At 67.9% G+C, this 109,135-nt stretch carries 120 protein-coding genes and 3 pseudogenes (1 of these 123 cut by a window edge); 31 read left to right on the top strand and 92 right to left on the bottom strand.

The genetic code is table 11. From position 1 onward, the window contains the following. Both KTN05_RS05845 and KTN05_RS05840 read right to left on the bottom strand, forming a co-directional pair. Positions 1-577 carry the 5' portion of an ABC transporter ATP-binding protein gene (locus KTN05_RS05845; RefSeq protein WP_217328450.1) on the bottom strand. The gene continues 524 nt to the left of window position 1, outside the view, so 577 of the gene's 1,101 nt are visible here — the first part of the coding sequence; the start codon lies at positions 575-577; its stop codon lies off the left edge, out of view. Between the two features lie 167 nt (positions 578-744). Continuing rightward, complete coding sequence (locus tag KTN05_RS05840) at positions 745-1,449, bottom strand: GntR family transcriptional regulator (RefSeq protein ID WP_217328449.1); 705 nt, start codon at positions 1,447-1,449, stop codon at positions 745-747. Between the two features lie 97 nt (positions 1,450-1,546). Between KTN05_RS05840 and KTN05_RS05835 the strand changes: the two genes are divergently transcribed. Genes KTN05_RS05835 through KTN05_RS05820 form a run of 4 tightly spaced genes read left to right on the top strand, consistent with a single transcriptional unit; the run spans position 1,547 to position 4,964 of the window. Further along, the gene (locus tag KTN05_RS05835) at positions 1,547-2,545 is read left to right on the top strand and encodes an ABC transporter substrate-binding protein (RefSeq protein WP_217328448.1); all 999 of its coding nucleotides are present in this window, start codon (positions 1,547-1,549) and stop codon (positions 2,543-2,545) included. Continuing rightward, complete coding sequence (locus tag KTN05_RS05830; RefSeq protein WP_371823281.1) at positions 2,542-3,396, top strand: ABC transporter ATP-binding protein; 855 nt, start codon at positions 2,542-2,544, stop codon at positions 3,394-3,396. The genes KTN05_RS05835 and KTN05_RS05830 overlap by 4 nt, the downstream gene beginning before the upstream one ends. After that, complete coding sequence (locus KTN05_RS05825; protein WP_217328447.1) at positions 3,386-4,258, top strand: ABC transporter permease; 873 nt, start codon at positions 3,386-3,388, stop codon at positions 4,256-4,258. The genes KTN05_RS05830 and KTN05_RS05825 overlap by 11 nt, the downstream gene beginning before the upstream one ends. A gap of 7 nt (positions 4,259-4,265) precedes the next feature. Continuing rightward, positions 4,266-4,964 (top strand): fumarylacetoacetate hydrolase family protein, encoded by a 699-nt coding sequence (locus KTN05_RS05820; protein WP_217328446.1) that lies wholly within the window; start codon positions 4,266-4,268, stop codon positions 4,962-4,964. 54 nt (positions 4,965-5,018) lie between these two features. On the opposite strand, the gene KTN05_RS05815 is transcribed toward KTN05_RS05820, so the two are convergent. Further along, a complete protein-coding gene (locus KTN05_RS05815) occupies positions 5,019-6,512 on the bottom strand; it encodes an MORN repeat-containing protein (protein ID WP_217328445.1) in 1,494 nt (497 codons plus the stop codon). A 176-nt stretch (positions 6,513-6,688) separates the two neighbouring features. Here KTN05_RS05815 and KTN05_RS05810 point away from each other — a divergent pair, with 176 nt between their 5' ends. The 3 genes from KTN05_RS05810 to KTN05_RS05800 are packed head-to-tail and all read left to right on the top strand — an operon-like array spanning position 6,689 to position 9,071. Then, positions 6,689-8,347, top strand: coding sequence for an NAD+ synthase (locus KTN05_RS05810; RefSeq protein WP_217328444.1), 1,659 nt, complete (start codon positions 6,689-6,691; stop codon positions 8,345-8,347). Positions 8,348-8,397: 50 nt separating this feature from the next. Then, entirely contained in the window at positions 8,398-8,688 is a 291-nt protein-coding gene (locus KTN05_RS05805) for a type II toxin-antitoxin system Phd/YefM family antitoxin (RefSeq protein ID WP_217328443.1), read from the top strand. Next, entirely contained in the window at positions 8,685-9,071 is a 387-nt protein-coding gene (locus KTN05_RS05800; RefSeq protein WP_217328442.1) for a type II toxin-antitoxin system VapC family toxin, read from the top strand. Before KTN05_RS05805 ends, KTN05_RS05800 begins: the two co-directional genes overlap by 4 nt. 33 nt (positions 9,072-9,104) lie before the next feature. On the opposite strand, the gene pncB is transcribed toward KTN05_RS05800, so the two are convergent. Next, positions 9,105-10,412 (bottom strand): nicotinate phosphoribosyltransferase, encoded by a 1,308-nt coding sequence (pncB, locus tag KTN05_RS05795; RefSeq protein ID WP_217328441.1) that lies wholly within the window; start codon positions 10,410-10,412, stop codon positions 9,105-9,107. Next, positions 10,409-11,002, bottom strand: coding sequence for a bifunctional nicotinamidase/pyrazinamidase (pncA, locus tag KTN05_RS05790; protein ID WP_217328440.1), 594 nt, complete (start codon positions 11,000-11,002; stop codon positions 10,409-10,411). The genes pncB and pncA overlap by 4 nt, the downstream gene beginning before the upstream one ends. Before the next feature lie 127 nt (positions 11,003-11,129). Between pncA and KTN05_RS05785 the strand changes: the two genes are divergently transcribed. Next, on the top strand, positions 11,130-12,719 hold the full coding sequence (locus KTN05_RS05785) for a DASS family sodium-coupled anion symporter (protein ID WP_217328439.1): 1,590 nt from the start codon (positions 11,130-11,132) through the stop codon (positions 12,717-12,719). A gap of 51 nt (positions 12,720-12,770) precedes the next feature. Continuing rightward, positions 12,771-13,658 carry a rhodanese-related sulfurtransferase gene (locus KTN05_RS05780; RefSeq protein ID WP_217328438.1) on the top strand — a complete coding sequence of 296 codons (888 nt, stop codon included), beginning with the start codon at positions 12,771-12,773 and terminating at the stop codon, positions 13,656-13,658. A gap of 95 nt (positions 13,659-13,753) precedes the next feature. On the opposite strand, the gene KTN05_RS05775 is transcribed toward KTN05_RS05780, so the two are convergent. Continuing rightward, complete coding sequence (locus KTN05_RS05775; RefSeq protein WP_217328437.1) at positions 13,754-14,587, bottom strand: 2-keto-4-pentenoate hydratase; 834 nt, start codon at positions 14,585-14,587, stop codon at positions 13,754-13,756. 126 nt (positions 14,588-14,713) lie between these two features. On the opposite strand from KTN05_RS05775, the gene mutS reads away from it, so the two are divergent. Next, positions 14,714-17,353: a DNA mismatch repair protein MutS gene (gene mutS / locus KTN05_RS05770; protein ID WP_217328436.1), complete on the top strand. Its 2,640-nt coding sequence runs from the start codon at positions 14,714-14,716 to the stop codon at positions 17,351-17,353. Here mutS and KTN05_RS05765 read toward each other — a convergent pair. From KTN05_RS05765 to KTN05_RS05755, 3 genes are all read right to left on the bottom strand, one after another. Beyond that, on the bottom strand, positions 17,305-18,459 hold the full coding sequence (locus KTN05_RS05765) for a glycosyltransferase 61 family protein (protein WP_217328435.1): 1,155 nt from the start codon (positions 18,457-18,459) through the stop codon (positions 17,305-17,307). The genes mutS and KTN05_RS05765 overlap by 49 nt on opposite strands. A gap of 60 nt (positions 18,460-18,519) precedes the next feature. After that, a complete protein-coding gene (locus KTN05_RS18045; protein WP_217328434.1) occupies positions 18,520-19,896 on the bottom strand; it encodes a glycosyltransferase family 61 protein in 1,377 nt (458 codons plus the stop codon). A gap of 72 nt (positions 19,897-19,968) precedes the next feature. Then, a complete protein-coding gene (locus KTN05_RS05755; protein ID WP_217328433.1) occupies positions 19,969-20,688 on the bottom strand; it encodes a DUF1013 domain-containing protein in 720 nt (239 codons plus the stop codon). Positions 20,689-20,832: 144 nt separating this feature from the next. Between KTN05_RS05755 and KTN05_RS05750 the strand changes: the two genes are divergently transcribed. Further along, complete coding sequence (locus KTN05_RS05750; RefSeq protein ID WP_217328432.1) at positions 20,833-21,465, top strand: ribonuclease T2; 633 nt, start codon at positions 20,833-20,835, stop codon at positions 21,463-21,465. A gap of 253 nt (positions 21,466-21,718) precedes the next feature. On the opposite strand, the gene KTN05_RS05745 is transcribed toward KTN05_RS05750, so the two are convergent. Together KTN05_RS05745 and KTN05_RS05740 are read right to left on the bottom strand one after the other, a co-directional pair. Continuing rightward, on the bottom strand, positions 21,719-22,711 hold the full coding sequence (locus KTN05_RS05745) for an NAD(P)H-quinone oxidoreductase (RefSeq protein WP_217328431.1): 993 nt from the start codon (positions 22,709-22,711) through the stop codon (positions 21,719-21,721). Further along, entirely contained in the window at positions 22,712-23,377 is a 666-nt protein-coding gene (locus KTN05_RS05740) for a COQ9 family protein (protein WP_217328430.1), read from the bottom strand. Between the two features lie 93 nt (positions 23,378-23,470). Between KTN05_RS05740 and rpsU the strand changes: the two genes are divergently transcribed. Then, positions 23,471-23,677 carry a 30S ribosomal protein S21 gene (gene rpsU / locus KTN05_RS05735; RefSeq protein WP_011748553.1) on the top strand — a complete coding sequence of 69 codons (207 nt, stop codon included), beginning with the start codon at positions 23,471-23,473 and terminating at the stop codon, positions 23,675-23,677. A gap of 188 nt (positions 23,678-23,865) precedes the next feature. Here rpsU and KTN05_RS05730 read toward each other — a convergent pair whose 3' ends face one another. Both KTN05_RS05730 and KTN05_RS05725 read right to left on the bottom strand, forming a co-directional pair. Beyond that, a complete protein-coding gene (locus tag KTN05_RS05730; RefSeq protein ID WP_217328429.1) occupies positions 23,866-25,005 on the bottom strand; it encodes an HNH endonuclease in 1,140 nt (379 codons plus the stop codon). A gap of 48 nt (positions 25,006-25,053) precedes the next feature. Continuing rightward, a complete protein-coding gene (locus KTN05_RS05725) occupies positions 25,054-25,536 on the bottom strand; it encodes an Lrp/AsnC family transcriptional regulator (protein ID WP_217328428.1) in 483 nt (160 codons plus the stop codon). Positions 25,537-25,642: 106 nt separating this feature from the next. Between KTN05_RS05725 and ald the strand changes: the two genes are divergently transcribed. Next, entirely contained in the window at positions 25,643-26,755 is a 1,113-nt protein-coding gene (gene ald / locus KTN05_RS05720; protein ID WP_217328427.1) for an alanine dehydrogenase, read from the top strand. A gap of 64 nt (positions 26,756-26,819) precedes the next feature. Here the strand turns inward: ald and mscL are convergent. Continuing rightward, positions 26,820-27,230 (bottom strand): annotated as a pseudogene (gene mscL, locus KTN05_RS05715) (large conductance mechanosensitive channel protein MscL); the annotation flags it as partial. A gap of 90 nt (positions 27,231-27,320) precedes the next feature. Here mscL and KTN05_RS05710 point away from each other — a divergent pair. Continuing rightward, the gene (locus KTN05_RS05710) at positions 27,321-28,025 is read left to right on the top strand and encodes a glutathione S-transferase N-terminal domain-containing protein (protein ID WP_217328426.1); all 705 of its coding nucleotides are present in this window, start codon (positions 27,321-27,323) and stop codon (positions 28,023-28,025) included. Positions 28,026-28,076: 51 nt separating this feature from the next. Here KTN05_RS05710 and pheT read toward each other — a convergent pair whose 3' ends face one another. The 7 genes from pheT to pyk form a co-directional block, all read right to left on the bottom strand. Beyond that, a complete protein-coding gene (pheT, locus tag KTN05_RS05705) occupies positions 28,077-30,482 on the bottom strand; it encodes a phenylalanine--tRNA ligase subunit beta (protein WP_217328425.1) in 2,406 nt (801 codons plus the stop codon). Further along, positions 30,479-31,216 (bottom strand): hypothetical protein, encoded by a 738-nt coding sequence (locus tag KTN05_RS05700; protein WP_217328424.1) that lies wholly within the window; start codon positions 31,214-31,216, stop codon positions 30,479-30,481. Before KTN05_RS05700 ends, pheT begins: the two co-directional genes overlap by 4 nt. A gap of 11 nt (positions 31,217-31,227) precedes the next feature. Continuing rightward, positions 31,228-32,310, bottom strand: coding sequence for a phenylalanine--tRNA ligase subunit alpha (gene pheS / locus KTN05_RS05695; protein WP_217328423.1), 1,083 nt, complete (start codon positions 32,308-32,310; stop codon positions 31,228-31,230). A 131-nt stretch (positions 32,311-32,441) separates the two neighbouring features. Beyond that, complete coding sequence (gene rplT / locus KTN05_RS05690) at positions 32,442-32,822, bottom strand: 50S ribosomal protein L20 (protein WP_217328422.1); 381 nt, start codon at positions 32,820-32,822, stop codon at positions 32,442-32,444. Positions 32,823-32,837: 15 nt separating this feature from the next. Then, complete coding sequence (rpmI, locus tag KTN05_RS05685; protein WP_115754184.1) at positions 32,838-33,038, bottom strand: 50S ribosomal protein L35; 201 nt, start codon at positions 33,036-33,038, stop codon at positions 32,838-32,840. 105 nt (positions 33,039-33,143) lie between these two features. Next, positions 33,144-33,368, bottom strand: coding sequence for a hypothetical protein (locus KTN05_RS05680; protein WP_217328421.1), 225 nt, complete (start codon positions 33,366-33,368; stop codon positions 33,144-33,146). Positions 33,369-33,397: 29 nt separating this feature from the next. Next, positions 33,398-34,846: a pyruvate kinase gene (gene pyk / locus KTN05_RS05675; protein WP_217328420.1), complete on the bottom strand. Its 1,449-nt coding sequence runs from the start codon at positions 34,844-34,846 to the stop codon at positions 33,398-33,400. Between the two features lie 92 nt (positions 34,847-34,938). On the opposite strand from pyk, the gene KTN05_RS05670 reads away from it, so the two are divergent. Continuing rightward, positions 34,939-35,694 (top strand): N-formylglutamate amidohydrolase, encoded by a 756-nt coding sequence (locus KTN05_RS05670; protein WP_217328419.1) that lies wholly within the window; start codon positions 34,939-34,941, stop codon positions 35,692-35,694. A 137-nt stretch (positions 35,695-35,831) separates the two neighbouring features. Here KTN05_RS05670 and KTN05_RS05665 read toward each other — a convergent pair whose 3' ends face one another. Continuing rightward, entirely contained in the window at positions 35,832-38,045 is a 2,214-nt protein-coding gene (locus KTN05_RS05665) for a primosomal protein N' (protein WP_217328418.1), read from the bottom strand. Between the two features lie 146 nt (positions 38,046-38,191). Between KTN05_RS05665 and fsa the strand changes: the two genes are divergently transcribed. The 3 genes from fsa to KTN05_RS05650 are packed head-to-tail and all read left to right on the top strand — an operon-like array spanning position 38,192 to position 40,496. Then, the gene (gene fsa / locus KTN05_RS05660; RefSeq protein WP_217328417.1) at positions 38,192-38,848 is read left to right on the top strand and encodes a fructose-6-phosphate aldolase; all 657 of its coding nucleotides are present in this window, start codon (positions 38,192-38,194) and stop codon (positions 38,846-38,848) included. Then, positions 38,845-39,561: a DUF484 family protein gene (locus KTN05_RS05655; protein ID WP_217328416.1), complete on the top strand. Its 717-nt coding sequence runs from the start codon at positions 38,845-38,847 to the stop codon at positions 39,559-39,561. The genes fsa and KTN05_RS05655 overlap by 4 nt, the downstream gene beginning before the upstream one ends. Then, positions 39,558-40,496 carry a tyrosine recombinase XerC gene (locus tag KTN05_RS05650; RefSeq protein ID WP_217328415.1) on the top strand — a complete coding sequence of 313 codons (939 nt, stop codon included), beginning with the start codon at positions 39,558-39,560 and terminating at the stop codon, positions 40,494-40,496. Before KTN05_RS05655 ends, KTN05_RS05650 begins: the two co-directional genes overlap by 4 nt. A 4-nt stretch (positions 40,497-40,500) precedes the next feature. Here KTN05_RS05650 and KTN05_RS05645 read toward each other — a convergent pair whose 3' ends face one another. The 6 genes from KTN05_RS05645 to KTN05_RS05620 are packed head-to-tail and all read right to left on the bottom strand — an operon-like array spanning position 40,501 to position 46,378. Beyond that, positions 40,501-40,905, bottom strand: coding sequence for a Na+/H+ antiporter subunit G (locus KTN05_RS05645; protein WP_254368007.1), 405 nt, complete (start codon positions 40,903-40,905; stop codon positions 40,501-40,503). Beyond that, positions 40,902-41,171: a K+/H+ antiporter subunit F gene (locus tag KTN05_RS05640; protein WP_217328565.1), complete on the bottom strand. Its 270-nt coding sequence runs from the start codon at positions 41,169-41,171 to the stop codon at positions 40,902-40,904. Before KTN05_RS05640 ends, KTN05_RS05645 begins: the two co-directional genes overlap by 4 nt. 11 nt (positions 41,172-41,182) lie before the next feature. Continuing rightward, positions 41,183-41,674 (bottom strand): Na+/H+ antiporter subunit E, encoded by a 492-nt coding sequence (locus KTN05_RS05635; RefSeq protein WP_217328414.1) that lies wholly within the window; start codon positions 41,672-41,674, stop codon positions 41,183-41,185. Next, positions 41,671-43,197 carry a monovalent cation/H+ antiporter subunit D gene (locus tag KTN05_RS05630; protein ID WP_217328413.1) on the bottom strand — a complete coding sequence of 509 codons (1,527 nt, stop codon included), beginning with the start codon at positions 43,195-43,197 and terminating at the stop codon, positions 41,671-41,673. The genes KTN05_RS05635 and KTN05_RS05630 overlap by 4 nt, the downstream gene beginning before the upstream one ends. Continuing rightward, on the bottom strand, positions 43,194-43,541 hold the full coding sequence (locus KTN05_RS05625) for a Na+/H+ antiporter subunit C (protein WP_217328412.1): 348 nt from the start codon (positions 43,539-43,541) through the stop codon (positions 43,194-43,196). Before KTN05_RS05625 ends, KTN05_RS05630 begins: the two co-directional genes overlap by 4 nt. Further along, positions 43,541-46,378, bottom strand: coding sequence for a monovalent cation/H+ antiporter subunit A (locus KTN05_RS05620; RefSeq protein WP_217328411.1), 2,838 nt, complete (start codon positions 46,376-46,378; stop codon positions 43,541-43,543). Before KTN05_RS05620 ends, KTN05_RS05625 begins: the two co-directional genes overlap by 1 nt. Before the next feature lie 136 nt (positions 46,379-46,514). Here KTN05_RS05620 and ruvC point away from each other — a divergent pair, with 136 nt between their 5' ends. Genes ruvC through KTN05_RS05595 form a run of 5 tightly spaced genes read left to right on the top strand, consistent with a single transcriptional unit; the run spans position 46,515 to position 49,985 of the window. Next, on the top strand, positions 46,515-47,009 hold the full coding sequence (gene ruvC, locus KTN05_RS05615; protein ID WP_217328410.1) for a crossover junction endodeoxyribonuclease RuvC: 495 nt from the start codon (positions 46,515-46,517) through the stop codon (positions 47,007-47,009). Next, positions 47,006-47,671, top strand: coding sequence for a Holliday junction branch migration protein RuvA (ruvA, locus tag KTN05_RS05610; RefSeq protein ID WP_217328409.1), 666 nt, complete (start codon positions 47,006-47,008; stop codon positions 47,669-47,671). The genes ruvC and ruvA overlap by 4 nt, the downstream gene beginning before the upstream one ends. Positions 47,672-47,684: 13 nt before the next feature. Beyond that, on the top strand, positions 47,685-48,554 hold the full coding sequence (gene htpX / locus KTN05_RS05605; protein ID WP_217328408.1) for a zinc metalloprotease HtpX: 870 nt from the start codon (positions 47,685-47,687) through the stop codon (positions 48,552-48,554). Beyond that, positions 48,554-49,582 carry a Holliday junction branch migration DNA helicase RuvB gene (ruvB, locus tag KTN05_RS05600; RefSeq protein ID WP_217328407.1) on the top strand — a complete coding sequence of 343 codons (1,029 nt, stop codon included), beginning with the start codon at positions 48,554-48,556 and terminating at the stop codon, positions 49,580-49,582. The genes htpX and ruvB overlap by 1 nt, the downstream gene beginning before the upstream one ends. Continuing rightward, entirely contained in the window at positions 49,575-49,985 is a 411-nt protein-coding gene (locus tag KTN05_RS05595; RefSeq protein WP_217328406.1) for a PaaI family thioesterase, read from the top strand. The genes ruvB and KTN05_RS05595 overlap by 8 nt, the downstream gene beginning before the upstream one ends. Here the strand turns inward: KTN05_RS05595 and folD are convergent. From folD to KTN05_RS05525, 14 genes are all read right to left on the bottom strand, one after another. After that, complete coding sequence (folD, locus tag KTN05_RS05590) at positions 49,982-50,860, bottom strand: bifunctional methylenetetrahydrofolate dehydrogenase/methenyltetrahydrofolate cyclohydrolase FolD (RefSeq protein WP_217328405.1); 879 nt, start codon at positions 50,858-50,860, stop codon at positions 49,982-49,984. The genes KTN05_RS05595 and folD overlap by 4 nt on opposite strands. Further along, a complete protein-coding gene (locus KTN05_RS05585) occupies positions 50,850-51,161 on the bottom strand; it encodes a chorismate mutase (protein ID WP_217328404.1) in 312 nt (103 codons plus the stop codon). The genes folD and KTN05_RS05585 overlap by 11 nt, the downstream gene beginning before the upstream one ends. A gap of 99 nt (positions 51,162-51,260) precedes the next feature. Continuing rightward, positions 51,261-53,153, bottom strand: coding sequence for an ATP-dependent zinc metalloprotease FtsH (gene ftsH / locus KTN05_RS05580; protein WP_217328403.1), 1,893 nt, complete (start codon positions 53,151-53,153; stop codon positions 51,261-51,263). Between the two features lie 60 nt (positions 53,154-53,213). Then, entirely contained in the window at positions 53,214-54,446 is a 1,233-nt protein-coding gene (gene tilS, locus KTN05_RS05575) for a tRNA lysidine(34) synthetase TilS (RefSeq protein ID WP_217328402.1), read from the bottom strand. Further along, positions 54,436-55,320 (bottom strand): tetratricopeptide repeat protein, encoded by an 885-nt coding sequence (locus KTN05_RS05570; protein ID WP_217328401.1) that lies wholly within the window; start codon positions 55,318-55,320, stop codon positions 54,436-54,438. Before KTN05_RS05570 ends, tilS begins: the two co-directional genes overlap by 11 nt. After that, positions 55,320-55,850, bottom strand: a complete 531-nt coding sequence (gene pal, locus KTN05_RS05565; RefSeq protein ID WP_217328400.1) for a peptidoglycan-associated lipoprotein Pal — start codon at positions 55,848-55,850, stop codon at positions 55,320-55,322. Before pal ends, KTN05_RS05570 begins: the two co-directional genes overlap by 1 nt. An 11-nt stretch (positions 55,851-55,861) precedes the next feature. Further along, positions 55,862-57,190 (bottom strand): Tol-Pal system beta propeller repeat protein TolB, encoded by a 1,329-nt coding sequence (tolB, locus tag KTN05_RS05560; protein ID WP_217328399.1) that lies wholly within the window; start codon positions 57,188-57,190, stop codon positions 55,862-55,864. Positions 57,191-57,256: 66 nt separating this feature from the next. Beyond that, positions 57,257-58,987, bottom strand: coding sequence for a protein TolA (locus KTN05_RS05555; RefSeq protein ID WP_217328398.1), 1,731 nt, complete (start codon positions 58,985-58,987; stop codon positions 57,257-57,259). A 4-nt stretch (positions 58,988-58,991) separates the two neighbouring features. Continuing rightward, positions 58,992-59,447: an ExbD/TolR family protein gene (locus KTN05_RS05550; protein ID WP_217328397.1), complete on the bottom strand. Its 456-nt coding sequence runs from the start codon at positions 59,445-59,447 to the stop codon at positions 58,992-58,994. A 1-nt stretch (position 59,448) separates the two neighbouring features. Next, positions 59,449-60,141, bottom strand: coding sequence for a protein TolQ (gene tolQ, locus KTN05_RS05545; protein ID WP_217328396.1), 693 nt, complete (start codon positions 60,139-60,141; stop codon positions 59,449-59,451). Positions 60,142-60,264: 123 nt separating this feature from the next. Next, positions 60,265-60,663 carry a tol-pal system-associated acyl-CoA thioesterase gene (ybgC, locus tag KTN05_RS05540; protein ID WP_217328395.1) on the bottom strand — a complete coding sequence of 133 codons (399 nt, stop codon included), beginning with the start codon at positions 60,661-60,663 and terminating at the stop codon, positions 60,265-60,267. Beyond that, positions 60,663-61,232 carry a hypothetical protein gene (locus KTN05_RS05535; protein WP_217328394.1) on the bottom strand — a complete coding sequence of 190 codons (570 nt, stop codon included), beginning with the start codon at positions 61,230-61,232 and terminating at the stop codon, positions 60,663-60,665. The genes ybgC and KTN05_RS05535 overlap by 1 nt, the downstream gene beginning before the upstream one ends. A 171-nt stretch (positions 61,233-61,403) precedes the next feature. After that, complete coding sequence (locus KTN05_RS05530; RefSeq protein WP_217328393.1) at positions 61,404-62,033, bottom strand: 3-oxoacid CoA-transferase subunit B; 630 nt, start codon at positions 62,031-62,033, stop codon at positions 61,404-61,406. Then, positions 62,033-62,737 (bottom strand): CoA transferase subunit A, encoded by a 705-nt coding sequence (locus KTN05_RS05525; RefSeq protein ID WP_217328392.1) that lies wholly within the window; start codon positions 62,735-62,737, stop codon positions 62,033-62,035. The genes KTN05_RS05530 and KTN05_RS05525 overlap by 1 nt, the downstream gene beginning before the upstream one ends. A gap of 85 nt (positions 62,738-62,822) precedes the next feature. On the opposite strand from KTN05_RS05525, the gene KTN05_RS05520 reads away from it, so the two are divergent. After that, positions 62,823-63,170 carry a DUF488 domain-containing protein gene (locus KTN05_RS05520; RefSeq protein WP_217328391.1) on the top strand — a complete coding sequence of 116 codons (348 nt, stop codon included), beginning with the start codon at positions 62,823-62,825 and terminating at the stop codon, positions 63,168-63,170. 1 nt (position 63,171) lies between these two features. Here KTN05_RS05520 and KTN05_RS05515 read toward each other — a convergent pair whose 3' ends face one another. From KTN05_RS05515 to KTN05_RS05500, 4 genes are all read right to left on the bottom strand, one after another. After that, positions 63,172-63,543 (bottom strand): MliC family protein, encoded by a 372-nt coding sequence (locus KTN05_RS05515; RefSeq protein ID WP_217328390.1) that lies wholly within the window; start codon positions 63,541-63,543, stop codon positions 63,172-63,174. Between the two features lie 147 nt (positions 63,544-63,690). Continuing rightward, positions 63,691-66,354 (bottom strand): type I DNA topoisomerase, encoded by a 2,664-nt coding sequence (gene topA / locus KTN05_RS05510; protein WP_217328389.1) that lies wholly within the window; start codon positions 66,352-66,354, stop codon positions 63,691-63,693. A gap of 146 nt (positions 66,355-66,500) precedes the next feature. Beyond that, positions 66,501-67,358, bottom strand: a complete 858-nt coding sequence (locus KTN05_RS05505; RefSeq protein WP_217328388.1) for a DUF4142 domain-containing protein — start codon at positions 67,356-67,358, stop codon at positions 66,501-66,503. A 79-nt stretch (positions 67,359-67,437) separates the two neighbouring features. Then, a complete protein-coding gene (locus tag KTN05_RS05500; RefSeq protein WP_217328387.1) occupies positions 67,438-68,319 on the bottom strand; it encodes a ferredoxin--NADP reductase in 882 nt (293 codons plus the stop codon). A 115-nt stretch (positions 68,320-68,434) separates the two neighbouring features. Here KTN05_RS05500 and KTN05_RS05495 point away from each other — a divergent pair, with 115 nt between their 5' ends. Beyond that, positions 68,435-69,145: a phosphatidylcholine/phosphatidylserine synthase gene (locus KTN05_RS05495; protein ID WP_217328386.1), complete on the top strand. Its 711-nt coding sequence runs from the start codon at positions 68,435-68,437 to the stop codon at positions 69,143-69,145. 98 nt (positions 69,146-69,243) lie between these two features. Further along, positions 69,244-70,713, top strand: coding sequence for an ABC transporter substrate-binding protein (locus KTN05_RS05490; RefSeq protein WP_217328385.1), 1,470 nt, complete (start codon positions 69,244-69,246; stop codon positions 70,711-70,713). A gap of 98 nt (positions 70,714-70,811) precedes the next feature. Here KTN05_RS05490 and KTN05_RS05485 read toward each other — a convergent pair whose 3' ends face one another. The 4 genes from KTN05_RS05485 to KTN05_RS05470 form a co-directional block, all read right to left on the bottom strand. Then, positions 70,812-71,726: a lytic transglycosylase domain-containing protein gene (locus tag KTN05_RS05485; protein WP_217328384.1), complete on the bottom strand. Its 915-nt coding sequence runs from the start codon at positions 71,724-71,726 to the stop codon at positions 70,812-70,814. 72 nt (positions 71,727-71,798) lie between these two features. After that, positions 71,799-72,254 (bottom strand): hypothetical protein, encoded by a 456-nt coding sequence (locus tag KTN05_RS05480; protein WP_217328383.1) that lies wholly within the window; start codon positions 72,252-72,254, stop codon positions 71,799-71,801. A 114-nt stretch (positions 72,255-72,368) separates the two neighbouring features. Beyond that, entirely contained in the window at positions 72,369-73,094 is a 726-nt protein-coding gene (locus KTN05_RS05475; RefSeq protein ID WP_217328382.1) for a L,D-transpeptidase, read from the bottom strand. Between the two features lie 396 nt (positions 73,095-73,490). Beyond that, entirely contained in the window at positions 73,491-73,802 is a 312-nt protein-coding gene (locus tag KTN05_RS05470; RefSeq protein ID WP_217328381.1) for a hypothetical protein, read from the bottom strand. Between the two features lie 61 nt (positions 73,803-73,863). Here KTN05_RS05470 and KTN05_RS05465 point away from each other — a divergent pair, with 61 nt between their 5' ends. Genes KTN05_RS05465 through KTN05_RS05450 form a run of 4 tightly spaced genes read left to right on the top strand, consistent with a single transcriptional unit; the run spans position 73,864 to position 78,875 of the window. Then, positions 73,864-75,495: an MFS transporter gene (locus tag KTN05_RS05465; protein ID WP_217328380.1), complete on the top strand. Its 1,632-nt coding sequence runs from the start codon at positions 73,864-73,866 to the stop codon at positions 75,493-75,495. A 37-nt stretch (positions 75,496-75,532) separates the two neighbouring features. Further along, positions 75,533-76,468: an ABC transporter permease gene (locus tag KTN05_RS05460; RefSeq protein ID WP_371823280.1), complete on the top strand. Its 936-nt coding sequence runs from the start codon at positions 75,533-75,535 to the stop codon at positions 76,466-76,468. After that, the gene (locus tag KTN05_RS05455; protein WP_217328379.1) at positions 76,465-77,280 is read left to right on the top strand and encodes an ABC transporter permease; all 816 of its coding nucleotides are present in this window, start codon (positions 76,465-76,467) and stop codon (positions 77,278-77,280) included. The genes KTN05_RS05460 and KTN05_RS05455 overlap by 4 nt, the downstream gene beginning before the upstream one ends. Beyond that, on the top strand, positions 77,277-78,875 hold the full coding sequence (locus tag KTN05_RS05450; RefSeq protein ID WP_217328378.1) for a dipeptide ABC transporter ATP-binding protein: 1,599 nt from the start codon (positions 77,277-77,279) through the stop codon (positions 78,873-78,875). The genes KTN05_RS05455 and KTN05_RS05450 overlap by 4 nt, the downstream gene beginning before the upstream one ends. A gap of 126 nt (positions 78,876-79,001) precedes the next feature. On the opposite strand, the gene KTN05_RS05445 is transcribed toward KTN05_RS05450, so the two are convergent. Next, on the bottom strand, positions 79,002-79,958 hold the full coding sequence (locus tag KTN05_RS05445; RefSeq protein ID WP_217328377.1) for an L-malyl-CoA/beta-methylmalyl-CoA lyase: 957 nt from the start codon (positions 79,956-79,958) through the stop codon (positions 79,002-79,004). 157 nt (positions 79,959-80,115) lie between these two features. Between KTN05_RS05445 and KTN05_RS05440 the strand changes: the two genes are divergently transcribed. Beyond that, entirely contained in the window at positions 80,116-80,976 is an 861-nt protein-coding gene (locus tag KTN05_RS05440; protein ID WP_217328376.1) for a D-amino-acid transaminase, read from the top strand. 72 nt (positions 80,977-81,048) lie between these two features. On the opposite strand, the gene KTN05_RS05435 is transcribed toward KTN05_RS05440, so the two are convergent. The 41 genes and pseudogenes from KTN05_RS05435 to tuf all read right to left on the bottom strand — a co-directional run. Continuing rightward, positions 81,049-81,924 (bottom strand): calcium-binding protein, encoded by an 876-nt coding sequence (locus KTN05_RS05435; protein WP_217328375.1) that lies wholly within the window; start codon positions 81,922-81,924, stop codon positions 81,049-81,051. A 30-nt stretch (positions 81,925-81,954) separates the two neighbouring features. Then, positions 81,955-82,752, bottom strand: coding sequence for an amino acid ABC transporter ATP-binding protein (locus KTN05_RS05430; RefSeq protein ID WP_305799895.1), 798 nt, complete (start codon positions 82,750-82,752; stop codon positions 81,955-81,957). Between the two features lie 10 nt (positions 82,753-82,762). After that, positions 82,763-84,214 (bottom strand): amino acid ABC transporter permease, encoded by a 1,452-nt coding sequence (locus KTN05_RS05425; protein ID WP_217328374.1) that lies wholly within the window; start codon positions 84,212-84,214, stop codon positions 82,763-82,765. Position 84,215: 1 nt separating this feature from the next. Then, complete coding sequence (locus KTN05_RS05420) at positions 84,216-85,469, bottom strand: amino acid ABC transporter permease (protein WP_217328373.1); 1,254 nt, start codon at positions 85,467-85,469, stop codon at positions 84,216-84,218. 115 nt (positions 85,470-85,584) lie between these two features. Next, a complete protein-coding gene (locus KTN05_RS05415; RefSeq protein ID WP_217328372.1) occupies positions 85,585-86,619 on the bottom strand; it encodes an amino acid ABC transporter substrate-binding protein in 1,035 nt (344 codons plus the stop codon). Between the two features lie 215 nt (positions 86,620-86,834). Beyond that, positions 86,835-87,548, bottom strand: a complete 714-nt coding sequence (locus tag KTN05_RS05410) for an ATP12 family chaperone protein (RefSeq protein ID WP_217328371.1) — start codon at positions 87,546-87,548, stop codon at positions 86,835-86,837. Then, on the bottom strand, positions 87,545-88,201 hold the full coding sequence (locus KTN05_RS05405) for an HAD-IA family hydrolase (protein ID WP_217328370.1): 657 nt from the start codon (positions 88,199-88,201) through the stop codon (positions 87,545-87,547). The genes KTN05_RS05410 and KTN05_RS05405 overlap by 4 nt, the downstream gene beginning before the upstream one ends. Beyond that, the gene (locus KTN05_RS05400; protein ID WP_217328369.1) at positions 88,198-89,241 is read right to left on the bottom strand and encodes an RluA family pseudouridine synthase; all 1,044 of its coding nucleotides are present in this window, start codon (positions 89,239-89,241) and stop codon (positions 88,198-88,200) included. Before KTN05_RS05400 ends, KTN05_RS05405 begins: the two co-directional genes overlap by 4 nt. Continuing rightward, positions 89,238-89,609, bottom strand: a complete 372-nt coding sequence (crcB, locus tag KTN05_RS05395) for a fluoride efflux transporter CrcB (RefSeq protein ID WP_217328368.1) — start codon at positions 89,607-89,609, stop codon at positions 89,238-89,240. Before crcB ends, KTN05_RS05400 begins: the two co-directional genes overlap by 4 nt. A 31-nt stretch (positions 89,610-89,640) precedes the next feature. After that, on the bottom strand, positions 89,641-90,960 hold the full coding sequence (locus KTN05_RS05390; RefSeq protein WP_217328367.1) for a replication-associated recombination protein A: 1,320 nt from the start codon (positions 90,958-90,960) through the stop codon (positions 89,641-89,643). Positions 90,961-91,013: 53 nt separating this feature from the next. After that, the gene (locus tag KTN05_RS05385; protein ID WP_217328366.1) at positions 91,014-91,604 is read right to left on the bottom strand and encodes an acyl-homoserine-lactone synthase; all 591 of its coding nucleotides are present in this window, start codon (positions 91,602-91,604) and stop codon (positions 91,014-91,016) included. 62 nt (positions 91,605-91,666) lie between these two features. After that, entirely contained in the window at positions 91,667-92,278 is a 612-nt protein-coding gene (locus KTN05_RS05380; RefSeq protein ID WP_217328365.1) for an autoinducer binding domain-containing protein, read from the bottom strand. Between the two features lie 411 nt (positions 92,279-92,689). Beyond that, the gene (gene rplQ, locus KTN05_RS05375; protein ID WP_217328364.1) at positions 92,690-93,118 is read right to left on the bottom strand and encodes a 50S ribosomal protein L17; all 429 of its coding nucleotides are present in this window, start codon (positions 93,116-93,118) and stop codon (positions 92,690-92,692) included. 117 nt (positions 93,119-93,235) lie between these two features. Then, on the bottom strand, positions 93,236-94,252 hold the full coding sequence (locus KTN05_RS05370) for a DNA-directed RNA polymerase subunit alpha (protein WP_217328363.1): 1,017 nt from the start codon (positions 94,250-94,252) through the stop codon (positions 93,236-93,238). Between the two features lie 117 nt (positions 94,253-94,369). Continuing rightward, positions 94,370-94,759, bottom strand: a complete 390-nt coding sequence (gene rpsK, locus KTN05_RS05365) for a 30S ribosomal protein S11 (protein ID WP_131673306.1) — start codon at positions 94,757-94,759, stop codon at positions 94,370-94,372. Positions 94,760-94,774: 15 nt separating this feature from the next. Continuing rightward, complete coding sequence (gene rpsM / locus KTN05_RS05360; RefSeq protein WP_217328362.1) at positions 94,775-95,143, bottom strand: 30S ribosomal protein S13; 369 nt, start codon at positions 95,141-95,143, stop codon at positions 94,775-94,777. 148 nt (positions 95,144-95,291) lie between these two features. Next, positions 95,292-95,954: an adenylate kinase gene (locus tag KTN05_RS05355; RefSeq protein WP_217328361.1), complete on the bottom strand. Its 663-nt coding sequence runs from the start codon at positions 95,952-95,954 to the stop codon at positions 95,292-95,294. Between the two features lie 38 nt (positions 95,955-95,992). After that, on the bottom strand, positions 95,993-97,363 hold the full coding sequence (gene secY / locus KTN05_RS05350; RefSeq protein WP_217328360.1) for a preprotein translocase subunit SecY: 1,371 nt from the start codon (positions 97,361-97,363) through the stop codon (positions 95,993-95,995). Positions 97,364-97,492: 129 nt separating this feature from the next. Continuing rightward, positions 97,493-97,984, bottom strand: coding sequence for a 50S ribosomal protein L15 (gene rplO / locus KTN05_RS05345; protein ID WP_217328359.1), 492 nt, complete (start codon positions 97,982-97,984; stop codon positions 97,493-97,495). 174 nt (positions 97,985-98,158) lie between these two features. Beyond that, the gene (rpmD, locus tag KTN05_RS05340) at positions 98,159-98,344 is read right to left on the bottom strand and encodes a 50S ribosomal protein L30 (RefSeq protein ID WP_217328358.1); all 186 of its coding nucleotides are present in this window, start codon (positions 98,342-98,344) and stop codon (positions 98,159-98,161) included. Positions 98,345-98,348: 4 nt separating this feature from the next. Further along, complete coding sequence (gene rpsE, locus KTN05_RS05335) at positions 98,349-98,975, bottom strand: 30S ribosomal protein S5 (protein WP_217328357.1); 627 nt, start codon at positions 98,973-98,975, stop codon at positions 98,349-98,351. A gap of 111 nt (positions 98,976-99,086) precedes the next feature. Further along, a complete protein-coding gene (gene rplR / locus KTN05_RS05330) occupies positions 99,087-99,446 on the bottom strand; it encodes a 50S ribosomal protein L18 (protein ID WP_217328356.1) in 360 nt (119 codons plus the stop codon). Positions 99,447-99,457: 11 nt separating this feature from the next. Beyond that, complete coding sequence (rplF, locus tag KTN05_RS05325; protein WP_217328355.1) at positions 99,458-99,991, bottom strand: 50S ribosomal protein L6; 534 nt, start codon at positions 99,989-99,991, stop codon at positions 99,458-99,460. 10 nt (positions 99,992-100,001) lie between these two features. Next, the gene (gene rpsH / locus KTN05_RS05320) at positions 100,002-100,400 is read right to left on the bottom strand and encodes a 30S ribosomal protein S8 (RefSeq protein WP_217328354.1); all 399 of its coding nucleotides are present in this window, start codon (positions 100,398-100,400) and stop codon (positions 100,002-100,004) included. Between the two features lie 9 nt (positions 100,401-100,409). After that, complete coding sequence (gene rpsN / locus KTN05_RS05315) at positions 100,410-100,715, bottom strand: 30S ribosomal protein S14 (RefSeq protein ID WP_217328353.1); 306 nt, start codon at positions 100,713-100,715, stop codon at positions 100,410-100,412. Positions 100,716-100,733: 18 nt separating this feature from the next. After that, on the bottom strand, positions 100,734-101,294 hold the full coding sequence (gene rplE, locus KTN05_RS05310) for a 50S ribosomal protein L5 (RefSeq protein WP_217328352.1): 561 nt from the start codon (positions 101,292-101,294) through the stop codon (positions 100,734-100,736). After that, the gene (gene rplX / locus KTN05_RS05305) at positions 101,294-101,599 is read right to left on the bottom strand and encodes a 50S ribosomal protein L24 (RefSeq protein ID WP_217328351.1); all 306 of its coding nucleotides are present in this window, start codon (positions 101,597-101,599) and stop codon (positions 101,294-101,296) included. Before rplX ends, rplE begins: the two co-directional genes overlap by 1 nt. Beyond that, positions 101,599-101,967, bottom strand: coding sequence for a 50S ribosomal protein L14 (gene rplN / locus KTN05_RS05300; RefSeq protein WP_010400243.1), 369 nt, complete (start codon positions 101,965-101,967; stop codon positions 101,599-101,601). Before rplN ends, rplX begins: the two co-directional genes overlap by 1 nt. Positions 101,968-102,036: 69 nt before the next feature. Then, positions 102,037-102,291: a 30S ribosomal protein S17 gene (rpsQ, locus tag KTN05_RS05295; RefSeq protein WP_217328350.1), complete on the bottom strand. Its 255-nt coding sequence runs from the start codon at positions 102,289-102,291 to the stop codon at positions 102,037-102,039. Between the two features lie 11 nt (positions 102,292-102,302). Further along, complete coding sequence (gene rpmC / locus KTN05_RS05290; RefSeq protein WP_217328349.1) at positions 102,303-102,509, bottom strand: 50S ribosomal protein L29; 207 nt, start codon at positions 102,507-102,509, stop codon at positions 102,303-102,305. Between the two features lie 137 nt (positions 102,510-102,646). Next, entirely contained in the window at positions 102,647-103,060 is a 414-nt protein-coding gene (locus KTN05_RS05285; RefSeq protein WP_217328348.1) for a DUF1801 domain-containing protein, read from the bottom strand. A 70-nt stretch (positions 103,061-103,130) separates the two neighbouring features. Next, positions 103,131-103,544 carry a 50S ribosomal protein L16 gene (gene rplP / locus KTN05_RS05280; RefSeq protein WP_217328347.1) on the bottom strand — a complete coding sequence of 138 codons (414 nt, stop codon included), beginning with the start codon at positions 103,542-103,544 and terminating at the stop codon, positions 103,131-103,133. A 12-nt stretch (positions 103,545-103,556) separates the two neighbouring features. Then, positions 103,557-104,273, bottom strand: coding sequence for a 30S ribosomal protein S3 (rpsC, locus tag KTN05_RS05275; protein WP_217328346.1), 717 nt, complete (start codon positions 104,271-104,273; stop codon positions 103,557-103,559). 116 nt (positions 104,274-104,389) lie between these two features. Continuing rightward, positions 104,390-104,758, bottom strand: a pseudogene (gene rplV, locus KTN05_RS05270) (50S ribosomal protein L22); the annotation flags it as partial. A 5-nt stretch (positions 104,759-104,763) separates the two neighbouring features. Beyond that, positions 104,764-105,042, bottom strand: coding sequence for a 30S ribosomal protein S19 (gene rpsS / locus KTN05_RS05265; protein WP_217328345.1), 279 nt, complete (start codon positions 105,040-105,042; stop codon positions 104,764-104,766). A gap of 3 nt (positions 105,043-105,045) precedes the next feature. Then, complete coding sequence (gene rplB / locus KTN05_RS05260; protein ID WP_217328344.1) at positions 105,046-105,885, bottom strand: 50S ribosomal protein L2; 840 nt, start codon at positions 105,883-105,885, stop codon at positions 105,046-105,048. Positions 105,886-105,976: 91 nt separating this feature from the next. Further along, complete coding sequence (locus KTN05_RS05255; protein WP_217328343.1) at positions 105,977-106,291, bottom strand: 50S ribosomal protein L23; 315 nt, start codon at positions 106,289-106,291, stop codon at positions 105,977-105,979. Then, positions 106,288-106,908 carry a 50S ribosomal protein L4 gene (rplD, locus tag KTN05_RS05250; protein WP_217328342.1) on the bottom strand — a complete coding sequence of 207 codons (621 nt, stop codon included), beginning with the start codon at positions 106,906-106,908 and terminating at the stop codon, positions 106,288-106,290. Before rplD ends, KTN05_RS05255 begins: the two co-directional genes overlap by 4 nt. Continuing rightward, entirely contained in the window at positions 106,905-107,771 is an 867-nt protein-coding gene (gene rplC / locus KTN05_RS05245) for a 50S ribosomal protein L3 (RefSeq protein WP_217328341.1), read from the bottom strand. The genes rplD and rplC overlap by 4 nt, the downstream gene beginning before the upstream one ends. Before the next feature lie 10 nt (positions 107,772-107,781). After that, on the bottom strand, positions 107,782-108,090 hold the full coding sequence (gene rpsJ / locus KTN05_RS05240) for a 30S ribosomal protein S10 (RefSeq protein ID WP_036717366.1): 309 nt from the start codon (positions 108,088-108,090) through the stop codon (positions 107,782-107,784). A 913-nt stretch (positions 108,091-109,003) separates the two neighbouring features. Beyond that, positions 109,004-109,135: pseudogene (gene tuf, locus KTN05_RS05235) on the bottom strand (elongation factor Tu); the annotation flags it as partial.

Below are 109,135 nucleotides of genomic sequence, written 5' to 3'. Positions count from 1 at the left end.
TGGTGCCCATCCGGCGCAGCGTGTCCAGCGTCTCGCGCCGGACCCGCTCGCGCAGGCCCTGATCGAGGTTCGAGAACGGCTCGTCCATCAGCAGGATCGCCGGGCGCGGGGCGAGCGCGCGGGCCAGCGCGACGCGCTGCTGCTCGCCGCCCGACAGCGAATGGGGGTAGCGGTCGATCAGATGGCCAAGGCCGATCCGCTCGACCACCTCGGCGACGCGGCGGCGCTGGTCGGCCCTGGACAGGTGGCGCAGGCCGAAGGCGAGGTTCTCGGCAACGCTGAGATGTGGAAACAGCGCGTAGTCCTGGAACATGAACCCGATCATGCGGCTTTCCGGCTCGACGAACCGGCCGGGGCCGACGATCTCGGCGCCGTTCATGCGGATGCTGCCGCTGTCGGGACGATCGACGCCCGCGATGATCCGCAGCAGCGTCGATTTGCCGCAACCGGATTCCCCCAGCAGACAGGTGATCCTGCCCGGCGGAATCGCCAGCGAGATATCCGCCAGCACCCTGCGGCCCGAGAACTCGCGGGACACTCTCTCAAGCTCAAGAGATGCTGCCGGGGCTACGGCCATCACCTGCATTCCCTCAGTTCCGCTTGCACCCGCCGCCGGTAAGGCCGCCCGCAGCGGCGCGATCCGATCGTCGCTACTTATCCAATGCCCGAGGGTTTCTCTAGGGGCGTCCTGATGCCGCGGGTCCGGGTCGTGGAGGACCGCCCCGCCCGCCCGGCCGACGCCGGTCAGCCGTCCCTGCCGTCCCTGCCGTCGGCGAAGTAGCGTTCGACGACCGACAGCGTCGCGCGGTAGTGATCGACCAGTATCCGCACGGCGCGGGCGGCGTCGCCATCCAGCGCGTGGTTGGCCATCATCTCGTGTTCGTCGTTGTAGTTCGTGCGGGCCTTCTGCGACTTGCCGGCAAGCGCCCGGTAGCGGTCGGCCTTGCGGCGCAGGCTGTCGCAGATGGCGATCACCTCGTGCGATCCGCAGCGGGCGATCAGGGCCCGGTGGAAGCGGTGGTGGATCTTCTCCCAGTCAGGGTTCGGCAGGCGCGCCCGCTCGTCGGTGAAACGGGGCGTCCGCAGCAGCCGGTGCAGCGAGATGGCGATCTCGTCGCGCCAGGCATCGTCGGGGTTGCGGATCGACCGCTCGAACGCCGCCGCCTCGATCATGCAGCGGGCCTCCAGAATGTCGCGCCAGGCGTCCAGCGAGATGTCGGCGACCGAGAAGCCCTTGTGGTCCACAAGCTCCACCAGCCCCTCGGAGACAAGCCGGTTCAGCCCCTCGCGGATCGGGTTGATCGCCGTGTCGAATCGGCTCTGCAACGCGCTGACCTTCAGCCGGGCGCCCGGCGCGAGCATCCCCTGCAGGATCTCGGCCCGCAATTCCGCCGCGATCCGGCTTGCCGCCGTCCGGTGCGCGCCGTCATCGGCCGAAACTCTCGTCATCGCTCCCCCATTCCCTCATCCGCGCGGGTTGACACGCCGGATAATGGATTATTACAACTTGAGAACAGGATAAACCATTCTTCTTGGGAGGGAAGAGATGCGTCACTTCAAGATCACTGCCGCTGCCGCCACCATCGCCACGCTGATGACCGGCGCGGCCCTTGCCGGCGACATCACCGTCGCGGTGCCGAACCCCTCGGGCATCCTGCTGCTGCCGATCGTCGCCGCGCAGGGCGAGGGCTATTTCGAGCAAGAAGGCGTCAACGTGAACATCGAGGCGCTGAACGGCTCGGGCGCGGTGCTGCAGGCGCTGGCCGCCGGTCAGGCGCAGGTGGGCAACCCCGGCGCGGGTCCCTTCCTTCAGGCGCGGGCGCGGGACGTTCCGGTGAAGATGATCTATCGGCTGAACCCGCTCAGCTCCTATTCGCTGGTGGTGCCGGCAGATTCGGACGTGACCGACCCTGCGGGCCTCAAGGGCACCGTCATCGGCATCGGCACGGCGGACGGCGCGGAAGCGGCCTTCGCGCGCTCGATCCTGACCGAGGCCGGGCTGACCGAGGGCGAGGATTACAGCTTCCTCGTCGTGGGTGACGGCGGGCAGGCGACGGCCGGGTTCCTGCGCGACGACATCGACGCCTATGCCGCCGCGACCTCGGACGTGGCGATCCTGAACCAGCGCGGGGTCGAGCTGACGCCGATCACGCCCGAGAAATACAAGACGTTCTTCGGCAACTCGCTCGCCGCCTCCGAGGAATGGCTGGCCGCCAATCCCGAGGATGTCGAGGGCTTCGGCCGCGCGCTGGTCCGCGGCGCGAAATGGGCCGCCGACCCGGCGAACCGCGAGAAGCTGATCGAGCATATCGCCGCCGAGAACCCGCAGGAGGTCGAGGACACGGAGTTCGCGAACGCCCTGATCGACCAGATCATCGTGCGCCAGACCCCGTTCGAGCCGGAAAAGGGCTACGGCTATCAGGACCAGGCCGCGTGGGACGCGTGGCAGGACAGCCTCGTCGCCTCGGGCGATCTGGAAGCGCCGCTGCCGGACCTGAGCGCGGTTTACACGAACGAATACATCGACGCGTGGAACGCGGAATGATGGCGACCGGCCGGCTGGAAGGTCAGATGGTTTCGGCGGGCGCTTCGGCGCCCCCCGTCTATCAGGTTCGCGGCCTGTCCAAGACCTTCGCCCGCCGGAACGTCAAGGCGCTGGCGAATGTCGGCTTCGACCTGCCGAAGGGCTCGTTCACCTCGGTCATCGGCGCGTCGGGCTGCGGCAAGACCACGCTGCTGAAGATCATGGCCGGGCTGGTCAGCCCGTCCGAAGGGTCCGTCATGCTGGCGGGCAAGCCGGTGCTGGGCACCCGCGACGACATCGGCATGATGTTCCAGAAAGCCGTGCTGCTGCCCTGGAAGACCACCATCGAGAACATCCTGCTGCCGATCGAGATCGCCGGCGGCAGGTCCGCCGCCCGCGCCCGCCGCGCCGATGCCGAGGCGCTGATGGAGCTGGTCGGTCTGAAAGGGTTCGAGCAGGCTTATCCGACCGAGCTGTCGGGCGGGATGCAGCAGCGCGCCTCGATCTGCCGGATGCTTATCACCAGGCCGGAAATCCTGCTGCTCGACGAGCCCTTCTCGGCGCTGGACGAACTGGTCCGCGACCACATGAACATGGAACTGCAGCGCATCTGCATGGCGCAGAAAGCGACCGCGTTCCTCATCACCCACTCGATCCCGGAAGCGGTGCTGCTGTCGGACACCGTGTTCGTCATGGGCGCCCGTCCGGGGCGGATCATCGAGGAAGTGAAGATCGACCTGCCGCGCCCGCGCACGCTCGACATGATGCTGGAGCCGCGTTTCGCGGAATACGTCTCCCACATCCGCAACCGCCTCGACGCGGGCGTGCAGAGCGGAACGGCGCAGACCGGAGGAGTCCAGCATGGCCACTGACGCCAATATCGACATCCCGCACCAGTCCTATGTCGCCTCGGCCGACTTCCCCTCGACCGTGTGGAAGGAAGAGGATGCGCTGATCGACCGCATCCCGCGCCCGATCTCGATCCTGATCCTCGGGGTGATCCTCGTGACGGCGTGGCACCTCGTCACCGTCTCGGGCTATCTTTCGACCATCATCCTGCCGACGCCGGCGACGGTCTGGAACCAGATCATCTTCGTCGGCACCAACATCGCGACCGGCGGCTACATGCTGTCGGCGCTGTGGATCACCACGCAGGAGGTGCTGGCCGGCTTCGTCATCGCCGCCGCGCTGGGGATCGCGCTGGGGACGCTGGTCGGGGAAACCAAGTTCGGCGCGCTCGCCGTGATGCCCTATCTCGTCGCCATCGACACCATGCCCAAGATCGCCTTCGCGCCGCTGTTCGTGGCGTGGATGGGCTTCGGGCTGGAAAGCAAGATCGCGCTGGCGGTGTTCGTCTCGGTCTTCCCGGTGATCGTGGGCACCGCCTCGGGCCTTCAGGCCGCGGACGAGGAGTCGCGCCAGCTATACCGCATCATGCGCGCGTCGCGCTGGCAGACGCTGATCGGGCTGAAGTTCCCGACCGCCCTGCCCCAGATCTTCACCGGGCTGAAGATCGCCGCGCTCGGCGTCATGGCCGGTGCCATCACGGCCGAGTTCCTCGGCGGCGGCAAGGGTTTCGGCGAGCTGATCCGGGTCGCCGCGTCGCAACTGGATACCGCGCGGGTGTTCGCGCTCATCATCTATCTCAGCCTCATCGGCCTCGCCATGTTCGGCGCGGTGGTGCTGGCCGAGCGCAAGATCGTCTTCTGGCAGAACCGCAAAGCGGGTGAATGAGGAACCTATGACCAAACGACTTTTCGAAAGCCCCGAATTCCCCGCAGTGCCGGTGGTCGGCGAAGACAGCGCATACCCCGTCCACCGCATCTTCTGCGTCGGCCGCAACTACGCCGACCACGCCAAGGAGATGGGGGTCGAGGTCGATCGCGAAGCGCCGTTCTACTTCCTCAAGCACGCGCAGGCGCTGGTGCAGAGCGGCGCCACGGTCCCCTATCCGCCCGGCACGCAGAACCTGCATCACGAGATGGAGTTCGTCGTCGTCATCGGCGCGCCGCTGTTCAAGGCGGGCAAGGACGCGGTGATGGATGCCGTCTTCGGCTATGCCACCGGCCTCGACATGACCCGCCGCGACCTGCAGCTGAAGGCGCGCGAAAAGGGCCGCCCGTGGGACTTCGGCAAGGACTTCGAGCAGTCCGCGGTGCTGTCGCCCATCACTCGCGCGGAAGGCTTCGGCAAGATCGACGGACAGCGCATCTGGATGGAACTCGACGGCAGCATCCGCCAGGACGCGAAGCTATCGGACCTGATCTGGTCGGTGCCGGAGATCCTGTCGGACCTCTCGCACTACTACCATCTCCACCCGGGCGACGTGATCTACACCGGCACCCCCGCCGGCGTCGGCCCGGTCGAACCGGGTGGCCGCCTGCGGGGCGGCGTTGACGGCCTGGCCGAGGTGGAACTGACGCTGGGTCCGGCCGAGTAGGATCGACACCTGCCGGCGGCGAAGGCGCTGCCGGCGACAACGGTGGGGAGCGGCTTACTCGGCCGCTCCCGTGGCGCCCGGATTCGGCTCCGCCGCATGGGCATCCGGCGTGGCGGGCGTCTCGGGCGCCTCGGCGTCGGGTTCGAGCACGGCCCCTTCCGCCGGCGAGGGCCGCGCCAGCCGGTCCTGCTGCCAGTCGCCCTGCGCCACCTGCCCCGAGGCATAGCGCATCACCCCGGCCCCCTGCCGCTTTCCGTTCTGGAAGCTGCCGGAATAGACGTCGCCATTGGCATAGGTCGCAACGCCCTCGCCGTCGATCTCGCCGTCCTTCCAGCCGCCCTCGTAGCGGAAGCCGTCGGGCGTGGTCAGCGCGCCCTGCCCCTCGCGCGCGCCCTCTGCGAACTCGCCGGTATAGATGGTGCCGTCGGCATAGGTGGCGGTGCCCTGCCCGTGGCGCTGGCCGTCCTTCCAGCCGCCGTCATAGACATAGCCGTCGGGATAGGTCATCCGCCCCTGCCCGTCATTGCGCGCCGCCTTGAAGCCGCCGGTATAGACCATGCCGTTGGCGTAGGTCGCGGTGCCCTGCCCCTCGATCACGCCCCCGGCCCAGTCGCCGTCGTAACTCGCGCCGTCCGGGTAGGTGATGCGGCCCCGGCCCTCGGGCTGGTCCGCCAGCAGCGCCCCGTCATAGACCGAGCCGTCGGGGAAGGTGATGCGGCCCTGCCCCTCCATCCGGCCATCGACCCAGTCGCCGTCATAGACATAGCCGTCGGTGCCGGTGAACGTGCCCTTGCCGTGGCGCTTGTCGGCGCGGAAGCCGCCCGTATAGACGTCGCCGCCGACATAGGTGGCGGTGCCCTGCCCCTCGCGCCGGTCGCCGCGCATATCGCCTTCGTAGATGTCGCCATTGGCCTGCACCAGCCGGCCCGGCCCGTTCATGCGGCCCGCGGCCCAGACGCCGTCATAGACCAGCCCGTCCGGCATGGTCAGTGTGCCGCGCCCCGCGCGCATTCCGGCCAGCATCCCGCCCTCATAGACCGAACCGTCGGGATAGGTGATCCGCCCAAGGCCCTCCTTCTCGCCCCGCGCCCAATCGCCTTCGTAGCGATAGCCGTTCGGCTGGGTCAGCGTGCCGGTGCCGTCATGCAGGGCGCCCGCAAAGCCCCCCTCGTAAACCGAGCCATTGGCGTAGGTCGCAACGCCCGAACCGGTGATCTCGCCATCCACCCAGTCGCCCTCGTAGGTGCCCCCGTCGGGATAGGTGATCCTGCCGCGGCCGTTCGGCTTGCCGCCATCGAACTGCCCTTCATAGATCGAGCCGTCGGGATAGGTGGCGGTGCCTTGGCCGACGATTTCGCCATCCACCCAGTCGCCCTCGTAGCGGTAGCCGGAGGGCAGCGAATAGCTGCCGCGTCCGTGCTGGAGGCCGCCCCGGAAGGTGCCCTCATAGACGCCGCCATCGTCATACTGCTTGGTCACGACCGGCTCGGCCGAGGCCGGCAGGCCCAGCGCCATCAGCATCGCCACGCTCACGAGTGCCGCTTTCATCGCTTGGGTCCCCTGCCGTTTCCGCTTCGGCCCGCGTTTACCGCATGCGGCCGGGGCGGCAAAGCCCCTGACGAGGGGCGGGGGTTCCCAAGTGCTTTACTTGGGCCTTCCGGGGCGCTTTCCCTCGGCCCGCCGCTCCCCTATCGTCGGGCCATATGCCTGCGCCCGGAGAGCCCATGACCGACCGCTTTCGCCTGACCCTCGCCCAGCTCAACGCCACCGTCGGCGATCTGGACGGAAACGCCGCGCTGGCACGGGATGCGTGGGAAAAGGGGCGCGCGGCGGGCGCGAACATGGTCGCGCTGCCCGAGATGTTCCTGACCGGCTACCAGACGCAGGATCTGGTGCTGAAGCCCGCCTTCCAGCGCGACTGCCGGACGGTGATCGAGCGGCTGGCGGCGGACTGCGCCGACGGTCCGACGCTCGGCATCGGCGCGCCGTGGGCCGAGGGCGACATGCTCTACAACGCCTACCTGATCCTTCAGGGCGGGCGGATTGCGGCCAGGGTCCTCAAGCACGAACTGCCCCACAAGCAGCTTTTCGACGAGTTGCGCCTGTTCGATCCCGGCCCGATCAGCGGCCCCTATGTCGTGGACGGCGTCCGCATCGGCAGCCCGATCTGCGAGGACGCCTGGTGGCAGCCGGTGACGGAAACCCTGGCGGAAACCGGGGCCGAGATCCTGCTGGTGCCGAACGGCAGCCCCTATCATCGCGGCAAGCTGGACCTGCGCATGGGCCACATGGTCGCCCGCGTGGTCGAGAGCGAACTGCCGCTGGCTTACCTGAACATGGTCGGGGGGCAGGACGATCAGGTCTATGACGGGGCAAGTTTCGTGCTGAACCCCGGCGGCCACAAGGTCGTGCAGCTGGCGCCCTTCGATCCGGCGGTGGTGCATGTGGATTTCGGGCGGACAGCGGATGGCTGGCGGGCCGAGCCGGGCGAGATGGTCCCGCAGCCGGACGAATGGGAACAGGACTACCGCGCCATGTGCGTGGGTCTGGGCGACTACATGCGGAAGTCGGGCTTCCGCAAGGTCGTGCTGGGCCTCTCGGGCGGCATCGACTCGGCGCTGGTGGCGGCGATTGCCGCCGACACGCTGGGGCCGGAGAACGTGCGCGGGGTGCGCCTGCCCTCGGCCTATTCCAGCCAGCACTCGCTGGACGATGCCGAGGAACTGGCGCGGCGGCTGGGCATCCGCATGGACACGATTCCGATCGAAGCCCCGCGCCTCGCCGCGACCGACGCGCTGGCCGGCGTGATGGAGGGCACGAAGCCCGACCTGACCGAGGAAAACATCCAGTCCCGCCTTCGCGGGCTGCTGCTGATGGCCGTCTCGAACAAGCATGGCGAGATGCTGCTGTCCACCGGCAACAAATCCGAGGTGGCGGTCGGTTACGCCACCATCTACGGCGACATGGCGGGCGGATATAACCCGCTGAAGGATCTCTACAAGACGCGGGTGTTCCGCATCTGCCGCTGGCGGAACGAGAACCACCGGGATTGGATGGCCGCCCCGGCGGGCGAGGTGATCCCGCCCGCGATCATCGACAAGCCGCCGTCCGCCGAACTGCGTCCCGACCAGAAGGACGCGGATACGCTGCCCCCCTACGAGGTGCTCGACCCGATCCTGACCGGGCTGGTGGAAGACGACCTGTCGGTCGCCGACCTCGTGGACCGGGGCTTCGACCGCGAAACGGTGCGGCGCGTGGAGCGGCTGCTGAACGGCAGCGAATGGAAACGCTATCAGTCCGCCCCCGGACCGCGCCTTTCGCCGCGCAGCTTCTGGCTGGACCGGCGCTATCCGCTGGTCAACAAGTGGCGCGACGACAGTTGAAAGGGTGTCATGCCCGGACTAACTTGGCTTAGCCAACCGGAGGTCCGGCCATGAAGACCGTCAACATGCACGAAGCCAAGACGCATCTCTCGAAACTGGTCGAGGGGGTCGAAAACGGCGAGCCGTTCATCATCGCCCGCGCCGGCAAGCCGGTGGTCAAGGTGACGCTGGTGGAACAGCCCGCGCCGCGCCGCACGGGATTCCTCAAGGGCAAGGTCGATATTCCCGAGGATTTCGACGACATGTTCGCCGACGAGATTCAGGCGATGTTCGAGGGCAAGTATGATGGCAGCGGCCTTTACGTGCCGCCCGATCAGCGCAAGCCCGAGGACACGCATTGAACCTGCTACTCGATACGCATCTGCTGATCTGGTCGGCAGGGCGGGATGACCTGATGACGCCCAAAGCCGACCGGCTCATCAAGGACAAGGCAAATACGCTCTGGTTCAGCGTCGCGTCCATCTGGGAGGTGGCGATCAAGCGCAGCCGGAACCGCGCCGATTTCCGCACCGAACCGGGCACCCTGCGCGCCGGCCTTCTCGCCAACGGCTACCTCGAACTCCCGGTCAAGGGGCGGCATTGTCTTGCCATCCCGACGCTGCCCCACGTCCACGGCGATCCGTTCGACCGGATGCTGGTGGCGCAGGCGATGGCCGAAGGGATGGTGCTGCTGACCGCCGACCGGAAGATCGCGGAATATGGCGGGCCCGTGCGGATGGTGTGAGCGGGCCAAGGCCCCTCCGAGATTAACTTGCGATCACACCAGCACGTCGAACCGCTGCTGCTCGCCCACCCCGAACACCTCGCGATAATGCGCGATCAGCTCCGCAGGCCCCGTCGCCTTCTCCGGGTTGTCAGACAGCTTCACGGTCGGCTCGCCATTCGCCGCCGCAGCCTTGCAGACCAGGCTGAACGGGGCCAGCCCGTCGCCCGCCGCCAGTCCCCGGAAGTCGTTGGTCAGCAGCGTGCCCCAGCCGAAGCTGACCTTCACCCGGCCGTTGAATCGCTGGAACAGCATCGCGATCTGGTCCACGTCCAACCCGTCGGAAAAGATCACCAGCTTCTCGCGCGGGTCCTCGCCGCGGCTTTTCCACCATTCGATCGCGTATTCCGTCACCGCGACCGGATCGCCCGAATCGACCCGCAGCCCGGTCCATCCGGCCAGCCAGTCCGGGGCGTTGTCCAGGAACGGTTTGGAGCCGTAGGTGTCGGGCAGGATGATGCGCAGGTTGCCGTCGTGTTCTTCCTGCCAGTCGGCGAGCACGCGATAGGGGGACTGCCGCAGTTCCGCATCCGTGTCGGCCAACGCGGCATAGACCATCGGCAGTTCGTGCGCGTTGGTGCCGATCGCCTCGATGTCGCGGCGCATGGCGATCAGGCAGTTGGAGGTGCCGGTGAAACGCTCGCCCAGGCCTTCGATCAGCGCCTGCACGCACCAGTCCTGCCACAGGAAACTGTGCCGCCGCCGTGTCCCGAAATCCGCGATCCGCAGGTCGGGGCCGAGCGCCCGCAGCGCCTCGATCTTTTCCCAGATGCGCGTCATGGCACGGGCATAGAGGACCTGCAGCTCGAACCGGCCGAGATCCTTCAGCACCGCGCGCGAGCGCAGCTCCATGATGATGGCGAGGGCGGGGATTTCCCACAGCATCACCTCGGGCCACGGACCCTCGAAGGTCAGCTCGTATTGTCCGTCCACGCGCTCCAGCTGGTATTCGGGCAGGCGCAGGCCCTCCAGGAACTCCATGAAGTCGGGGCGGAACATCTGCCGCTTGCCGTAGAAGGTGTTGCCCCGCATCCAGGTAGATTCGCCGCGCGTCAGCGAGATGGAGCGCACATGGTCCAGCTGCTCGCGCAGCTCCCCTTCGTCGATCAGGTCGGCAAGGCGGATCGAGCTGGAGCGGTTGATGAGGCGGAAGGTGACGTTCACGCCGCGCCGGTTGCGGAACACCGACTGGCACATCAGCAGCTTGTAGAAATCGGTGTCGATCAGCGAGCGGACGATCGGGTCGATCTTCCACTTGTGGTTATAGACGCGCGTGGCGATATCGACGGTCGGGATCATCATGCGAGCGTCACCCCCGCTTCGCGCATCGCGCCACGCGCAGCCTCGCGCGAGCCGTCGAGGTCGATGGCCCGCGTCGCCGATTCCAGCACGGTGGCGGAAAAGCCCAGCCGCAGCGCGTCGATCGCCGACCACGCGACGCAGAAATCATGGGCGAGGCCGACGAAATGCAGATCGGTCAGGCCGCGTTCGCGCAGATAGCCGGCAAGGCCGGTGGGCGTGGTCCTGTCGTTCTCGAAAAACGCCGAATAGCTGTCGATCCCGGCGCGGAAGCCCTTGCGGATGATCATGTCGGCGCGGTCCAGCAGCAATTCGGGGTGGAACGCGGCGCCGCCGGTGCCGATCACGCAATGGCTCGGCCACAGCACTTGCGGGCCGTAGGGCATCTGCACGGTGGAATAGGATTCCGCCCCCGGATGGCTTGCGGCGAAGCTGGAATGATCCGCCGGGTGCCAGTCCTGGGTCAGCACGACGCTGTCGTATTCCCCCATCAGCGCGTTGATCGGGGCCACGATCTCGTCGCCGCCGGCCACGGCGAGCGCACCGCCGGGGCAGAAATCGACTTGCATGTCGACCACGATCAGCGCCCTCATCGGCAATCTCCTCGGCCCGGACTGGAACGGATAGCAGCTATGCAACGTTGCGCGATGGCACCCATCCGCGAAATTTCCTACCAAGCCGCGTTTTCGGTAACAAGTCATCACCAGAAAAGGAGCGGTCGTGGACCATAACGAAATTCATGACGCCAAGGAGCTGGACGAGGCCCTGCCCTCCTCCCGCTCGGCCGGCACGACCTGGGCCTTGCGCGCGCTTGGCCTGATCGTCGCCGCCGTCGTCTATGTTCTGATGGGCGGCCAGCCCGACCTGTCGCAGGACGCGCGGGTGGTTGCGGCGGTGCTCTCGCTGATGGCCGTGTGGTGGATGACCGAGGCGATCCCGCTGTCGGCCACGGCGCTGCTGCCCATCGTGCTGATCCCGGCCCTGACCGAGCGCACCGTGGGGCAGGTGACGGCACCCTATGGCAGTTCGACCATCTTCCTGTTCATGGGCGGCTTTCTGATCGCCATCGCCATGGAAAAATGGAACCTGCATCTGCGCGTGGCGCTGCTGACGCTGCGCCGGGTGGGGCTGTCGCCGCGCCGGATCGTGCTGGGGCTGATGCTTGCCACGGCGTTCCTGTCGATGTGGGTGTCGAACACCGCGACCGCGCTGATGATGCTGCCGATCGCGACCTCGGTGCTGGCGCTGGTCCTTGCGCGCAGCGGGACCGGCACCCGCGCTCAGCAGCAGGCGCTGGACAGCGGCGCGACCATCACCGAGGCGGTGGACGATCCCAACATCGCGCGCTTCGGCACCTGCCTCGTGCTGGCGGTGGGCTGGGCGGCCTCGATCGGGGGCCTCGGCACGCTGCTCGGCAGCCCGCCCAACGCCATCCTCGCGGGCTATGCCGGCGCCGAGCTGGGCCGCGAGATCGGCTTTCTCGACTGGATGATGATCGGGACGCCCCTCGCCTTCGTCTTCATCTTCATCGGCTGGTTCCTGATGACGCGCCTGCTCTATCGCTTCGAGCTGCCGGAGATTCCCGGCGGGCGCGAGATGATCGACGAGCAGATCCGCGACCTCGGCCCGCTGAGCCAGGGCGAGAAGATGGTGCTGACGGTGTTCCTCGGCGCCGCGTTCTTCTGGATCGTGCCGGGGCTTCTGAACTCGGTCCCTGCGGTCAGCGCGGCGGCGCCGTGGCTGGGCGGCTTCGACGACACCGGCATCGCCATCGCGGCGGGGATCATCCTGTTCATCCTGCCCGGCCGCGGTCGGACCGAGATGGTGCTGAACTGGAAGGACGCCGAGGACGGGCTGCCGTGGGGCGTGCTGCTGCTGTTCGGCGGGGGCCTCAGCCTTGCCTCGCAGGTCGCCTCGACCGGGCTCGACGAGTGGTTCGGCCAGCAGGTGTCGGGGCTGGGGAACCTCTCGACGCTGGCGCTGGTGGCAGCGGTCACGGTGATCGTGCTGCTGCTGACCGAGATCACGTCGAACACCGCGACGGCGGCGACCTTCATCCCGATCCTGGGCGGGGTCGCCCTTGGGCTGGGGGTGGACCCGTTCCTGCTGCTGATCCCGGCGACGCTGGCCGCGACCTGCGCCTTCATGCTGCCGGTCGGCACGCCCCCCAACGCCATCGTGTTCGGCACCGGCAAGGTGACGATCGCGCAGATGGCCCGCGGCGGCGCGGTGATGAACAGCGTCGCGGTCATGCTGATCGTCGCCATCGTCTATCTGCTGGGCGGCATCGCGATGGGGATCGCGTTCTGATCCGCTCCGCATGAGCTTGTCACATGGGCGCGGCTGGAATAGGCCGCGCCCATGTTCGTTGTCGCCGCGCTCTACCACTTCACCCGTTTTCCCGATCCCGCCGCGCTGAAGCCCGCGCTGCTGGCGCTGTGCGAGGCGCAGGGCGTGCGCGGCACGCTGATCCTCGCGCGCGAGGGGATCAACGGCACCATCGCCGGCCCGCGCGAAGGGATCGACGCGGTGCTGGCCCATATCCGCGCCCTGCCCGGCTGCGCCGCGCTGGAGTGGAAGGAAAGCACCGCCGAAACCATGCCCTTCGGCCGCATGAAGGTCCGCCTGAAATCCGAGATCGTGACGATGGGCATCCCGCAGGTGGACCCAACCGCCCATGTCGGCCGCTACGTCGCGCCGCAGGACTGGAACGACCTGATCGCCAGCCCGGATGTCGCCGTGATCGACACCCGCAACGACTACGAGGTCGCCATCGGCAGCTTCGACGGCGCCATCGACCCCGGCACAAGCAGCTTCCGCGATTTCCCGGCGTGGTGGGCGGCGAACGCCCACCGTTTCGAAGGCAAGCGCATCGCCATGTTCTGCACCGGCGGCATCCGCTGCGAGAAATCGACGAACTACCTGATCTCGCAGGGCGTGCCCGAGGTCTTCCACCTGCAAGGCGGGATCCTGAAATATCTCGAACAGGTGCCCGAGGCGGAAAGCGCATGGCACGGCGCCTGTTTCGTCTTCGACCAGCGCGTCAGCCTCACCCACGGGCTGGAACCCGGCGGCCACGTCCTCTGCCACGCCTGCCGCCGCCCGCTCGCGCCGGAAGACACACACCGGCCCGAATACGAGGAAGGCGCCTGCTGCCATCTTTGCGCCGAGGAATACTCCGACACGGACCGGCAGCGTTTCCGCGAAAGGCAGCGGCAGGTCGAACGGGGCGAACTGTTCGCGGAGTGACCCGGCCCTGCCCTGATCCATTCTTCTTCGCGTAAGTATCCTCGGGGGTCTGGGGGTGAAAAACCCCCAGTCCGGCAGTTCCGCAGGCGCGCCCCTTACTCCACCAGCCGCGCGCTCACCGTCATCGCCCTGCCGCCCACCATGTAATCCGCACTCAGCGCCACCCCCGGCTTCGCCTCGATCAGCGCCGACAGCGAGCCGAGCGAGATCACCTGTCCCGGCTCCAGCCGCGTCCCCTGCCCGGTCAGCCACAGCACCACGTCCAGCGGATGGCCCAGCAGCATCTCTCCCGTGCCCTGCGCGACGCTCGCGCCGTCGGCCTTCAGGTCCACGGTCAACGCGCCGAGATCCGCGACCGGGTCGGACAAATCTGCGATGGACACGCCCTGCCCCGCCACGCCGCGCCACGGAATTACCCCGTAAGCCACCATGATCGGCCCGGTCGGCTTCATGCCCTCGGCCAGCGCCATGTCGGGGATCTCGATGAACGGGCGCACGTCGGACAGCGCCGCCGCCACCTCCTCGCGCGTCGTCGCCTCGTTGATGGCGGCATCGCCGACGGTCACGATCAGGTCGGCCTCGTAGAAGGGCGAGCGGCTGCCGGTCAGCGAAACCTCGGCCCCGTCCGCAAGGATCATGTCCGCGAACAGTGCCCCGGCGGCAGGGGCGGTCACGCCAAAGCGTTCCTGCGCGGGTTTCGAGGTGAAGCCGACCTTCCAGCCCACCGGCGCGCCCAGTTCCGCCTCCAGCGCGGCGCGATAGGCGTCGTAGGCGCAGGCGCCATCCTCGACCGATGCGACGTTCGGGTCGGGCAACCGCTCGCCCGCCATCCAGGCGCTTGCGGCGGCCTGCATCGCCTCGGGCGGCGGGCAGGCGGCGAAGGCGGGCATCCCGCAGCAGAGTGCGGCGGCGGCAATCAGCAGTTTCATGAGAACCTCCCCTTCCCGGTGACGAGGAAATCGTGCCACCGGCGCGCGCTTCTGTCCACGCCGTCGAGGCGGTTCCCATCCGCCCGCCCGCGCCCTAGAACAGCGGGACTTCAAGGAAAGCCGCCCATGTCCGACCAGCCGACCCCGATGATGGCCCAGTATCTTGCGATCCGCGAGGCCAATCCCGGCGCGCTGCTGTTCTATCGCATGGGCGATTTCTACGAGATGTTCTTCGACGACGCCGTGGCCGCTGCCGCCGCGCTGGACATCGCGTTGACGAAACGCGGCACCCATCAGGGCGAGCCGATCCCGATGTGCGGCGTTCCCGTTCACGCTGCCGAATCCTACTTGCTGACGCTGATCCGCAAGGGCTTCCGCGTCGCCATCGCCGAGCAGATGGAAGACCCGGCCGAGGCCAGGAAGCGCGGCTCGAAATCGGTCGTCGCCCGCGACGTGGTGCGGCTGGTCACGCCCGGAACGCTGACCGAGGAATCGCTGCTGGAGGCGCGCCGCCACAACTTCCTCGCCGCCTTCGCGCAGGTCCGCGACGATTCGGCGCTGGCGTGGGTGGATATTTCCACCGGCGCGCTGCGGGTGGCGCCCTGCTCGCTGGCGCGGCTCGCCCCGGAACTCGCCCGTCACGCCCCGCGCGAGTTGCTGGTGGTCGAAGGCTCGCGGCTGGACGATCTGGCCACCGACGCGGGCGCGGCGCTGACTGAACTCGCGCCGGGCAGCTTCGATTCCGGCGCGGGCGCCCGCCGGCTCTGCGCGCTCTACGGGGTCGAGACGCTGGACGGCTTCGGCAGCTTCTCGCGGGCCGAACTCGCCGCGATGGGGGCGATCGCGGATTATCTGGAACTGACCCAGCGCGGGCGGATGCCCCGCCTGTCGCCGCCCGTCCGCGAAAGCGGCACGGGGGTCATGCAGATCGACGCCGCCACCCGCCGCAATTTGGAACTGACGCAGGCGCTGTCGGGCGGGCGCGAGGGCTCGCTGCTGGCGGCCATCGACCGCACCGTGACGGCGCCGGGTGCCCGGCTGCTGGAACGCCGCATCGGCGCCCCCAGCCGCGATCTGGCGGAAATCCACCGCCGCCACGAAGCTGTGGCGTGGCTGGTCGAGGACGCGCGTCTGACAGCCAATCTGCGCGACGCGCTGGCCCGCGTGCCCGACATGGACCGGGCGCTGTCGCGGCTCGCGCTGGAACGCGGCGGGCCGCGCGACCTCACCGCGATCCGCGCCGGGCTGACCGCGGCCGTGCAGATCTCCGCGCTTCTGGAGGGCACGCAGGACCTGCTGGCCGAGGCCGCCGCCGACCTGCTCGGCCATGACGGCCTGATCGACCTGCTGGACGATGCGCTTGTGGCCGAGCCGCCCCTGCTGACCCGCGATGGCGGCTTCGTCGCCCCCGACCATGACGAGGAGCTCGACGAGACCCGCGCCCTGCGCGACGAGGGGCGCGGCGTGATCGCCCGGCTGCAGGCCGAGTATGTCGAACTCAGCGGCGTCTCCGGCCTGAAGATCAAGCACAACAACGTGCTGGGCTATTTCATCGAGACCACCACCACCCACGCCGATCGGATGCTGCGCCCGCCGCTGTCGGAAACCTTCATCCACCGCCAGACCACGGCCAGCCAGATCCGCTTCACCACCCTGCCGCTGTCCGATCTGGAAACCCGCATCCTCAACGCCCGCGACCGCGCGCTGGAGATCGAGCGCGCCGTCTTCGCCCGCCTCACCAGCGCCGTGCTGGCGGCAGCCCCCGCCATCGGCCAGACCGCCCGCGCGCTGGCGGAAATCGACCTGACCGCCGCCTTCGCCGACCTCGCGTCAGCCGAGGGCTGGACCCGCCCCCGCGTGGACGACAGCCGCGCCTTTGCGGTGGAGGGAGGCCGGCATCCGGTCGTGGAACGCGCCCTCAAGCGCAAGGGCCAGCCCTTCGTCGCCAATGACTGCGCGCTGACGGCGGGCGACACCCCGGCGATCTGGCTGCTGACCGGCCCGAACATGGCGGGCAAATCGACCTTCCTGCGGCAGAACGCGCTGATGGCGGTGCTGGCGCAGGCCGGGGCGTTCGTCCCGGCGACGAGCGCCCATATCGGCCTCGTCTCGCAGCTTTTCTCCCGCGTCGGGGCCGCCGACGATCTGGCGCGCGGCCGCTCGACCTTCATGGTGGAGATGGTGGAGACCGCCGCGATCCTGAACCAGGCCGATCCGGGCGCGCTGGTGATCCTGGACGAGATCGGCCGCGGCACCGCGACCTGGGACGGCCTGTCGATCGCCTGGGCGGTGCTGGAGCATCTGCACGCCCAGAACGGCTGCCGCGCCCTGTTCGCCACCCACTATCACGAGATGACGCAGCTTGCCGCGAAGCTGGACGGGGTCGAGAACGCCACCGTCGCCGTCCGCGAGTGGGAGGGCGAGGTGATCTTCCTCCACGAGGTCCGCAAGGGCGCCGCCGACCGCAGCTACGGCGTGCAGGTGGCGCGTCTGGCGGGCCTGCCGGAAGCGGTGGTGGACCGCGCCCGCGACATCCTGTCGGCGCTGGAGTCGGGCGCCCGCGAGGGCGGCGCGAAACCCGCCGCCCTGATCGACGACCTGCCCCTGTTCAGGGCCGCACCGCCTGCGCCGGCTCCGGTGAGGGAGTCGGCGGTGGAGGCGCGGCTGAAGGGGGTGCGCCCTGACGACCTGACGGCCCGCGAGGCGCTGGAGCTGGTTTATGAGCTGGTGGGGATGGTGGCGTCGAATTCCGCGGCCAGATCTTGAGGCGCCGTGTCGTTCAGCGCCCGGAATTCGATCTTGTGGGTCTCCGCGATCCGGGCGAGATCAGCCTGCCGCTGCTCTTTGGTCAGCGCTGGCCACGGGGTTTCCGAATCGACCATCCCTTTCGCTTTCAGCATCTCGTAAGTGCGGGGAAAGTCGATCTCGCCGAACGAGCTGCGGCCGGCGCGATTGGCGTTGCGCGGCACCCAGTCGCGGACCAGCGTGTTCACCTCGAAGGCATCGGCGCTCGTGAATGTTGCGATCTGATCCGCCATTGATGCCGCAACCGCCATGCTGCGCCGGGTCAGGATTGCCACGCGCTGTTCGTGGTTGCCGACATAGGCCACGAGATGCAACGGCGAACAATCCACAGCGATGATGTCTTTGGCGGCCTTGTACTGGGCGATCTGCTCTTCCGCCGGATGGCGCTGCGGGTGGAACATTTCGTACCCCTCGGCGGCGAGCAACTCTTCAAGGATGCTTTCCCCGATCAGCCCGCCGCGCATCGGCGGCAGTTTTGACCGCGAAATATAGATTCGCTGGGCACCTTTCGCTTCGATGTACTTGCCGGCGTTCTGCCGAACGTGTTCCCGGAACTTGGCGGTGCCAAGCGAGAGCCCACCCATTCCGATACCCTGTCTGGGCACATATAGGCGCTCCACGCGCAGCGGCACTGTTGTGCTGCGAGTTGGAACGGCTATTCCAAGGGCACCCATCAATGGCGAAAAGCCCTTCATGACCTTAGCAGTATTAAGTCTCCTGAATTTCGGAGTGAATACAATGCCGTCGACCTCACCCTCAATTTGACTAAGCGCCCACATACGGGACAACGATTCTAGCAAAAAATGGCCGAAATGACCGTATGCGATGCCACCGAAAATCCAGGTTCCCGATAGTTCTTGCACTTGATCGGCCTCGGGAGTCTCCGGCACCGAGTTAACGGCAAAATCAGCAGTATGCCAACTGATGGAATTTTCGACGAAAATGCCATCCGCTGTTAAAACTCCTGATCGTTGTTGGCGCCCTTCATCATCGTCGAACCGCGGCACCACGAGTCCGTTTTCCACCATGACTATGTCGAAATCGGTATTATCTAGAATTAGCGGCATCAGCTGATGTCCCGGATCTGGTTCTTGGATTGTGCAAGTAAGCGCGCAAAGGCGTGCGGTTCAGGGGGCCTCGGCGAGGCTCTCGATCGATTCGTGGGCCGCTTGGCTGTCACTTCCAAATCGATCAATATGGTCCAGCACTGCGCTTTGCGCCGCGGCACCGAAATGGATGCCGCGGTGACCATCCATGATCGATGGCACCCCCATCTCTTCAGCGCCCTCAACATCGGCAAAGACCGTGGAGTAGCGGCAACGCGATACATGGGCATTGCCGAGGAAGTCGCCCCAGCGGTGAAGCTGCGTCTGCGGCGTGCCGATCTCGATAACCGTGGCCGTGGGGCGCGCAAACAGCATGTGCGAAAACGCGGCGCCGTGCGGCGCAACGATCATCTCGGCCCCGTTGATCGCAGCTACCTGCTCCAGCGGGCTGAGCTTTTCCATGTAGATCACGTCGAAGCCCCGCCCCGCAAGGGCCTCCAGCAATTCGCTTTCCCCGGAATTCGGGCGCTGTTTGAAGTCTTCTCGTGAGGGGTCGCGCCCGATCCAGATGCGCTCGGGCTGAGCGTCCACTGTGGCGGGCACCAGCCGCGCCAGCGCATGTTCCCGCAGCAGCCGCTGACCTGTATCGTAGGTGGATTTCAGCAGGAACTTGCGCGTCAACCTGTCAGACCCGACACGGTGCCACGGATCGTCCTCGGGCAGATGTGCGACCGCCTGGGCCACCTGCGGATCGCCGGACTGATACAGATAGTGCCGGTGATTGTAGACCAGACGCACCTTCGGATAGCGCGTCGGGGTGTCCGTGATTTCCACGCGGTGCGCAAGCTGCGGGTAGATCGCCTGAACGAAGGCCGGAACGAAGCCTTTCAGATGGTCGAGAACCGGCAGGTGAACGTAGATCGGGGCGCCGCTCTCCACCTCGGAAATGACGGCAAGCTGCGGCATCGCTTCGGTCAGGAAATGATAGAAGTTGTAGCCGTTGCGCATGTCCACGGCGAACGGCACATCGTCATTCGGTGGGTCCACAACCGGCAGCGGATGGAACGGCTTCGCCTTGCGCTGCGCGAAGCCTTCGTTCAGCGCCGCTTCCTGAGCGGAGTCCATCTTGTTGAGAACGGATTTCCACACCCGGTCGCCTGCCGCCGCGCTGAGCACGACGCGATTCCCGACCGACACGCGGCGCTGACCGAAGGTCGCATCTTCGGCCAGCATGACGCAGGACAGGGTCTCGTAGACCGGAGGGTTTTTCGGCCAGCGCCACCGCGCCTCCATGCGGACATGCATCTTACGGTTGAGTGAGGTCAGGTCGCTCGCCGCAATCTGCCTGACGCGGGACGGTCGCCCGGCAACAATGGGAGGCGGGCAGGGAGCCATGTAGGCAAGTCCTGAGTCCTGCCCAGGAAAGAAGAAATCTTCAACACGGGAAGGGCGAGACACGCAAACCTCTCAGGCGGGGCACGCCCGAGCGGATAGCAGGCATGCAACCGGGGGTAAAGGCGACTCCCCCCCTCACTCCTCCTCATCCGCCGGTCGCCGCTTGAAGAAGCTCTCCGCATCCACCTCCGGCTCGGGCTTCGTCTGCTCGCGCGTCAGGCTGAACCCCTCCAGCCCGGCGATGGACGAGGGCAGGCGCGGCTCGTCGCTCATCTCCAGGCTGTTCTCGGTCGAGACCAGCTTGCGGCGCTCGTCGTCGCTCATCACCTCGGGCTTGGACTTGGCGGCCTTCTGCACCGCGGCATCCAGCTCGGTCTGGCGGCACAGGCCCAGCGCCACCGGATCGATCGGGGTGATGTTCGAGATGTTCCAGTGCGTCCGCTCGCGGATCGAGGCGATGGTCGGCTTTGTCGTGCCCACCAGCTTGGCGATCTGGGAATCGGCAAGCTCGGGGTGGAACTTGACCAGCCACAGGATCGCGGCGGGCCGGTCCTGGCGCTTGGACAGCGGGGTGTAGCGCGGGCCGCGGCGCTTCTCCTCGCCCTCGGCGGCGGGGTTGTGCTTCAGCTTCAGCCGGTAGGCGGGGTACTTCTGGCCCTTCTCGATCTCGGCCGGGTCCAGCTGGTTGGACGCCACCGGGTCGAAGCCCTTGACCCCCGTGGCGACGTCGCCATCGGCGATGCCCTGCACCTCGAGCTCGTGCAGGCCGCAGAAATCGCCGATCTGCTTGAAGCTGAGCGTCGTGTTGTCGACCAGCCAGACGGCGGTCGCCTTGGCCATCAGCGGCTTGTTCATGGGTTGCTCCTTCGCAAACGTATCCTGTCCGGTGAAACCGGGGCGGCGCGCGGGCCAATCCTCAATTTCGGGAATTGTGACCGGCAATATACGCGCGGGCACGGACCGTTTGAAGCCCTTTTTGCAGGCTGATAGGGTTTGGGCATGAACAACGCGCTCGCCGCCCTCGCCCTCTCCGCCGTCGCGCTGCCGGCGGCGGCGCAGGACGTGGCGGGAGAGTTCGACTACTACGTCCTCGCGCTCAGCTGGTCGCCGACCTGGTGCGCGACCGAAGGGTCGGACGCAGACGAGCCGCAATGCGACTCCGGGCGACGAACGGGGTTCATCGTCCACGGGCTCTGGCCCCAATACGAGCGGGGCTGGCCCGACTGGTGCAACAGCAACCAGCGCGATCCCACGCGGCGTGAAAGCGCGGCGATGGCGGACGTCATGCCGTCGGGCGATCTCGCCTGGTATCAGTGGCAGAAGCACGGCCGGTGCTCTGGCCTGTCCGGCCCCGGATATTACGATGCCCTGCGCGAGGCGGCCGCGGCGGCCGATATACCCGTGCTGTTCCAGATGCTGCCGCGCGACGTCACCCTGCCGGCGACAGTGATCGAGGACGCGTTCATCGAGACGAACCCCGACATGACGCGCAACGGGATCACGGTCACGTGCGACGGCGGCCGGCTGGACGAGGTGCGGATCTGCCTGACGCGCGATCTCTCGCCCCGCGACTGCGCGCCCGACACCCGCCGGGACTGCCGAGGACCGATGCTGATGCCGGCGCCGCGTTGATATGCCGCCGGATATTTATGGACAGAAGATGCCCGCATTAACGGGACGCTAAGGTTTCCCTGCAATGATGGTCATGCGGTACAGGCGGGGACGCCGATGACCGTGACAGGAGATGCCACACCCCACCCGGACGGGCGCCGGGTCGGGGTGTGTGCCCCTCGCCTTCGCCATCTTCTGTCTTCAAATATCCCCGCCGGAGGCTCCGGCCGTGCCGATCGGCGATCCCCGCGGACATCTCGACCGGGGAGCAGACTCAATCCCCCACCACACGCAGGACGATCTTGCCGATGTGATCGCCGCCTTCCATCCGGGCATGGGCGGCGGCAGCGTCGGCCAGCGCGAACTCCTGGTCCATGACCGGGCGCAGCTTGCCCGCCTCGATCATCGGCCAGACATGCTGGCGCAGCTGCTCGGCGATCCCGGCCTTGGCGAGATCGGATTGCGGGCGCAGGGTCGATCCGGTGACGGTCAGGCGGCGGCGCATAATGGGCGAGACGTTCAGTTCGGCCTTCGCCCCGTTCAGGAAGGCGATGAAGACCAGCCGCCCGTCATCAGCCAGCGCGCGGATGTTGCGGGGGATGTAGTCGCCGCCCACCATATCGAGGATCAGGTCCGCCCCGCCTTCATTCGACAGCACCTCGACGAAGTCCTGCTCGCGGTAGTTTATCGCCGTCGCGCCCAGCCGCTCGCAGGCGGCGCATTTCTCGGCCGTGCCCGCCGTCGCCCAGACGCGGGCGCCCATAGCCGCCCCGATCTGGATCGCCGTCGTGCCGATCCCCGACGATCCGCCGTGGACGAGAAACCGCTCGCCCGCCTGCAGCCCGCCGCGCATGACCACATTGGACCAGACGGTGAAGGTGGTCTCCGGCAGGCAGGCCGCCTCGCGCAGGGACAGCCCGGATGGAACGGCCAGTGCGTGATCGGCGGGCGTCGTGACGTATTCGGCATAGCCGCCGCCGGGCAGCAGGGCGCAGACCGCGTCGCCTTCGTTCCAGCGGGTGACGCCCGGCCCGACCGCCGCGACATGCCCCGAACATTCCAGCCCCGGCAGGTCCGACGCGCCCGGCGGCGGCGCGTAGGCGCCCGCGCGTTGCAGCACGTCGGGGCGGTTCACCCCGGCATAGGCCACGCGAATCAGGATCTGCCCCGCGCCGGGGATCGGGACGGGGCGGCGGGCGGGCGTCAGCACCTCGGCGGCGCCGGGCTGCGAGATCTCGATCACGTCCATGTCGTCGGGCAGGTTCATTCAGTCCTCCTTCGCGCGGCCGGGCGCGGCAAAGCGGCCATCCGCCGCCGGTTTCCGTATCCAGCCGGTCGCCAGATCGGCGGCCAAACCGACGCCGGGCAGTTTCCGGGCGGCGCCCTTCAGCTTCTCGAACCGCATCACGTCGTCGATCCGCCGGTCGATGAAGGCGCGGGTGTCCCCCCGCCCCTCGGAATAATCGCCGAGCCAGTAGAGCACCGCTGCCCCCCAGACCGAGGACAGGCTCGCCCGCTTGGTCCACCAGCTCACATCCGCCGACGAATCACCCAAGGCGTCCCAGATCGTGTCGGCCGTGTCCCACATCAGCCGCGCCCCCCGCGCGGCATTCTGCGGCAGCGCCATGACCGAGGCCCCGGCGCGCACAAGTTCGGGGTCCGCGATCTCCAGCCGGTGCCAGATCGCCTCGGCCACCCGGTCGCGGAACCGCCCCTGCGCCGGCCGGGCGGCGATCCAGCGGCGCAGCTCCGCGTCGCCCCGGCGGTGATAGGCGGCGGCAAGGCTCGCGCCGCCCTGAGGGAACAGCGTCCGCGCAAGCTCGTGCGCCATGCCGATGTCGCGCGCACCGGCGGCAAGTGCCCGGTCGTTCATGCCGTCGAAGGGCACATGGATCAGCGCTGCGTCCAGCAGGCGGTGAAGGCTGTCGGTCATCGTCATCCTCTGGACAAACGGGGGCAGGTTGCGGTATAGGGCCGCTTCCTGCAGATCAGATCAACTCTAACCTAGGAAGGTGGTGACAACCACATGCAGGTGAGCGTTCGCGACAACAACGTCGAACAGGCGCTTCGTGCCCTGAAGAAGAAACTTCAGCGCGAAGGAGTCTTCCGCGAAATGAAGCTGAAGCAACATTTCGAGAAGCCGTCGGTCAAGAAAGCCCGTGAAAAGGCCGAGGCCGTCCGCCGCGCCCGCAAGCTGGCCCGTAAAAAGGCCCAGCGCGAAGGCGCCCTTTAAAGGGTGCGCGAAGGCGCGCTGTAAGGTCTTGCGACGGCGCCGTGAGGCGTCAGCGAACCGAATGGTTCAAGGAACCCCCGTGGCCGTGGCCGCGGGGGTTTTCTCTTTTTTCTGGTGTATATGTGTGGGGGGTAGATCGTGCCGTAGTTAACCTATCGCTCTCCAATGGCCGATTACGGTCAACCAGGTTAGGCTTCGAAGCCGTACGTTCGGCGGTGGAAGGCGAGGAATTCTTGTTCAGAACGTTGCAGCTCACCGCGCAAAGGCGCCGGCAAGCCCAGCAGGCTACGTTCGCTCTCAGCCACTAAATCGGAAATCAACATCTCACCACCTTTGCCGAACGAAATAAGGCCTCCGTCGAAAAGAGCGTCAATGTGGGCAGCAAGCAACAAGCCATTTCTACTATCCAGTCGCTCTTCATCGCTGCTCGATCGCCAACTCTTGATATGCGAAGCACGCAGAACCTCGCGCTGACCGCAACCGGTGACCGCGCACCTCTTGCCCCATCGGCGATCGAGCTCGGCCCGGAACCGACCCTGTCCGATACGGGCTTGCATCAACGCCTTTCGGGTTGTCTCGGAAATGTCCTTTCTTTTTGTCAGTTTCTTCGTGTCCACAGCTACACCGGCGGAATCAGCAAGCCTAACGGACGCAACTAGACGGTGCCAAGTTGGAGAGCGATCCTGTACCGGAACATGACTTAAGATCGTCAGCGCCTGCTCCACACCGATTTGGGAGTAGCTGCTATACATACCGATAAGTCGCTCCTTCCCCGTAATTGCTCTCGCATTCAGTGCGACGGGCTTTTCTAACCACAGATACATTCCAGCTGGACATATCCAGTTAGGAATCCACTTCACGTCCGGCTGCCAGCTTGCCTTAAACGCATCTTGGTCGTTATTGAAATTGGCTCTGACCGCACCAACATCCCAAGCCTCGCGCCACAGGTCATCCAGACCAAGTCGATCGGCCAACTCCTTCCGGCGCATGTCATCATTCATCAGACAGGTGGCGTTGCCGGCTATTCCCACAAGATCCTGGACGCCGTCATGCGAAGCAAACATGAACACAAAGCTGGCGCCTTCCTCAGGCTCTGCATTGCCTATCCTCTCCGTATGAAACGCCCGGTATCGCACGCCATCTTGAGAAAAGGCAGCTCTGTCCGAGTTGTTCCATTCCTCATGACCGAAGCCATTTAGCTTCGGAAATCCTGAGGTGGCTCTCGCTCCGGACGGGTGCTTGTACCCCGCAGTGTTCCAAAAGATTGGCTTCAGTAAAAAATCCGGCATGACGGCTCCTTTGAGGCACACAACATTCCAGTAGTACATGATCAAAGCACATAACAACGCTGCTTTCGGGCAAGTCTCCCATTCCCCTCACACCGGCAACGCCGTCGTCTGCAGCACCGTCCTCAGCGAGAACGACGACTGCATCTGCGCCACTCCCGGCAGGCGCGACAGATGCTGGCGGTGGATGCGGGCGAAGTCGTCGGTGTCGGCGGCCATGATCTTCAGCAGGTAGTCGGCCGCGCCCGCCATCAGGTGGCATTCCAGCACGTCGGGGATCGCGCGGACGGCCTTTTCAAAGGCGTCCAGCACCGCGTCGCCCTGGCTCGACAGGGTGATCTCCACATAGACGGTCGTCGTCCGGCCCAGCCGGCGGGGGTCCAGCACCGCCACGTAGCCGGCGATGATGCCCGTCTCCTCCAGCCGTTGCACGCGGCGGTGGCAGGCGCTGGCCGACAGGTTGATCCGCTGCGCGAGGTCCGCGTTGGAGATCCGGCCCTCCTTCTGGATGACCGACAGGATGCGGCGGTCGGTTGCGTCCAGATCGCCCGCTGTCGAAGAATGATCCGCCATCGCCGCCTCCGCTGCTGCTTCCTTCCGGGTGTAGCCGTCCGACCCTGTGCATTTAAGCGGAAATCTGCATGATCGGCAGGATGGCGCAATCACAGGAGAGTCGCCGATGAAGATCGGGTGCCCCAGGGAAATCAAACCGCAGGAATTCCGGGTCGGGCTGACCCCCGACGCGGTGCGCGAGCTCGCCGCGCGCGGCCACTCGGTCAGCGTCGAGACCGGCGCAGGTGCCGATGCGGGCTTCGCGGATGAGGATTATACCGCCGCCGGGGCCACGATCGCGGCGGATGCGGTGGAGGTGTTCGCCGCCGAGCTGATCGTCAAGGTCAAGGAACCGCAGCCTGCCGAACGCGCCCTGCTGCGCAAGGGGCAGGTGCTGTTCGCCTATCTGCACCTCGCCCCCGACCCGGACCAGACGCGCGATCTGCTGGCGTCGGGCGTCACCGCCATCGCCTATGAGACGGTGACGGACGCACGGGGCGGGCTGCCGCTGCTGGCGCCGATGTCCGAGGTGGCCGGCCGGCTGGCGCCGCAGGTCGGGGCCTGGACGCTGCAGAAGGCGAATGGCGGGCGCGGCGTCCTGCTGGGCGGGGTGCCGGGCGTTCGGCCGGCGCGGGTGCTTATCATCGGCGGCGGCGTGGTGGGGACGGCGGCGGCGCGGGTGGCGGTCGGCATGGGGGCGAACGTGACGGTGCTGGACCGCTCCGTGCCCCGGCTGTCGCACTTGGACGACGTCTTCATGGGCAAGCTGACGACGCAGTATTCCAGCGCCGGCGCCATCGCCGACCTGCTACCAGCCGCGGATCTGGTGATCGGCGCGGTGCTGATCCCCGGCGCGGCCGCGCCCCGGCTGGTCAGCCGCGCGCAGCTTTCCACGATGCTGCCGGGCGCGGCGATGGTGGACGTCGCCATCGATCAGGGCGGCTGTTTCGAGACATCGCGCCCGACCACCCATCAGGACCCGATCTACGAGGTGGACGGCATCATGCATTACTGCGTCGCCAACATGCCCGGCGCGGTCGCCCGCACCTCGACGCAAGCCTTGGGGAACGCCACCCTGCCCTTCGTCCTCGCGCTGGCGGACAAGGGCTGGCGCGAGGCGGCGGAGGCCGACCCGCATCTGCGCGCGGGTCTGGCCGTCCATGCGGGCACCCTGACCTCGCCCCCGGTGGGCGAGGCGCTGGGGATCGAGGCGGTCAGGCCGGAGGACGTGCTGGCGTGACCTCCGGCGCGGGCGCGGCATCGCCGCCCGCCCGCACCACCGTCTGCGAGGTCGCGCCGCCTGCCAGCAGGTCGCGGATCTCGGCCAGCAGCGCCTCGGACGAGGGGCCGGCGGCGGAATCCTCGGCCACCTGCTTGCGCATCGCGGTTTCCTTGATCCGGTTCACGCCCTTGACCAGCAGGAACACCACGAAGGCGATGATGAGGAAGTTGATCACCGCCGTGATGAAGCTGCCATAGGCGAAGACCGGCGCGCCCGCGTCACGCGCCGCCGACAGGCCCGGATAGTCGTTCCAGTCCATCGCAATGAAATAGTTGGAGAAGTCGGTCCCGCCCGTCACGAGGCCGAGGATCGGCTCGATCAGATCGCTCACCATCGAACTGACGATCGCGGTGAAGGCCGCACCGATGATGATGCCCACGGCCATGTCCATGACATTGCCCTTGGCGATGAAATCGCGAAACTCCTTGATCATGACCAGCCCTTTCGCCGCCCGGTTGCTCTGCCCCGCAAAGTGGCACGGCAGCGATTACCAAACAATTGTCAAGCTCGAAGGAGAATCCGAATGTCCAATCTGAGTGGCTTCCCGATCACGAACCGTTGGCCGCCTCGGCGGCCCGAGGTGATCCAGCTTTACAGCCTTGCGACGCCCAACGGCATCAAGATCTCGATCATGCTGGAGGAATGCGGGCTGGACTATGACGTCCACCGCATCAGCATCCGCGATCCCGAAGATCAGATGACGCCCGAGTTCCTGTCGCTGAACCCCAACAACAAGATCCCCGCGATCATCGACCCGGACGGGCCGGACGGGCAGCCGATGGGGCTTTGGGAATCCGGCGCGATCCTGATCTACCTGGCCGACAAGACCGGCCGCTTCCTGCCGCGCGAAGGGTCGGCGCGCTACCAGACGCTCCAGTGGCTGATGTTCCAGATGGGCGGCGTCGGGCCGATGTTCGGACAGGTCGGCTATTTCTTCCGCTACAAGGGCACCGAGATCGAGGACAAGCGCCCCCTCGCCCGATACCTGAACGAGTCGAAGCGCCTGCTGGGCGTCCTCGACCGCCAGCTTGACGGGCGCGATTGGGTGACGGGGGACTACTCGATCGCCGACATCGCCATCGGGCCTTGGGTGCGCGGCCTGCGCGCCCATTACGAGGCGCAGGACGCCCTCGGCCTCGACGATTTCCGTAACGTCGCGCGCTGGCAGGAAGCCTTCCTCGCGCGTCCGGCGGTGCAGAAGGGGCTGAACGTCCCGCCGAGCGAGTGAGACGAAGGACCGGCCCGCCGGGCCGGTCCGTTCCCGTCGGCTGCGGCCCGGTCAGGTCCGCAGGGTGCCGCCGGTGGCCTTGCCGACCTTCTCCACGATCTTCGCCGCGACCGCCTCGATGTCCTTGTCGGTCAGCGTCCTGTCGCGCGGCTGAAGCCGGGCGGTGATGGCGACGGATTTCTTGCCCGCGCCCATCTGCGCCTCGGCTTTCTCGCCGGTGAACTGGTCGAAGACGCGCACGCTCTCGATCAGCGCCTTGTCGGCCCCTTGCGCCGCATTGGCGATCGCCAGCGCCTCGACCTTCGCGTCCACGACGAAGGCGAAGTCGCGTTCCACCGCCTGCAGATCGCTGATCGTCAGCGCCGGACGGGTCGGCGTCTTCACCTTCGGCAGCGGCACGTTGGCGATGTGGACGGTGAAGGCGACCGCAGGCCCCTTCACGTCCATCGCCTTCAGGATGCGCGGATGCACCTCGCCATAGGTCGCAAGCCGGTTCGGCCCCAGCGCGATGTTGCCGGCGCGGCCCGGATGCCACCAGCCGTCCACCCTGCGGTCGATCTGCGCGCGCGCGGGGGCACCGATGGCGTTCAGGATCGCCTCGGCATCGGCCTTGGCGTCGTAAAGATCGACCGCCCGGCGCGAGCCGAAGGGATCGCGCGCCGCCGAGGCGCCGACCAGCAGGCCGGAAAGCTGCACCGCCTGCTCGCCCGGCTCGCCGCCGGTGAAGACCGGCCCGACCTCGAACAGCGCCAGATCGGCGAAGCCGCGCGCCTGGTTGCGCGCCGCCGCCGCCAGCAGGCCGGGCAGCAGGTCGGGGCGCAGGTGGGTCATCTCCGACGAGATCGGGTTCTCGATCCGCACCGCATCCGAGCCGCCGCCGAACAGCGCCGCCGAGGGCTGGTCGATGAAGCTGTAGGTCACGCATTCGTTGTAGCCCAAGGCCGCCGCCATCCGCCGCGCCGCCGATTCGCGGCGCTGCAAGGGCGTCAGCACCGGCAGCGGCACGCCCGCGCGGGGACGCGGCAAGGGCTGACCCTTGAGCCGCGAAAGGCTGGCGATGCGGGCGATTTCCTCGACCAGATCGGCCTCGCCCTGCACATCGGGACGCCAGCTCGGCACATGCGCCATGTCGCCCTCCAGCCGGAAGCCCAAGGCCTCCAGCGTGGCCCGCTGCTCGGCTTCGGGAATGTCCATGCCGACGAGGCTCTGCGTCCGCTCCGGGTCCAGCCGATAGGCGCGACCCGTGTCCGGCACCGCCCCCGCCTCGACCACATGGCTCGCCTCGCCGCCGCAGAGATCGAGGATCAGCCGCGTCGCAAGTTCCAGCCCCGGCCGGGTGAAGGCCGGGTCCACGCCACGCTCGAAGCGGTAACGCGCGTCCGAGTTGATCTTCAGCGCCCGGCCCGTCGCGGCGATCCCGATTGGCTGCCAGTAGGCGCTTTCCAGGAACACGTCGGTCGTCCCTTCGGTCACGCCCGACGCCTCGCCGCCCATGATCCCGGCGAGGCTTTCCGGCCCGTTCGCGTCCGCGATCACCAGATCGCCCGGCCGCAGCGCATAGGTCCTGTCGTCGAGCGCGTGCAGGCTCTCGCCTTCCGCCGCGCTGCGCACGACCAGATCGCCCTGCACCTTGCCCGCATCGAAGACATGCAGCGGGCGGTTCAGGTCGTAGGTGAAGAAGTTGGTGATATCGACCAGCGCCGAGATCGGCCGCAGCCCGATCGCCTTCAGCCGCTGCTGCAGCCAGTCCGGCGAGGGGCCGTTCGTCACGCCGCGGATCAGCCGCCCGGCGAAATAGGGCGCGCGCTCGGCGGCATCGGGCGCGATGGTGACGCGGACGGGCGAGTCGAACCCGCCCGCAACGGGTTCCACCGTCAGCGGCTTCAACGTGCCCAGCCCCCGCGCCGCCAGATCGCGCGCGATCCCGCGCACGCCGAGCGCGTCCGGGCGGTTCGGGGTGATCTTGATGTGGATCATCGGGTCGATCTTCTCGGGCGCGTTCTCGGCCAGCCAGTCCACGAAACGCTGCCCGACCTGACCCGAGGGCAGTTCGATGATGCCGTTATGCTCGTCCGAAAGCTCAAGCTCGCGTTCCGAGGCCATCATGCCGTGGCTCTCGACGCCCCTGATCTTGCCGATGCCGAGCGTCGTGTCGATCCCCGGCACATAGTCGCCGGGCCTGGCGAGCACGCCGACCAGCCCCGCTTGCGCATTCGGCGCGCCGCAGACGACCTGCTTCTCGCCCTCGTTTGTCGCCACCCGCAGCACCCGCAGCCGGTCGGCGTCGGGATGCGGCTCGGCATGCTCGATCCGGGCGATGGTGAAGGCGGAGAGCTTGGTGGCGGGATCGACGACCTCCTCGACCTCGAGCCCGAGGTCGGTGAGCGCGTCGGTGATCTCGGTCAGGGTCGCCGTGGTTTCGAGATGGTCACGGAGCCAGGAGAGGGTGAGTTTCATTGCAATCGAGTTCCTAGTCCAAGCTCGTCTAACTGGGTTTGCACACTTCGGGCGCGTCGCATCAGACGGTCACCGCCGGATTTTGGCAGTCCTTCGACCAGCCCGGCGAGTTGCGCCGCGCGGCGCTGGGAAATCGCGTCCCGAGCGTTTGAACCCATTGATCCGAGATTGAGAAGGATGCCGTCGATGATCCGAGCGGGACGGAGTTGGCTCCATTCGGAAGCTTCCAAGCTCGTGCCTATAGCAGAGCAAAGCGTTGCAAATCCGCTTTCAGTATTACCGCCGATGCCCTGTAATTTCGCGTAGAACTTCTTGGGATCTGCGACACCCAAGGCCCGCGCCGCGTAGCTGTCATAAACGGTCCAGTTGTCGGGAGACAGGAACCACGACAGCTTTGTCGCTGCGGAAACCTGCCGACCCACAGTCAGCCCGATAATTTGCATATCCTTAGCCAATTCTATGCATTGCTCCGCCCTAGCTTCCAGCTCCTCTGGAACCTTGCACAGTTTCTCATTAACAAGTTCAACAACGGCAGAAATATCACGTCCGTTCGTGTCTTTTTCGAGAGAAGGAAAGCCACGACGGACAGAGTAGAGCCGAAGCGTCTCGGACAGGGAGTGCTTCGTAAACACGCCCCCGTCCTTTCGCAGTTCGCCCAAGATCATCGCGTCGACCGAGAGCCAGATGTGGGCATAATTAAGCGTGCCCCAGTATCCGCAGCACGTCAGCGGCATGTGTATCGCTGTCATCGCGAGAGCCCCCCACTCACCGATGGCACATCACCAGCCGCAAACCCATAATGCCTCAACCAGCGCAAATCGCTCTCGAAGAACGCCCGCAAATCCGGTATCCCGTATTTCAACATCGCGATCCGGTCGATGCCCATGCCGAACGCAAACCCCTGCCACTCCGCCGGGTCGATCCCCCCCGCCTCCAGCACCCTGGGATGCACCATCCCCGATCCCAAAATCTCCAGCCACGACTCCCCCTGTCCGATCTTCAACTGCCCGCCGGACCAGTCGCAGCGGATATCGACCTCGGCCGAGGGCTCGGTGAAGGGGAAATGCGAGGCGCGGAAGCGCAGCTCGACCTGATCCACCTCGAAAAATGCGCGGCAGAACTCCTCCAGCGTCCATTTCAGGTTGGCCATCGAGATGCCCTTGCCGATCGCCAGCCCCTCGACCTGGTGGAACATGGGCGTGTGGGTCTGGTCCATGTCCATGCGATAGACGCGGCCGGGGCAGATGATGCGGATGGGGGCGCCCATCGCCTCCATCGCGCGGATCTGGACGGGCGAGGTGTGGGTGCGCAGCACATGCGGCGGGCGGGTGTCGCCTTCCGCGCGGGCCATGAAGAAGGTGTCGTGTTCCTGCCGGGCGGGGTGTTCCGGCGGGATGTTCAGGGCGTCGAAATTATACCAGTCGGATTCGACCTGCGGACCCTCGGCCACCGAAAAGCCCATGTCGGCGAAGATCGCCGTCACCTCGTCCATGACCTGCGACACCGGATGGATCGTGCCCGAGGGACGCGGGCGGCCCGGCAGCGTGACGTCCAGCCATTCGGACTTCAGCCGCGCGTCCAGCGCCGCATCCTCCATCGCGGAGCGGCGGGCGCGCAGCGCGGTGTCGATCTCGTCGCGCAGACGATTGAGCGCCGCGCCGCGAGTCTGCCGCTCCTCGGGCGTCATCCGGCCGAGTTCCTTCATCAGCCCGCTGATCTCGCCCTTCTTTCCCAGCGCGGCAAGCCGCACCTCCTCCAGCGCGGGCGCGTCGGCGGCGTCGGCCACGCGGGAAAGCCAGGTGGAGCGGAGCGTGTCGGTGTCGGTCATCGGGGGGCCTCGGCTGCGTGCGGGCCGGGCTTAGCACGGGCGCGGGAGCCGTGAAAGCCGCTGGCCGCAAAGGAAAAACGAAAGAACCCGCGCGAGGGGCGCGGGTTCGGGCAGTCGTCAGGGTCAGCCTGTCAGGCGGCGGCGGCTTCGGTGCCGGCCGCGGCCTTCGCTTGGGCGACGATGGCGTTGAACGCTTCCGGCTCGTGCACGGCCAGATCGGCGAGAACCTTGCGGTCCACCTCGATCCCCGCCTTGGACAGCGCGGCGATGAAGCGCGAATAGGTCATCTCGGCGTCCACCGCGCGGACGGCGGCGTTGATCCGCTGGATCCACAGCGCACGGAAGTTGCGCTTGCGGGTCTTGCGGTCGCGGGTCGCGTACTGGTTGGCCTTGTCAACGGCCTGCGTCGCGGTGCGGAAGTTGCGCGAGCGGTTGCCGTAATAGCCCTTGGCGGCGTCAAGGACCTTCTTGTGGCGGGCGTGGGTGACCTTGCCGGATTTAACGCGGGACATGTCTCGGCTCCTCGATCAGCGGTTATAGGGCATGTATTTCTTGACGATCTTCGCGTCCGCGTCGGACAGGATCATGGTCCCGGTCACGTCGCGGATGAATTTCGTCGAGCGCTTGATCATGCCGTGGCGCTTGCCCGCCGGGCCGGCCTTGACCTTGCCCGTGGCGGTCATCGAGAACCGCTTCTTCGCAGCGGCCTTGGTCTTCATCTTCGGCATTTTCATCTCCTTGTCAGAGTGAACGCGCGACTCGGCAATGCCATTCCGGCCGGCCGCACGGGGTAGAAGCGCGCCCTATAGCGGGGCGCGGCAGGCGATGCAAGATCAGATGCGGATGTCGCCGTTCAGCAGATGCTGCCAGGCAAGCCCGAGGTCCTGCACCCGGAACGGGGTCGGGTCGATCCAGGCCCCCCAGACGATGGCGGCCACGCCGATGACGGCGGCGATGGCCGCGCCCCGCGGCGCTTCGGTCCGCGCGAGCGCCGCAATCAGAAGGATCACGGACAACGCCAGCAAGGCCGTGCCCAGAAGGATCAGAATATCGCTCATGCCGTTTCCCGTTGCCGCGTGCCGCCCCTCTAGTCCGGGTCGGTGCGATAGATCAACCGTTCATCGCAGGGAGAGACGCGAAGAATGTTGGTCGATCCAGCGGTGTTGAAGGGCACCCCGGCGATGATGATGAGGTTGCGGGTGGAATCCGCGAACTCGAACTCCCGCGCGGCGAGGATCGAGTTGACGACCGCCTCGCGGAAGCGGTTCAGCGGCGGGGTCAGCACGCAATGCGCGCCCCAGACCAGTGCCATGCGCCGCATCACGTCCAGCTGCGAGGACATGGCGATGATCGGCACGCGCGGACGCTCGCGCGCGGCCAGCCGGACCGTGGTCCCCGATTGCGTGAAGGCGCAGATGGCGGCGATGTCGGTCGTCTCGGCGATCTCGCGGGCGGCGACGGCGATGCTGTCGGCGATGGTGGTGCGGTTGCCGGCCCCGCGCGAGCTTTCGATCACCTCGCGATAGACCGGGTCGCTTTCGACCGAGCGGGCGACGGCGTCCATCGTCTGCACCGCCTGCACCGGGAACCGGCCCGCCGCCGATTCGGCCGACAGCATGACGGCGTCGGCCCCTTCGTAGATGGCGGTGGCGACGTCGCTGACCTCGGCCCGCGTGGGCATCGGGCTTTCGATCATGCTCTCCAGCATCTGCGTGGCGACGATCACCGGCTTGGCGGCATGACGGCAGGCGCGCACCAGCCGCTTCTGGATCGGCGGCACGGCATGGACCGGCATCTCGACGCCAAGATCGCCCCGCGCCACCATGATCCCGTCCGAGACCTTCAGGATGTCGGCGAAGCAATGCACGGCGGCGGGCTTTTCGATCTTGGACAGGATCGCCGCCCGGCCGCGCGCAAGCTCGCGCGCCTCGGTCACGTCCTCGGGTCGCTGCACGAAGGACAGGGCGAGCCAGTCCACCCCCGCCTCGCAGGCGAATTCCAGATCGGCGCGGTCCTTGTCCGACAGCGCGGCGACCGGCAGGACCACATCGGGCACGTTCACGCCCTTGCGGTCCGAGATCGTGCCGCCAGCGGTCACGACGCAGTCCGCGAAATCCGGCCCGCAGGCCTCGACCCGCAGGCGGATCTTGCCGTCATTGACCAGCAGGCGCGATCCGACCTCCAGCACGGCGAAGATCTCGGGGTGGGGCAGCTGCACGCGGGCGCCATCGCCGGGCGCTGCGTCCAGATCGAAGCGGAAATGCTGGCCCGTCTCCAGCTCCACCGGGCCGCTGCCGAAGACGCCGACCCGCAGCTTCGGCCCCTGAAGATCGGCCAGCACAGCGATCGGACGACCCGTTTCCGCCTCGACCGCGCGGATGGCCTGCAACCGGGCAAGGTGGTCGGCGTGACTGCCGTGGCTCATGTTCAGGCGGAACACGTCGGCCCCTGCGTCGAACAGCGCGCGGATCGTCGCCTGGTCGGTCGATGCCGGCCCGAGCGTCGCCACGATCTTCACGTTCCGGTGCCGTCTCATGCGGTATCCTTCCGTCAACCCTGCCGAGTTATGTCCCAACCGCCCGAGGGCGGCAACTGGCCCCGGCCGGTCGCCCCGGCTATATCGCAGGAATGGACGAAGATTCCGTGAACGACGCCGCTTTCCACATCCACGGCGCGGACCGCCCCTCGCGCTGGCTCGTGACCTGCGACCACGCGACGAACCGGGTGCCGCAATGGGTGAACGGCGGCGATCTTGGCATCGCCGAGGCCGACATGGCCCGCCACATCGCCTATGACGTGGGCGCGGCGGGGCTGGCCCTGCGGCTGGCCGAGCGGCTGGACGCGCCGGCGATCCTGTCGGATTTCTCGCGCCTCGTGATCGACCCGAACCGAGGCGAGGACGATCCCACGCTGCTGATGCGGCTTTATGACGGCACCGTGATTCCCACCAACCGAAGTGCGGACGCGGCCGAGCGCGAACGCCGCCTGAACCTCCTCTACCGCCCGTATCACGACGCTTACGCCCGCCTCTCGGGCGCCCACCCCGCCCGCGCGATCTGCGCGGTCCACAGCTTCACGCCGCGGCTCAAGGGCCGCCCGCCGCGCCCGTGGCTGGTCGGCATCCTCTATTCGCACCGGGATGAGCGGCTGGGTCCGCCGATGGTCCGCGCCTGCCGCGACGAAGGCTGGATCACCGGCGACAACCAGCCCTATTCCGGCCATCTGCAGGGCGATTCGATCGATCGCCACGGGCTCGCCCACGGCCGCCCGAACCTGCTGATCGAGGTCCGCAACGACCTGATCCGAGCGCCCGAGGGGCAGCAACAATGGGCAGACCAGCTCGCCCCGGTGCTGGAAAGGGTGCTGGCCGATAACGGCCTCTGACGCAGCCCGGCCACCGTCGGCGTCACTTGAACACGGGTATTTGGACCAGAAAGAAGCACGGCCAGACAGCTTCTTTCTGGCCCAAATACCATTCGACAGCGCGGCCCGACGAGACGTTGCCCGTCTGCTAACACGGCTCACAGGAAGCTCTGCGGGTCGATATCCACGCTCAGCCGCAGATTCGCGGGCGCCTTGCGCGCGGCGGCAAGCCACGCGGCGATGGCTGATTGCAACGGCGCCTGACGCGGCGCGCGGATCAGCATCCGCACGCGGTAGCGCGCCCGGACCCGCGCAATCGGCGCGGGGGCCGGGCCGAACAGATCGGCACCGATGTCGCGCAGTGGCCGGGCCGCGCGGGCGAGATCGCGGGCATAGGCTTCGACCACCGGCTGGTCGGGATGGGACAGGATCACCCCCGCGAGGCGCGAGAAGGGTGGCATCGCCGCCGTTTGCCGGGCGGCCGCCTCGGCGTCCCAGAACGCCTCGTCCTCTCCCGAGAGGATCGCCCGGATCACCGGATGGTCGGGCTGGTGCGTCTGCAGCAGCGCGACGCCCGGCCGGCCGCCCGACTGCCGCCCGGCCCGCCCCGCCACCTGCCGCATCAGCTGGAACGACCGTTCGGCCGCCCGAAGGTCGGCCCCTTGCAGCCCCAGATCGGCGTCGATCACCCCCACCAGCGTCAGGCCGGGGAAGTTGTGCCCCTTGGCGACGATCTGGGTGCCGATGATGATGTCCGACCCGCCTTGGGCGATGTCCGCAATCGTCGCCTTCAGCGCCCGCGCCGACTGGAACAGGTCCGACGACAGCACCGCCGCCCGCGCTTGGGGAAACCGCTCCGCCACCTCTTCGGCCAGCCGCTCGACTCCCGGACCTATGGCGGCCATCTTCCCCTCGGTGCCGCAGGCCGGACATGCCACCGGGGTCGGCTTCGTCGCCCCGCATTGATGGCAGACCAGCCGCTTCTGGAACCGGTGCTCCACCATCCGCGCGTCGCAGTCGTCGCAGCCCACCTGCTGCCCGCAGGCTCGGCAGGTCGTGATCGGCGCATAGCCGCGGCGGTTGAGGAACAGCAGCGACTGTTCGCCCCGCTCCAGCCGCGCCTCGACCGCCTTTGTCAGCGTCGGCGAGATCCAGCGCCCCGAGGGCATTTCTTCTTCCCGCAGGTCGATGGCCGCCATTTCGGGCAGTTCCGCCTCGCCGTAGCGCGAGCGCAGGTCGAGCCGGCGATACTTCCCCGCCGCCGCGTTCACCCACGACTCGACGGACGGCGTGGCCGAGGCCAGCACCACCTGCGCGCCCTCGATGCTGGCCCGCAGCACCGCCATGTCGCGGGCGTTGTAATAGACCGTCTCGTCCTGCTTGTAGCTGCCGTCATGCTCCTCATCGACGACGATCAGCCCGAGATCGCGGAACGGCAGGAACAGCGCCGAGCGGGCGCCGACGACCATCCCGACGCCGCCCTGCCCCGCACCGTTCGCCGCCATATGCCACAGCCGCCGCCGTTCCGCGCCGGTCACGCCCGAGTGCCACTCTCCGGGCCTCGCCCCGAACCGCGCCTCGACCCGGTCGAGGAACTCCGCCGACAGCGCGATTTCCGGCAGCAGCACCAGCGCCTGCCGGCCCTGCCGCAGCGTCTCGGCGACCGCTTCCAGATAGACCTCGGTCTTGCCCGAACCGGTGACGCCGCGCAGCAGCGTGGTGCCGTAGCCGCCCGCGCGGATGGCGGCCCGCAGCACCTCGGCGGCCTCCGCCTGATCGGCGGCGAGCGGCTTGCCCGGCAGGTCCGGGTCCAGCGCCGGATAGGGGGCGTCGCGCGGCGCCTGCTCCTCGGTCAGCGTCCCGGCGGCGACCAGCCCCTTGACCACCGACGCGCCGACGCCCGCCAGTTGCGCCAGTTCCGAGGGGGCGAACCCGGCTCCGCCGTGATCGTCGATCACCCGCAGCACGGCGGCGCGGGCGTCGGTCATCCGCTCGGGCGGCGCACCGGCGCGGCGGATGATGCGGCGGGCGGCGGGCGGATGGGCCAGATCGGGGGCCCGCAGCGCCATCCGCAGCATCACCGGCAGCGCCGTCAGGGTGTAATCGGCGGCGCGGGTCAGGAACTCGATCATCCGCGGCGACAGCGGCTCGGCCTCGATCACCCGCAGGATCGGGCGCAGCTTGGCCGCGTCGAAGGTCCCCTCGCCCGGCCCCCAGACGCAACCCAGCACCTGCCGCGGCCCCAGCGGCGCGATGACCAGCTGCCCCAGCCGCACGCCGCCCTCGGGGGCGAGCCAGTCCAGCAGCCCCACCGGCTCGGTCGTCAGCACGCCGACGCGCGCGCCATGCGGAAAGAACGTAGGTTCCCTCATCGCAGCGCCGTCCCGCCCATCGCCATGCCGCACCGTGTCATCGCGACGGAATGGGCCATCCTTTGCCGCCCGGTCAAGCCGCCCGGCCTTCCCGCGAGAGGCGATCTGCGCTACACCCCGCACCAACCCGGTACAGGAGCCAGCCCATGAGATTCTTCGTCGATACCGCCGACATCGCCGCCATCCGCGAGCTGCACGAGCTCGGCATGGTGGACGGCGTCACGACCAACCCGTCGCTGATCCTGAAATCAGGCCGGAACATCGCCGAGGTCACGCGCGAGATCTGCGAACTGGTCGAAGGCCCGGTCAGCGCCGAGGTCGTGGCCGCCGACGCGGACGGCATGATCCGCGAGGGCAAGCACCTGGCGGAGATCGCCCCGAACATCGCTGTCAAGGTGCCGCTGACCTGGGACGGGCTCAAGGCCTGCAAGGCGCTGAGCGACGACGGGCACATGGTCAACGTCACGCTGTGCTTCACCGCCGCGCAGGCGCTGCTGGCGGCGAAGGCGGGCGCGACCTTCATCAGCCCGTTCATCGGCCGGCTGGACGATATCGGGCTGGACGGGATGGAGCTGATTTCCGACATCCGCACCATCTACGACAATTACGGGTATGAGACCAACGTGCTGGCCGCGTCCATCCGCTCGGTCAACCACATCATCGACTGCGCCCGCATCGGCGCCGATGTGATCACGGCTCCGCCCGCCGTCATCAAGGCGATGGCGAGCCACGTCCTGACCGACAAGGGGCTGGATCAGTTCAACGCCGACTGGGCCAAGACCGGCCAGAAGATCGGCGCATGACCGACGCGGCCGCCCCTCGGGAGGATGACGAGCTGGACGACGCGATCCGGGGCCGGCTGCTGGCCGACCCGGCGCTGATCCTGCACGACCGCGACCTGATGCGCGCCCTCGTCGCCGCGCGCGAGGCGGAGCTGGGCGCCAACGTGATCGACATCCGCGGTCGCGCGATGGAGGCGCTGGAATCGCGGCTGGACCGGCTGGAGGCGGCGCATGAGACGGTGATTTCGGCCGCCTACGAAAACCAGTCGGGCACGCAGACGATCCACCGCGCCATCATCGCCCTGCTGGAGCCGGTGGATTTCGCCGGCTTCCTCGACATGCTCAACGTCGAGGTCGCGCCGATCCTGCGCGTGGACACGCTGCGGCTGGTGATGGAGACGGCGAACGTCGCCGATCCGCAGCCGGACCCGAATGGGGCGCTGCAGATGATGCCGGCGGGCACGGTCGCGCAGTTGATCTCGGCCGGGCGACGGGCGCCGCGCGGGGCCGACATCATCCTGCGCAAGGCCGCGTCCGAAACGCTGGCGATCCACGGCGAGCCGGTCGCGTCGGAGGCGCTGCTGCCCATCGATCTCGGTCCGAACCGCCACCCGGCGCTGCTGCTGATGGGCTCGGCCGAGCCGGGACGGTTCACGCCGGCGCAGGGCACCGACCTGTTGCGCTTCTTCGGGCAGGTGTTCCGGCTGGTCCTGCTGGGCTGGCTCAGGGAATGACCGCCGCGCCGCCACCGCTGGCGCTTGCGCCCGCGATGGCGGATGCGCTCGCCCGGTGGCTGGACGGCGAGCGGGCCACCCGTGACCGGTCGGATCACACCATCGCCGCCTATCAGGCCGACCTGCTGGCGTTCCTGTCCTTCCTCGGCGGCTATCACGGCGGACCCGCCCTGCCCGCCCGCATGGGCGATCTGACCCAATCCGACATGCGCGCCTTCGCCGCGTCCGAACGGGCGCGGGGGCTGTCGGCCCGCTCGCTCGCCCGCCGGCTGTCGGCGGTGCGCAGCTTCCTGCGCTGGCTGGCGGATCGCGAGGGGTTCGATGTCAGCCGCGCCCTCTCCTCGCGCGGGCCGCGCTACCGGCGCAGCCTGCCTCGCCCGCTGGCCGTGGATCAGGCCCGCGCGGTGCTGGACCTCGCCGCCGTCACCCATGAAACCCCGTGGGTCGCCGCCCGCGACGTGGCGGTGCTGACGCTGCTCTACGGCTGCGGGCTGCGGATTTCCGAGGCGCTGTCCCTGAACGGCCGCGACTGGCCCATGGGCGAGTCGCTGCTGATCCACGGCAAGGGCGGGCGCGAGCGGCAGGTGCCGGTGCTGCCGGTCGCGCGGGCCGCCATCGCCTCGTATCTGCGGATCGCGCCGTTCGATCTCGGCGCGGACGATCCGCTGTTCCGCGGCGTGCGCGGCAAGCGGCTGTCGGCGGGGGCGGTGGAGAAAGGGATGGCCGGCCTGCGCCACGCGCTCGGCCTGCCGCCCACGGCGACGCCCCACGCGCTGCGACACAGCTTTGCCACGCATCTGCTGGCGGCCGGCGGCGATCTGCGGACGATCCAGGAACTGCTCGGCCATGCCAGCCTGTCAACGACGCAGGTCTATACCGCCGTGGACGACGCCCGGCTGCTGGAAGTCCACCAGGCGGCGCATCCGCGCGGCTGAGCGATCACTCGATCTGCTCCGGCTCGGCGCTGAGGCGTTCCTGCGGGCTCTCGGTCGGATCGCCATAGGTCGCCCAGACATTGCCTTCGCCGGGCGGCGGCGGAATCCGCGCCGGGTCCCAGCGGCGATGCAGGTTTGCCTTTGCAAGAAACAGCCCCGTCACCGGCGCGGTCACGAACAGGAACATGGCGATGAGCAGCTCGTGCCAGCTGAAATCGCCCATGACGCCCAGAAAGAACAGCATCGAGGCGATCAGCGTCGAGCCGACGCCCAGAGTCGCGGCCTTGGTCGGCCCGTGCAGCCGCGTCATCGGATCGGGCAGCCGCACCAGCCCCCACGCCCCGATCAGCGCGAAGGCCCCTCCGACGATCAGCAGCAGCGCCACGACGATCTGGACCAGAAGCATCATTCGATGATGTCCCCCCGCAGCAGGAACTTGGCGAAGGCCACGGTGGACACGAAGCCGAACATCGCGAACAGCATCGCCGCCTCGAAATAGATCGTCGTGCCCTGCGCGATGCCCACCAGCACCAGCACGGCGATGACGTTGATCGTCATGGTGTCCAGCGCGAGGATGCGGTCGGTCAGCGCGTTGGAAAACACCACGCGGTAAAGGCAGCACAGCAGCGCCAGCCCGAAACAGCCGAAGGCGAACCACAGGGCAAGCTGGATCAGCGGCAGGTCGGTCATCGGAAGATCTCCTTCAGGCGCGCCTCGTAGCGCGTCTTGATGTCGGTCACGATGCCATCGGGGTCCGGGGCGTGCAGGCAGTGGATCAGCAGGGCGTTGCCGTTCTCGCTGATGTCCGAGGTGACGGTGCCGGGCGTCAGGGTGATCGTGGCGGACAGCACGGTGATCCCCTCGGGCGATTTCAGGTCAAGCGGCACGACGGCCCAGGCGGGGCGAAGATCGGCCACGGGCATGAACAGGACGATCCTGGCCACGTCGATATTGGCCTTCACGATGTCCCAGACCACCAGCAGCGTGTAGGAGGCCGCCTTCCACGGATTCCGCAGCATCGGCCGCTCGGACCAGTAGCGTGCGGTGAACAGCGGAATCGCGATGCCCAGAATCGCCGCAAAGACCAGCGAGCCCCAGGCGAAGCGGTTGACCACGCCCATCCACACGATGACGATCAGCAGCGACAGGGCCGGATGCGGCAGGATGCGGCGGATCATTTCGACCCCTCCTGATCGACCAGCAGCGTCTGAACGTAGGGTTCGAGATCGAAGAGCTGCGCGGCGGTGGCATCGGTATAGCGCATCACCGGCCCGGCGGCGACGGTCAGCAGGGCCAGCCCGGCGACCAGCGCCCCCGCCGCCGACAGGGCGAGGCCCTGCGCGGGGCCGGCTTCAGCGTCGGGCGCGGCAGCGGCAGGCATCTCCAGCGCCTTCCAGAACACCAGCGATCCGGCGCGGGCGAGGCCCACGATGGCGAGGATCGAGGTTATCAGGATCACCGCCCAGATCGTCACCACCCAGTCCGCCCCGCGCGTCGCCTGGATCACCCCCAGCTTGCCGAGGAAGCCCGACAGCGGCGGCAGACCCGCGACGGCCAAGGCCGCGGCCATGAACAGCGCCCCGATCAGCCCCGACTGCGCGATGCGGGACCGGGGCACGATCCACAGATCCCCGCCCCGGCGCGCGCCGATCAGGTCCACGACCAGAAACAGCGCCCCCGCGGCCAGCGTCGAGTGCAGCAGATACCACAGCCCGGTCGAGACGCCCTCGGGCGTGAACTGCGACACCGCCACGACCAGCGTTCCGATCGAGGCGAGCGCCGCATAGGCCGTCATCCGTTGCAGGTTGCGCGCGCCCAGCACCCCCGCCTGTCCGATCACCAGCGTCAGCAGCGCGGCGGGCAGCAGCAGGTCGGCGATCAGCGTGCCGGTCGCGCCCTCATGCGGAAAGACCAGCACATGGAACCGCACGATCCCGTAGATCCCGACCTTGGTCATGATCGCGAACAGCGCCGCCACCGGGCCGGGCGCATTGGCGTAGGTCGAGGGCAGCCAGAAATGCAGCGGCACCAGCGCCGCCTTGACGGCGAAGACCAGCATCAGCAGCACCGCGCCGACCCGCAGCAGCGCGGTGTCATCCGCCGGCAGCTCGGCCGCTCGCACCGCGATGTCCACCATGTTCAGCGTGCCCGTCGCGGCATAGATCGTCCCCAGCGCCGCGAGAAACAGCGTCGAGCCGACGAGGTTGTAGATCACATACTGGACCGAGGCGCGCATCCGCATCTCGCCCCCGCCATGGGCCATCAGGCCGTAACTGGCGATCAGCAGGATCTCGAACAGGACGAACAGGTTGAAGGCGTCGGCGGTCAGGAACGCGCCCATCAGCCCCATCAGCTGGAACTGGTAGAGCGCGTGGAAATGCCGCCCCCTGCCGTCCCAGCCCGAGCCGATGGCGTAAAGCTGCACCGCCAGCGCCAGCACCGCCGTCAGCAGGATCATCATCGCGCTGAGCCGGTCGAGCATCAGCGCGATCCCGAACGGCACCTGCCAGTTGCCGAGGCGATAGACGTGGATCTCTCCGCCGCCCGCCAGCGACAGCAGGTAAAGCCCCAGCAGCACCTGCGCAGCGGTCGCGGCGGTCGAAAGGACCCGCTGCGAGACCAGATCGCTGCGCATCCACAGGACGGTCAGCGCGCCCGTCACCGCGGGCAGCAGGACCGGGGCGATCAGCCAGTGATTCACTGCGCGCCCCCTTCCCGGTCGCGGGCGGGCATGTCGATGCGGTCGTCCCCGCCCTGGATGAACGCGCCAAGCGCCATCAGCAGCGTCACCGCCGTCATGCCGAAGCTGATGACGATGGCCGTCAGCACCAGCGCCTGCGGCAGCGGGTCGGTATAGGTCAGCGCCGCATCATCAAGGACGGGCGGCGCGTTGACCACCAGCCGCCCGGTCGAGAACAGGAACAGGTTGATCGAATAGCTGAGCATGGTCGTGCCCAGCACCACGGCGAAGCTGCGCTTGCGGAGAATGAGATAGACCCCGGCGGCCGACATGGCGCCGATCGCGGACGACACGAGGAATTCCATCAGCCGTTCACCCCCGAGTCGCGCGTATCGCCGTCATAATCCATCGGCCTGCGGTTCACCGTCTGCCCCGCCTGCCGGGCAATGCGGGACAGTGAATGCAGCGCCAGCATCACCGCGCCGACGACGCACAGGAACACGCCCAGATCGAAGCCCATCGCGGTCGCCAGCTCGAACTCCTCCAGCAGCGGCAGCTTGAAATAGCCGTAGGCCGAGGTCAGGAACGGCAGCCCCACAAACCACGACCCCGCGCCGGTGATCACGGCGGCGAGGACGCCCAGCCCGATCAGGGCGTGATAGGACAGCTTCTGCCGCTCCTGCGCCCAGGCGAAGCCCGAGGCCATGTATTGCGTCACCAGCGCGATCGACACGATCAGCCCCGCGACGAAGCCGCCGCCCGGCTGGTTGTGGCCGCGCAGGAAGATATAGGCGGCGACGACCAGCATCAGCGGCAGCAGAACCCGCGTGACGACGACCAGCATCAGCGGATGCCGCTCGCCCGCGCGGGGCATGTCGTGGACCCAACCGCGCAGCCGCTCGCCCGAGGCGCCGCTGACCAGCATCTGCGTCACCGCAAAGATCGCGACGCCCGCGATGCCCAGCACGATGATCTCGCCCATGGTGTCATAGCCGCGGAAGTCCACGAGGATCACGTTCACCACGTTGGTCCCGCCGCCCAGCCTGTAGCTGTTGTCCAGCATGTAGCCCGAGATCGCCTCGAACGAGGCGTTGCTGCGGGTGATGACCCAGGTCAGCCCGCCGAATCCGAGGCCCACCGAAGCCGCGATGAAGGCATGGACGCCGCGCTTGGGGACCCCGGTTTCCACGACCGTGATCTTGGGCAGGAAGTTCAGCGCCAGCAGCAGCAGGATGACGGTGACGACCTCGACGCTGATCTGGGTCAGGGCGAGGTCGGGCGCCGATAGGTAGACGAACGTCGCCGACAGCATCAGCCCGACGATGCCGACCAGCACCAGCGCCAGCACGCGGTGCCGGTGGAAGGCGACCATGCTGAGGGTCGCGGTCATCAGCAGCACCCAGCCGACCAGCGCGATGGAGGTGACCTCCGTCATCGGCCGGTCGAGCGGCCCGGCGAAGCCCGAGGCATAGGCAAGCACTCCGCAGCCGACAATCACCACCATCAGGAAGGCGAGCGCCCGCGACATCGATCCGTTGGTGATCCCGTCCGCCATCAGGCGCGACAGCCGCGTCGAGGCGCCGACAAAGGAATCGTAGTAACCTTTGGCGTCCAGCACCGGCAGTCCGGTGCGTAGCCGGTCCGCCCCGCTCCACAGCGCCAGCAGGATGATCCCGCCGACGATGGCCAGCGCCGACATCAGCAGCGCGGGGGTAAATCCGTGCCACAGCGAGAAATGCGGGTGCAGTTCGGCCCCGGTCACGGCGGACGCGGCGGCGCTCACCAGCCAGCCGACGGTGGCGTTCGGCATCAGCCCGATCACGACCACCAGCAGCGCCAGCAGCGCAGGACCCGCCCACATCCCGAAGCCGGGATCATGCGGACGGGCCGGATAGTCGTCCCGCACCGGGCCAAGGAAAACATGCGCCACATAGCGCAGCGAATAGGCCACGGACAGCAGCGCGCCGAGCGTCGCCAGCCATCCCATCCATGCGGCCGGCACACTGGCCGCCTGCTCCAGCATCATCTCTTTCGACAGGAACCCGTTCAGCGGCGGTATCCCCGCCATCGACAGCGACGCAATGGCAGCGACCGCGAACGTCACCGGCATCAGCCGGGCGAGGCCGCCCAACCGCCCGATCGACCGCGTGTGCACCGCGTGGTCCACGATCCCGGCGGTCATGAACAGCGCCGCCTTGAAGGTGCCGTGGGCGATGATGTGGAACATCGCCGCCACCGCTGCGCCTTCGGTGCCGAAGCCCAGCAGCATCGTGATGAGGCCCAGATGGCTGACGGTGGAATAGGCCAGCAGCCCCTTGAGGTCGTCCTGGAACAGCGCCACCGCCGCCCCCAGCAGCATCGTGACCAGCCCCGCGCCCGTGACGATCCAGAACCATTCGGGCGTTCCCGACAGGACCGGCCACAGCCGCGCCATCAGGAACAGCCCCGCCTTCACCATCGTGGCCGAGTGCAGATAGGCGGAAACCGGCGTCGGCGCGGCCATCGCGCGCGGAAGCCAGAAATGGAACGGGAACTGCGCCGACTTGGTGAACGCCCCGATCAGGATCAGCACCAGCGCGGTCTCGTAGAGCGGCGAGGCCTGGATCGCCTCGCGCGCGCCAAGAATGTCGCTCAGCTCGTTCGATCCGGCGATATGGCCGAGGATCAGCAGCCCGGCGATCATCGCCAGCCCGCCGAGGGCCGTCACCCCCAGCGCCATTCGCGCGCCCTGCCGCCCTTCGGGCAGGTGCTTCCAGAAGCCGATCAGCAGGAAGGACGACAGCGAGGTCAGCTCCCAGAAGATCAGCAGCAGCAGCACGTTGTCGCTCAGCACGATGCCCATCATCGCGCCCTGAAACAGCATCAGATAGGTGAAGAACTCGCCCGCCGGGTCGTTCGGGTCGAGGTAATACCGCGCATAGAGGATGATGAGCAGCCCGATCCCGAGGATCAGGATACCGAACAGCAGCCCCAGCCCGTCCAGCCGGAAACTGGCCGACAGCCCGATCTGCGCCAGCCAGTCCATGCGGCTGACGACGACCTGCCCGTCCATGACCGCGGGGATATGCAGGCAGAGCCCCAGCAGCGCCGTAAAGGAAAACACCGCGCATCCTATCGCCACGACGTCCCGCCCGGAGCGGATCAGCAGGGCGGGAAACAGCGCGCCGATGAACGGCAGCAATGCGATCAGGGCTGGAGACATGCAACCTCGTGACGTTCTGGCAGGTGTTCCAGAAACCGTCAGGGGGGTCAAGCAACCAGCCGGACGGCGCGAAATCTGCGCTAGGCGGTGTTCGCGTTTCGTGCTAACTGCATGAAAAACAAGAGGGCAGTCATCGATGCGCGTGCTGGGCATAGACCCCGGACTAGTCAACATGGGATGGGGCGTGATCGCGGTGGACGGCTCGCGCATCCGCCACGTCGCGAACGGAATCGTGCGCTCGCAGCGCAAGGAACTCGCGGACCGGCTGGCCGATCTCTATCGCGGACTGACCGAGGTGTTCGCCGCCCACCTGCCCGACGCGGCGGCGGTCGAGCAGACCTTCGTCAACAAGGACGCGGTCGGCACCCTGAAGCTGGGACAGGCGCGGGGCATCGCGCTGCTGGTCCCGGCGCAGGCGGGGCTGTCGGTCGGGGAATACGCCCCGAACGCGGTCAAGAAGGCCATCGTCGGCGTCGGTCACGCGCAGAAGCAGCAGGTGGAGCACATGGTCCGCTTCACCCTGCCCGGCGTCGAACTGGCGGGCCCGGATGCCGCCGACGCGCTAGCCATCGCCATCTGCCACGCCCGGCACCTGCAATCGCGGACCCTGCGCATCAAGGTGGTGGCATGATCGGGCGCGTCGCCGGCATCATCCTGCACCGCGCGCCCGACCATGTGCTGATCGACGTGCGCGGGGTGGGTTATATCGTCCATGTCTCCGAACGCACCGCCGCCAGCCTGCCCCCGGTGGGCGAGGCTGCGGCGCTTTATACCGACCTGCTGGTGCGCGAGGATCTGCTGCAACTCTTCGGCTTCCCGAGCCTGCTGGAGAAGGAGTGGCACAGGTTGCTGACCTCGGTTCAGGGCGTCGGCGCCAAGGCGGCGCTGACGATCCTCGGCACGCTCGGGGCGGAAGGCACGGGCCGCGCCATCGCGCTTGGCGACGCGACCGCGATCCGGCGCGCGCCGGGGGTCGGGCCGAAACTGGCGCAGCGGGTCGTGCTGGAACTGAAGGACAAGGCCCCCGGTGTGATCGCCATGGGCGGCGCGCTGACCGTGGACCCCGGCGCGCCGGTGGTGGAAAGCGACGCCCCCGCCACCCGCCGCAAGGCCCCCGCGCCGGCCCCGCAGCCGGCCGCCGCCTCTGCCGAGGCGCTATCGGCGCTCACCAATCTCGGCTACGGTCCCTCGGAAGCCGCCGCCGCCGTGGCCGAGGCCGCGCAGGCGGAACCGGACGCCGCCACCCCGGCGTTGATCCGCGCGGCGCTGCGGGCGCTGGCGCCCAAGCAATAGAGGGATCGGACCGATGGAAGGAAACATCCGCACCTTCATCCTGATGGCGGCGATGACCGCGCTGCTGATGGGGCTCGGCTGGCTGCTGGGCGGGCGCGGCGGCATGATCTTCGCGCTGGTCTTCGCGGGCGCGGGCAACATCTGGGCGTGGTGGAACAGCGACAAGGCGGTGCTGCGCCAGCAGGGCGCGGTGGCGGTGGACGAACGGACCGCGCCCGATCTGGTGAATCTCGTCGCCGATCTGGCGCGGAACGCGAGCCTGCCGATGCCGGCCGTCTATATCCTCCAGACCGAGCAGCCGAACGCCTTCGCCACCGGCCGCAACCCTGAGAACGCGGCGGTGGCCGTCACCCAAGGGCTGATGCGGATCCTGAACCGGGACGAACTGGCGGGCGTGATCGCCCATGAGCTCGCCCATATCAAAAACCGCGACACGCTGACGATGACCGTGACGGCGACGCTCGCCGGGGCCATCGCGATGATGGGCAACATCTTCCTGTTCACCGGCGGTAGCCGCGAACGCGGCGGAATGCTGGGCGGCATCCTCGTCATGCTCCTCGCGCCGCTGGCCGCCGGGCTGGTGCAGATGGCGATTTCCCGCACGCGCGAATATTCCGCCGACCATGACGGCGCGGTGATCTGCGGCAAGCCGATGGCGCTCGCCTCGGCGCTGGCCAAGATCGCCAACGCGGCCAAGCGCGTCGTCAACGTCCCGGCCGAGAAGAACCCGGCGGCGGCGTCGATGTTCATCATCAACCCGCTGTCGGGGATGCGGATGGACAGCCTGTTCGCCACCCACCCGCCGACGCAGGAACGTATCGACCGGCTGGCGCAGATGACCGCGCCGGCCAGCGCCAGCCGCATCCCCCCCGTCCGCCGCTGATGACCGCGCCCGACCCGACCCTGCGCCCCGAACCGCTGGAGGGCGACACCGAGGACCGCGCCCTGCGCCCGCAGCGGCTGGAGGAGTTCGTGGGCCAGGCCGAGGCCCGCGCCAACCTGCGCGTCTTCATCGAATCCGCCAAGATGCGCGGGCAGGCGATGGACCACACGCTGTTCCACGGCCCGCCCGGTCTGGGCAAGACCACGCTCGCGCAGATCATGGCGCGGGAACTGGGCGTGAATTTCCGCATGACCTCCGGCCCGGTGCTGGCCCGCGCGGGCGATCTGGCGGCGATCCTGACCAATTTGGAATCCCGCGACGTGCTGTTCATCGACGAGATCCACCGCATGAATCCGGCGGTCGAGGAAGTCCTGTATCCCGCGATGGAGGATTTCGAGCTTGATCTGGTGATCGGCGAAGGTCCCGCCGCCCGCACCGTGCGGATCGAGTTGCAGCCCTTCACGCTGGTGGGCGCGACGACCCGCCTCGGGCTGCTGACGACCCCGCTGCGCGACCGTTTCGGCATCCCGACCCGGCTGCAATTCTACACCATCGACGAACTCGACCACATCGTCGCCCGCGGGGCGCGGCTGATGGGGATCAAGGCCGAGCCCGCGGGCACCCGCGAGATCGCCCGCCGCGCCCGCGGCACCCCCCGCATCGCCGGACGGCTGCTGCGCCGCGTCGTGGACTTCGCGCTGGTCGAAGGCGACGGGCGGCTGACTCGCGCGATTGCCGACAACGCGCTGACGCGGCTGGGGGTGGACGATCTGGGGCTGGACGGGGCGGACCGGCGCTATCTCACGCTGATGGCCGAGCATTACGGCGGCGGGCCGGTGGGGGTGGAGACGCTTTCGGCCGCCTTGTCCGAAAGCCGCGACGCCATCGAGGAAGTGATCGAACCCTACCTGCTGCAACAGGGGCTGATCCAGCGGACGCCGCGCGGGCGGATGCTGGGGCAGCTCGGCTGGCGGCATCTGGGGCTGGACCAACCGAAGACGGCGCAGGCAGGGCTTTTCGATGGATGAGACGAGACTGCGGGACAGCTTTGCCCGCCAGACGATGATGGCGACCTTGGGCGCGGAGATGCTGGAAGCGGGCAAGGGTCGCGTCGTCATCGCCGCGCCCATCGGCGGCCATGTGCTGCAACAGCACGGCGCGGGCCACGCGGGGCTGGCCTTTTCCATCGGCGACAGCGCGGCGGGTTATGCGGCCCTCTCCACCATGCCCGACGGGGCCGAGGTGATGACGGTCGAGATGAAGATCAACCTGATGGCCCCGGCCATGGGCGACCGGCTGGTGGCCGAGGGGCGCGTGGTCAGGGCCGGGCGGCGGATCGTGGTCGTCGCCGCCGATGTCTGGGCCGAGACGGAGGGCGGCCGCAAACATGTGGCGATGCTGCAGGGAACGATGATCCCTGTAACGCCTTAGGGCGTCAGCCCCTCGGGGTCCGACAAGCCATGCACCCGTGCCGTCGCGGTCAGGGTGTTCGCCAGCAGGCAGGCGATGGTCATCGGCCCGACGCCGCCCGGAACCGGCGTGATCGCCCCGGCAACCTCGCGGGCGGCGGCGAAGTCCACGTCGCCGGTCAGCCCGTCATCGGTGCGGTTGATCCCCACGTCGATGACCGTGGCGCCCGGCTTGATCCAGTCGCCCTGAACGAAGCGCGCACGGCCCACGGCGGCCACCACGATATCCGCCCGGCGGCACAGATCGGGCAGGCCCCGCGTCCGCGAATGGGCAACCGTCACCGTTGCGCTGTCGGCCAGCAGAAGCTGCGCCATCGGTTTGCCGACGATGTTCGAGCGCCCGATCACCAGCGCGTCCTTGCCCGACACCGAGCCGAGCCGGTCCCTCAGCAGCATCAGACATCCCAGCGGCGTGCAGGGCACCATCGCCTTCTGTCCCGTCGCCAGCCGCCCGGCGTTCAGCACCGTGAACCCGTCCACGTCCTTTTCCGGCGCGATGGCGTTGATGACCGCCGCCTCGTCCATGTGGCGCGGCAGCGGCAGCTGCACGAGTATGCCGTTCACCGCCTCGTCCGCGTTCAGCCGGGCGATCAGGTCCAGCAGCTCCTGCTGCGGCGTCCCGGCGGGCAGGCGATGCGCGAACCCGCGCATTCCGACCTCGGCCGTGGCCTTGCCCTTGGAGCGGACATAGACCGACGACGCCGGATCCTCGCCCACCAGCACCACGGCGAGGCCCGGCGTGATCCCGTGATCCGCCTTCAGCGCCGCGACCTGTCCGGCGATGCGGGCGCGGAGCGTGGCGGCGAAGGCCTTGCCATCGATCAGGTCAGCGGTCATCGGCCTCTCCCAGGGCGCGCGCTTCCTGCGCGATGAAATGCTCCATCATCAGCCGCCACAGCGCGTCGGCCAGTTCCGGGTCGTAGCCCGCCTTCTCGGCATTGGCGCGGGCGTTGGCGGCGACCTCCTCGACCCGGTGGTCGATGCGGGCGGGCAGGCCTGCGCCCGCCTTGATCTGCGCGGCCCGGTCGATCAGCCGCGTGCGCTCGGCCAGAAGCTCGGCCAGCCGCCAGTCGAGCGCGTCGATGGCGGCGCGGAGCGACGGCATGTCGGTCAGGTGGGACAGGTCGTTCTGTGTCATGGGCGCTGATTGCCCCCGCGGCGACCCATGCGCAAGCCCCGAGACAACGGAAAGCCCCGGCCGAGGGGCCGGGGCTTGGATCACAGCAGCGTTGCGGCGTCAGGCGCTCGGCACCGGGGTCGGGCCGGAGGGCGCGGGCGGCACGCGCGGCGTGGACGGAACCGAGGGGATGGCCGAGCTCGGCGTATCGTCGTCGCCGCCCAGCTTCTCGCCGCGGATGATCTTGCCGATCTCCTCGCCGGTCAGGGTCTCGTATTCCAGAAGCCCCTGCGCGAGACGCTCGAACTGCTCGGATTTTTCCAGCAGGACCTGGCGGGCGACGTCGTAGCCTTCGTCGATGAGGTCCTTCACCTCCTGCTCGATCAACTCCTTGGTGTTGGCGCTCACCGAGAAGCCGCCGGTATTGCCGGAATAGCCCTCATGCGCCTCGGCGTAATCCACCGCGCCCACCTTGTCGGACATGCCCCAGCGCATCACCATCGCGCGGGCCAGCGCCGATGCCTGCTGGATGTCGCCGGCCGGGCCGTTGGAGACGCCCTCTTCCCCGTATTTGATGATCTCGGCGGCCTTGCCGGCCATCGTCATGGCGATCTTCTGCTTGGCCTCGTCCTTGTGGAAGTTCAGCCGGTCCACTTCGGGCAGGCTGACCACCATGCCGAGCGCGCCGCCGCGCGGGATGATCGTGGCCTTGTAGACCGGATCGCATTTCGGCATCGACAGGCCGACAATGGCGTGGCCGGCCTCGTGATAGGCGGTCTTTTCCTTCTGCTCGGGCGTCAGGACCATGCTGCGGCGCTCGACACCCAGCATGACCTTGTCCTTGGCGTTCTCGAAATCCTCCATCGTGACGAAGCGCCGGCCGATGCGGGCCGCCATCAGCGCGGCCTCGTTCACCAGGTTCATCAGGTCCGCGCCGGAAAAGCCGGGAGTCCCCCGCGCAATGATCCGCAGGTCCACGTCAGGGCCCTGCGGCACCTTGCGGGCGTGGACGTTCAGGATCTTCTCTCGGCCCTTGATGTCGGGGTTCGGCACGTGGATCTGGCGGTCGAAGCGGCCGGGGCGCAGCAGCGCCGGGTCCAGCACGTCCTTGCGGTTCGTGGCGGCGATGATGATGATCCCCTCGTTCGCCTCGAAGCCATCCATTTCCACCAGAAGCTGGTTCAGCGTCTGCTCGCGCTCGTCATTGCCGCCGCCGATGCCGACGCCGCGGGCGCGGCCCACCGCGTCGATCTCGTCGATGAAGACGATGCAGGGGGCGGATTTCTTGGCCTGCTCGAACATGTCGCGCACACGGCTCGCGCCGACGCCCACGAACATTTCCACGAAGTCCGAGCCGGAGATGGTGAAGAACGGCACCCCCGCCTCGCCCGCGATCGCGCGGGCCAGCAGCGTTTTACCCGTGCCGGGCGGGCCGACCAGCAGCGCGCCTTTCGGGATCTTGCCGCCCAAGCGCGAGAACTTCTGCGGATTGCGCAGGAACTCGACGATCTCCTCAAGCTCCTCCTTGGCCTCGTCGATCCCGGCCACGTCGTCGAAGGTGACGCGGCCGTGCTTTTCCGTCAGCAGCTTGGCCTTGGACTTGCCGAAGCCCATCGCCCCGCCTTTGCCGCCGCCCTGCATGCGGTTCATCATGAAGATCCAGACGCCGATCAGCAGGATGAACGGCAGCCAGACGCCCAGCAGCGACATGAAGCCGGACTGCTGCTGGCGCTCGACGCGGACATCGACGCCCCGGTCGATCAGCCGGTCGGCGATTTCCTCGCCGAGCGGGCGGACGGTGACATATTGATTGCCGTCGCTGCCGGTGATCCCGACCTGCTCGCCGTCGATGACGACCGAGGCGACCTCGCCGTTCTCGACCCGCTGGGCGAATTCGGAATAGCTGATCTGACGGCTGTTGAGCTGGGCCGAGTTCCCGCCGAACGCGTTGAACAGCGCCAGGATCATCAGGAACAGGACCACCCAGAAGGCGATGTTGCGCGCGTTGCCCAAGGGCATGTCCTCCGCGGGGTTAGATGTTTGCGGTCAAAATAGGGATTGCGGGGGTGGGTATCAATGCGACACCGCAGGCAGAAAGCCGCTATCGGCGCGGAACGGCACAGCTTGGATGCCGGGCGCGGGCGCGATGACCGGCGAAAGCCACGATCCGTCCGGCAGCAGCACGGCGGGAAGGGAAGCCGCCTCGGCATGGCTGAACCCGGCCCCGCGCCAGTCGAATCGGGGCAGATGCTCGGGCGGAAGCGTGCGCACGGTCGCCCCCTCGGGCAGGCCGGTGACGCGCCAGCGGCGGTCCCAGATGGCCGGATCGCCGGTCGCAGGCTCGGCGCGATGGGCGGCGGCGGGTTCGCGGATCAGGCGGATACGGTTTGCGTCGGGGGAAACGATGACGCCATCCAGCGTGGCCTGCCGCCCGGCGGCGATCTCGTTCAGCAGATGCGCCACCGCCTCGCGCCGGGGCGGATAGTCGGCGCCATTCACCCAGGAGATGCCGGCGAGCAGCAGGCGGCGCTGCAACTCGGGCGGTGCGGCGTCGAAGCCCTTGCGCGGCAGGCTCAGCGAGCCACGGTCGGCGGCAAAGCCCTGCGCGGCGGCGCGGGCGCAGCGGTCCAGCGCGTCGCGGGCCATCCGCATGTCCTCGGCCGAGCGGGCCAGCGCCTGCGTGGAAAGCCCGAGTGCGGCGATGGCCTGGCGCACGCGCACGCGGTCGTAATCGGGGTCGTCGTTGCTGGGATCATCGGCCCAGCCAGCCTCGCGTTGACGTAGAAAATCGCGCAGCTCCGCCCGGCCCACATCCAGCATCGGCCGCAGCCACAGCGCATTCTGCGCGATCCGCGCCTCGGCCATGCCGGAAAGCCCATCCACCCCCGCCCCGCGCATCAGCCGCAGCAGCACGGTTTCGGCCTGATCGTCGCGGGTGTGGCCCAGCAGGATCGCCGCCAGCCCATGCCCCCGCGCCCAATCCGCCAGCAGACGCAGCCGCCCCTCGCGCGCCTGCGCCATCAGGTTGCCGGAGCCCTGCCACTGCCAACGCAGGATATGGTGTTGGAGGCCCAAGCTCCGCGCCGCATCGCCCGCCGCCTCGGCTTCCGATGCTGATTCGGGGCGCAGGCCGTGATCCACGGTCGCCGCCCGCAGGGTGATGCCCCGCGGTTCCGCCCAGTCATGCGCCAGATGCATCAGCGCGGTGGAATCCCCGCCCCCCGACAGCGCGATCCCGAGCGATCGGTGATCCGCCGCGAGCCGGTCCAGCGCCGCGTGAACGCTCGCCTGCGGCTCAGCCGCCATCCGTGGCCGCTGGTGCCGCGCAACTCAACACGCCCCGCTGGCGGGCGGCTTCCTCGGCCCCCGCCGAGCCGGCGAACCGCGCCGCGACCTCATCGAGATAGCCGCAGGCGTGGTCGTTCTGTCCCGCCTCGGCGGCCAGCCGCGCCAGTCCCAGCAGCGCCTCAGGCGCGCGCGCGCCGTTCGGGTCCGAGGCGAAGACCCGCAGCCAGGCCGTCGCCGCCCCGGCATCGTCGCCCGCCGAGTCCAGCGCGGTGCCCTGCAACCACATTGCCTCGATGGCGAGCGGCCCGCCGGCGTGAGCGTCCGCGAACTCGGCAAACCGGGCGGCGGCGCGCTGCGGGTCGCCCGATTGCAGCAGCTCGGTCGCGCGGGCGAATTCGGCCCGCTCGGCGGCGGTCGCGGCGCTGTCCGGCACCTCGGCCGCGCCGCGCGAGGCAGGCGCCACTGCGGCGGGCGGCGGCGCATCCGAGAACGGCATCGACAACCCGCTCGCCTGACTGCCGAGCGGCGGCGGCGTGGTCAGCGCGCCGAGATCGCAGATATCGTCCATCTCGCACAGGCGGAATTCGATATCGCCCAGCCGATTCGTGCCGTCCGACACCACGCGGTCGATGCGGCTGCCCAGCTCCTCGGTGCGGGCGGTCAGCCGGGCAAGCTCGGCCTCGATCGCGTTCATCCGGTCAATGGCGCTGTCGCCGCCCGCCACCTGATAGGCCGGGGCGCCGCCTGCCCGCAGCTCCGCCCGCAGCGATTGCAGTTCGGCGGACAAGGCGGAAAGCGAGGCGCGCATGTCGGCCAGTGTCGGCTCCTGCGCGAGCGCAGACAGCGGCAGCCCCGCCAGAAGGGCGGCGCAGATGGTCGCGCGCAGGCCCATTACGTCCCCGCGCCCGGTTGCACGACCGTCACCGCGCGGCGGTTCTGGGCGAAGCACGCCTCGTCCGAGCAGACCGCCGCCGGACGTTCCTTGCCGAAGCTGACGGTGCGGATGCGGTTCGGCGCGACCCCGCGCGAGATCAGGTATTCCTGCACCGCGCCGGCCCGGCGGGCGCCGAGGGCGAGGTTGAACTCTCGCGTGCCCTGCTCGTCCGAATGGCCCTGGATGGTGGTCGAGAAGCTGCCGTGCTGCGCCAGCCAGTCGGCCTGCCGGGTCAGGGTCGCCCGCGCCTCGTCGCTGAGCGTCACCTGGTCGCGGGCGAACAGCACGGTGTCGCCGACATTGGTGCGGAAATACTCGGCGGTGCCGAACAGCGAGCCGCCGGGCTGGCCCGGATAAAGCCCGCCAGCGCCCGGCGCGCCTGCGTAGGGATCGGTGACGACCGGCGCCGCCACGGGGGCGCAGGCCGACAGCGTCAGCGCCAGCAGCAGCGCGGCGGGCTTCCAGCCCCGGAGTGTGCAGTTCGTCATCGCCATCCTCGTTACGGCAGAAGCGGGCCCCAGTCGGGATCGGAGGCCGCCCCCTCGATTTGCAGCGGCCGCATGTTGCGCCCGGTCACGTCCACGGAATGCAGCCGCGCGACCCCGTCGCCGCCGGGGGTCTGCCGGGTGAACATCACCACGCGGCCATTGGGGGCCCATGTCGGCCCTTCGTCAAGGAACGATTCCGTCAAGGTTTTTTCTTCCGACCCGTCCGGCCGCATGACGCCGATATGGAACCGCTCGCCGTCCTGCCGGGTGAAGGCGATCAGATCGCCCAGCGGCGACCAGGCGGGCGCGCCATAACGGCCCTGCCCGAAGCTGATCCGCATCGGCTCGCCCGTGCCGTCGGCCGAGATGACGTAAAGCTGCGGGCTGCCCGAGCGATCGCTTTCGAACACGATCTGCGTGCCGTCCGGGCTGTAGCTGGGCGCGGTGTCGATGAACGGCCCGGCGATCAGCGGGCGCGCCGCGCCGCTGATCGGGTCCATCTGCCAGATGTCGGTGTTGCCGCCCTCGGCGCGGGAATAGATGATCCAGCGCCCGTCCGGCGAGAAGCGGGGCCCGAACGTCATCGTGTCGGGATCGGTCGGCACCTCGACCTCAGCCATCGTGTCCATGTTCATCGCCATGACCCGCGGATAGCCCGTCTCGTATGATGTATAGAGCATCCGCCTGCCGTCCCGCGACAGCTTGGGCGACAGCACCAGCGAGGTGTCGTCGGTCAGCCAGATCTGGTTCGCGCCGTCGAAATCCATCAGCCCGATCCGCTTGAGCCGCCCGTCCTTCGGCCCGGTCTCGTTCACGAACACCACCCGGCTGTCGAAATAGGGCGCCTCGCCGGTCAGCCGGGAATAGACCTGATCGGCCGCCTTGTGCGCCGCCCGCCGCCAGCCGTCCACCGGCGCGTCGAACTGCATCCCGTCGCCCAGCGGCTGGCCGGAAAACACGTCGAACAGCCGGAACTTGACGGTGACGGTGCCGTCCTGAACCGAAACCGCGCCCGTCACCAGCGCCTCGGCGTTGACCGCGCGCCAGTCCTCGTAGGCGACCGGCGCCTCGAAGCTGTCCAGCGACGCGATCTGCGCCTCGGCGGGAATCGCGCGGAAGAGGCCGGTTCCGGTCAGGTCGTCGGTCAGCACCCGCTGGACCTGATCCACCATGATCCCGCCATTGCCGTCGTCGAAGAACGGGGCGACGGCGATCGGCATCGGCTCGACCACGCCCTCGGTGATCTCGATCCTGAGGGGGCCGTCATCCTCCTGCGCGAGGGCGGGGGAGAGGCCGAACGGAAGGGCCGCGATCAGGGCAATCAGCAGGGGGCGGAACATCGAGTAAGGCTTCCTTCCGGGTTCGTTTGCACCATAGCGGGGGTGGTGGGTGGATACCATGACGGCTCAGCGCAGGCTGATGCCGCTGCCGGTGGCCGTGAAATCGACGATCACGTCCTTCCAGCGGCCGTATTTGTCGGCGGGCAGGTCGTAGCCGTCATTCTGCAAGCCGCAGCGGATGATGGCCCGGCGCGCGACCTCGAAGGCCTGCTGCGCCGCCTGGGGTGAGCCGCCATCGGATTCGATCAGCTCGATGGTGTCGGTCTGCGGCAGCCCGTCGGGCGTCATCGAGAAGCCGACCGAAACGCGAACCGACGCCGCCTCGCGCGACAGCGCGCCGGCGTTCCAGCATTCCTGGATGGCGACCCGCAGCCCGTCGCGCTCGCCGCTGGTCAGCGGCGGGCCGGTCTCGGCGCGTCCGCCGCCGCCCTCGGCGCCGGCACCTTCAGGGGGCAGGTCGTCGTTCAGCGCCTGCGCCAGCGCGGCGGCCAGCGCGTCGTCCGCGGGGGCGAGCCGTTCGCGCTCCGCCTGCTCGCGGGCTTCGGCCTCGGCTTCGGCGCGGGCGGCGAGTTCGTCGGCGCGGGCCTGTTCCTCGGCGGCGGCCTCGGCGGCAAGGCGTTCCTGTTCGCGGCGCTCGGCTTCGGCCTGCTCGCGGGCGGCCTCCTCGACGGCGCGGCGCTCGGCCTCGACGCGGGCAGCCTCGCGCGCGGCGGCGGCCTCGGCCTCGCGGGCTTCGGCTTCGGCGCGGGCGATCCGCTCCTGTTCCTCGCGGGCGGCCTGCGCTTCGGCTTCCGCGCGGGCCTGCGCCTCGGCCTCGGCCCGGCGGGCTTCCTCCTCGGCGGCGGCCTGCGCGGCGGCGGCTTCGGCCAACTCGCGCGCGGCGGCCTCGGCGGCGGCGCGCTCTTCCTCGGCGCGGAGTTCCGCCTCCAGCGCCGCCTGAGGGGCGGCTTCGGCGTCGGCTTCGGCAGCGGCCTGGCGGGCGGCTTCTGCGGCAGCCGCTTCGGCCTCTGCCTGCCGCGCCGCTTCCGCCTCGGCCTGACGGGCGAGTTCAGCCTCACGCGCCGCTTCGGCAGCTTCCGCTTCGGCCTGACGCTGCAATTCCACCTGACGCGCGGCCTCGGCGGCAGCGGCCTCGGCCTGCTGGCGGGCCAGCAACTCCGCCTGCGCCGCCGCCTGACGCTCGGCCAGCCGCAGCCGCGCCTCGGCCGCCGCCAGCGGCGTCTGCGAGGTCAGCGGCGCCAGCCCCGGAGGGGGCGGCGGCGCGGGCTGGGCGGCGGGCGCTTCGGCCGTCGGTGCATCCGGGCGCATCGGACGCGGTGTCGCCATCGCCACCGCGCGGCCGGGCGCGGCGTCGGGGACGGTCACGGTGCCGGGGGCCTCGAACGGCGTGTCGGGCTGGATCGGGGCGATGGTCGCGACCGCCACCGCCTCCTGCGGGGCACGCAGGTCCGACAGATCCGGCGCGGCCTCGGGCGCGATCTCGGGGGCGGGCATCGCCAGCGGGTCCACCTGCTCGGCGGGCGGCGCGACCGAGACGCTGCCGCCCGCCACCACCTCGTCGCTCGGCGGGCGCGGCTGGGCGGGCTGGACCGTCGCGAACTCGCCGACCGGCCCCGCGCCGCGCGCCGCCGCGGCGAGTTGCTGGAACTCGGCATCGCTCATCGTCTGGACGTTGGTCATGCGGATCGCCGCCGAGGGCTGGCCGCGGAACAGCGCCCCGCCGATCGCCACCCAGGCGATCAGCGACACATGCGCCACCCCCGACACCCATGCGCCGATGCGGTCCGCCCGTTCCATGGGACTAGCCGTCCATCCGCGGGCCGCCGGTATCCGTCACCAGCACGATGTCGTGGAATCCCGCCGCATTCAGCGCGCCCATCACCTGCATGACCCGCGCATAGGGAATCGCCCCGTCCGCCCGCAGATAGATGCGCCCGCTCTGGCGCTCGGCCGCCACGGCGCGCAGGGTCGGGATCAGCTGATCCTCGGCCACTTCCGACGTCATCAGGACCAGCGGCCCGGTCGCCGGAATGCTGAGGCTCAACGGCTCCTCCGGCTCGCTGGTGACCGCCTCGGCGGCGGTGCGGGGCAGTTGCAGCGGCACGCCCACCGTCAGCAGCGGGGCGGCCACCATGAAGATGATGAGCAGCACCAGCATCACGTCCACGAACGGCGTGACGTTGATTTCCGCCATCGGCTTGTGCCGGCGGCCGCGTCCCCGGCCGCCGGGAATCCGGCGCGAGGTGCCCACGCCCATCTCAGTCGTCCTCGAGCTGGCGCGAGAGGATGGTCGAGAATTCGTCCGCGAACGCCTCGTAGCCGCCGCTGATCCGGTCGGCGTCCGAGGACAGCTTGTTGTAGGCGATCACCGCCGGAATCGCGGCCAGAAGGCCCAAGGCGGTGGCCAGCAGCGCCTCGGCAATGCCGGGCGCGACCACGGCGAGGCTGGTGTTCTGGCTCAGCGCGATGCCTTCGAACGCGGTCTTGATCCCCCAGACGGTGCCGAACAGCCCGACGAACGGCGCGGTCGATCCCACCGTCGCCAGCAGCGGCAGGCCGCGATGCAGCCGGTCGGATTCGCGCCCGATGGCGACGTTCATCGCCCGGTCGATGCGCTGCTGGGCGTTGGGGATGATCCCGCCGTCATCCTTCTGCGAGCGGCGCCATTCCAGCATCCCGGCCCCGAACACCCGCTCGGCGGCGGACTTCGCCCGCCCCGACATATGGTCATAGACATCGTCGAGCGGCGATCCCGACCAGAACGCCCGCTCGAACTTCGCCGTGTCGCGGCGGGCGGCGGTGAAGGTGATGATCTTCTGGATGATGACGGCCCAGGACCAGAACGAGGCGAGGACCAGCACGATCATCGTGATCTGGACGGTCAGCGAGGCGCGCATGAACAGCGCGACCAGCGAGAAATCGACCGGAGTCCCGGCGGCGAGGTTTTCCATGTGTCGTGCCTGTCCTTGCCCGAACGCTATCCGACTGCTTTGCGCGGCCTTTTGGCGCGGATATAACCGGAACGCACCCCGAAACGCCAACACAGTTGCGTCACTGAAGGCGGAGCGGCGGGTTTACCCCGCGTCCAGCGCCGCCCGCACCGCCGCCGGAACCCGCACCGGCCGCATGGACGGCACGGCGACGCAGACCAGATCGACCTGAGCCGTGAACAGGGTTGCGCCGTTCCGCTCGACCCGCTGGGTCAGGCCGATCCGCGCGCCGGTGACGTGACGCAGCTCCGACACGACCTCCAGCAGATCGTCATAGCGGGCGGGGATCAGGTAATCGGCATCGACCTTGCGGGCGACGAAGGCGATCCCGTCCTGCTGCATCAGCCGCAGCTGGTCGATGCCGCCCGCCCGCAGCCACTCGCTGCGCGCACGCTCGATGAAGCGCAGGTAGTTGGCGTAATAGACCACCTGCCCGAGATCGGTATCCTCGTAATAGACGCGGACGGGGAAGCGGTGGGGCATCAGAGCATCCTCGCGGCCAGCCGCAGCGCATGGGCGGGATCGGTGGAACAGACCGGCAGCACGGGGTCATAGGCAGCGCGGATCAGCGCGGCCAATTCGTGCGAGGGCGTGACGGGGCGGGCGAAGCTGAGCATGGCGTTGACGGCCACGCTTTCGGCAAGCCTGCCGGGATGCGCGTCCGCGAGCGGGCCGCCGAGCCGCAGGAAACTGAAGCCCGCACGGATGCCGCCCTCCGCATCGAAGCGCAGCAGGCGATACTGGTCGGCCCCCTGCCCCGCCAGCCGCTCGGGCAGGTTCTCCATGCCGGTGAGCCGGTCGAGATCGGGGATGCCGCCCAGTTCGGCCCATTCCGCCACGGCGAAGATCATCAGGTTGGCGCCGGTCTCGGGGTCCGTGTCGGCCATCTGATGCCGCGCATCCGCCAGCACCGCCGCGAGCGCCGCCCTGAAGATCGCCAGCGAGGCGTCATCCATCCCGAACGCCACCGGCGCGACCGGCCGCCCCCAGCGGGCGCAGCGGAAGCCGCCGTCGCGGGGGGTGAACAGGGCGGAGATGGCGTCGGGTGTCATGCGGAGGTCTCGTGCAGGCGGCGGAACAGCGGCGGGCAATCCAGCTCTAGGCCGAACGCGTCCCCGTCAGGCCAGCGCCAAGGGTCAGGGTACGATGCCCCTGCCCCTCGGCCTCCACCCAGCGGACACGCCGGGCAATCGCGTCGCCGCGCCCCGGCACATCCGGGCGGTTCAGTCGACGATCGTCGCCTCGGTCGCGGCCCGCAGTTCTTCCTCGGTCACGCCGTCGGCGACCTCGACGATCCGCAGCCCGCCCTCGACCACGTCCAGCACCCCGAGATTCGAGATGATGCGGTCCACCACCGCCTTGCCGGTCAGCGGCAGGGTGCATTCCTTCAGCACCTTGGAGTCGCCGTGCTTGTTGGTGTGGTCCATGACCACCACCACGCGGCCCACCCCGGCGACGAGGTCCATTGCCCCGCCCATGCCCTTGACCAGCTTGCCGGGTATCATCCAGTTCGCCAGGTCGCCCTTTTCGTCCACTTCCATCGCGCCGAGGATCGCCATCGCGATCTTGCCGCCGCGGATCATCGCGAAGCTGGTGGCGCTGTCGAAATAGGCGGAATGGGGCAGTTCGGTGATCGTCTGCTTGCCGGCGTTGATGAGGTCGGGGTCTTCCTCGCCCTCATAGGGGAAGGGGCCCATGCCCAGCATCCCGTTCTCGGACTGGAGCGTGACGTGGACGCCCTCGGGGATGTAGTTCGACACCAGCGTCGGGATGCCGATGCCGAGGTTGACATACATCCCGTCCTCGAGCTCCTGCGCGGCCCGCGCCGCCATCTGGTTCCGGTCCCACGCCATTACGCGGACTCCCTTTTCCGAACGGTGCGCTGTTCGATGCGCTTCTCGTGCTGCCCCTGGACGATGCGGTGGACGTAGATGCCCGGCAGGTGGATGCAGTCGGGGTCCAGCGAACCGGCCGGCACGATCTCCTCGACCTCGACCACGCAGACCTGGCCGCAGGTGGCGGCGGGCACATTGAAGTTGCGCGCGGTCTTGCGGAACACGGTGTTGCCGGTCTCGTCGGCCTTCCAGCCCTTGACGATGGCAAGGTCCGTGACCAGCCCGCGTTCGAGGATGTAGTCCTGCCCGTCGAAGTTCTTGACCTCCTTGCCGTCGGCGATGACCGTGCCGACGCCGGTCTTGGTGTAGAAGCCGGGAATGCCCGCGCCGCCGGCCCGCATCCGCTCGGCCAGCGTGCCCTGCGGGTTGAACTCCAGCTCAAGCTCGCCGCTCAGATACTGGCGCATGAACTCGGCGTTCTCGCCGACATAGGACGAGATCATCTTCCTGATCTGCTTGCTGTCCAGCAGGACGCCGAGGCCGAAGCCGTCCACCCCGCAGTTGTTGGACGCGATCGTCAGATCCTTGGTGCCGGCCTTGTGGATGGCGTCGATCAGCAGCTCCGGGATGCCGCCAAGGCCGAAGCCGCCGGCGGCGATGGTCATGCCATCCTTGAGCAGCCCGTCCAACGCCGCGGCGGCGTTGTCATAGACCTTCTTCATCAGTCCCCTCCGTCTCGTCGCCAATCTGTTTGGCTGGTGCGCGCGCATGTGTCAATCTGGACCGGCGCCAGTGGGGGGTGAAGCGATGCACGAGATGCGTGTCAAACGCGCCTACGAGCCGCCGGGTGACGGCGACGGCCAGCGGGTGCTGGTCGATCGCATGTGGCCGCGCGGGGTGGCGAAGGACGAGCTGCAAATCGACGCATGGCTCAAGGAGATCGCGCCAAGCTCGAAGCTGCGCAAGTGGTTCGGCCACGACCCGGCGAAATGGACGGAGTTCCAGCGGCGCTACGCGGCGGAGCTGGAAGACGCCGGGGAACCCCTGGCCGAGCTGCGCGGGATGCTGAAGGACGGCCCGGTGACGCTGGTCTATGCCGCCAAGGACGAGGACCACAACAACGCCGTGGCCCTGCGGCAATGGCTGCGGGGCTAGGTCAGTTCTGCGCCATGCAGTCCGCCAGCAGCGTCTCGTCGCCATTCGGCCCCGCGAAGAGGTTGGCCGTGTCGCCCTTGGTCCAGAACACCCGGTCATCGTCGGGCAGGATCGCCGTGTAACGGGCGCCCGAGGCCGAGATGGCGACCTGCATCGGCAGCAGTTCCTCGCCCAGCCGCAGCACGGCGTAGCTGTTGCCTGCGGCGGTGTTGAGGAACACGGCGTCCAGCGTCTCGCTGTCCGGGCAGACGTAGGTCACGGAAAGGATCTGGTCCTGCGCCGCGACCGGAGCCGGCTCGGCCGACGTGGTTTCCGCAAGCGTGGGTGCGGCGAGCGCCGACAGCAGCAGGGCGGCGGGCAGCAGCGATTTCATGTCGGCGGCCTTTCGTGAGTTCGGAGCAAGCGTATCCGGTAAGCAACGCCGCGCCGCGGAAACGGGTTGCCGCATGTCCGCGGCAACGATGGTTCGATGCGGCAGCGCGGCCGGGGCAAGGTATTCCCTGCCACGGACCTGACAAACCTAAGTCTCGCCTGCGGCCTTCCGAGTGGGGGCCTTGCGGGCGGCGGTCTTGGGGGCGGGCTTTGCGGCAGGCTCGCCCTCCGCCGCTTTCGTTGTCGCCTTCCTGACCGCCGGCTTCTTCGCCGCCGCCTTGGTGGCCGCAGCCTTCGCGGCGGGCTTCTTCGCGGCGGGCTTCTTCGCCGCCGCCTTTTTCGGCGCGGCCTTCTTGCCGCCCTTCGCCGCTTTCGCCGCGATCAGTTCCAGCGCCTGATCCATCGTCACCGACTCGGGCGCCATGTCGCGCGGCAGGGTGGCGTTGACCTTGCCCCATTTCACATAGGGCCCGAAGCGCCCGCTGAGCACCTGCACCGCGCCGCCCTCGGGATGCTCGCCCAGTTCCGCCAGCGGCGCGGCGGCAGCCCGTCCGCGCTGGGGCTTCGACGCCAGCACCTCGACGGCGCGGTTCATGCCGATGGTGAACACCTCGTCTACCTCGGGCAGGTTGGCGTATTTCGGGCCGTGCTTCACATACGGCCCGTAGCGCCCGATCGACGCCTCGATCATCACGCCGTCCTCGGGATGCGGGCCGATCTCGCGCGGCAGGTCCAGCAGCATCAGCGCCTTTTCCAGATCCATTGCGCCGACCTCCCAGCCCTTGGGGATCGACGCGCGGGGCGGCTTCGGCTGTTCCGCCGACGCCTCGCCGCGCTGGACGTAAGGCCCGAAGCGGCCGTTCTTCAGGCTGATCTCCAGCCCGTCCGGGTCCTGGCCCAGCACCACGTCGCCCATCACCTCGCCCTCGGCGCCGGAGAGCGGGCGCGTGTAGCGGCATTCGGGATAGTTGGTGCAGCCGACGAAGGCGCCGCCGGACCGCGCGGTCTTCAGGTTCAGACGCCCCTGGCCGCAGAGCGGGCATTCGCGCGGATCGCCACCATCGGCGCGCGGGGGGTAAAGATGCGGCGCAAGCGCATCGTCGATCGCCGTCAGCACTTCCGAGATGCGAAGCTCGCTCGTCCCCTCCAGCGCGGCCGAGAAGTCGCGCCAGAACCGCCGCAGCACCTCGCGATATTCGCGGTTGCCGCCGCTGATGTCGTCGAGTTCCCCTTCCATATCGGCGGTGAAATCGTAGCTGACGTAGCGCGGGAAGTAGCGGGTCAGGAACACCGTCACCAGCCGCCCCTTGTCCTCGGGGATCAGGCGGTTCTTGTCCTTGCGGACGTAATCGCGGTCCTGAATGGTCGTGACGATGCTGGCGTAGGTGGACGGGCGGCCGATGCCGAGTTCCTCCATCCGCTTGACCAGAGTCGCCTCGGTGTAGCGGGGCGGCGGCTGGGTGAAGTGCTGTTCGGGCGTCACCTCGCGCTTGGCGGCAGCCTCGCCCTGCGCGATGGCCGGCAGGCGGGCGCTGTCCTCGTCATCCTCGTCATCGCGGCCCTGATCGTAGACGCGCAGGAAGCCGTCGAACAGCATCACCTGACCGTTGGCGCGCAGGCCGACCTGTCCGTCAGCCGAGCCGATCTCGACCGTCGTGCGCTCCATCCGCGCGGCTTCCATCTGGGACGCGAGCGTGCGCTTCCAGATCAGGTCGTAGAGCTTGCGCTGCTCCGGCTCGACGTTCAGCTTGTCGGGGGACAGCATCATGTCGGTGGGCCGGATGCACTCATGCGCTTCCTGCGCGTTCTTGGCCTTGTTCTTGTACATGCGCGGCGATTTCGGCACGTAATCCGCGCCGAACCGCGCCTTGATCGCGTCGCGGGCGGCCATGACCGCCTCGGGCGCCATGTCGATGCCGTCGGTCCGCATGTAGGTGATGTAGCCCGCTTCATACAGCCGCTGCGCCGCCGACATGCAGGCGCGGGCGCCGAGGCCCAGCTTGCGGCTCGCCTCCTGCTGGAGGGTCGAGGTCATGAAGGGCGGCCACGGATTGCGGCTGGCGGGTTTCGAGGCGACCGAGGTCACCGTCAGGTCGCGCGACTGCACCGCGCTGACGGCAAGCGCCGCCTGCTCCTCGTTGGCGAGGTCGTAGCGTTCCAGCTTCTTGCCCGCATAGGTCACCAGCGCCGCCCGGTATTCCGCGCCGTTCGGCGTCGCCAGCGTGGCGTGGACGGACCAGTATTCGCGGGCGCGGAACGCCTCGATCTCCATCTCGCGGTCCACGATGATCCGCAGGGCGACCGACTGGACGCGCCCTGCCGACTTCGCGCCGGGCAGCTTGCGCCACAGCACCGGCGACAGGTTGAAGCCGACGAGGTAGTCCAGTGCCCGGCGGGCCAGATAGGCATCCACCAGCGGCTGGTCGATCTCGCGCGGGTTCGCCATCGCCTCGGTCACGGCGTTCTTGGTGATCGCGTTGAAGGTGACGCGGCTGACCTGCGCGCCCTTCTTCAGCGAGGACGCCAGCGCCTCGCGCAGATGCCATGAAATCGCCTCGCCCTCGCGGTCGGGGTCGGTGGCGAGGATCAGGTTCGGGTCCGACGCCAGCGCGTCCTTGATCGCTTTGACGTGCTTCTTGGAATCCGCCGCGACTTCCCATTTCATCGCGAAATCGGCGTCGGTATCGACCGAGCCGTCCTTGGGCGGCAGGTCGCGGACATGCCCGAACGAGGCGAGAACGGTGTAATCGTCGCCCAGATACTTGTTGATTGTCTTGGCCTTGGCCGGGGATTCGACGACGACGACGGGCATGGGGCGACCTTTGGCAGATGTGGGGCGGGAACATGGGCGCGGCGGCGGGCAGTGTCAACGCGGCGCCTTTGCACAGGCTAGGCGGGGCGATGCGAAAGAGCGCCGCAGCCCGAAGGCTCCGGCGCCCCGTCAGGATGGCGGCGCGGTCAGTCGCGCAGCGTGTCCAGCCGCTCGGCGTGGGTGGTCACTGCCTGAAGGGTCTTCTGCGCGAAGGCGCCAAGTCCCGCATCCTCGGGCTCGATCGTCCACGGCTCCAGCAGTTCCAGCGTTTCCGCATGCGCCTGCGCCTGATGATCGAGATAGACCTCGTCGATCTCGGCGGCGTCCGCGTCTTCGACGGCCCGCAGATGCTCGGCGGGCGGGCCGGAGAGCTCGGTCGGCACGGTCAGGTTCCGGGCGGCGGCAAGCACCTCCAGCTCCTCCATGATCGAGCCGTGATCGCGGATCATCGTCTGCGCGAAGTCCTGCACCTCGGGGTCGGTGCTGCGTTCCAGCGCGATCTCGCTGGACCGGATCTCGAACATGCCGCCGCTGGCGATCTGGTTGACGAGTTCCTGCACCTCGGCCGCCGGGGCGTCCGCGTCGGCAGAAGCGCCGGGCTGCGCGGCGGCGGCATCGCTGCTCGCCGCCGGTTGCGATGTCACCGGGTTTGCGGGCGTTGCGCCGTCGCCTGCGGGCTGGGCACCGGATGCGGCTGCGGCGTCCGCTCCCGTGACGGCGGTGGGCGCCTCGGTCGGGCCGCCATCCACAAGCCCAGTGCCCGGCGCAGCGTCAGCGCCGGTAACGGCAGTCGGGGCTTCGGTCGTGCCGGCTGCGCTGTCCGTGGATGCGCCCGCCGGGGCGGCGTCCCCGGCCGAGGAGTCAGGCATCGTGCCGGTGGTCGGCTGCGAGCTGTCGGCGGGCATGGCCCCGGTCGCGGTGTCAGCCGGCGCGGTTGCGGTCTGGGCCAGCAGGGCGGCGGGCGCGGCCAGCCCCACGAGGGCGGCGATCAATGCGGGTTTCATCGGTCTCTCCAGGGCTGCATGGGTCCTGGTGAGAACGGCCCGCGAACCCGTGGGTTCCATCCACGCCCCGCGCGGGGGTTCAGACCCCCTCGCCCACGAACGCCTTTTCCACCACGAACTCGCGCGGATCGCTGTTGGCCCCTTCGTGCAGGCCGAACCCCTCCAGCACCTTCTTGGCGTCGGTGTTGAAGGCGAGGCTGCCGCAGACCATCGCCCGGTCGTCGGCGGGGTTCATCGGCGGCAGGCCGAGATCGGCGAACACCCTGCCCGAGGTCAGGTTGTCGGTGATCCGCCCCATGATCGGCCATTCCTCGCGGGTGGTCGTCGGATAGTAGTGCAGCCGGTCGGCGAACCCCTCGCCGAACATCTCGGACAGCAGCGGATCATCCGCGAGGCTTTCCACCAGATCGCGGCCATAGGCGAGTTCCGACACCTGGCGGCAGGTATGCATCAGCACGACCTGCTCATACCGCTCGAACGTGTCGGGGTCGCGCAGCAGGCTGGCGAAGGGGGCGATGCCGGTGCCGGTGGCGAGGAACCACAGCCGCTTGCCCGGCAGCAGCGCATCCAGCACCAGCGTTCCGACCGGCTTGGGCCGCAGGATGATCTGGTCGCCCTCGCGGATGTTCTTGAGCCGCGAGGTCAGCGGGCCGTCCGGCACCTTGATGGAATAGAACTCCAGTTCCTCGTCCCACGACGGCGAGGCGATGGAATAGGCGCGCAGGATCGGCTTGCCGTCCTCGCCCGGCAGACCGAGCATCACGAACTCGCCCGAGCGGAACCGCAGCGAGGCCGGGCGCGTGCAGCGGAACGACATCAGCCAGTCGGTCCAGTGGCGGACCTGCGTGACGGTCTGGGCGTCGGGAAGGGTCGGCTTGGCGGAACCGGGGCCGACCGTCGCAGGCCTGGCCGCCAGCTTTTCCGTCGCGGATGGGGCGGGTGCGGGCGTCGTGTCGTCCATCGGCGGCCTCCAGTCAGGGTCTGCCTGTTATCTAGGCGCTCGGGCCGGGTTCCGAAACCCCGCGCCGCGCAGGGCGGCATTGCGCCGCGCCCCCGCCGATGCGACAACCGGCCGGATGAAGGAACGCTTTCAAGCCCTGTCCGTCCACCTGCTGACCGCCACCGGCGCGGTGCTGGCGCTGCTGGCGATCCTGGCGGCGGTCCAGGGGCGCTGGTCGGCCATGTTCATCTGGCTGATCGCCGCCATGATCGTGGACGGCATCGACGGGCCGCTGGCCCGCCGCTACGGCGTCAAGGCCAACTGGCCCACGCTGGACGGCGTGGTGATGGACCTGATGATCGACTACATGACGTGGATCTTCATCCCGGCCTTCGCGCTGTTCCAGTCGGGGCTGCTGCCGGGCTGGACCGGCTGGGTCTGCGCCATCGCCATCGTCTATGGCTCGATCATCTACATGGCCGACACGAGGATGAAGACGCGGGACAACAGCTTCGCGGGGTTCCCGGCCTGCTGGAACATGCTGGTGCTGGTGCTGTTCGCGCTGAAGCCCGCGCACTGGGTCATCGTGGTCGTGGTGATCGTGCTGACCATCGCGATGTTCCTGCCGGTCAAGTTCATCCATCCTGTCCGCACCGAACGCTGGCGCGAGGTGTCGCTGCCCATGATGGCCGCCTGGGTGGGTTTTGCCGTCTGGGCCATCGCAGTGGATTTTCACCCGCAGAGCTGGGCCTTGTGGGGGCTGATGATCACCTCGGTCTGGCTGATGCTGGCGGGGCCGCTTCAGCAGATCATCCCCGAGCGCAGGGGCCGCGAACAGCGGCCCTGACCGGGGCATTTCAACGGCGCACTTGATCGGGCGCGGGTTTGCCGCCACGTTGCAGCCCGCGAAACCGCGCAGCATTCGGCCGGACAGGGGGGAAACCGATGATCCGCTTGGCTCTGACGACTGCCGCCACGCTGGCCGCGCTGGCCGGGCCGGCGCTGGCGCGCGACACGATCACGCTCGGCATGGTGCTGGAGCCGCCGATGCTGGACCCGACCGCGGGCGCGGCGGCGGCCATCGACGAGGTGACCTATGCCAACCTGTTCGAGGGTCTGACCCGCTTCGGCCCCGACGGCTCGATCCGGCCCGGCCTTGCCGCGAGTTGGGACGTGAAGGAGGACGGGCGGGTCTATGACTTCCACCTGCGGGGCGGCGTGACCTTCCATGACGGGTCCGAGTTCACCGCCGACGACGTGGTGTTCTCGCTGGACCGGGCGCGGGCCGAGGATTCCACCAACGCGCAGAAGCAGCTTTTCGAGGGGATCGAGTCGGTCGAGGCGGTGTCCCCCACCCTCGCCCGCGTGACCTTGGCGGCGCCGGACGGGGCGTTTCCGTTCAAGATGGCCTGGGGCGACGCGGTGATGGTCGATCCGGCCTCGGCGGGCACCAACGCCGTGAGCCCGGTCGGCACCGGCCCGTTCCGGCTGGCCGACTGGCGGCAGGGCGACCGGATCACGCTGGAGGCTTGGGACGGCTACTGGGGCGAGCGGCCGGCGCTGACGCAGGCCACCTTCCGATTCATCGCCGACCCGACCGCCGCCTTCGCCGCGATGATGGCCGAGGACGTGGACGCCTTCCCGAACTACCCCGCGCCGGAGACGCTGGAGCAGCTGAAGGCCGATCCGCGCTTCAGGGTGATCGTCGGCACGACCGAGGGCGAGACGATCCTGTCCATGAACAACGCCGCCCCGCCGCTGGACGACGTGCGGGTGCGCAAGGCGATTGCACTGGCCGTGGACCGGCAGGCGATCATCGACGGGGCGATGTTCGGCTATGGCACGCCGATCGGCAGCCACTTCCCGCCGCATCACCCCGACTATATCGACCTGACCGCGAAATCCCCGCACGACCCGGAACAGGCCCGCGCCCTGCTGGCCGAGGCGGGGGTGCAGGACCTGACCCTACGGCTCGCCCTGCCCCCGCCCCCCTATGCCCGGCGCGGCGGCGAGATCGTGGCGGCTCAGCTTCGCGCGGTCGGGATCGGGACCGAGATCACCAACATGGAATGGGCGCAGTGGCTGGAGACCGTGTTCAACGGCGGCGACTTCGACCTGACCATCGTCAGCCATGTCGAGCCGATGGACATCGATATCTACGCCCGGCCCGACTACTATATTCATTACGCCAAGCCCGAATACGTCGCGCTGATGGGCCGCCTCACCGCCGCCATCGACCCCGCCGAGCGCAGCGCCCTGATGCGCGAGGCGCAGACGATGCTGGCCGACGATCATGTGGTGGCGTGGCTGTTCCAGCTTGCCAAGACCGGCGTCGCCAATGCGAAGATCGAGGGGCTGTGGGAGAACTCGCCCACCCCGGCGAACGACCTGACGGGGGTGCGCTGGGTCGAGTGATCCCCGGCGTCGGCCTGCGGCGGAAAGGCCGCGCTGGGGGTTTTCCACCCCCAGACCCCCGGAGGATATTTGCGGACAGAAGATGGGCGGGGCGGAGGTCAGTTTCGCAGAACGATGCAGCGGCCGCCCAGCGACTTGAGCTGGTTGCAGAAGGCGGCCGCCTCGATCCGCGAGGGATAGCCGACCTGCGCGGTATAGACCTTGCGCTGGTTGCCGGTCAGCGACTTGCGGACATAGCTGATGCGCTTGCCGCCGAGGATCGGGCGAAGCTGGCGGTTCAGGCGGCTCACCTGCGACTGCGCGCCCGACTGGCTGGGATGCGAGGCGAGGATTACGCCCCACGGCCAGACCCGCTCGGGCGTGCCGAACTCCTTCAACGTGCGGTTCGCGGCAAGCTGGATGCAGGCGTCGCGGAACGGGCGCTCCTTGTCCAGCCGCAGATCGACCGTGCCGGGCGGGTTGTCGCGCCAGCCCCAGGCGTTCACGCCGGTGATCGCCTCGACGTAATCCTGCGTCTCGAACGGCAGGACATTGCCGCCGAGGGTGAAGCGCTGCGCCCGTCCCTCGCCGCCGTTATAGGCGACGGCGGCAAGGCCGAGATTGCCGAAGCCCTGCGACAGATAGGAGAGGTAGTTGGCCGAGGCGTGGATCGCCTTGGCCGGGTTGAACGGATCGTCGAGTTTTCGGATTCGCGCGGTTTCCGGCATGAACTGGGCGATGCCCAGCGCGCCCGCGCGGGACACGGCGTCCGGCTCGAACAGGCTTTCCTTCCAGAGCAGCCGGGCAAGGAAATGCGGATCCAGCCGGTTGTCCGTCGCCGCGCGCTCGATCGTGGTGCAGACATCGGCGACATAGGTCGCCGCCTCGATGCAGCTGCGGCCGTCATCGGTGCAGCGGCGGTTTTCCGTCAGGCGCGGGGCGGGCAGGCCGTCATAGGCGTCCACCGCCTCGCGCGCGGGGGATGCCGTCGCGGCCAGCGCCGCCATCACGGCCGCCAGAACAAGACGCTTCATGCTGCCCCCGCTTCGCTTTGCTGCCTGGGGGCGGGATAGCAGATTTGCCGCCGCCGGGAAACCGAGGCGGCGTCAGTCGGCCGCGCTTCCCGCGGCCTTGCCGCCCTTCCGCCCGGCCTTGTTGGCCTCTTTCTTCGCGGCGCGTTCGGCCTCTTTCTGCTGCTTGCGCGCCTCGCGCTCGGCCTTGCTAGGCTTGTCGCCTCCCTTGGGCGCCGGCTCGGGCTGCGGCACCTCGGCGACCGGCTGCGGCGGGGCCGGAACCTCGGCCTTGTCCTTGCCCGGCTTCTTCGGCTTCGGCGGCACATCCTCGACGCGGGCGCGGCGCTCCTCGGCGGCGCGGCGCAGGGCCTTCACGATCGGGCGGCGCTGGTCGGGCTGGGCATCGCCCAACTCGTCCCGGCGGCCGCGCAGGGTGCGGAGCAGTTCGTTCAGGTCCTTCTTCTTCAGCGACACCAGCTTTTCCGGCTGGGCGCGGTCGATGAGCGCCTGATCGGCGGGCGCAAGAGGGGCTTGTGACTTGGGGGGCATGGCTCAACCTTGCTGATCCGTGGGCGGCGTCCAGAAGCCGGAGCGCCCCGGCGATAGAAGCCAGAGCGCCCCCGGACGCAAGCGCTAAAGGCGAGTTGCGCCCGTCCTGTGCCCTTATTGCGCGGCCTGACCGGCCGGGATCAGGTAGCCGTCCGGCGTCTCGATCAGCGGCCCTTCAAGCTCGCGGCTTTCGGCGCGGGTGCGGACCTTGACGCGCGTTCCCAGCGGGGTTTCGTCGAACAGGTCCAGGATGTCCTGGTTGAACAGCCGGATGCAGCCCGCCGAGGTGGCCTTGCCGACCGACGAGGGGTCCATCGTGCCGTGGATGCGATACATCGTGTCGCGCCCGCCCTGATAGAGATACAGCGCCCGCGACCCCAGCGGGTTGTCGGGGCCGCCCGGAAGTCCGTGGCGGACGGGGCCATAAAGCTCGGGCTCGGTGCGAACCATGTTGGCGGTCGGCGTCCACGAGGGCCATTTCTCCTTGCGCCGGATCGTGCCGGACCCCGCGAAGCCGGTGCCCGCGCGGCCGACCGCGATGCCGAAGCGCATCGCCTCGCCATTCTCCATCACGTCGTAAAGGACGCGCGCATAGGGATCGACGACGATCGTGCCGGGCGCGTCGGGGCCGTTATAGGCGACGCGCTGACGCTGGTTGCGCTCGGTCAGGTAGGCGGGCTTGATCGCGGGAATCTGGATCGGCTCGCCGCTGGGGCCGGTATCGACGCGGGAGTTGTAGATGGCGGGGGCAGAGCTGGTTTCGGGCACGGACGGCGTCGTGGTCGGCGCGCAGGCGGCAAGGGCCAGCGCGACCACCAGCGAGATGGGGGCGAAACGCATCGCATGATCCTTCGTGTTCATCGGGCGGAAAGGCGCCCGCGGGCAGTTGACGACAGCCGCCGAAGCCGGGGGCAGACCCGGACGGCGAATCGCCTTGGAACCATTCGCGGGGTGCGAAAGACAAAGGTCAACGAGCCCCGGAGTGGGGCGGGTCCGTTGCGTGACAAAAATGTTTCGCACGTGGCAGGGGAGGCGGAGGGAGGTCGGAGCGCCACAGACGGCTGCCGTGCGGATCGGAATGGAGCACGAGAAAGCCCTTGTGATCGCAGGGTAATTGGCCAATTCGCCCAGCCGGGACAGTGGGTGCTCCAGGCTGACGGTCTTGACAGCCCCCGGCGGAACAGCCGGCCGATCTGCTGGCGCGATCGTGAAGGCGCTCGCGCGGCGTCCGCCTTGTCAGGACGCCGCGGCTCGCAGCCGGTCCATGTCCGCGGCGAGGGAGATTGCCTCCGCGACCCCCTCGGGCGGCTCATCCGCGTCGAAGCCGATCCGCCGCCCCTCTCCCGTCAGCCGGGCAAGCCGCCCCGGCAAGTCCGGGACGGCCACCCGGACGCACGCCGAAGCCGTGACGATCAGCGCCCCTCGCCCCTCGCCCGAGAGGAAGGCGACGTTCTCGGCCCGCGTCAGGATCGCCGCCCCCGCGCCGCGCCCGTCCATGATCGCCCGCAGGCCCATCAGCCGCGTCCGCGGCGCATCAACTCGTTCCATCAACCGCTCCCGCGCCACGCCACAGATTGCCCTTGCCGGCCAAGGCGCTAGTCTGGCGCGCATGAAGCTAGGCTCCGCACTCGCTCCATTCCAGTATCCGGCGTTCCGCACCCTCTGGTCCGCGACGCTGTTTTCCAATTTCGGCGGGATGGTGCAAGCGGTCGGCGCCGCCTGGATGATGACGCAGTTGACCGACAGCGCCACGCTGATCGCGCTGGTGCAGGCGTCGAACACCCTGCCGGTCATGCTGTTCGCGCTGCTCTCCGGGGCGTTGGCCGACATCTTCGACCGCAAGCGGCTGATGCTGGCCGCGCTGGGGATCATGGCGAGCGTGTCGCTGCTGCTGGCGGTCGTGACCTATCGCGGCTGGATCGACCCATGGAGCCTGCTGGCGCTGACCTTCCTGCTGGGCGCGGGGCAGGCGCTCTACAACCCGCCATGGCAGGCGAGCATGGGGGATCTGGTGTCGCGCGCGGACCTGCCGGCGGCTGTGACGCTGAACTCGGTCGGGTTCAACCTGATGCGCAGCGTCGGGCCGGCGGCGGGCGGGCTCATCGTCGCGGCCTTCGGGGCGGCGGTTGCCTTTGCCGTCAACGCCGCCAGCTACCTGCCGCTGCTGCTGGCCATGGGCCGCTGGAAACCGCCGCCGCGGACGATGCTGGTCGGGCCCGAACCGCTGGGCCCGGCGCTCGCGGCCGGGCTGCGCTATGTGGCGCTGTCGCCCAACCTGATCCGGGTGCTGGCCCGCGCGGCGCTGTTCGGCGCCTCGGCCATCGCCGTGCTGGCGCTGCTGCCGCTGATCGCCGCGCAGCATCCCGAGGGCGGCTCGCTGATGCTGGGGCTGCTGCTCGGCTGCTACGGCGTCGGCGCGATCATCGGCGCGGCGCTGAACCCGCGTCTGCGGGGCCGGCTGAGCAGCGAGCATATCGTCCGCGTCGCCTTTGCCGGTTTCGCCGTGGCGACGACGGTGCTGGCGCTGACCGACAATGTCTGGTTGCAGGGTCTTGCCCTGCTGCCCGCCGGGGCAAGCTGGGTGCTGGCGCTGTCGCTGTTCAACGTGACGGTGCAGCTTTCCACCCCGCGCTGGGTGGTGGCGCGGGCGCTCGCCCTCTATCAGACCGCGACGTTCGGCGGGATGGCGGCGGGATCGTGGCTATGGGGGGCGATCGCGGGCAGCTATTCGGTGTCCACCGCGCTTCTGGTCGCCAGCGGCATCCTGCTGATCGGCGCGATTGTCGGCCACTGGTTCAGCCAGCCCGAATACGGCCAGCTCGACTTCGATCCGGCGGACCGCTTCCGCGCCCCGCCTCTGGCGCTGGACGTGCGCGGGCGCTCCGGGCCGATCATGGTGATGGTGGATTACGAGGTCGCCCATCGCGACGTGCCCGAGTTCCTGCGCCTGATGGCCAAGCGCCGCAACATCCGCCGCCGCAACGGGGCGCGGCGATGGGCGCTGCTGCGCGATCTGGAAAAGCCCGAGCACTGGTCGGAATCCTATCACATCGCCACCTGGGACGATTACGTCCGCCACAACCTGCGCCAGACCAAATCGGACGCCGAGGTCACGCTGGCCCTGCGCGAACTGCATCGCGGCGACGGCGATCCCGAGGTCCATCGCATGATCGAGCGGCACAGCGTCAGCCCGCAGGACCACGTGCCGCTGCTCGGCAAGATGGAGGTGCCGGGGACATGAGCGGGGAGATCCGGCCCGCCCGCGTCGGCGCGGCCTGATGCACCGACTGTTCCGCCCGGTCCTGTCGCTGGCCCTCAGCCTGCTGGTGGCTTCCGCGGTGATCTTCGCGGTGGTCGATCTGGTGCCGGGCGATCCCGCCAGCTTCATGCTGGGCACCGGCGCCCGCCCCGACACGGCGGCGGCGCTGCGCGAGCAGATGGGACTGGACCTGCCATGGCCCGCCCGCTACGCGCGCTGGCTGGGCGGGGTGCTGACGGGGGATCTGGGCGTGTCGCTGGCCTACCGGACGCCGGTCGCGGGGATGATCCTCGACCGGCTGCAGGTGTCGCTGCCGCTGGCGCTGATCGCGCTGGGGCTGGCGGTGGCGGTGGCGTTTCCGGTCGGCATGTTCGCCGCCTCGCGCCGGGGCAAGGCCGGTGATGTGGCGGTGATGGGCGGCACGCAGCTCGGCATCGCCCTGCCGAACTTCTGGTTCGCCATGCTGCTGGTGCTGGTCTTCGCGGTGAAGCTGCGCTGGTTGCCCGCAGGGGGCTTCCCCGGCTGGGACCAGCCGCTGGCGGCGCTGCAATCGCTGATCCTGCCCGCCGTGGCGCTGGCGCTGCCGCAGGCGGCGATCCTCGCCCGCGTCCTGCGCTCGGCGCTGATCGAGACGCTGGGGCAGGACTATATCCGCTCGGCCCGCGCCAAGGGGCTGACGCGGTGGCAGGCACTGCGGCGACATGCCCTCAGGAACGCGCTGATCCCGGTACTGACGATCATGGGGATGCAGTTCAGCTTCCTGCTGGCGGGCGCGATCATCATCGAGAACGTGTTCTATCTGCCCGGCCTCGGGCGGCTGATCTTTCAGGCGATCACCCAGCGCGACCTGATCGTGGTGCAGTCGGCGGTGCTGGTGATGGTGGCGGCGGTGATCGTCGTGACGTTCCTCGTCGATCTGGCCTATGCGCTGGTCGATCCCCGGCTGCGCGGATGAGGGCCGGGCTGATCCTCGGCGCCGCGCTGACCGGCGCGGCGGTCGGCGCGGCGCTGCTGTCGCTGGTCTGGACGCCGTTCGATCCCACCGCCATGTCCATCGCCGACCGGCTGCAACCGCCCGGCCCGGTCCACCCGCTCGGCACCGACCAGCTTGGCCGCGACATCCTGTCGATGCTGATGGTCGGGGCGCGGACCTCGCTCGCCGTGGCGCTGCTGGCCGTCGCCATCGGCGCGGGGATCGGCGTCCCGCTGGGGCTGACGGCGGCTGCGGCACGGGGCAGCCTGCTGGACGACGCGATCATGCGGGGGAACGATCTGGTCTTCGCCTTCCCGTCGCTGGTGATCGCGATCCTCATCACGGCGGCGCTCGGCCCCTCGGCCACCAATGCGATGATCGCCATCGGGATCTTCAACATCCCCGTCTTCGCCCGCGTCAGCCGCGCGGGGGCACTGCCGCTGTGGACGCTGGACTATATCCGCGCCGCCCGCGTTTGCGGCAAGGGCCGGGTGCGGATCAGCGCGGAGCATATCCTGCCCAACATCGCCGGCCTCATCATCGTGCAGGGAACGATCCAGTTCAGCCTCGGGATTCTGGCGGAAGCCGGGCTGTCCTATGTCGGCCTCGGCGCGCAGCCCCCCACGCCAAGCTGGGGCCGGATGCTGGCCGAGGCGCAGACGCTGGTGACGCTTGCCCCGCATGTAGCGATCCTTCCGGGGCTGGCGATCGTGCTGACGGTGCTGGGCCTCAACCTTCTGGGCGACGGCTTCCGCGACGCACTGGACCCGAGGCTGAAGGCGCGGCTGACATGATCCGCGTGAAAAGCCTGAGCGCGAGCATCGGCACCCGGCCGGTGCTGGAGGAGGTGACGCTGGATCTGCCGCCGGGGCAGGTCACGGGGCTGGTCGGGCAGAGCGGGTCGGGCAAGTCGATGACGGCGCTGGCGATCATGGGCCTGCTGCCCGACGCTGCCCGCGTCAGCGGCGCGGTGGAACTGGACGGGCAGAACCTGCTGGCGCTGACCGAACGGCAGATGACCAAGCTGCGCGGCCGCCGCATCGGCATGATCTTTCAGGAGCCGATGACGGCGCTGAACCCGCTGATGACCATCGGCGATCAGGTGGCCGAGGTGCTGACCCTGCACGGTATGACGCGCGAGGCGGCGCGAGCGATCGCGCGCGAGCGGCTCGACCGCGTCGGCCTGACCGCGCCGCGCTTTCCGCTGACCGCGTATCCGCATGAGCTCTCGGGCGGCCAGCGCCAGCGGGTCGCCATCGCGATGGCCATCGCCGCCGCCCCTGTCCTGCTGATCGCGGACGAGCCGACCACGGCGCTGGACGTGACCACGCAGGCGCAGATCCTGAACCTGCTGCGGGGGCTGGTGCGGGATGAGGGGATGGCGCTGCTGCTGATCTCGCATGATCTGGCGATGATGGCGGGAATCGCGGACCGGGTCGCGGTGATGTATCAGGGGCGGATCGTCGAGCAGGGACGGGCGCGCGATCTGTTCCGCGACCACCGCCACCCACATACGCGGGCGCTGTTCGCCGCCTCGCGCCACCAGCCCGCCGGGGCGCCGCCCCGCGAGGCGCAGGAAACCCGCCCCATCCTGCGGGCCGAGGGCGCGGTGCGCGAATACCGCCTGCCCCGCCCGGCACCTTTCGCACCGCATCCCATGCTGCGGGCGGTGGACGGGGCACACCTGTCCATCGCGCCGGGTGAAAGCGTCGGGCTGGTAGGCGAATCGGGCTGCGGGAAATCCACCCTGACCCGCGCAATCCTCGGGCTGGAGCCGTTGCAGGGCGGCCGCATCCTGCTGGACGGCGAGCCCGTGACCGACCGGATGCCGCACGCGCTGCGGGCCAAGGTGCAGGTGGTGTTTCAGGACCCGTTCGGCAGCTTCGACCCGCGCTGGCGGGTGGACCGGCTGGTCGCCGAGCCCTTCCACCTGACCGGCCGCCCGCGCGACTGGCGGGACCGGGTCGCGCAGGCGCTGGCCGAGGTGGACCTGCCGCCGGACGCCATGCGCCGCCATATCCACGAGTTTTCCGGCGGCCAGCGGCAGCGGATCGCCATCGCCCGCGCCCTCATCATCCGCCCGCGCCTGATCGTGCTGGACGAGGCGGTCAGCGCGCTCGACGTGCAGGTGCGCGCGCAGGTGCTGGACCTGCTGGCCTCGCTGCGGGCCAGCCACCGTATGGCGTGGCTGTTCATCAGCCACGACCTGTCGGTGGTCCGCTCGATCACACACCGGGTGCTGGTGATGGAGCGGGGGCGTATCGTCGAGGATGGCGCGACCGCGCAGGTGTTGACCGACCCGCAGAGCGAGGCGGCAAGGCGGCTGGTCGCGGCGACACCCAGAATACCGGCGGAATGGGTGGCAGAAACGGGAACGGTCACGGCCTGATCGCGTTGCGTTCGGGGCGGACGTCCTGAGCCCGGAATCGAACAGGCCCCGGCCAGATGGCGCGGGGCCTGTCGCTCCTCCCCAGTATGGGCGTCACGCCTCCCCACGCGGCGCCCCGGGTATTGCTCAGCCGGCGATCAGTTCTGCCTGGCTCACGATCACTTTTGCCTGACGAACCGACGCGATGTCAACCAGTCTACCTTTGTATACCGCAGCCCCCGCGCCGGTTTTCTGCGCATGGTCCATCGCCGCCAGTATCTCGCGCGCCTCGGATACCGCCGCCTCGCTGGGCGAGAATATCTCGTTCGCCAGCGCCACCTGGCTGGGGTGGATCGCCCATTTCCCGACCATCCCGAGCGTGGCCGAACGCCGCGCCTGCGCGCGATAGGCCTCGGCGTCGCTGAAATCCCCAAGCGGGCCATCGACCGGCAGCACCCCGTGGGTGCGGCAGGCGGCGACGATCGACGACTGCGCCCAGTGCCACGGATCGGCCCAGTATTTCTGCCCCTCGTGCAGCATGTAGTAGTTTTCCTGCGTCCCGCCGATGCCGGTCGTCGCCATCCCCATCGAGGCGGCGAAGTCGGCGGCGCCGAGGCTCATCGCCTGAAGCCGGGGCGAGCCGGTGGCGATTTCCTCGACATGGGCGATGCCGGCGGCCGTTTCGATGATGACCTCGAAGCCAAGCTGGCGCTTGCGGCCCTTGGCCCGCTCGATCGCCGTCACCAGCGCATCGACGGCATAGAGGTCGGCGGCGTTGCCGACCTTGGGAATCATGATGAGATCCAGCCGGTCGCTCGCCTGCTCCAGCAGATCCACGACGTCGCGATACCAGTAGGGCGTGTCGAGGCCGTTGATTCGCACCGACAGCGTCTTGTCGCCCCAGTCGATGTCGCCGATCGCCTGGATGATGTTCCTGCGGGCCTGATCCTTGTCGTCGGGCGCGACCGAATCCTCCAGATCGAGGTTGAGGACATCCGCGTCCGATACGGCCATCTTCGCGAACAGCGACTCGCGCGAGCCGGGCCCGAACAGCTGGCAACGGTTCAGGCGGGCGGGCGGGGCGGGCTGTAGGCGGAAGGACATGGCGGCTCCTGCAAGCAAGGAAATTTCACCGGAATGGCGACTCGGCGGCAGATTATTGCGGGCAGGCTGCCTTGGCAATCACCGCAGCCCACTTGACGCATTGCCGCCGCTGTCGCACGACCGTTGCCGAGCGTTCCGTCCCCAGAAAGAGGCCCCGATGTCCCGCATCGTCTACCTGAACGGCGAATATCTTCCCGAAACCGAAGCCAAGGTGTCGATCTTCGACCGCGGCTTCGTCATGGCCGACGCGGTCTATGAGGTCACCAGCATCCTCGACGGCAAGCTGATCGACTTCCCCGGCCACATGGCGCGCCTGCAACGCTCGCTCGGGGAACTCGGCATCCGCAATCCGCTGGCGGATGCCGAATATCTGGCAGCCCATCGCCGGCTGATCGAGGAGAACGGGATCACCGACGGCATGATCTATCTTCAGATCAGCCGGGGGAACGGCGGCGACCGCGACTTCGTCTTCCCGCCCGAGGATACACCGCCGACCGTGGTGATGTTCGGCTGGAACAAGCCGGGGATCGCGGACAATCCGCAGGCGCAGACCGGCATCCGCGTCATCACCCTGCCCGACATCCGCTGGCACCGGCGCGACATCAAGACGGTGCAGCTTCTCTTTTCCTCGATGGCGAAGATGCAGGCGAAGGCCGCCGGCAAGGACGACGCCTGGCTGGTCGAGGATGGGTTCGTGACCGAGGGCAGCTCGAACAACGCCTATATCGTCAAGAACGGCGCCATCATCACGCGGGCCCTGTCGAACGACATCCTGCACGGCATCACCCGCGCCGCCGTGCTGCGCTTCGCCGACGAGGCGCAGATGACGGTCGAGGAACGCAACTTCACCGTGGACGAGGCGAAGGCGGCGGACGAGGCGTTCATCACCTCGGCCAGCGCCTTCGTGATGCCGGTGGTGGAGATCGACGGCGCTACGCTCGGCGACGGCAGGCCCGGCCCGGTCGCCCGGCGGCTGCGCGAGATCTATCTGGACGAAAGCCGCAAGGCCGCGATCTGAGGGGCCCCGCAGTCCCGCGAACGAAAAATGCCGCGCCTTCGGGCGCGGCATGTCTGGTTTCCGGCCGCTGCTTCAGGCCTGCTGGAGCACAGCCTCGGCCCTGACATCCGCCGCGGTGGTGTCGGGCAGCACGGCGATCAGCTTGCCGTCGAGGAACACCTGCGAATTGTCCCCGGCCTGCATCACCGTGAGTTCGGCCTCGCCGGTATAACCCTGGTCGTAGTTCACCACGATCCGGTCGGCCGAGCCGTAGACGATCTGCGCCGGGCCATCGAGATCGGCCGGCAGTTCGTAGCGGTCCGCACCGCTGCCACCAACGAGCGTGTCGTAGCCGTCGCCGACCAGCGTATCGTCGCCATCACGGCCGAAGACGCTGTCCGCCCGCGCCTCCTGCATGCCGGGATCGTCCAGGGCGCTGATGAAGTCGTCATCGTCGCCGCCATAGATCGTGTCCTGACCGTTCTGCGAATAGATCATGTCGTCGCCGCCGTTGACGTCATCCTCGTCGGGATCGTCGCCGTAGATCAGATGGCGTCCGAGGCCGGTGGAGATCGTGTCGTCGCCGCTGCCGCCCCAGATCGTGTCCTCGCCCATGTCCACGCCGAGGTCGTCGGTGCGATAGACATCGTCGCCGCTGCCCAGATAGACGAGATCGTTGCCGGGGTCCGCGATCACCAGATCGTCGTGCCGTCCCGTAGCGATGACGTCATCGCCTGCCCCGCCATCGACCGTATCCTCGCCGCCATAGGTCTGGATCACCTCGTCCGCCGAGGTGCCTTCCACCGTGTCGTCGATGTTGCGGTCGTCGTCCCGCTGGATGACATCGCGCCCTTCGTAGACATCAGCGGGAAGCGGATCGAGATCCTCCTCGTCGTCGCCCGAATTGCCCACCAGCGCGGCGAGACCGCCAAGGGCCAGCACGCCGACCAGCATCATGTACATGTCCATCGCATTCTCCCTGCCGCGAACCTGCGGCCATCAATGCCCCAGAATCTGGCTGAGGAACAGCTTTGTCCGTTCGGACTTGGGGTTGTTGAAGAACTCGCGCGGGCTGTTCTGTTCGACGATCTGGCCCTGATCCATGAAGATCACGCGGTTCGCCACCGCCTGCGCGAAGCCCATCTCGTGCGTCACGCAGATCATCGTCATACCGTCCTGCGCCAGCTCGATCATGGTGTCGAGCACCTCCTTGATCATCTCGGGATCGAGCGCGCTGGTCGGCTCGTCGAACAGCATGATCTTCGGCTCCATGCAGAGCGAGCGGGCGATGGCGACGCGCTGCTGCTGGCCGCCGGAAAGCTGGCCCGGATATTTATGCGCCTGCTCGGGGATGCGGACCTTCTCCAGATAGCGCATGGCCGTCTCGTCCGCCTGACGGCGCGGCACCTTGCGGACCCAGATCGGCGCGAGGGTGCAGTTCTCCAGCACGGTCAGATGCGGGAACAGGTTGAAGTGCTGGAACACCATCCCGACGTCGGATCGCACCTTGTCGATGTTCTTCAGGTCGTGGGTCAGTTCCACCCCGTCCACGAGGATGCGGCCCGACTGATGCTCCTCCAGGCGGTTGATGCAGCGGATCAGCGTGGACTTGCCGGACCCGGACGGGCCGCAGACGACGATCCGCTCGCCCCGGTGGACTGTCAGGTCGATGTCGCGCAGCACGTGGAAGGTGCCATACCACTTGTTCATCCGCGAAATCTCGATCGCGACCTCGTCGCCCACGGTCATGCGCGAGCGGTCGATGGCGGCGTCCGTCTGGCTGTCGGAATAGGTCATTCTCGCCCCCTCAGCGGTGGTCGCGCTTCAGTCGCCGCTCCAGATACATGGAATAGCGGGACATGCCGAAGCACAGGATGAAGAAGATGGTGCCGGTGAAGATATACGGCTCCCAATAGGCGCCCTTCCATTCGAAGGTCGCGCGGATCGTGTCGGCCATCTGCTTGAGCGGATCGAACAGCCCCACGAATGTCACGAGCGTCGTGTCCTTGAATACGCCGATGAAGGTGCCGACGACGCCGGGGATGCTGACCTTCAGCGCCTGCGGCAGGATGATGAGCCGCTGCGCCTTCCAGTAATCCAGCCCAAGCGCCGCCGCCGCCTCGTACTGCCCCTTGGGCAGCGAGGCGAGGCCGCCGCGGATCACCTCGGCCATGTAGGCTGCGGCGAACAGCGTCACCATGATGATGACCCGCAGGATGATGTCGAAATTGGTGCCCGGCGGCAGGAAGTAGTTGAGCAGGATCGAGGCGACGAACAGCAGCGTGATGAGCGGCACGCCCCGGATGAACTCGATGAAGATCACCGCGAAGGACTTCACGACCGGCAGGTCCGACTGCCGCGCCAGCGCGAGGATCACCCCCATCGGCAGCGACATCACGATGGCGGACACGCCGATGGTGATCGCCAGCAGGAAGCCGCCGAAGCTGCGCGATTCCACCTGCGGGAGCGAGATCGGCCACATCCTCTGAAGGTCGGCCGCCGCGTCACCCGACAGCAGCCACCACCAGGCGACGGCGGCGACGAGCCCCAGCGCCGCGCCGAGCATCCCCAGCCGCGACAGCGCCCGCCAGACCACAAGCCCGATCAGCGCCCCCGCCAGTACCATCGCCTGCGTCCAGAGCGAACCGCCCCAGAGCAGCCAGACCGCGAACAACGGAAACACCACCGTCGGGATCAGCGCGCGGCGCGGCGCAAGCTCGATCAGCGCCACCCACAGGACAGTGCCAATGGCGAGGATTGCCAGCACCCGCGGCGGCGCGCCCAGCAGCATCGACAGCGCAAAGCCCAGCACCGCGGCGATGGAGACGACCGTCCAGCGCAGGGCGCGGCTTTCGGTGAACAGGATCGGCACCAGCGCCAGGAACATCAGCCAGAAGATCGTGTTCGGGCGCCAGTATTGGCTGGACGGGTAGAAGCCGAAGATGAACTGGTTCCAGCGTTCGCGGATCACCGCGAAGCAGCCGCCGGTCGCCCCCTCGCCCCAGCGTTCGGTGATGATCGCCCGGCATTGGGCGATGCTGGACGCCTCCCACACGGAATGGCGGAACCACGGCCAGAAATGCTGGAACAGCCACCAGATGATGAACAGCCCGACAAGCGTCAGCAGCGTGTTGACCGGGCCGGAGAACAGGTTCTCGCGCAGCCACTTGATCGCGCCGGTCTGCGCGCGGGGCGGCGGCGCCTGCGGCAGCATGGTGCCCCGGACGAAGGGAACGGTTTCGGCGTGGACTTCGCTCATCTCACCGCTCCTTCAGCCGCACGCGGGCGTTATAGACGTTCATCGCCGCCGAGATGAGCAGGCTGATGACCAGATAGACGCCCATCATCAGGATCATCGATTCCATCTCGCGCCCGGTCTGGTTCAGCGTCGTGCCGCCCAGCGTCGCGCGCAGGTCGGGAAAACCCACCGCAATGGCCAGCGAGCTGTTCTTGGTCAGGTTCAGGAATTGCGAGATCATCGGCGGGATGATGACCCGCAGCGCCTGCGGCAGGATCACCAGCGCCATCACTGGGCGGGCCCGCATGCCGAGCGCCATCGCCGCCTCGGACTGGCCGCGGCTGACCGACATGATTCCGGCGCGGACGATCTCGGCGATGAACGCGCCGGTATAGAGCGTCAGCGCCAGCACCAGCACCACGAAGCCGTTGTCGAGATTCATGCCGCCCGAGAAATTGAAACCCTGAAGCGCGGGCGGGATCAGATGGGCGTCGAAGAGCCAGGTCAGCCCCGCCAGCGGTCCGAGGAACAGCAGGACCGAGATCCACCACGTCACCGGCCGCCGCCCGGTCGCGTTCTGCACGTCGGTCGCCCAGGCGCGGACCCAGCGCCAGATCAGCAGCGCCGCGATCAGCGCCACCGCATAGGCGATCACCGCGCCGCTGATGGCGGTGTTGCCGATCACCATCGGGCCGGGCGCGTTCTCCATCGCCAGCCGGGGGACGGCGGTATAGCGGTTGGTCGGCGCGACGCTGTCGAACAGGATCATCGAGGCCGCGGCGTCGTCACCCCGATAGTCGCGCGGCGCGGGCATGACGTCGGTGAAGATCGCGAGGATCACCAGAATCCACAGCAGCAGGGGGATGTTGCGGAAGATCTCGACATAGATCGTCGCGATCCCGGCGATCAGCCAGTTGTTCGACAGCCGCAGCACCCCGGTCGTGACCCCCACGACCGTCGCGAACAGGCAGCCGAGCGCCGACACCAGCAGCGTGTTCAGCAGCCCCACCATCGCCGCCCGCATATGGGAATCGTCCGAGGTATAGGGGATCAGGCTGAACGGGATGTCATAGCCCGCCCGGTTGTCCAGAAAGGAAAAGCTGAACGTCTTGCCCATCGCGGCAAGGTTCTGGACGGTGTTGTTGACGAGCCAGGCCGCGGCCAGCATGACCAGGATGAACACCACGGTCTGGATCGTCAGCGACCGGAACCGCCGGTCATAAATGAGCATGGACAGGCGAAAGGTCGGCTGGTTCGCCGGCGGCAGCTCTGTCATCGAATTCCCCTGTTGACCTTCTGGCGCGGGATTTTTCCCGTCTTGGTCACCCGCATCGGAGGCGGGACGAAAAAGGCGCGCGAAAAGCTTCGCGCGCCTTGTGCTTCAACCGCGCTCAGCGGAAAGGCATCGCATACATCAGCCCGCCCTGCGTCCACTGGGCGTTCAGCCCGCGGGCCAGGCCGATCGGGGTCTGCTCACCGATGGTCGCGGCGAAGATCTCGCCATAGTTGCCGCCGACCGAGATGGCGCGCTTGGCCCATTCGGCATCGAGACCGATCATGCCGCCCAGATTGTCGCTGGCGCCCAGCAGACGCTGCACTTCCGGGTTGGTGGACGAGCGGGCCAGCTCCTCGATATTGGCCGAGGTGACGCCGTATTCCTCGGCCGCGATCAGCGCGAAGAGCGTCCAGCGGACGATGTCGCCCCAGTTGTTGTCGCCGTGGCGGACCGCCGGCCCCAGCGGCTCCTTCGAGATGATCTCGGGCAGGATGACGTGGTTTTCAGGGTCCGCGAAGGCCGCGCGGGTCGCGGCGAGGCCCGAGGCGTCGGTGGTGTAGGCGTCGCAGGCGCCGGCGATATACTGCTGCTCGCCCTCGGCGTTCGAATCGATGTTGACCGGCTGATAGCTCAGGTTGTTCGAGCGGAACCAGTCGGCAAGGTTCAGTTCCGTCGTGGTGCCGGTCTGGATGCAGACGGTCGCGCCGTCCAGTTCCTTGGCGCTGGTCACGCCCAGGTCCTTGCGGACCATGAAGCCCTGCCCGTCGTAGTAGTTCACGCCCGCGAAATCCATCGCCAGATCGGTGTCGCGCTGGAACGACCAGGTGGAGTTGCGGGTCAGCACGTCAACCTCGCCCGAGGTCAGGGCGGTGAACCGGGTCTGGCCGGTCGTCGGCACGAAGCGCACCTTGTTGGGATCGCCCACGACCGCCGCCGCGATCGCCTTGCACAGCGAGATGTCGAAGCCCGACCAGTTGCCGTTCGCGTCGGGCGCGGCGAAGCCGACCAGCCCGGTGTTGACGCCGCAGATCAGCTGGTCGCGGTCCTTCACCGCGCGCAGGGTGTCACCCTCGGCCGCGAAAGCCGCGCCGGTCGAAAGCACGGCAGCCGCGGCAGCGGCGACCGTTCCGAAGAATACCGTCTTAATCATCAGGACCTCTCTGTTCGCCCGCGCATGCGGGAACGACGACGGGCCGTGGACCGGCCCTATATGTTGGGGGCTAACATGCCCGAATACCTGACATTGTGACGATGAGTCGAAATCCGTCAAGCGTCATGCCGGTGCGGCCCGCGCCAAAAAGCCGCTGTTGCTTAACACATGCGCAAATCGCGCAGCTCACGCGCAACCCCGGATGGAACGGCGGCTCAGCCCGCGCGGGACAGGCGCCACAGCCGCTCGGCCACGCGCATCGCGGCGCGGCGGGCGTCGGCGGCGGCATCCGCCTCGTCGTCGTGGCCCCAGAGGCGGGACTGGAAATCCTCGTCGAGCCGCGCCAGCCGGTGCGCCTCGTCCGCGTCGATCCGGCCCCGCACGGTGGCCAGCCCGAGGATCAGCGAGCCCGGCAGCGTCACCAGATCATGCAGCGCCGTCAGCCCCCAGGGGTCGAGCGCGGCGACATGCGCGGCCAGCGTCCGCAGCGCGGCTTCATCCTGCACCACCGGCATCACGCCGCGCGTCACGATCAGCCGCGCGCCCAGTTCCTCGGCCGCCCAGTCGAGCAGCGGGTCCCATTCGGCCGCCTGCTCCAGCGCCAGCGCCTCCTGCCGGTCGTCGCGGTAGGACAGAAGGTCCGTGCCGCCATACTCGGCCAGCAGCGCGGCGACGGCGGGAAACTGCGGCGCGACCTTCTCGATGGCCGAGTTCGCCGCGCGGGTCAGCGGCATCGCGCCGGGGTCGATAAGCTCGCCCACCGTGTCCCACTCCGCCGCGACCGCCTGCGCCAGGCCCTCGGTCGGCAGGATCAGCGGCAGCTTGCCGGGCGTGTTCACCGGCTTTCCGTCCAGCGCGACCCGCCAGCCTTCGGGCGTCCGCTCAAGGCCGGTGCGGGTCCAGAACCGCTTGGGTTTCCATTCGCTCATGCCGCCCATTCCTCGATCAGCCGGGTGAGTTCGGGGAAATCCCTGGCCACCGCGCTCGCGCCCGCGTCCAGCAGCTCGGCGGGCGTGTGGTGGCCCCACGACACCCCCAGCGCGGCGATCCCGGCGTTGCGGGCCATGGTGATGTCCCAGGTCGTGTCGCCCACCATCACCGCCGCATCGGGCCGGACACCCGAATCGGACAGGCAGGCCAGCACCATGCCCGGCGCCGGCTTCGACGGATGGCCGTCGGCGCAATGCGTGGCGACGAAATATCCGCCCAGATCATGCGCCGCGATCAGCGCGGTCAACCCCCGCTGCGACTTGCCGGTGGCGAGCGCCATCAGCAGGTCGTCGCGCCGCGCCAGCCGGTCGAGGCAGTCCCGCGCGCCCGGAAACAGCGGCGATTCCTGCCGCGAACGGTCCTGCTGATAGCTGCGCCGGTAACCGGAGACGACCGCTTCGCGCGTCGTCTCGTCCGCCTCGGGCAGCAGCGTCGCGACGGCGACCGGCAGCGACAGTCCGACGATGCTGCCGACCTGACGGGGCGGCAGTTCCGGCAATCCCGCCTCGGCCATGCCCAGAGCCATCGAGCGCAGGATCATCTCGGCGCTGTCCACCAGCGTCCCATCGACATCCCAGATGACCAGCTTCACGGCGCTTCCTCGAACGGGTCGGCGGGCACGTCATTCTCGAACCAGCCGAGGGTTTTCCACGTCCGCGACATATGCTCGGGCAAGGGCGCGGTGATGGTGACGCGCCTGCCGGTGATCGGGTGGTCGAACCCGATGGAGCGGGCGTGCAGATGCAGCTTGCGGCTGATCTCTCCGCCCAATTGCGCGCCCCAGCCGTCGCCGAGGTTTTCCTGCCCCGAGCCGCCATATTTCCCATCGCCGACGATCGGATGGCCAAGCTCGGCCATATGCGCGCGCAGCTGATGGGTCCGCCCGGTGATCGGCACCAGCGCGCACCAGCTGGCGCGGGTGCCGAGGCTGTCGAGCACCGCGTAATCGGTCGTCGCCCGCTTCGCCCCTTCGGTCTGATCGACCCGCGACGGGTGGACGCACAGCATCTTCTCCCCCTCGCCGCCGCGCCCGTGCCCCGGCGCCTTCACCAGCCCGAACCGGATCGTGCCCATCTGCGGGCTGGGCACGCCCGCGACGGCGGCCCAGTAGATCTTGCGCGTGGTCCGGGCGCGGAACGCCTCGGACAGCCGCCGCGCCACGCGGTCGGTGCGGGCCAGCAGCAGGACGCCCGAGGTGTCCTTGTCCAGCCGGTGCACCAGTTTCGGCTTTTCCTTGAACCCGAACATCAGCGCTTCGGACAGAGCGTCCACGTGGCGGTCCCCCTGCCCGCTGCCCCCTTGACTCGGCAGGCCCGGCGGCTTGTTCAGGGCGATGATATGCTCGTCCTTCCACAGCACGGCGGCCTGGATCATCCGCGCATCCTCGTCGCGGATGCCGGGACGCGGGGCGCTCGCGGGCGCGGCGTCGGGCAGCGGCGGCACCCGCACCTCCTGCCCCGGCTCGATCCGCGTCGCGGGCTTCACCCGCCCGCCATCCACCCGAAGCTGGCCGGTGCGGCACAGCTTTTCGATGGCGATCTGGTTCAGCTGCGGAAACCGCTTCCTCAGCCAGCGGTCGAGCCGCTGCTCGCCCTCATCCGCGCCGATGCGGATGGTCTGCACGCCGCTCATGCCAGCACACGCGCAAAAGCCAGTCCCGCCGCGATGGCGAGAAGCGACAGCCCGACGCTGGCGGCGACATAGGCAGCGGCGCTCGCGTGTTCGCCACGCTGCCACAGCGTCAGCGTATCCAGCGAAAAGGCCGAGAAGGTCGTGAACCCGCCCAGCAGGCCGGTCATGAGCAAAGGCGCCCACGCGTTGCCGAGCCGCGCAAGCATCACCACCAGCGCCCCCATCGCGAACGAGCCCGCGACATTGACGATCAGCGTCGCCCAGGGAAATCCCGGCCCGAACGCCGTCATCGCCGCGCGGTTCACGCCATAGCGGGCGGTCGCGCCCATCGCGCCGCCAAGGGCCACCTGAAGATATGGGTTCATCATGCCGCTGACCTGTAGCCGCGCCCCCGCAAAGTCAACCGCCGCGCTTGAGCCGCTGGCCCACGAACCAGTCGAGCCGCTTCTTCAGCTCGCGCTCGAACCCGCGCTCGACGGGGTGGTAGAGGACCGGGCGCTTCATCCCCTCGGGGAAGTAGTTCTGCCCCGAAAACCCGTCGTCTGCGTCGTGGTCATAGGCATAGCCCGCGCCGTAGCCCTGATTCTTCATCAGCGCGGTCGGCGCGTTCAGGATATGCGCGGGCGGCATCAGGCTGCCGGTCTTGCGCGCCTGCTCGCGCGCGGCCTTGTAGGCGACATAGCCCGCGTTCGATTTCGGCGCGAGCGCGAGATAGATCACCGCCTGCGCCAGCGCGAGTTCCCCTTCGGGCGAGCCCAGCCGCTCGTAAAGCGCCCAGGCGTCGAGGCAATGGCGCTGCGCCGCCGGATCGGCCAGCCCGATATCCTCGATCGCCATGCGGGTGAGACGGCGGGCGAGATAGCGCGGGTCCTCGCCCCCCTCCAGCATCCGGGCTAGCCAGTAGAGCGCGGCGTCCGGGTCGGAGCCGCGGACGGATTTGTGCAGGGCCGAGATCAGGTTGTAGTGCTCGTCGCCCGACTTGTCGTATTTCGCCGCCCGCCGCATCAGCCGCTTGGCCAGCTCGTCCGTGCCGAGCGGCGCGGTCAGCTTCCACGCCATCACCTGCTCGATCAGGTTCAGGGCGGCGCGGCCGTCGCCGTCCGCCATCTCCAGCAGCGCGTCGCGCGCCTGGCCGGTCAGCGGCAGCGCGCGGCCAAGCTCGCGCTCGGCCCGCTGCGCGAGGCGTTCCAAATCGGCAGGACCGAGCCGCCCCAGCACGATGACCTGCGCCCGCGACAGCAGCGCGGCGTTCAGTTCAAAGGACGGATTTTCGGTCGTGGCGCCGACCAGAAGGATCGTCCCGTCCTCCATATGCGGCAGGAAGCTGTCCTGCTGCGCCTTGTTGAAACGGTGGATTTCATCGACGAACAGCAGCGTGCCCTGGCCTTGATCGCGGCGCAGGCGCGCGGCCTCGAACACCTTGCGCAGTTCCGGCACGCCGGAAAAGATCGCGGAAATCTGGACGAAGGCGCGGTCGCTTTCATGGGCCAGAAGCCGCGCGATCGTGGTCTTGCCCACACCGGGCGGCCCCCACAGGATCAGCGAGCCGAGACTGCCGGCCGCCAGCATCGCGCCGAGCGGGCCGTCGGGGCCGAGAACGCGATCCTGCCCGATCACCTCGGACAAGGTGGTCGGGCGGATGCGGTCGGCCAAGGGACGCGGCGCCTGACGTTCAGGCGGGCGCGTCCCATGGTTCGTGGTATCGAAGAGATCTGCCATGGCAGGCGGATGTTACGCCGCCCGCCCTGCGCATGGTATCCCCCCGCGACCCGTCAGTGCAGCTTGGAGGCGAGATTGATCGCGATGCACTGGAAGTCGCCGTCGTCGAACCACTTGACCGGGCCGATCGGCTCGGCCTCGATCCCGCAGCGGCTGAACCAGCGCGGCCATGTCGCTTCGGTCAGCGCCACCAGCCGGGTTGCCCCCACCTCGCGCGCCGCGGCGGTCATCGCGTTCACCAGGCTCTTGTGAACCTTCCTGCGAATCGACTGCGGGATCGAGTGGTTGACGAAGGCGCGGGTGCATTCCCAGACATGCGGATCGACCGGCGCCGCGTCGTGCAGCAGGTCGGACGGGATCGAGCCGCCAAGGATGCCGTTCTGGGCATCGCGGATCATGTAGGAATAGATCCCGCACCGCGCCGTTGTCGGCGTGAGGCGGAACCCGGCCAGAACCTGACCGGCTTCGTGAACCGCGACCCACCGGCTCTGCGGGGTGTCGTACTGGTCGAACTCCATCCCGTCCACCTGGGGCAGATCCCAGTTACGCTGGACTATGAAGCTTTGCCGACGGGCGCGGAACATATTGGCGAACAGCTCGCCGTGAACATGGAGATTGGAAAAAGACAGGGTGGTGGTCTGCATGGAAGTACTCCTGGGTTGAAACATTTTCCCCCCGGGAGCGACGCGGAATTCGGGCGCCGTCCTTACAGCAAGCGGTACTCCTTGGCACGCTGCAACGCCTCGGCCGTCGTGCGCGCCATCAGGCGTTCGCGCGCAGAAATAAGCCGAGCCTTGAAGGCGCTTTCCGTGATCCCCAGCTTCGCAGCCGCCGCTGCATGACGGTCACCCTCCGCGATGCACCGGAGGGCCTCTTTCTGAGCCTTCGTCAGGCTCTCCGGCGGCTGTGTTATCTCATGTAGCCGTCGTACCGTGACCGAAATCTTCTCGATCTCGTCATCCGTGAATTCCCGCGTGGCATGGGCGAAGCCGCAGATCGTCCGATCGTTGATCTTGCCGTAGGATACGACCAGCCCGAAGGCGAGCCCGTGATCCGCGGCGTCCTTGAGGATGCCGAAGGGGTCCGGGACCGGCAGCGAGGACCACCGGCACGCGCCTTCCGTCGAAAACCCCCAGGCGATGATCGGATCGCGCAGCGCATAGGCGTTTTCGGTGTAGCGATCGGTCCACGTGGCCGGATAGCTCTGGATTTGCATGAGCGGCGCGGCGTAGCGGATGTGCAGCGCCAGGAAGCACCCGGACGTTGCAATCTTGTTCAGACGCGCGAGCGCCGCATTGATCTCTGATCGAGCTGACATGGCCTTTTAGACAAATTGCAAACTGCGCCGTCAATCTTAAAACATATCCTATGCGTGTATGTTCCCGAGTGTGTTGTTACCTTGCGTGTATGTTCCGATCGTGATGGTTCCAATCTGTCCAGTTCCGTTCGCGCGGACCTCCGCGTGGTCCCGCTTGCCCCGCGCGAGCGCGATACCCTGTGCGCGATGCAGGCCGCAGGTGTCTTGTCCGCCGAAGAATCGGCGCAGGTCGCCCGCAGTCCCATCGATCACCTGGAACGCCCATCCAGGTCGCGCGGATAACGGACATCTTTCGTTTAGCCCAGATGGGTAAAGAAAGAACAAACAAAACCCCTGTCCGTCGCCGGACAGGGGTCAATCTTTTGGCTGATCCGAAAATTCCCGGATCCCGCCGCTTTTCCGGCTAAAGCCTCAGGCTTCCGAATCTGCCAGGTCGAACTCCGCTTCGACGCGGGCCCGGTCGGCCGCGCCTTTCGCCGAGACGTCGCGATCGACGAACTCGATGATCGCCATCGGCGCCATGTCGCCATAGCGGAAGCCGGCCTTCAGCACGCGGACATAGCCGCCCTGACGGTTGGCATAGCGAGGGCCGAGCACGTCGAACAGGCGGGCGACATAGGCGTCCTGCTTCAGCTGCGACGCAGCCTGCCGGCGGGCGTGCAGGTCGCCGCGCTTGGCCAGCGTGATCAGCTTCTCGATGATCGGGCGCAGTTCCTTGGCCTTGGGCAGCGTCGTCTTGATCTGCTCATGCTCGATCAGCGAGCCGGCCATGTTCGCGAACAGCGCCTTGCGGTGTTCGTGGGTGCGGTTGAGGCGGCGGTAGCCGCGGGCGTGACGCATGGGTGTCTCCTATAGCGTTTTGCTTTGTCCGGCGACCGTGCGTGGCGGCCGCTCTCCTTGGGGCGGAATGCCCGGTGCCGCAGGGCGCGCGCCTGCGCGCCCTGCGGTATTTCGGTCTCAGAACTGGTCGTCGAACCGTTTGGCCAGATCCTCGATGTTCTCCGGCGGCCAGTCCTGCACGTCCATCCCGAGATGCAGGCCCATGCCCGAAAGCACTTCCTTGATCTCGTTCAGCGACTTGCGGCCGAAGTTCGGAGTCCGCAGCATCTCGGCCTCGGTCTTCTGGATCAGATCGCCGATATAGACGATGTTGTCGTTCTTGAGGCAGTTGGCCGAGCGGACCGAAAGCTCCAGCTCGTCCACCTTCTTGAGCAGGCGCGGATCGAACTCCAGTCCGTCCTCGGCGTCGTGGGCGCGGGCCGATTCGGGCTCGTCGAAGTTGACGAATACGGCCAGCTGGTCCTGCAGGATGCGGGCGGCATAGGCCACCGAGTCCTCGGGCGACAGGCTGCCGTCGGTCTCGATCCTCATCGTCAGCTTGTCATAGTCGAGCACCTGCCCCTCGCGGGTGGGCGTGACCTCGTAGCTGACGCGCTTGACCGGCGAGAAGATCGCGTCGATCGGGATCAGCCCGATGGGCGCGTCCTCGGGACGGTTCTTGTCGGCCGCGACATAGCCCTTGCCGTTCGAGACGGTCAGTTCCATGCTCAGCGTCGCGCCTTCGTCCAGATGGCAGATGACGTGATCGCGGTTCAGCACCGAGATACCCGCGGTCTCCTGGATCTGACCGGCCTTGACCTCGCCCGGTCCGGTGGCCGACAGGGCCAGGCGCTTCGGCCCGTCCACGTCCATCTTCAGCGTCACGCCCTTGAGATTGAGGACGATATCGGTCACATCCTCGCGGACGCCCGCGACCGAGGAAAACTCGTGCAGCACGTTGTCGATCTGCACGCTGGTGATCGCGGCGCCCTGAAGCGACGACATCAGGACGCGGCGCAGCGCGTTGCCGAGGGTCAGGCCGAAGCCACGCTCCAGCGGTTCCGCGACCAGCGTCGCGACGCGCGTCGTATCGGCGCCGGAGCGGATGTCGAGCTGCTGCGGCTTGATCAGTTCGGCCCAGTTCTTGTGGATCATGCGATTGCCTCCATTCCAGTTTCCGGCGCCATGTCCAGCCGTCGGAAACACCCGAGGTAAAAAGCGGACGACCGGCCCGCGCCGGAAAACGACGCAGGCCGGTGCGATGTCGTCAGGTCAGACGCGCCGGCGCTTGGGCGGGCGGACGCCGTTATGCGCGATCGGCGTCACGTCGCGGATCGCGGTGATGTTGAAGCCGACGGCGGCCAGCGCGCGCAGCGCCGACTCGCGGCCCGAGCCGGGGCCCTGAACCTCGACTTCCAGCGTGCGGACGCCGTGCTCCTGCGCCTTCTTGCCAGCGTCCTCGGCGGCCATCTGGGCGGCGTAGGGCGTCGATTTGCGCGATCCCTTGAAACCCATCGTGCCGGCCGACGACCACGAGATCGCGTTGCCCTGCACGTCCGAGATCAGGATCTTGGTATTGTTGAACGAGCTGTTCACATGCGCCACGCCGGTGGCGATGTTCTTGCGTTCCTTGCGCTTCATGCGCGTCTTGTCGCGTGCCATGGTCCCGAACCCTCCTTACTTCTTCTTGCCGGCGATGGGCTTCGCCGGGCCCTTGCGGGTGCGGGCGTTGGTGTGCGTGCGCTGGCCGCGCACGGGAAGGCCGCGGCGGTGACGCAGGCCACGATACGAACCCAGATCCATCAGACGCTTGATGTTCATCTGGGCTTCGCGGCGCAGGTCACCCTCGACGGTCAGGTTCGCGTCGATATATTCGCGGATCGCCAGAACCTCGGCGTCCGACAGTTCGTTCACGCGGCGGGCCGGGTCGATGCCGACGGCTTCGACGATCTGCCCGGCATACATCGGGCCGATGCCGTGAATATAGGTAAGCGCGATGGGGACACGTTTCCCCGTCGGAATGTTGACGCCAGCGATACGGGCCACGCGTGTATCCTTATTGTTGCGGTTCCGTAGAACCGGAACCTTTTTTCACAACCAAAGACCCGAAGGGGAACCTTCGGGCCCGATTCGATCAACCCTCGGGTTGATTCTCAAGCGAGAGACTGTCGCCTAAATGACAGCAGCCCCGCTGTCAAGCTTCGACGGGCTGCCCAAGAATGCCGGCGATCTCGTGGCCCACCTTGCCGATCTCGGCCAATGCGTCCACCGGACGCAGCTTCTGCTTGGCGTAGTAATAACCGATCAGCGGCGAGGTCTTCTTGTAATATTCCAGCAGCCGCGTCTTGAGGCTTTCGGCGTTGTCGTCGGCCCGGCGCCGCAGGTCGGTCGAGCCGCAGACGTCGCAGACCCCCTCCTTGGCGGATGGGCGGGTGGTGTCGTGATAGACCTCGCCGCAATTGCCGCAGGTGTAGCGGCCGCTGACGCGATCGACCAGCGCACCGTCATCGACCTGCATCTCGATCACGGCGTCGATCTTCTGCCCCATGCCGGACAGCAGGTCCTCGAGCGCGTCGGCCTGGCGCAGCGTGCGGGGGAAGCCGTCGAAGATGAAGCCGGCGGCCTTGGTGTCCTCCAGCTTCTCGCGGATCAGGCCGATGACGATCTCGTCGGTGACGAGCTGGCCCTTGTCCATCACCTCGGCGACCACCTTGCCCATCTCGGTCCCGGAGGTCCGCGCCTCCCGCAGCATGTCGCCGGTGGAAAGCTGGACCAGATCCCGCTCCTCGACCAGCCGCCTTGCCTGCGTCCCCTTGCCCGCACCGGGCGGCCCCAGCAGGATGATGTTCGTCGTCATCGTCACGTCCCCCCTCGTTTCGATCTGCGACCCGCCGCTCAGCGGCGCGCCGGAGCCTTCCGCGGCTTGGGCTGGCCGGGCTTGCGGCGCCCCCTGAGCTGCGACTTCTCGATCAAGCCCTCATACTGATGCGCAAGCAAGTGGCTTTGCAGCTGGTTGATCGTATCCATCGTGACCGAGACGATGATCAGGACCGAGGTGCCGCCGAAATAGAACGGCACCGAGAACTGGTCGCGGACGATCTCCGGCAGAAGGCAGACCACCGCGAGATAGAGCGAGCCGATCACCAGCACCCGGTTGACGACATAGTCCAGATAGTCCTGCGTCCGCTTGCCCGGCCGGATGCCGGGGATGAACCCGCCCTGGTTCTTCAGGTTCTCGGCCACGTCCTCGGATTTGAAGGCCACGTTCTGGGTGTAGAAGTAGGTGAAGAAGATGATCATCGCCGCGAAGAACAGCAGGTAAAGCGGCTGCCCGGGCCCGAAATATGCCAGGATCGTGGACATGACCGGACCCGTCTGGTTGCCCGAGAAGGTCGAGATCGTGACCGGCAGCAGCAGCAGCGAACTGGCGAAGATCGCCGGGATCACGCCAGCGGGGTTCACCTTGATCGGCAGGTGCGAGGACTGGCCGTCGTAGATCTTCATCCCGACCTGACGGCGCGGATACTGGATGCGGATCTTGCGCAGCGCGCGTTCCATGAACACGACGAAGGCCATGACGGCGACGACCAGCGCAATGATCCCGAGGACCACCGGAGTCGAGATGGCGCCCGACCGCCCCTGCGCAAAGAACTGCGCGAGGCTCGCCGGAATCTCGGCAAGGATGCCGACATAGATGATGAGGCTGATGCCGTTGCCGATGCCGCGGGCGGTGATCTGCTCGCCCACCCACATCAGGAACATCGTCCCGCCGACCAGCGTGATGATGACCGCGATGCGGAAGAACCAGCCCGGATCATGGGCCAGCCCGCCCGCCTCCAGGCTGACGGCAAGGCCGTAGGCCTGGAAGAACGCCAGAAGGACCGTTCCGTAGCGCGTATACTGGTTGATCTTCTTGCGGCCCTGCTCGCCTTCCTTCTTCAGCTGTTCCAGCGAGGGGACCATGCTGGCCAGAAGCTGGACGATGATCGAGGCCGAGATATAGGGCATGATCCCGAGCGCGAAGACGCCCATCCGTCCCAGCGCGCCGCCCGTGAACATCGACAGGATGCCGCCGATGCCGGCCTGCGCCTGCTCCATGAAGTTGCGCAGCGCGCCGCCATCGATGCCCGGCACGGGGATGTAGGTGCCGAGGCGATAGATGATCAGCAAGCCGATCGTGAACCAGATGCGCTGGCGAAGTTCGGTCGCCTTGCCCAGCTGTCCCCAGCTGAGGTTTGCGGCCATCTGTTCTGCGGCTGACGCCATGCTGCCCTCGTCTTGCGGTCCGGCGCGTGTTGCGCCGCCTGTCATGTCAGCGCCGCCGGCCCGGTTCCCGGTCGGCGGCGCTTGGAACTGAAGCTCTATCTATTGGCGCCCGCAGGTGCCTTCAACAGCTTATTCGGCAGCCGCTTCGGCCGGCTCGCGCACCGGACGGGTCAGGGTGATGGAACCGCCCGCCCGCTCGACCGCCTCGACGGCCGATTTCGACGCGCCGGCGACCGTCAGCTTCAGCGCGGTGGTCAGCTCGCCCTTGCCCAGCACGCGGATGCCGTCCAGCTTGCGCTTGGTGGCGCCGGCCGCGATCAGCGCATCCTCGTTCAGCTCGGCACCGGCGGCGAACTTGCCGGCTTCGACCATCGCCTGAAGCTGGCCGAGGTTCACGACCGCGAATTTCAGCTGGTTCGGCTTGGTGAAGCCGCGCTTCGGCAGGCGCCGATACAGCGGCATCTGGCCGCCTTCGTAGCCGTTCAGCGCAACGCCCGAACGCGAGGTCTGGCCCTTGATGCCGCGACCGGCGGTCTTGCCCTTGCCCGAGCCGGGGCCGCGGGCAACCCGCTTCTTCTTGCGGTTCGCGCCGTCATTGTCGCGGAGTTCATTCAGTTTCATGTCGCTTCTCCTTCGCCGGACACGCCCCCGAAGCGAAGCTGGGCGGACGCGGCATGTATCGGTGAGTCGTGCCGGAGGCACCGGGTGCATCTACCGACCGGCACCGGGCCGGTCAAGCGCGGCAGCGCGTCGAACGCCGCAGCGGGAAGGGCCGGGTTTCCCCGGCCCGCCATCTCAGTTCCGCTCTTCCACGATCACCGCGAGATGCGGGATCTTGGCGACCATCCCGCGGATCGCAGGGGTGTCCTGCAGCTCGCGGGTGCGGTTCATCTTGTTCAGCCCGAGGCCCTTCAGCGTCGCGCGCTGTTCCTTGGGGCGGCGGATCGGGCTGCCGATCTGCTTGACGACGATGGTTGCCATTGGCTCACGCCTCCTGCGGTTGGGCCGAGGTCGCGGTCGCGTCCGTGCCCTGCTGGTTTTCGGGAACCTGGGATTCGGGCGCGCGGTCCTGCGACGGCAGGATGTCGGCGACCTTCTTGCCGCGACGCTGCGCGATCGAGCGCGGCGAGGCTTCCGACTTCAGGCCGTCGATAGTGGCGCGGATCATGTTGTAGGGGTTCTGCGTCCCCAGCGACTTCGCCACGACGTCCTGCACGCCCAGCATCTCGAAGACGGCGCGCATCGGGCCGCCGGCGATGATGCCGGTCCCCGGAACGGCGGTCCGCATCACGACGCGGCCGGCGCCGTGGCGCCCTTCGATGTCGTGGTGCAGGGTGCGGCCGTCGCGCAGCGGCACGCGGATCAGGCCGCGCTTGGCCTGCTCGGTCGCCTTGCGGATCGCTTCCGGCACTTCCTTGGCCTTGCCCTTGCCGAAGCCGACACGGCCGCGCTGGTCGCCAACGACCACGAGCGCGGCGAAGCCGAAGCGCTTGCCGCCCTTGACGGTCTTGCTGACGCGGTTGATCGCGACCAGACGATCGGCGAATTCCGGGTTCTCGTCGCGGTCACGACGGTCGTCGCGACGGCCCCCGCGGTTATCACGTTCTGCCATGTGGCATTCCTTGTCCGTTGGCGCAGCCGCGCCGTTGATCCCGATCCTGGTGGGCCGCCCCTGCGGACCGCCCCCGGATCATCGGGGAGGCGTCGCCGCCTCCCGCAACCATCAGAACTTCAGCCCGCCTTCGCGAGCTGCGTCCGCGAGGGCCTTGACCTTGCCGTGGAACAGGAAGCCGCCGCGGTCGAACACGACCTCGCCGACACCCTTGGCCTTCGCCCGCTCGGCGATCGCCGAGCCGATCCTGGCCGCGGCCTCGACGTTGTTCTTTCCGACAACGCCCAGGTCCTTTTCCAGCGTGCTGGCCGAAGCCAGCGTGATGCCGTTCACGTCGTCGATCAGCTGAACGCTGATGTTCTTGGACGAGCGGTGGACGGACAGGCGGGGACGACCGTTGGACATCGCCCGCAGCTTGTTCCGAACGCGCAGACGGCGCTTCTGGAACAGCTCTCGTTTGTTCAGTGCCATTTGCGTGATCCTTACTTCTTCTTGCCTTCCTTGCGGAAGACGGCCTCACCCTTGTAGCGAATCCCCTTGCCCTTGTAAGGCTCGGGCTTGCGCCACTCGCGGATGTTGGCGGCGACCTGGCCGACGACCTGCTGGTCGATGCCCTCGACGATGATCTCCGTCTGCTTCGGGGCGGTGATGGTCACCCCCTCCGGCGCTTCGAAGTTCACGTCGTGGCTGTAGCCCAGCTGCAGCTTCAGGGTCTTGCCCTGCATCTGCGCGCGGTAGCCGACGCCCTGGATTTCCAGCTCCTTGCGGAAACCGGAGGAAACGCCGGTCGCGAGGTTCTCGACCATCGAACGGGTCATCCCCCACTGCTGGCGCGCCCGCTTGGACAGGCCGCGCGGCGTGACCGCCACGGCGCCGTCTTCCAGTTTCAGGGTCACGTCGTCGGCCGCGGTGAAGGAACGGGTGCCTTTCGGCCCCTTCACCTCGATCGTCTGACCCTTGATGTCGGCCGTCACGCCCTTGGGCAGTTCGACCGGCTTCTTACCAATCCGAGACATCCCGCCCTCCTTAGAACACGGTGCAGAGGACTTCGCCGCCGACATTGGCGTTGCGAGCCGCTGCATCCGTCATGACGCCCTTGGGCGTCGACACGATGGAGACGCCGAGGCCGTTGCGGACCTGCGGCAGCGCCTTGGCGCCGGCATAGACCCGGCGACCCGGCTTCGAGACGCGGGCGAGTTCCCGGATGACCGGGGTGCCCTCGAAGTATTTCAGGCTGATTTCAAGCTCGGTGTGGCCGGCTTCGGTCGTCACCTGCTCGTAGCCGCGGATGTAGCCCTCGGCCATCAGCACGTCCAGAACCCAGGCGCGCAACTTGCTCGTCGGGGTGCGGACGGTGGATTTCCCGCGCATCTGCGCGTTGCGGATGCGGGTCAGCATATCGCCGAGCGGATCGTTCATCGACATGTTGCCCCCTTACCAGCTCGATTTGACCATGCCGGGGATCAGCCCCTGCGAGCCGAGCTCGCGCAGCATGATCCGCGACAGGCGCAGTTTGCGGTAATATGCGCGCGGACGCCCGGTCAGCTCGCAGCGGTTGTTCAGGCGCGTCGGCGACGAGTTGCGCGGCAGTTCGGCCAGCTTCAGCGTGGCCTTGAACCGCTCTTCCATCGGCAGGTCCTGGTTGTTCACGACGCCGTTCAGCTCGGCGCGTTTGGCGGCGAACTTCGCCACCATCCGCTCGCGCTTCTTCTGACGTTCGATCATGGATTTCTTAGCCATATCAGATTCCTCGCGCGATCAGCTGGTGAAGGGCATGTTGAAGTGCTTCAACAGCGCCTTGGCTTCGGCGTCGGTCTTCGCCGTGGTCGCGATGATGATGTCCATCCCCAGAACCTCATCGACCTTGTCGAATTCGATCTCGGGGAAAACGATCTGCTCCTTCAGGCCCATGGCGTAGTTGCCGCGGCCATCGAACGACGAGCCCTTGACGCCGCGGAAGTCGCGGACGCGGGGCAGCGCGATGTTGATGAGACGATCGAAGAACTCGTACATCCGGTTGCCGCGCAGGGTCACCTTGCAGCCCAGCGGCATCTCCTCGCGCACGCGGAAGCCGGCGATCGACTTCTTGGCGTGGGTGATGACCGCCTTCTGACCGGCGATGAGCGAAAGCTCCTCGGCGGCCTGCTTGACCTTCTTGGTGTCCTTGACCGCTTCGCCGACGCCCATGTTCAGGACGATCTTGTCCAGACGCGGGATCTGCATGTCGTTCTTGTAGCCGAACTCTTCCTTCATCGCGGGGCGGATGCGGTCGCGGAACTCGGCCTTCAGACGCGGGGTATAGGTCGCTTGATCCAGCATCAGATCACGTCTCCCGTGGTCTTGGCGAAGCGCACCTTCTGCTCGCCTTCCATGCGGAAGCCGACGCGGGTGGCCTTGCCGTTCTTGTCCAGCAGCGCGAGGTTCGACAGGTCGATCGGCATGTTCTTGGGAACACGGCCGCCCTGCGATGTCTGCGACTGGCGGGTGTGGCGCAGCGCGATGTTCACGCCATCGACCACGGCCTTGTTGTCCTTGGGCATGACCTGCAGGATCTCGCCCTGCTTGCCCTTGTCCTTGCCGGCCAGCACGACGACGCGGTCACCCTTCTTGAGCTTGGCAGCCATCACAGCACCTCCGGCGCAAGCGAGATGATCTTCATGAAGTTCTTGGCGCGCAGTTCGCGCACGACCGGCCCGAAGATACGGGTGCCGACCGGCTCGCCCTGGTTGTTCAGGATGACGGCGGCGTTGCGGTCGAAGCGGATGGACGTGCCGTCCTCGCGCTTCACTTCCTTGGCGGTGCGCACGACGACGGCCTTGCGGACGTCACCTTTCTTCACGCGGCCGCGCGGAATGGCTTCCTTGACGGAAACCACGATGATGTCACCCACCGACGCATAGCGACGGTGCGAGCCACCCAGAACCTTGATGCACTGCACCCGGCGAGCGCCGGAGTTGTCAGCAACATCCAGGTTGGTCTGCATCTGGATCATTTGGTTTCTCCCGACCTTTGGCGGACGGATGCAGCCCGCCCCCCAGGGTTTCGATCAGTCTGGAAAGGTTCAGGCCTGAACGGCCTGCGCCTCGTCCGCCACGAGGACGGTCCAGCGTTTCGTCTTCGAAATCGGCGCACATTCGACGATGCGAACGGTGTCACCGACCTTGAACTGGTTATTCGCGTCGTGCGCCCGGTATTTCTTGGACGAACGGACGATCTTGTGCAGAACCGGGTGCTTGAAGCGGCGCTCGACCAGAACCGTGACGGTCTGCTCGTTCTTGTCGCTGGTCACCTTGCCTTGCAGGATGCGTTTGGGCATGGGCCAACTCCTCAGTTCGACGAGGCCGCGGCGGCGGCGTTCTGGTTCATCTGGGTCTTGATGCGAGCGACGTCGCGACGGACGGTGCGCATGCGGGCGGTCGACTCAAGCTGGCCGGTCGCCTGCTGGAAGCGCAGGTTGAACGCTTCCTTCTTCAGCGCCACCAACTGCTCGCGCAGCTGCTCGGGCGTCTTGTCTTTCAGTTCCTGCGCTTTCATGCGCCTCTTCCTTTCAACATCACCGGAGAGCCCCAGCACGCTGGGCCACCCTGATTCCCGGTGGAGTTCGAGATGAAGGCTTGCGCATACAGCAACCGGCCCGGCCTTGGCAAGCGATTTTCCGGCCGCGGGGGCATCTACATATTCACGCCCGGCAACCGCGCCGCCTGGCGCACCCAATCGGTGAAAGCGGCTTCATTCAGATCGTCCGGTCCGACATGCAGATACCGCACCTCGACCTGCTTCGAGCCGACCGGCGGCATCGGATCGAGCGAGGTGCCGCGGAAGAATGCGACCTTCAGGTAATTCGTCATGGCATGGAAGCTGAGAAACCACTCCCCCTCCGCCACGCCGTAGAAGGGGGAATTCCACTTCACGGCCTTGCAGACATCCGGCACCGCATCGACGATCAGCGCGTCGAGCCGTGCCGCCACCTGGCCCTTCCACTCGGGCGCGGCGGCGATCCAGCCCTGCACCGGCCCGTCGCCATATCCCTTGGGGATCTGCGGGTTCCCGCCCGAGAGCAGCTTCGGCTTCGCATCCTTGCCCATGCCGGACCTTAACACGAAAAAGCCCCGCCGTCTCCGGCGGGGCTTTGGTTCAGTGCGGCCTGTCCGGCGCTTACCAGTCTTCGCGGCGCACCACGCGGGTCAGCACCGGCAGCTTCTGCGCGCCGAGGCGCAGCGCCTCGCGGGCCACGTCCTCATCGACACCGTCGATCTCGAACATGATCCGGCCGGGATGCACGCGGGCGGCCCAGAAATCGACCGAGCCCTTGCCTTTACCCATCCGCACTTCGGTCGGCTTCGACGACACCGGCACGTCCGGGAAGATCCGGATCCAGACGCGGCCCTGGCGCTTCATGTGGCGGGTGATCGCGCGGCGGGCCGCCTCGATCTGGCGCGCGGTGACGCGCTCGGGTTCCGTCGCCTTCAGCGCGAAGGAGCCGAAGTTCAGGTTGAACCCGCCCTTCGCCTCGCCGTGGATACGGCCCTTGTGCTGTTTGCGGAACTTGGTCCGTTTCGGTTGCAGCATTTCCCTGTCTCCTTAGCGCGCGTCGCGGTCGCGGCGCGGACCACGCGAGGCCGGGCCTTCCTGCGCCGAGGCGGCGCGGCGCTCATGGGCCTGCGGGTCGTGTTCCATGATCTCGCCCTTGAATATCCAGACCTTCACCCCGATGATCCCGTAGGGGGTCGAGGCTTCCGACAGCGCATAGTCGATGTCGGCCCGCAGCGTGTGCAGCGGCACCCGGCCCTCGCGATACCATTCGGTCCGCGCGATCTCGGCGCCGCCCAGACGGCCGGCGACATTCACGCGGATACCCAGCGCGCCCATCCGCATGGCGTTCTGAACCGCGCGCTTCATGGCGCGGCGGAACGACACCCGGCGCTCAAGCTGCTGGGCGATCGATTCGGCCACCAGCTGCGCGTCGAGTTCCGGCTTGCGGACTTCGACGATGTTCAGGTGCAGTTCCGAATCGGTGAACTGCGCGACCTTCTTGCGCAGCGTCTCGATGTCGGCGCCCTTCTTGCCGATGATGACGCCCGGACGCGCGGCATGGATCGTGACCCGCGCCTTCTTGTGCGGACGCTCGATGATGACGCGGCTGACGCCGGCCTGCTTGGCCTCTTCATGGATGAAGTCGCGGATCTTCAGATCCTCTAGCAGCAGCTTGCCGTATTCCTTGCTGTCGGCGAACCACCGGCTGTCCCAGGTGCGGTTGACCTGGAGGCGCATCCCGATGGGGTTGACCTTCTGTCCCATTACGCTTGCTCCTCGACGGCGGCTTCAGGGGTGGCGGCGGTGCCGGCCTGCCGGCTGGACGCGGCGGTGCGCTTCTGCAGCCTGGCGGCTTTCTTCGCCTCTTCCGCGGCGGCCAGATCGACCTCGCGCACCTTGATGGTGATTTCCGAGAACGGCTTCATGATCTTGCCGAACCGGCCACGGGCGCGCGGACGGCCCCGCTTCAGCACCATGTTCTTGCCGACCCACGCCTCGGCGACGACCAGGTTATCGACGTCCAGGTTGTGGTTGTTCTCGGCGTTGGCGATGGCCGACTGAAGGCATTTCTTCACGTCGCCCGCGATGCGCTTGTGCGAGAAGGTGAGGTCGGCCAGCGCCTTGTCCACCTTCTTGCCGCGGATCAGGGCGGCGACGAGGTTCAGCTTCTGCGGCGAGGTGCGAAGCATCTTGGTCTTCGCCATCGCCTCGTTCTCCGCCACGCGGCGCGGATTCTGTTCCTTACCCATGGGGATTACTTCCTCTTCGCTTTCTTGTCGGCCGCGTGACCGTAATAGGTCCGGGTCGGCGAGTACTCACCGAATTTCTGGCCGATCATGTCTTCGGAGACGTTGACCGGGATGTGCTTCTTCCCGTTATAGACGCCGAAGGTCAGGCCGACGAATTGCGGCAGGATGGTCGAACGACGCGACCAGATCTTGATGACCTCCGAACGACCCGATTCGCGCGCCTTTTCGGCCTTGCGCAGAACATAGGCGTCGACGAACGGCCCTTTCCAAACAGAACGTGCCATGGATCAGCGCCCCTTCTTCTTGGCGTGACGCGACCGCAGGATGTACTTGTCGGTCGACTTGTTGCTGCGCGTCTTCTTGCCTTTGGTCGGCTTGCCCCACGGCGTGACCGGGTGACGGCCGCCCGAGGTCCGGCCTTCACCACCACCATGCGGGTGGTCGATCGGGTTCATGGCGACGCCGCGGACGGTCGGGCGGATGCCCATGTGCCGCCGGCGCCCGGCCTTGCCGAGATCCTGGTTCGAGTGGTCGGCGTTCGACACCGCGCCGATGGTCGCCATGCATTCCTGGCGGACCATCCGCAGCTCGCCCGAGGACAGGCGGATCTGCGCGTAGCCACCGTCGCGGCCCACGAACTGGGCGTAGGTGCCCGCCGAACGGGCGATCTGGCCGCCCTTGCCGGGCTTCAGCTCGACGTTGTGGACGATCGTGCCGATCGGCATGCCGCTGAACGGCATCGCGTTGCCCGGCTTGATGTCCGCACGGGCCGAAGAGACGACCTTGTCGCCGATGGCCAGACGCTGCGGCGCGAGGATATAGGCCTGCTCGCCGTCCTCATAGCGCACCAGCGCGATGAAGGCGGTGCGGTTGGGATCGTATTCGATCCGCTCGACCGTTGCGGGGACGTCATACTTGCGACGCTTGAAATCGACGACGCGGTAGAGGCGCTTGGCTCCGCCCCCCTTGTGCCACATCGTGATCCGTCCGGTGTTGTTCCGGCCGCCCGATTTGCTCAGACCCTCGGTGAGGGACTTGACGGGGCGACCTTTCCAAAGCTCCGAACGGTCGATCAGTACCAGCCCGCGCTGGCCAGGCGTCGTCGGTTTATACGACTTGAGTGCCATGGTTGCTGTCTTCCGTTGCCTTGGACCAGAGGTCCGTTTCAGTCAAAGTCATGCGGCCCCCGCAAGAAGGCGGGAGCCGCGAGCTGCCGTCTCAGAGGCCGGTGTTCACGTCGATCGTGTTGCCGGGCTCCAGCGAGACATAGGCCTTCTTCACGTCGTTGCGGACGCCGGGGCGGCCGCGGAAACGCTTGGTCTTGCCCTTGGTGATGGTGGTGTTGACCGCCTTCACCTTGACGCCGAACAGCGCCTCGACCGCGTCCTTGATCATCGGCTTGGTGGCCGATTTCGCGACCTGGAACACCACCGCGTTCGAGGTCTCGCCGGTCATCGTCGCCTTTTCGGTGATGATCGGCTTCACGATCACGTCGTAATGCTCGGGCTTCGTGTTGGTCGTCGTCGCGTTCATTTCAGTCGGGCCTCCAGGGCTTCGACACCCGCGCGCGTGATGACCAGCGTCTCGCGCTTGAGGATGTCATAGACGTTCGCGCCCATCGAGGGCAGGACGTCCACGCCTTCCAGGTTGCGGGCGGCGCGGGCGAAGTTCTCGTTCACGTCGGCGCCGTCGATCACCAGGACCTTCTTCCAGCCCTGTTCCTTGACCGACTTGGCCAGCGCCGAGGTCTTGGCCTCCGCCAGATCCAGGCTGTCGAGGATGACCAGCTGACCGCTCGCCGCCTTGGCCGACAGCGCGTGCTTCAGACCCAGCGCGCGGACCTTCTTGGGCAGGTCGAACGCATGGCTGCGCGAGACCGGGCCCTTGTAGACGCCGCCGCTGCGGAAGATCGGCGCGCTGCGCGACCCGTGGCGAGCCCCGCCCGTGCCCTTCTGGCGATAGATCTTCTTGGTCGAATACGACACTTCGGACCGGCCGAGCGTCGAGTGGGTCCCTTGCTGCGCCTTGGCGCGCTGCCAGCGGACGACACGGTGCAGGATATCCGCGCGCGGCTCCAGCCCGAAGATGTCGTCGGCCAGATCGATGTCCCCGGCCTTGCCCGAGGACAGAGAAATCACGTCGAGTTTCATTCCTTGTCTCCTTCGGGTGCGGTCCCACCGTCGGCGACGTCGCCGGCGGCGTTGTCCGCAGCGGCTTCCGCCTCGGCGGCCGCGATGGCGGCGGCTTCAGCCTCGGCAGCGGCCAGACGCGCGGCTTCCTCTTCGGCAGCGGCGGCGGCGGCGGCTTCCTCGGCCACACGGCGGGCTTCATCGGCCATCGAGCGCAGGCCGGCGGGGTAGATCACGTTCTCGGGCGCCGGCTTCTTGACCGCGTCCTTGATCGTGACCCAGCCGCCCTTGGAGCCGGGAACCGAGCCCTTGACCATGATCAGGCCGCGGTCGGAATCGGTGCGGACGACCTGCAGGTTCTGGGTGGTGACGCGCACGGCGCCCATGTGTCCGGCCATCTTCTTGCCCTTGAACACCTTGCCCGGATCCTGGCACTGCCCGGTCGAGCCATGCGAGCGGTGGCTGACCGACACGCCGTGCGAGGCGCGCAGGCCGCCGAAGTTGTGCCGCTTCATGGCACCGGCGAAGCCCTTGCCGATCGAGGTGCCCGCCACATCGACGAACTGCCCCGCGAAATAGTGGTCGGCGGTGATTTCCTCGCCGACATTGATCATGTTCTCGGCGGCGACGCGGAACTCCGCGATCTTGCGCTTGGGGGCGACGTTCGCTTTCGCGAAATGGCCGCGCATCGGCGCCGTGACGTTCTTCGGCTTGGCCGCGCCAGCGCCCAGCTGGACGGCGACATAGCCATCGCGATCGCTGGTGCGCTGAGCGACCACCTGCAGGTTATCGACATGAAGAACGGTGACAGGCACCTGGCGCCCGTCTTCCAGGAACAGCCGGGTCATGCCCAGCTTCTTGGCGATGATACCAGTCCGCAGCATGGTGACCCCCTTAAACCTTGATCTCGACATCCACGCCGGCGGCGAGGTCGAGCTTCATCAGGGCGTCAACGGTCTGCGGGGTCGGATCGACGATGTCCAGCAGACGCTTGTGCGTGCGGATCTCCCACTGATCGCGGGATTTCTTGTCGATATGCGGACCGCGCAGGACGGTGAATTTCTCGATCTTGTTCGGCAGCGGAATCGGGCCGCGCACCTGCGCGCCGGTCCGCTTGGCGGTGTTCACGATCTCGGCGGTGCTGGCGTCCAGCACCCGATAATCGAACGCCTTGAGCCGGATACGGATGGTCTGGCTTTGCATCAAAGCATCCCTCGAATGGGGATTTCAGTCGAGAGGCTGACAGCGCACCACGCGAAGCCAGCGTCGGACCTTGGGCAGAAAACTGCAAGGCCGCCCCCATAGCGGACGGCCTTGGCAGACGCAACCGATTCTGGTGTGACCGGCGGCGATGGGGGCTTATGGCGGGAGGAGTAACGAGTGTCAAGACCTGCGGATGGAGAGAGAGACAGGCACCGCTTCTGCGGGGGAGCTACATTACTTCGTGTATTTTGCCAACAATTGGCCAATTAGTATCGGCAGCACCTCTTTTCTTGCCAGGAATTTTTGCCTCTCGGATGCCTGTTGATCCCGCACCTGCCTTTCTTGCCGCTGTCTTTCCGCTTCAGCTAGCTCCTGTCGCCGGCTCAACAGCATCTTGTGTAGCTGCTCGCAGTGGGGCCACCGGGCCTTCGGGAGAGAGCTTCGCACGCGTTCGATTAGGTTTAGCCAATCATCCACTCGCTGCTGGCTTGCTTCTCTCAAGCTTTTAAAAGAATGGCTGCTCAGCACATTATACGCTTGAAGATCTGATGCTCGCGCCCTCTCCACTCGAAGCTTGTCAGCTGAGCGCCGCATCGCTTCTCTTGTCTCTTGCGTGATAACCGGGGGCGGGCTTGAGCCTTGCTTAGGCTCCCAGCCGACGGGGCTTCGATGAATAATTGTGCCACCCATGACAATCCATCTGTCAACATCTTACCAGTAGGAGGCTAGCTGTGCAGCGGGCCACTGTGCAACTTAGAATCTCGTTTAAGAAACACGAGTCCGGTCGGTTCGTGGATCACAGCGACTCAGCGCTGCGGCGCGGCCTGCCACAACATCAAAGCCCGCCCCTTTCGGGACGGGCCTTTGCCTAGGTGATGGTGGGGCGAACCCCACCACCACGCGCCACCTAACATCACTCGATGATCTTCGACACCACGCCGGCACCCACGGTGCGGCCGCCTTCGCGGATGGCGAAGCGCAGCTTCTCTTCCATCGCGATCGGGGCGATCAGCTCGACCTCGAACTTCAGGTTGTCGCCCGGCAT

This window comes from Paracoccus sp. Z118 (assembly GCF_019061185.1).
Taxonomy (GTDB): domain Bacteria; phylum Pseudomonadota; class Alphaproteobacteria; order Rhodobacterales; family Rhodobacteraceae; genus Paracoccus.
Note: the sequence above shows the minus strand (reverse complement) of the source record. Positions and strands in the feature narration are given on the sequence as shown.

Coding starts and splice junctions, on each gene's coding strand:
- rpmI (WP_115754184.1), bottom strand. CDS start 33,038: ATGCCGAAGATGAAGACCAAGGCCGCTGCGAAGAAGCGGTTCTCGATG.
- crcB (WP_217328368.1), bottom strand. CDS start 89,609: ATGATGAACCCATATCTTCAGGTGGCCCTTGGCGGCGCGATGGGCGCG.
- rpsU (WP_011748553.1), top strand. CDS start 23,471: ATGCAGGTGAGCGTTCGCGACAACAACGTCGAACAGGCGCTTCGTGCC.
- KTN05_RS05570 (WP_217328401.1), bottom strand. CDS start 55,320: ATGGGCCTGCGCGCGACCATCTGCGCCGCCCTTCTGGCGGGGCTGCCG.
- KTN05_RS05505 (WP_217328388.1), bottom strand. CDS start 67,358: ATGAAACCCGCATTGATCGCCGCCCTCGTGGGGCTGGCCGCGCCCGCC.
- KTN05_RS05650 (WP_217328415.1), top strand. CDS start 39,558: ATGACCGCCGCGCCGCCACCGCTGGCGCTTGCGCCCGCGATGGCGGAT.
- KTN05_RS05420 (WP_217328373.1), bottom strand. CDS start 85,469: ATGACAGAGCTGCCGCCGGCGAACCAGCCGACCTTTCGCCTGTCCATG.
- KTN05_RS05455 (WP_217328379.1), top strand. CDS start 76,465: ATGAGGGCCGGGCTGATCCTCGGCGCCGCGCTGACCGGCGCGGCGGTC.
- KTN05_RS05475 (WP_217328382.1), bottom strand. CDS start 73,094: ATGCGTTTCGCCCCCATCTCGCTGGTGGTCGCGCTGGCCCTTGCCGCC.
- KTN05_RS05555 (WP_217328398.1), bottom strand. CDS start 58,987: ATGGAACGGGCGGACCGCATCGGCGCATGGGTGTCGGGGGTGGCGCAT.
- rplC (WP_217328341.1), bottom strand. CDS start 107,771: ATGCTGCGGACTGGTATCATCGCCAAGAAGCTGGGCATGACCCGGCTG.
- rplP (WP_217328347.1), bottom strand. CDS start 103,544: ATGCTGCAACCGAAACGGACCAAGTTCCGCAAACAGCACAAGGGCCGT.
- KTN05_RS05625 (WP_217328412.1), bottom strand. CDS start 43,541: ATGGAATTCCTCGTGTCGTCCGCGATCGGCGCCATGTCGGCCGCCGGG.
- KTN05_RS05725 (WP_217328428.1), bottom strand. CDS start 25,536: ATGGCGGATCATTCTTCGACAGCGGGCGATCTGGACGCAACCGACCGC.
- rpsE (WP_217328357.1), bottom strand. CDS start 98,975: ATGGCAGAACGTGATAACCGCGGGGGCCGTCGCGACGACCGTCGTGAC.
- KTN05_RS05380 (WP_217328365.1), bottom strand. CDS start 92,278: ATGTCAGCTCGATCAGAGATCAATGCGGCGCTCGCGCGTCTGAACAAG.
- KTN05_RS05445 (WP_217328377.1), bottom strand. CDS start 79,958: ATGTCCTTCCGCCTACAGCCCGCCCCGCCCGCCCGCCTGAACCGTTGC.
- KTN05_RS05530 (WP_217328393.1), bottom strand. CDS start 62,033: ATGGCGTGGGACCGGAACCAGATGGCGGCGCGGGCCGCGCAGGAGCTC.
- KTN05_RS05595 (WP_217328406.1), top strand. CDS start 49,575: ATGGATGAGACGAGACTGCGGGACAGCTTTGCCCGCCAGACGATGATG.
- tilS (WP_217328402.1), bottom strand. CDS start 54,446: ATGGCGGCTGAGCCGCAGGCGAGCGTTCACGCGGCGCTGGACCGGCTC.
- ruvB (WP_217328407.1), top strand. CDS start 48,554: ATGACCGCGCCCGACCCGACCCTGCGCCCCGAACCGCTGGAGGGCGAC.
- rplO (WP_217328359.1), bottom strand. CDS start 97,984: ATGAAACTGAATGAACTCCGCGACAATGACGGCGCGAACCGCAAGAAG.
- KTN05_RS05255 (WP_217328343.1), bottom strand. CDS start 106,291: ATGAACGCGACGACGACCAACACGAAGCCCGAGCATTACGACGTGATC.
- rpsH (WP_217328354.1), bottom strand. CDS start 100,400: ATGTCGATGAACGATCCGCTCGGCGATATGCTGACCCGCATCCGCAAC.
- KTN05_RS05285 (WP_217328348.1), bottom strand. CDS start 103,060: ATGGGCAAGGATGCGAAGCCGAAGCTGCTCTCGGGCGGGAACCCGCAG.
- KTN05_RS05765 (WP_217328435.1), bottom strand. CDS start 18,459: ATGCCGCTAATTCTAGATAATACCGATTTCGACATAGTCATGGTGGAA.
- KTN05_RS05655 (WP_217328416.1), top strand. CDS start 38,845: ATGACCGACGCGGCCGCCCCTCGGGAGGATGACGAGCTGGACGACGCG.
- KTN05_RS05535 (WP_217328394.1), bottom strand. CDS start 61,232: ATGACACCCGACGCCATCTCCGCCCTGTTCACCCCCCGCGACGGCGGC.
- KTN05_RS05435 (WP_217328375.1), bottom strand. CDS start 81,924: ATGGACATGTACATGATGCTGGTCGGCGTGCTGGCCCTTGGCGGTCTC.
- KTN05_RS05645 (WP_254368007.1), bottom strand. CDS start 40,905: ATGATGCTTCTGGTCCAGATCGTCGTGGCGCTGCTGCTGATCGTCGGA.
- KTN05_RS05460 (WP_371823280.1), top strand. CDS start 75,533: ATGCACCGACTGTTCCGCCCGGTCCTGTCGCTGGCCCTCAGCCTGCTG.
- KTN05_RS05400 (WP_217328369.1), bottom strand. CDS start 89,241: ATGAGCGGCGTGCAGACCATCCGCATCGGCGCGGATGAGGGCGAGCAG.
- rplX (WP_217328351.1), bottom strand. CDS start 101,599: ATGGCTGCCAAGCTCAAGAAGGGTGACCGCGTCGTCGTGCTGGCCGGC.
- tolB (WP_217328399.1), bottom strand. CDS start 57,190: ATGTTCCGCCCCCTGCTGATTGCCCTGATCGCGGCCCTTCCGTTCGGC.
- KTN05_RS05825 (WP_217328447.1), top strand. CDS start 3,386: ATGGCCACTGACGCCAATATCGACATCCCGCACCAGTCCTATGTCGCC.
- KTN05_RS05390 (WP_217328367.1), bottom strand. CDS start 90,960: ATGGCAGATCTCTTCGATACCACGAACCATGGGACGCGCCCGCCTGAA.
- rpsQ (WP_217328350.1), bottom strand. CDS start 102,291: ATGCCCAAACGCATCCTGCAAGGCAAGGTGACCAGCGACAAGAACGAG.
- KTN05_RS05810 (WP_217328444.1), top strand. CDS start 6,689: ATGACCGACCGCTTTCGCCTGACCCTCGCCCAGCTCAACGCCACCGTC.
- rpsK (WP_131673306.1), bottom strand. CDS start 94,759: ATGGCACGCGACAAGACGCGCATGAAGCGCAAGGAACGCAAGAACATC.
- rpmD (WP_217328358.1), bottom strand. CDS start 98,344: ATGGCAACCATCGTCGTCAAGCAGATCGGCAGCCCGATCCGCCGCCCC.
- KTN05_RS05525 (WP_217328392.1), bottom strand. CDS start 62,737: ATGAAGAAGGTCTATGACAACGCCGCCGCGGCGTTGGACGGGCTGCTC.
- KTN05_RS05780 (WP_217328438.1), top strand. CDS start 12,771: ATGTTCGTTGTCGCCGCGCTCTACCACTTCACCCGTTTTCCCGATCCC.
- KTN05_RS05745 (WP_217328431.1), bottom strand. CDS start 22,711: ATGAACCTGCCCGACGACATGGACGTGATCGAGATCTCGCAGCCCGGC.
- KTN05_RS05520 (WP_217328391.1), top strand. CDS start 62,823: ATGCACGAGATGCGTGTCAAACGCGCCTACGAGCCGCCGGGTGACGGC.
- topA (WP_217328389.1), bottom strand. CDS start 66,354: ATGCCCGTCGTCGTCGTCGAATCCCCGGCCAAGGCCAAGACAATCAAC.
- tolQ (WP_217328396.1), bottom strand. CDS start 60,141: ATGGAAAACCTCGCCGCCGGGACTCCGGTCGATTTCTCGCTGGTCGCG.
- KTN05_RS05515 (WP_217328390.1), bottom strand. CDS start 63,543: ATGAAATCGCTGCTGCCCGCCGCCCTGCTGCTGTCGGCGCTCGCCGCA.
- KTN05_RS05370 (WP_217328363.1), bottom strand. CDS start 94,252: ATGATCCACAAGAACTGGGCCGAACTGATCAAGCCGCAGCAGCTCGAC.
- ruvA (WP_217328409.1), top strand. CDS start 47,006: ATGATCGGGCGCGTCGCCGGCATCATCCTGCACCGCGCGCCCGACCAT.
- rplR (WP_217328356.1), bottom strand. CDS start 99,446: ATGGCACTGAACAAACGAGAGCTGTTCCAGAAGCGCCGTCTGCGCGTT.
- mutS (WP_217328436.1), top strand. CDS start 14,714: ATGTCCGACCAGCCGACCCCGATGATGGCCCAGTATCTTGCGATCCGC.
- pheS (WP_217328423.1), bottom strand. CDS start 32,310: ATGACCGACACCGACACGCTCCGCTCCACCTGGCTTTCCCGCGTGGCC.
- KTN05_RS05585 (WP_217328404.1), bottom strand. CDS start 51,161: ATGACACAGAACGACCTGTCCCACCTGACCGACATGCCGTCGCTCCGC.
- KTN05_RS05815 (WP_217328445.1), bottom strand. CDS start 6,512: ATGAAAGCGGCACTCGTGAGCGTGGCGATGCTGATGGCGCTGGGCCTG.
- KTN05_RS05680 (WP_217328421.1), bottom strand. CDS start 33,368: ATGAGCGATATTCTGATCCTTCTGGGCACGGCCTTGCTGGCGTTGTCC.
- KTN05_RS05425 (WP_217328374.1), bottom strand. CDS start 84,214: ATGAGCGAAGTCCACGCCGAAACCGTTCCCTTCGTCCGGGGCACCATG.
- folD (WP_217328405.1), bottom strand. CDS start 50,860: ATGACCGCTGACCTGATCGATGGCAAGGCCTTCGCCGCCACGCTCCGC.
- rpsC (WP_217328346.1), bottom strand. CDS start 104,273: ATGGGACAGAAGGTCAACCCCATCGGGATGCGCCTCCAGGTCAACCGC.
- KTN05_RS05820 (WP_217328446.1), top strand. CDS start 4,266: ATGACCAAACGACTTTTCGAAAGCCCCGAATTCCCCGCAGTGCCGGTG.
- KTN05_RS05700 (WP_217328424.1), bottom strand. CDS start 31,216: ATGCCGCTGACGTGCTGCGGATACTGGGGCACGCTTAATTATGCCCAC.
- rplN (WP_010400243.1), bottom strand. CDS start 101,967: ATGATCCAGATGCAGACCAACCTGGATGTTGCTGACAACTCCGGCGCT.
- KTN05_RS05740 (WP_217328430.1), bottom strand. CDS start 23,377: ATGACCGACAGCCTTCACCGCCTGCTGGACGCAGCGCTGATCCATGTG.
- rplE (WP_217328352.1), bottom strand. CDS start 101,294: ATGCTGGATCAAGCGACCTATACCCCGCGTCTGAAGGCCGAGTTCCGC.
- rplF (WP_217328355.1), bottom strand. CDS start 99,991: ATGTCTCGGATTGGTAAGAAGCCGGTCGAACTGCCCAAGGGCGTGACG.
- rplT (WP_217328422.1), bottom strand. CDS start 32,822: ATGTCCCGCGTTAAATCCGGCAAGGTCACCCACGCCCGCCACAAGAAG.
- KTN05_RS05755 (WP_217328433.1), bottom strand. CDS start 20,688: ATGAACAAGCCGCTGATGGCCAAGGCGACCGCCGTCTGGCTGGTCGAC.
- fsa (WP_217328417.1), top strand. CDS start 38,192: ATGAGATTCTTCGTCGATACCGCCGACATCGCCGCCATCCGCGAGCTG.
- rpmC (WP_217328349.1), bottom strand. CDS start 102,509: ATGAAAGCGCAGGAACTGAAAGACAAGACGCCCGAGCAGCTGCGCGAG.
- htpX (WP_217328408.1), top strand. CDS start 47,685: ATGGAAGGAAACATCCGCACCTTCATCCTGATGGCGGCGATGACCGCG.
- KTN05_RS05750 (WP_217328432.1), top strand. CDS start 20,833: ATGAACAACGCGCTCGCCGCCCTCGCCCTCTCCGCCGTCGCGCTGCCG.
- KTN05_RS05415 (WP_217328372.1), bottom strand. CDS start 86,619: ATGATTAAGACGGTATTCTTCGGAACGGTCGCCGCTGCCGCGGCTGCC.
- rpsJ (WP_036717366.1), bottom strand. CDS start 108,090: ATGCAAAGCCAGACCATCCGTATCCGGCTCAAGGCGTTCGATTATCGG.
- KTN05_RS05830 (WP_371823281.1), top strand. CDS start 2,542: ATGATGGCGACCGGCCGGCTGGAAGGTCAGATGGTTTCGGCGGGCGCT.
- KTN05_RS05805 (WP_217328443.1), top strand. CDS start 8,398: ATGAAGACCGTCAACATGCACGAAGCCAAGACGCATCTCTCGAAACTG.
- KTN05_RS05440 (WP_217328376.1), top strand. CDS start 80,116: ATGTCCCGCATCGTCTACCTGAACGGCGAATATCTTCCCGAAACCGAA.
- KTN05_RS05465 (WP_217328380.1), top strand. CDS start 73,864: ATGAAGCTAGGCTCCGCACTCGCTCCATTCCAGTATCCGGCGTTCCGC.
- KTN05_RS05480 (WP_217328383.1), bottom strand. CDS start 72,254: ATGCCCCCCAAGTCACAAGCCCCTCTTGCGCCCGCCGATCAGGCGCTC.
- KTN05_RS05385 (WP_217328366.1), bottom strand. CDS start 91,604: ATGCAGACCACCACCCTGTCTTTTTCCAATCTCCATGTTCACGGCGAG.
- KTN05_RS05550 (WP_217328397.1), bottom strand. CDS start 59,447: ATGGGCGTGGGCACCTCGCGCCGGATTCCCGGCGGCCGGGGACGCGGC.
- pncB (WP_217328441.1), bottom strand. CDS start 10,412: ATGATGATCCCGACCGTCGATATCGCCACGCGCGTCTATAACCACAAG.
- KTN05_RS05490 (WP_217328385.1), top strand. CDS start 69,244: ATGATCCGCTTGGCTCTGACGACTGCCGCCACGCTGGCCGCGCTGGCC.
- KTN05_RS05495 (WP_217328386.1), top strand. CDS start 68,435: ATGAAGGAACGCTTTCAAGCCCTGTCCGTCCACCTGCTGACCGCCACC.
- pncA (WP_217328440.1), bottom strand. CDS start 11,002: ATGAGGGCGCTGATCGTGGTCGACATGCAAGTCGATTTCTGCCCCGGC.
- ald (WP_217328427.1), top strand. CDS start 25,643: ATGAAGATCGGGTGCCCCAGGGAAATCAAACCGCAGGAATTCCGGGTC.
- KTN05_RS05355 (WP_217328361.1), bottom strand. CDS start 95,954: ATGACGACGAACATCATCCTGCTGGGGCCGCCCGGTGCGGGCAAGGGG.
- KTN05_RS05835 (WP_217328448.1), top strand. CDS start 1,547: ATGCGTCACTTCAAGATCACTGCCGCTGCCGCCACCATCGCCACGCTG.
- pyk (WP_217328420.1), bottom strand. CDS start 34,846: ATGAGACGGCACCGGAACGTGAAGATCGTGGCGACGCTCGGGCCGGCA.
- KTN05_RS05450 (WP_217328378.1), top strand. CDS start 77,277: ATGATCCGCGTGAAAAGCCTGAGCGCGAGCATCGGCACCCGGCCGGTG.
- pheT (WP_217328425.1), bottom strand. CDS start 30,482: ATGAAACTCACCCTCTCCTGGCTCCGTGACCATCTCGAAACCACGGCG.
- KTN05_RS05775 (WP_217328437.1), bottom strand. CDS start 14,587: ATGAAACTGCTGATTGCCGCCGCCGCACTCTGCTGCGGGATGCCCGCC.
- ruvC (WP_217328410.1), top strand. CDS start 46,515: ATGCGCGTGCTGGGCATAGACCCCGGACTAGTCAACATGGGATGGGGC.
- KTN05_RS05470 (WP_217328381.1), bottom strand. CDS start 73,802: ATGGAACGAGTTGATGCGCCGCGGACGCGGCTGATGGGCCTGCGGGCG.
- KTN05_RS05665 (WP_217328418.1), bottom strand. CDS start 38,045: ATGAGGGAACCTACGTTCTTTCCGCATGGCGCGCGCGTCGGCGTGCTG.
- rpsN (WP_217328353.1), bottom strand. CDS start 100,715: ATGGCTAAGAAATCCATGATCGAACGTCAGAAGAAGCGCGAGCGGATG.
- KTN05_RS05410 (WP_217328371.1), bottom strand. CDS start 87,548: ATGAGCGAATGGAAACCCAAGCGGTTCTGGACCCGCACCGGCCTTGAG.
- KTN05_RS05485 (WP_217328384.1), bottom strand. CDS start 71,726: ATGAAGCGTCTTGTTCTGGCGGCCGTGATGGCGGCGCTGGCCGCGACG.
- KTN05_RS05430 (WP_305799895.1), bottom strand. CDS start 82,752: ATGACCTATTCCGACAGCCAGACGGACGCCGCCATCGACCGCTCGCGC.
- KTN05_RS05840 (WP_217328449.1), bottom strand. CDS start 1,449: ATGACGAGAGTTTCGGCCGATGACGGCGCGCACCGGACGGCGGCAAGC.
- rpsS (WP_217328345.1), bottom strand. CDS start 105,042: ATGGCACGTTCTGTTTGGAAAGGGCCGTTCGTCGACGCCTATGTTCTG.
- KTN05_RS05500 (WP_217328387.1), bottom strand. CDS start 68,319: ATGGACGACACGACGCCCGCACCCGCCCCATCCGCGACGGAAAAGCTG.
- KTN05_RS05670 (WP_217328419.1), top strand. CDS start 34,939: ATGGACGAAGATTCCGTGAACGACGCCGCTTTCCACATCCACGGCGCG.
- rplB (WP_217328344.1), bottom strand. CDS start 105,885: ATGGCACTCAAGTCGTATAAACCGACGACGCCTGGCCAGCGCGGGCTG.
- secY (WP_217328360.1), bottom strand. CDS start 97,363: ATGGCGTCAGCCGCAGAACAGATGGCCGCAAACCTCAGCTGGGGACAG.
- rplD (WP_217328342.1), bottom strand. CDS start 106,908: ATGAAACTCGACGTGATTTCTCTGTCCTCGGGCAAGGCCGGGGACATC.
- KTN05_RS05710 (WP_217328426.1), top strand. CDS start 27,321: ATGTCCAATCTGAGTGGCTTCCCGATCACGAACCGTTGGCCGCCTCGG.
- KTN05_RS05730 (WP_217328429.1), bottom strand. CDS start 25,005: ATGTACTACTGGAATGTTGTGTGCCTCAAAGGAGCCGTCATGCCGGAT.
- ybgC (WP_217328395.1), bottom strand. CDS start 60,663: ATGCCCCACCGCTTCCCCGTCCGCGTCTATTACGAGGATACCGATCTC.
- rplQ (WP_217328364.1), bottom strand. CDS start 93,118: ATGCGTCACGCCCGCGGCTACCGCCGCCTCAACCGCACCCACGAACAC.
- KTN05_RS05635 (WP_217328414.1), bottom strand. CDS start 41,674: ATGATCCGCCGCATCCTGCCGCATCCGGCCCTGTCGCTGCTGATCGTC.
- pal (WP_217328400.1), bottom strand. CDS start 55,850: ATGACGAACTGCACACTCCGGGGCTGGAAGCCCGCCGCGCTGCTGCTG.
- KTN05_RS05620 (WP_217328411.1), bottom strand. CDS start 46,378: ATGTCTCCAGCCCTGATCGCATTGCTGCCGTTCATCGGCGCGCTGTTT.